The organism is Leifsonia sp. HAY1-4F, from assembly GCF_056755275.1.
In genome coordinates, this window is sequence record NZ_JBNDHX010000005.1 from 1 (window position 1) to 88784 (window position 88784).

Consider the following 88784-nt stretch of genomic DNA (forward strand, 5'->3'; position numbering starts at 1 on the left):
CGTGACGGCGGAGTTTGGCGACGATGGCGAGCTTGACGTGGCTGAGCACGCGGTCATCGAGGTCGTACTCCTGTCCCGCTCCGTAGACGAGTTTTCCCATGTCCACATAGTGCCCTACCCAAAGCACCGGATTCTTCTCCCGTCATGGGGATTGACACAGGAACCGTTTCATGGTCATCCGACGCTCAGGATCTGCCCTCCTTCCCGCAGCCGCGCGGTGAGCTCGCCGATCGGCACGTCCTGGACTGCACCTCCAGAAGCCGCGGCGAGCGCGGCAGCCGCCCCGGCCGCCTGGCCCAGCATCAGGTACTGCGGCTCCATGCGCACCGACGCGAAAGCCACCGCCGACGCCGACAGGCAGACGGGAACCAGCAGGTTGGCAGCGTGCTCCCGCTGCGGCAGGAGAGCCGGGTACGGAATGCCGTACACGGGCACCGGCACAGACAGGTACCCCTCCGTGAAGATCGTGCCGATCGGCCGCGGGTGCTCGTAGACCCACCTCCACACCCGCTGCACCTCCCGGATATCGATGTGATACGAGCCCAGGGCGACGGTGTCACCGGGGATGGATCCGGCCAGCAGGTCGTGCTCGGTGAGGATGCGCTCGCCGACCATGCGCCGCGCCTCGCGCACGTAGAGCTGGTGCGGAAGGTGACCGGTGTCGGCGAACTCGCCCGGCGGGAGTCCCCAGCGCGACAGCTCCCGGCGGATCGCAGCCGGGACGGCGCGGTCGTGGGACAGGAAGTGCAGGAACCCGCGCGTGTGATCCACGTGGTGACTCCAGAGCTCGGCGCGGCGCTCGGGCGATGCGTCCGGATACTCCCAAGCCGATCCGTCCAGCACACTCAACGACACGGGTCCCAGGGAGTTGCCGTCCGCCATGCGGCCGGGCAGGTTGGGCTCGAGGCCGATCATGCGGCCGGCCGGGCGCTCGACTCCTTCGCGCTCGTCGCGCGCGAACAGTCGCCGCCCGAGTTCCCAGTACTCCTCGTCGTAACCGTCGGGACGCTCGAACGGGATGCGGTCCGCCGCGGTCGTCAGGCACACCCGGAACCCGTAGGACATCACGCCGCCGTCGCCCTCGCCGAGCCCGGCGAGGGGCGCGTCGTGCAGCTGCGCCAGGATCGGGCCCTCGGTCAGTCCCGTGGGATCGTTCGCGAACGGAGACACCCACGGCGGCATGTTGTGCATGCCGGGAAGCAGGTCCTGCCGGCCCGCGAACCGCTCGCCATGCAGGCTGCGGTCCTCCCGTCCCACCCGGTACGGGACGCCCGCCGCAGCGAGGAGGTCGCCCTCGTAGCTCGCGTCGACGAAGACGGCGGCCTCGATGCGCTCGCCGGTCGTGACGGTGAGCGCTCGCAGGGCTCGGCCCTTGGCGGCATCGGCGGTCTCGACCCCGGTGAGCCGTGCGCCGAAGAGGACGTCGACCCCCGCCTGCTCCAGCCAGCGCCGGAAGATCCCCTCCGCGACGTGTGGCTCCGGTCCCGCGTAGTGTCCCGGGGCTGTGCCGTAGTGCTCCGCGATGTCCGCACGCAGCCGCGCGGCGGCGCCGCCCAGCGCGCGCACATCCCCGACGTCGGTGTAGCCGAGTCCACCGGAGGTCATCCCGCCCAGGTGGTGGCCGGGCTCCACCAGGAGCGTGCCGGCCCCCGCCTCGGCGGCCGCCACCGCTGCGGCGACCCCAGCTGACGTGGCGCCGTAGACCACGACCTCGACGGACCAGGTCATGCGCGCGCGTCCGCGAACTGCGGCAGCAGTCCGCCCCCGGACTCGAACAGCCCCTTCTCGAGTGCTGTCACGAGGTCCCACTGACCGACGAGTGGATGCGCGAGCAGGGCCATCCGCAGCAGCCGGCGGTCACCGGTCACGGCGGCCCGTGCCGCAAGCCGTTCGTAGGCGCTGACGTGCTGGACCAGCCCGAGCAGCTCCGGCGCGACCGGATCCTGGGGCAGTGGCGTGGCGCCCGACGCATCCACTCGGCACAGCGTCTCGATCACGTCGTCGTCCGCGAGTCCACGGATCAGGCCGTCGTTGCGCACGTTCACGACATGGTTGTCGCCTGTGCCCGCCACGAGTGAGGCGAGCAGGGCCGTGGCCGCCTCGCTGTAGTACGCGCCGCCACGCGCCTCCAGCTGCGGCGGCTTGGTGTCCACCGCCGGGTCGGCGTAGAGCTGCAGGAGCTCCCGCTCGACGTCCGCCACCACGGTCGCTCGGGGCGTTCCTGCCTTCAGCTCCCGGACCGTCGCATCGTGCCTGTAGTAGTACTTGAGGTAATAGGAGGGCAGTACGCCGAGATCCCGGGTCAGTTCGCCGGTGACGCCGCCGCGCCGGCCCAGTTCGTCCGAACGCTCCGCGATCATCCCGGGCAGCACATCCACCCCGTCGACACGGATGTGGCGCACCCACGACAGGTGGTTGAGGCCGACCGGGTTCACCTCCACGCGGCCCGGCTCCACGCCGTGCTCGCGGGCGATCCAGCGCTGCACGCCGATGGCGAAGTTGCACAGACCGATCGCTTTGTGCCCGTCGTCGAGCAGGGCCCTCGTGTTGATGCCGACCGGGTTCGTGAAGTCGACGACCCAGGCACCCGGTGCGGCCCGCTCGCGCGCCTCCCGCGCGATGTCGAGTACCACCGGGGCCGTGCGCAGAGCCTTGGCCAGCCCGCCGGCGCCGGTCGTCTCCTGGCCGACGCAGTCGCACGCGAGCGGGAACAGCTCGTCGCCCAGCCGTGCCCGCTGGCCGCCCACGCGCAGCTGGATGAGGACCGCGTCCGCGTCCTCGATCGCCGCCGTGCGGTCGGTGGTGAGCGTGACCGGGACGTCCGCGCCCTGCCGCGCCAGCATCCTGCGCACCATTCCGCCCACGATCTCGAGTCGCGGACCATCGATGTCCATCAGCCAGAGCTCGTCCACCGTGAGTCGCTCGCGCTCGTTCCACAGGCCCGAGACGAGCTCGGGCGTGTAGGTGGAGCCGGCGCCGATGACCGTGATCTTCATCGGGAATCCCCTTCTTGTCGGTGGTCGGTACTCGGGTGGTCGGTTCTCGGGTGGTCGGTACTCGGGTGGTCGGTACTCGGGTGGTCGGTACTCGGGTGGTCGGTTCTCGAGTCGCCGGTTCTCGAAGCGCTCGTGCGCTCGCGCAGCGCGCGTAGCAGGCCGTCGACCGGGCGGAACTCGAGCGGCCGCGGCTCGAAGCCACGCTCGCGGAGACCGGCCGACACGGCATCGCGGAAGCCTGCGTCGGCGAAGAGACCGCCGGCCAGGATCGCGAGGGTCCCCTCGGGGACGGAAGGACCGTCCCACGTGCGGCGGACGACCACGTCTGCCAGCAGCAGCGCTTCGCCGGCGGAGTCCGCGAGCAGCTCCATCGCCACGGCGTCGCCGTCGGCTGCGGTCCGGGCGACCGTGGCCGCGAGCGCGCCGACCTGCCGCATCGACAGTGCGCCGTCCCGGATGGCCCTCGCCAGCTCGGCGGTATCGGAGGCGACGGTCTCGGCCAGCACCCGGCCGAGCAGCAGGGTCGACGGTCCGCGGCCATCCTCGGCGCGGGCCGCCGCACGGACCGCCGCTCGCCCGAGCTCGTCGCCGCCACCCGAGTCGCCGCTCAGCCAGCCCAGCGCGGGCACCGTCCCAAGTCCCTTCGGACCCCGGGCCACCGCATTGAGGCCCGCACCGCAGACGATCGCGAGTGCCTCATCCAAGCCGGCGCCCGCCTCCAGCACGGCGACCGCGTCGCCGACGACCTCCACGACCGCCCGGGGGAAGAGCTCCGAGAGCGCCGCACGATATCCTGCCTCGTCACCCGGGAAATCCAGTCCGGCCACGGCTGCGGACGCCGAGCCGACGGTCGCCGGATCGATCCCCGACTCCCGCAGCACGGCGGAGACGGCGAAGACCACGGCTTCCGGTCCCGCCCCGCTCCCCGCCCCGATGGCACGGGCCCGCTCCACCAGCTCGCCGGCCGCCTCTGCGAGCACGACGACCTCCGTCTTGGAGTTGCCTCCGTCGATCGCCACCGCCAGCGGGGGCTGCGTCCCTGTGTGCGTGGATCTCACCTCGGTTCCTTCCGCCGCGCCCATCCTGCCTCATTTGTGGGATCGTTTCCACCGTTCTCCGCGAGCGCGCGCCGAAGTGCTCGTCGTTGCATCCGACACGCCGCGCGCGACTGCAACAACGAGCACTTCGCCGAGGGGGTACCTCGCTGCCGGGGCATGCGGACCGCGGGCGCAGCCCGCGCGCAGGCGCAGGGCGCGCGCGCACGCGCAGAGCGCCCGAGCGGGCCGAAGCGCGCGAGCGGGGCGCAGCCCGCGAACGGACCAGGAACGCCGGGGGTGGCGTCCCGCTACAGCGCGCGGGGGGCGGCGGTGGAGCCGCGCGGCAGCACCTCCGCGTCGAGCACCCTCGTCTGCGGCTCGGCCAACGGATCCTGCAGCCGCTCCAGCAGGCGGTCCAGCGCGGTCTCGCCGAGCGACACGGCGTCCTGCGCCACGGCGGTGATCCCGGGACTCACCATGCTCATCCACTGGGAGTCGTCGAACGAGACGACGCTGACATCCTCGGGAATGCGCAGGCCCAGGTCGTTCGTCGCCCGCCACACGCCCTCGGCGAGCAGGTTGTTGGCGGCGAAGATGGCGGTCGGATGGTCGCGACGGGCCAGGATGTCGATCGCCGACTTGCGGGCGCCGTCCGCATCCCAGCCGGCGGAGATGACGAGCGAGGGTTCCGCGGGGATGCCCGATCCCTCCAGCGAACGGCGGTAGCCCGCCGCGCGCTCGCCACCCGTCGTCCACGTCGTCTCGTCGATGAAGAGGGCGATGCGGCGGTGCCCCAGGTCGATGAGGTGATCCGTCATCCGCTTCGCGACACCGGCGTTGTCGATGATGACCCCGTCGCAGCGGCCGGCCGAGAACTGCCGGTCGGCCTCGATGACCGGGATGTGCTGGCGCATCAGGTAGGCCGAGACATCCCCGGACAGCGGCGTCACGATCACTCCGGCCACCCGGGTCGCCACGAAGGCGCGCGCCGCATCCATCTCGGCGTCGGTCGAGCCCTGGTCGTCGACCAGCATCATCGTGTAGCCCTCGCGACGCGAGCGCGAGGCGATCCCCGCGGCGAGGTCGGCGTAGAAGGCATTGCGCAGGTCGGAGACGAGGACGCCGATCGTTCGGCTGTCCTGCTTGCGCAGGCTGCGGGCCATGGCGTGCGGCACGTAGCCCAGGGATTCGGCCGCGGCCAGGACACGGTCCCGCACTCCGGCCGCTACGTAGCCTTCGCCGCTGAGCGCCCGCGACGTGGTGGACTGCGACACCCCGGCCGCCTGCGCGACATCTTTCAGCGTCGCGCGCCGCGGAGCGCCGTCCGCGTCGTTCTCGATCATGGCACCCTTCCCACCCACGGGCGCCGGAGCGCCGGACGCCCGGCGAATCCACCCTAACGGTCACCGCCCTCTCCCGCTGCCAGCCCCGTGACGATGCCGCCAACCGGGTGTACCGTTCCGGGCACAACAGGCAGTTCCCCCGCCGGCACCGCCCCTCCATAGCCGCGACCGCTCCGCCCTCGCGCCGACGACCGCACCCCGCGCCGAAAGGCCGCGCGCGGTTGCACCGTTCGCCCGGAAGGACTTATAGTCGCAGCTATGTGGTAACGATGCCACACCGCGCCGACGAAGGCGGGGCATGGATCGAAAGGGTGGCGATGAGGATCACCGAGCTCGATGGCGGAGCAGAGGGAGGCCGGTGATGGCCCTCCTCACCAATGCGTCGCGCAGCAAGACCCGAACTGGCGACAACGGTCCTGCGAAGAAGAAGCGGGCCAGCAAGTACAACAGGCGCGAGGCGATCGCGGGCTACCTCTTCATCAGCCCGTGGATCATCGGCTTCCTGGTGTTCACCCTCGGCGCCATGCTGTACAGCCTCTACATCTCGTTCAGCAACTACAACCTGGCCACGAACAGCGCCAGCCCCGCCGGGTTCGACAACTACTCCGAGCTGTTCAACGACCCGAAGGTCATGCTCTCGCTCAGCAACACGCTGTTCTACGCGGTCATGGCCGTGCCGCTGGAGATCATCTTCGCGCTGCTCCTCGCGCTCCTCCTCAACTGGGTGGGACGCGGCGCCGGCGTGTTCCGCACCATCTACTACCTGCCGAAGATGACGCCCGCCGTGGCGACCGCATCCATCTTCCTGCTGCTGCTCAACGGGAACACCGGAGCGATCAACCGGTTCCTCGCGATCTTCGGCATCCAGGGCCCCCAGTGGCTCATCGACCCGAACTGGGTGAAGCCGTCCATCGTCCTGATGACCCTGTGGGGGGTCAGCGGCACCATGGTCATCTTCCTCGCGGCCCTCAAGAACGTGCCACGCGACCTGTACGAGGTGGCATCGCTCGACGGCGCCGGAGCGATCCGGAAGTTCTTCACCATCACCATCCCGATGATCTCGCCGGCGATCTTCTTCAACGTGGTGGTGCTCACCATCGCCGCCCTGCAGGTGTTCGACCAGGCGTACCTGCTGTTCTGGCGAGATCAGACCAACGCCTCGCCGGACTCGTCGCTGTTCTACGGCGTCTACCTCTTCCAGCAGGCGTTCCGCCAGTTCAACTTCGGCTTCGCGGCCGCCATGGCCTGGCTGCTGTTCATCATCATCCTGCTGATCACCCTGGTTCAGGTGAAGGTCAGCAACCGGCTCGTCTACTACGAAGGAGACAAGTGATGTCGTCCGCGACCCAGTCCGCGCCGACCGCGGCCGCACTGGTGGCCTCCGAGTTGGAGGCGACCCGGCCCGGCGGCGGCACGACCCCGACCGGACCCAGCCGGCCGAAGCCGGTCGGTGACCGCTGGTACAAGCCGAAGTCGATCATCGGCAAGACGCTGCTGTGGATCGTCGCGATCGGCATGGCCCTGCTGTTCATGTACCCGTTCGTCTGGCTGCTGGCGGCAAGCCTGAAGCCCCGCGAGGAGGTCTTCGACAACTCCCTCTGGCCGAACACCTTCTCGCCGCAGAACTACGTCGAGGTCTGGAATCAGCTGCCCCTGCTGTCCTGGATCGGCAACAGTGTCGTCATCGCGATCCTCGCCGCGGGGCTCGTGGCGATCTCCAGCTCGATCGTCGCGTTCGGGTTCGCGTACTTCAAGTTCCCCGGGCGGACGATATTGTTCGGACTGATTCTGGCCACGATGATGCTGCCCGGCGCCGTGACGATGGTGCCGCAGTACCTGATCTGGAAGAACCTCGGGCTCATCGGCACGTGGATACCGATGTTCGGCATGAACCTGTTCGGCTCGGCCTTCTACATCTTCCTGCAGCGCCAGTTCTTCCTGGGGCTGCCGCGGGAGCTGTTCGAGGCGGCCCGTCTCGACGGCGCGAGCTATTGGAAGCTGTTCACGAAGATCGCGATGCCGCTCAGCATCCCGTCGTTCATCATCATCTTCCTGTTCGAGTTCCAGGCCAGCTGGAACAACCTCCAGGCTGCCCTGATCTACCTGAACGCGGGAGGCGTCGACGGCTTCACGGTCCCCCTCGGCATCTCCTACGCGATGACGACGTTCAGCCCGACCAACGGCGGACACGGCGACTACCAGTACGTCATGGTCGCCGCGCTCATCGTGACGTTGCCGATGCTGCTGCTCTTCGCCTTCGGGCAGCGGTACTTCATCGAAGGGGTCGCGTCGCAAGGCCGCAAGGGCTGAGTCCGGTCGGAACCGGGCGCGGATGGACATCGTCCACCGCGCCCGGTAACGTTTAACCCCCCTAGCGACGATTTCGTATCGAGCCGGCGGGTGGGAGGACCACCTGTTCCACACTCGAAAGGCCGTCGTGACATCCACTTCTCCTTCTCCCTCCCTGTTCGCGTCCCGCGACTTCCGGCTGCTGCTCGCCGGGCAGACCACGAGCCAGCTGGGCGCGCAGGTATCGGGCGTCGCCGTGCCCCTGCTCGCCGTCGTCACCCTGCATGCGACCGCGCTTGAGGTCGGGATGCTCGGCGCCGCATCCACCATCGCGTTCGCCGTCCTCGGCCTCCCTGCCGGGGGCATGGGTGGACCGGATCCGGCGGAGGCCTCTTCTCATCGCGAGCGATCTGGCTCGCGCGGCGCTCCTGGCGACCATCCCGCTCGCGGCCGCGTTCGGCATCCTGTCGATGGGTCAGCTGCTGTCGGTGTCGTTGCTCGCCGGCGTCGCCCGCGTCTTCTTCGACGTGGGCTATCGCAGCTACCTGCCCTCGGTGATCGGACGGGAGCGGGTGCTCGCCGGGAACTCGTCTCTGGAGTTCGTGCGCGCCTCCGGTCAGGTCGCCGGACCCGCGCTCGGCGGGGTGCTCGTCACGCTCATCGGGGCGGCGTCCGTGCTGCTCGCGCAGGCCGGGACGTTCGTGATGTCCGCCCTGTGCCTGCTCGGAATCCGGGCCCGCGAGGATGCGCCGGCGCCGTCCTCCGCCGGCCGGCCACGGCGGATGCGCGAGGAGATCGCCGAGGGCCTGGGTTTCGTCTTTCGCTCACGGGTGCTGCGGGCGACCGCGGTCGCGAGCGCGCTGAGCAACTTCTCGTTCGCAATCGCATCTGCGGTCAACATGGTCTTCCTGTCCCGCACCCTCGGCCTGTCGCCCGCGCTGATCGGCGTGGTGATCGCCGTCGGATCGGTCACGGTCATGATCGGCGCCGCCTTCACCACGCGGCTGTCGCGCGCCGTCGGCTCGGTGCGCATCGTGTGGCTGTCACTCGCCTTCACGGCCCCGCTGGCGCTTCTGGGGGCGTTCGCCCAGCCGGGATGGTGGACGCTGCTGATCGTCGTCGGGATTGCGGCCGGCGAGTTCGGGCAGATCGTGTACGCGATCACCCAGGTGAGTGTCCGGCAGCAGGTCTGCCCGGACCGCATGCTCGGACGCGTGAACGCCACGATGCAGGTCGTCGTGATGGGCCTGTTCCCGCTCGGTGCGATCGTCGGAGGTGTGCTCGGCGACGCCGTCGGGGCCCGCTGGACCCTGATCCTGGCGGGTGCTCTCCTGCTCCTGTGCCCCGCGCTGCTGTGGCGGGCGCTCCGCGGCGTCCGCGACGTCTCCGACCTCCCGGACCTCCCCGACCTCCCCGGGCCGGACCCGGACCGCTGACCCGCAGGCCCTGTCCCCTCCCCTTTCCCTTCGCCGAAGTGCTCGTTGTTGCATCCGACACGCCGCGCGTGACTGCAACAACGAGCACCTCGGCGAGAGGTTCCTCGCGGCAGGCGCATGGGGGCATACGCGGCCGTAGAGCACGCGGGCACGAGAGCGCGCGGACGGCAGAACCCGCCGAAGTGCTCGTAGTTTCATCTGACACGCCGCGCGTGACTGCAACAACGAGCACCTCGGCGGAAGGGAACGTCGCGGCCGGAGCACTTGGACCCCTGGGCGCAGCCCGCGAGCGGCCGGCGCAGAGCGCCGCGGGCGAGAGCGCACGAGCAGGCGCAGAGCGCGCGAAGTGCTCGTCGTTGCATCCGACACGCCGCGCGTGACTGCAACAACGAGCACCTCGGCGAGAAGTTCCTCGCGGGGGGGCCAGCGGGGGCGAGCGGGGGCGCGTCCGGGACGCCGAAGGGGCGGCCTCCCGGAGGAGGCCGCCCCTGGCGGGAGCCGCGGTTACTTGCTGCTCTTCGTGGCCTGCTGGTAGGCCTTCATGGCCGCGGACTGCCCGTCCTTGAGTGCCTGGCTGGCCGACTTGTTGCCGAGCAGGTAGGACGTGATCGCGTTCTGCAGCTCGGTCTGGATCTGCTGACCGGCCGGCGACGCTCCGAACGACTTGCCGTTGCCGACGACGTCGTAGTACGTCGAGATCGCCTTGTCGAAGCCGGCGTTGCCGGACGGCTTCACGTACTTGCTCCGGAGCAGCTTGTCAGCCGCGGGCGAACCGGTGAAGAGGCCGGTGTTGATGGCACCCGGGGTCTTCGCGATCGTCTTCGCGCGGGCGGCACCGGCTGCCTCCCAAGCCTGCAGGCTGGTGAGGTCGAGCGCCCAGGCACAGGCTGCATCCTTGTTCTTCGAGCCGGCCGGGATGACGAACGACGTACCGGACGCGACCGTGAACGGGTTGCCGGAGCTGTCCTTGAACGGAACAGCGCCGATGTCGACACTGCTGACGAACGGGGTCAGCACGTTGACGTACCACTGCGCGTCGACCTCGGCCCCGACCTGGTCCTTCACGTACTGGTTGTTCTTTCCGAAGAAGTCGAACGAGTCGGTGAAGCTCTTCATCTTGGCGTAGCCGCCCTGAGCGTCCGTGATCTGCTTGAGGACCTCGAGCCCCTTCTCGTTCTTCGGGTCGTCGAGCGTCGGCTTGCCGTCGCTGCCGATGACCCCGCCGCCGTAGGCGAGCAGCCACAGGCCCGCCTGGCCGGTGGCCTGCGGGTCGAAGCCGAGGGTGCTCGGGTTGCTGCCCGACGCCTTGTACATCTTCTTGATCGCTGCGACCAGGGTGTCCGGCTTCGAGGTGTCGATGTCGGCGTCCGTGACACCGGCCGCCTTCATGACGCGCTCGTTCGTGATGATCGCCGGCGGCTGGTAGAACTGCGGCACCGCGTAGGTCTTGCCGCCGTAGGTGATGTCATCCATCACCGAGCCGTAGTACGTCGTCTTGGGGTCGACGTTGTGCGTCGAGTAGCACTGGTCGAGCGGCTGGATGAGGCCCTGCGCCGCGTAGGTCGCGACGAACTGCCGGTCCATCTGCACGACGTCCGGGACGTTGCCGCCGGCGACGCGGGTGGTGAACTTCTGCGCGTCGAACGGCGTCTGATCGATCTTGATCGTGACGCCCTTGAGCTGGTCCTTGGCGTAGGCCAGCCGCGAGGTGCCGACCTCGTCGGCGTTGTCGAATCCCCAGGCATTCAGGTTGCCCTTGACATCCTTCGAGAAGCCGCCCCCGGACGAGGTGCCGCCGCTTGAGCTGCATCCGGCGAGGAGCGCCACCGACGCGGTGATGGCCAGCGCGGCGAGGACGGTGTGCCTCTTGTTCATCTGATTTCCCTTCAGTGGAGTCGCAGCGGGCGTCCTCGCCCGTGCGAAGAGGTAGGGGATCCCCTACTGCCGGGGTTCAGAGCGACAGTATGGAAACCTTCCCACATCGCACGCTAATGCAGCGATGCGGCTCTTCACAAGGGGACCTGCTCCCTGGGGCCCATATTCGTTACCCGATTGTTTTGTACGCTTGAACGGGGTGCTTCTCAAGCCCTAGGGTCGTATGGCAACGATGCCAGCTTTTCCCCAGGAAGGACCCGATGTCACGCATCCGCCGATTGCTGCTGCTCGGACACACTCATCACGACGTCGGTTACACCAACAGCCCCCGGATCATCGACGGGATGCACGCCGAGATCGTCGGCGAGGTCCTCCGTCTGGCCGCCGAGGACACCGGCGGGGCCGAGGACCCGGACCGCTTCCGCTGGACGTTCGAAGTCGCTCGTCCCGTCCTGAACTTCCTCCGCTCGGCGACGCCCGCGGAGGCCGATCGGCTGCGCGACCTCGTCGCCGAGGGCACCCTCTCGGTGACCGGCGGGTACCTCAACCTGACGCAACTGCCCGACCTCTTCGAGTTGGAAGCGGCCTATCGCTCGCTGCAGACGATCCGGGACGCCGGCATCCCCGTCCGGACCGAGCAGCACGGCGACGTGAACGGCATCGCGTGGGGTGCCGCCGATGCCATGCTCGATGCCGGTATCGACCGGCTCGTCATGGCACTGAACCCGGATCACGGCCGGGCGCCACGCGAGCAGCCGAGCGTGTTCTGGTGGGAGGCGCCCTCCGGGCGGCGTGTGTTCACGCTTCTCTCGACCCACTACGGGTTCGGAGAGGAGTGGGGCATCGTCGATGGGGATGCGGAGCTCGCCGAGCAGCGCATCCTCGCGTTCGTGGAGCGCCTGGACACCCGCGAGGACTACCCGTTCGACACGGCAGTGGTGCATGCCGGCAACGACAACCGCTGGCCGACGGCGCTGTTCACCCGCGTCGTGCGCCACTGGAACCAGCGGCATCCCGACCGGCCCATGGAGACGGCGACGATCGACACGGCGATGGATGCGCTGGCCGCGCAGGCGCCCGCCGAGCTGCCCGTGCTGCGCGGGGAGTGGGCGGACTGGTGGTCGCACGGTCACGGGTCCACCGCCCGCGAGGTGGCGGTCTACCGCGAGGCACGCCGATTCGCCCGCTCCGCCCGGGCGGCTTTCCGCCTCGCCGCCGAGCGCGGCGAAGGGACTCCCGCGCTGGCAACCGTCCTGGGCTACCGCCGCGGTCCGGTCCGCCTGCGCGACGAGGCAAAGCTGGCCGCCGCCTTCGAGCGCGTGGATGAGGACCTCCTCCTGTTCGGCGAGCACACCTGGGGGTCCTGGGAGACGTACTCCAAGCCGCACTCGAACTTCAGCCACTCGCACGGGAACGCGAAGGCCGCGTTCGCGTACAGCGCGTGGGACTGGGCGCGGGACCTGAACGTCGAGGCCCTCTACCGGGTCGCGGCCTCCGGCGAGGCGCCGGCGCAGGCCGAGGGCGTGCTGGTCGCCAACCTCAGTGATCACCCGCGGCGCGAGGCCGTCGAGGCCGAGGTCGAGGGGCCCGAGGCCGGCAAGCGCAGGCGCGTCACCCTCGTCGCCGACCTCGCGCCGTCATCCGTCGCGGTCCTACCCGTCCCGTCGCCCGAACTCAGCCCGCGGCCGGGCACGACGGTGGAGGCCGGACGGTTCCGGGCGACCGTCGATCCCGCACGCGGCGGAGTGGTCTCCCTGCTCGACCGATCCACCGGACGGGAGCTCGTGGATGCGCGGGCGCCGCACGGACTCGGAGCCGTCGTCACGGAGGCGGTCACCGCCGCCGGCCGCGCTTACGCGATCTTCGGCAACCCGAAGAACTTCAACCCCGACTTCCCCGGCCCGGACTTCGAGCGGCGGCACTCCGGTTCGAGTGAGGCGCCGCGCGTCGTCCAGACCGATGCCTACGCGCGCATCCACTGGTCGAGCGTCCTGCCGGGTGAGCTGACGGCGACGCACACGCTGACCCTGTTCCGGGACCTGGACGACATCGACCTGGCGGTCCGCATCGCCAAACCGGAGCGGTTCGGGCCGGAGAGCGTCTTCGTCGCCTTCCCGTTCGCCGTGGCCGAGCCGGAGTTCCTCCTCGAGACCGCTGGGGCCGTGTTCGCGGCCGACCGGGAACAGCTGCCCGACACCTCCAAGGACTGGTATTCGATCCAGCATGCGATCGGCGTACGGAGTGCGGACGGCTCCACGGCGATCCTCTGGGGCACGGTGGATGCTCCACTCGTCCAGCTGGGCGGGTTCCACACGGGCGAGTGGGCGCGGAGCCTGGAGGCGCCCGCCGGCCACCTCAACAGCTGGGTGATGAACAACCTGCACTTCACGAACTTCCAGGCGCGGCAGGAGTTCACCGGGACGCTGCACTACCGGTTCCGGCCGGCGCCGGCGACCGGACTGCGCGAGGCGACCGCCGAGTACGGCGCGGCGCTGGCACTCCCGCTGCAGGCGCGGGCGTACGCGGGTCCAGCGGGTCACCCAGGCCGATGATCGCGGACTTCCCCACGGTTCACCGGAGTTCCCCACGGTTCACCGGGCGTCGCTAGGCTGGCCGACGGGGTTCGACCACAGCGGACGAACGGGGAGGGCGCGCATGACGGGGGACGACGGCCTGGCGATCAGGATCCGGGGGCTGCACAAACGGTTCGGCGAGAAGTATGCCGTGAACGGCATAGACCTGGATGTGCCGTCCGGCAGCTTCTACGGTCTGGTCGGCCCGAACGGCGCCGGAAAGACGACGACGCTCAGCATGGCCACCGGGTTGCTGCGGCCCGACGCCGGCGAGGTCCACATCCACGGTGTCGACATGTGGCGGCAGCCGCTCGTCGCCAAGGCGATGGTCGGCGTGCTCTCGGAGGGCGTCCGCCTGTTCGGGCGGCTCACGGGCCAGCAGCTCGTCGAGTACGCGGGGCTGCTGAGCGGGATGGACCGGCCGACGGCGCAGCAGCGCACTCACGACCTGCTTCAGCTGCTCGACCTCGAGTCCGCCGGCGGCACGCTGGTCGTCGACTACTCGGCCGGTATGACCAAGAAGATCGCGCTGGCCACCGCGATGGTGCACGCGCCGCGCGTCCTGGTGCTCGACGAGCCGTTCGAGTCGGTCGACCCGGTGTCGGCGGCGAACATCCGCGACATCCTCCGCTCGTACGTCGACGGCGGCGGGACGGTCGTGGTCTCGTCGCACGTGATGGACCTGGTCGAGCGGATGTGCGATCACGTCGCCGTCATCTCGGCCGGCCGCGTCCTCGTCGCCGGTTCGGTGGATGAGGTGCGCGCCGGATCGACGCTCGAGGACCGCTTCGTGGAGCTCGTCGGCGGCCGCCGGGTCGGGGAGGGGCCGGAGTGGTTGCGACACTCGTAAGGCTGCGGCTCCTCGTCCTCCGCAACTCGTTCCGGCGCAGCACCAGCCAGCTGGTGGCCGTCATCATCGGCGCGCTGTACGGATTGATCGGGCTGCTCGTCGTGCTCGGCGGGCTGCTGGCGCTCTCCCTCGCGCCGGCCCAGGTCGCCACCACCGTCGTCGTGCTCGGCGGGTCGGCCGCCGTGCTCGGCTGGGCCGTGTTCCCGCTGCTGCTGTCGGGCGTCGAACAGACGCTGGACGCCGCACACCTCGCCGTGTACCCGATCCCGCTGCGTCCGCTCATGCTCGGGATGCTGCTGAGCGGAGTTGTCGGCGTCGCCGGCGCCGCCACCACCATCGCCGGGATCGGAACGGCCCTCCCGTGGCTGCGGTCTCCCGGTGTCGCGCTGATCGCCGTGGTGACGGGCGTGCTCGGCGCCGCGACCTGCATCGTCGTATCGCGCGCCGTAACCTCCGTTGCGAGCGGTCTCGCGTCGGGCCGGCGCTTCCGGGAGGCGAGCGGGCTGCTCATCCTCATCCCGCTCATCCTCGCCGGGCCGATCGTCATCGGCATCACGCGGGGTCTGCGGTCCTCGGCGGATGCGCTCCCCGGGGTGGCGGCCGGCCTCGGCTGGTCACCGCTCGGCGCGGCGTGGGCCGTTCCCGGTGCCGTCGCCGTCGGCGATCTCACCGGCGCTGCACTGCGGCTGCTGATCGCGCTCGCGACCTTCGCGCTGCTGTGGAGGGTGTGGCGCTGGGGCCTCGCCCGCTCGCTCGTCACACCCGCGCGGGCCTCGTCCCGGGTCCGGGCTCCCGGAAAGTCCGGGCTGTTCGGCGTGCTGCCGGGCAGGCCGGCCGGAGCGATCGCCGCCCGCTGCCTGACCTACTGGTTCCGTGACCCGCGCTACCTCCGTCAGCTGCTCGTCGTGCCGCTGCTGCCCGCGATCATGTGGTTCTACTCCAGCCTCAACCATTCGACCGGATACCTGTTCGCGGCGGGGCCGGTCGTCGCCTTCGCGCTCGGGATCGGGATGATCGCCGACGTCTCGTTCGACTCGACGGCGTTCGCCCTCCACGTCTCGAAGGCCGTTCCGGGCCGGGCCGATCGCTGGGGACGCGCGTCGGCCCTGCTGATCTTCGCCGTTCCGGCGGTCGTGCTCATCGGCGTCGGAGCCGCGGCCGTCAGGGACGACTGGCTTCCGGCGCCGGGACTGCTCGGGCTCTCCTTCGGGATCCTGCTGAGCGGCGTCGCCGTGTGCTCGGTGACCTCTGCGCGGTTCGTGTTCCCGGTGCCCGAGCCGGGCGACAACCCGTTCCGGTCACGACCGGGTGCGAACATCTCGCTGCTCGGCCCGACCTTCGCGGCCTGGGGCGTCATCGCGCTGCTGTGCTTGCCCGAGATCGTGCTGCTGGTCGTCTCCCTCGTCACGCGCGAGGCTGCGTGGGGCTGGCTCGGACTTGCGGTCGGAGTGGTGCTGGGCGCGGTGTTCCTGGTTCTGGGAGTGCGGCTCGGGGGTCGCGTACTGGATGGGCGCGCGCCGGAGCTGCTGCTGCAACTGCGCAAAGACGGCTGAGCCCGACCGGACGCGCGCGCCCACGTCCAGACGGCGACGCGACCGGTCAGTCCGCCAGGGTCTGCTCGCAGGCGAGCAGGGTCACGCCGACGCTCCAGGCGTGCGAGAGCGTCAGCAGCATTCCCTTCGGCTGGAAGCATTCCGTCTGGTAGTACCGCTCGCTGACCATTCCGCGGTAGGCGTTGAAGTCGCCGTCCTGGCGGGCGATGAACTGGCGGAAGCAGGCGAGGGTCTCGTCGGCGCGCTCGGCGTAGTGGGGGTCGCCGAGGGCGGCCGAGAGCTCGCGCAGCTCGGCCGTGCAGACGAGTCCGTACGCGTGGAGGTGCTGGTTCGACGGCGACGCATTGTCGGCGCCGCGCGAACGGAAGCCGTACGCGCCCAGGAGCGTGTGCTCGGGGAACGAGACGTCGTAGCTGTAGCGGAAGGTCAGCATCCAATCGGCGGCGCGCCGGGCGACGTCCAGCCAGTGCGGATCGCGGGTCGCTCGGTGGAGGGCGACGTAGGCCGTGACCGCGGCGTAACCGTCTTCGGAGGTCGGCGCGAGGTCGACGTCTTCCGGGGCGCCGTGGAGGAACTCCCGGTCGACGAACTGCTCGTAGTAGCGGCCTGCGGCGAGAGCTGCCGGGAGGTAGCGGTCGGAGCGGCCGGCGGCCTCCACGAGTGCGGCGATCCAGGTGAGCCCGGACGCGCCCGACCACGACAGGACCTCACCCGTCTCCGCGTGATGCACCGAGCCGAGGTTGCCATCGGCGCGCTGACGTCCCACCACCGCGTCGAGGTTCGATCGGATGGCGTGCTCCCACTGGTCGTGCGGCGTCAGCGCCTGCGCACGCACCAGGAACAACGTCGCCTCGGCGAGCGTGCGCGAATGCAGGCCGCGCTTCAGCTCGGTCCAGCTCTGCGTCCAGCCGTGGTCGCGGTACCAGACGCCCCAGAAGGTGCCAGAGGGCGAGAGGGATGCGGTGATGAAGTCGATGACGCTACGTGCCGCCTCCACCTCTTGGGCGCGCGCGGTGCGCAGACCATGCGCCAGCAGGGCGTACGCCCAGGGGATGCCGCTGACCCAGCCGACATGCATCGCCTGCCGGTCGACGGTGAGGCCGTCGCGGCCGCTCACCTCGCGGTCGAAGCCGACGGTCTCCAGCAGGACACCGGGATCGGGGTCGTAGTGCCACGTCAGCAGCCCGTCGGCCGTGAGGTCTGCTGCGGTGGCCACATCCACCCAAGGCTCGAGGGGCGCGGTCGGTTCCGACTCGGCGCGCAGGGCGCGCAGGATGGGCGCATAGGCGTGGCGGGACGGCTCCAGTTCGAAGACGCGCAGTTCGAGCTCGACGACCTCCTCGGGCTCGAAGCGGTGCGTCGCGGCGTCGGCCGACCGGGGACGAGCGTCGCCGTAGTACGTGACGGGGTACTCCCGGTAGGGGAAGCGGATGCTCAGGGTGGCGTCGCCGCTGGCCGGGTCGTGCGCGAGACCGAGGCCGGTGAGCCCGAGGGGTGACGTCTCGGCGGCGGCGAGCGCGAGGCCGCCGCGTCCCGCACCCGCCCAGGCGAACACGGCCGGCGTGGCGGCCCGGTCGGCGCGGAACTCCCAGGCGTCGCTGACGAGAGCCGCATGCTGCTCGGGGGAGTCGGCGCCGATCTGGAAGCGCGGGAACGCGCGCGCGTTCTCGGCCGGGCGGTTCTCGCCGTAGAACGCGCCCGGGATGAGCCACCACGGATCGTCCGCGTCCGCCACCACGGCTTCGACCAGCACCGACGCATCCACCGCGTCGCCGCCGCGATAGGCCACCCGCAGCCGCAGCGTCCATCCGATCTCCGCCTGCTCCCAGTCCTCCTGCACCTCGAACGCGCCGACGCGGGCGGGGACGGTGCTGGGGAGGGTGCCAGGAACGACGGTGACACGGATCGTGGGATGCGCGGTCACGAGAGGGGGCGCTCGATCAGGTCGACCTCGCGCACCGGCTCGGCCGGGTCGGCCGGCACCACGAACGTCCGCAGCTGGGACGGACCGAAGTCCTCCTCGATCGTGCGTCCGAGGAGGGGCAGCTCGATGCGGGAGCGTCCGCCTTCTCCGCGCGTCTCCACGGCGCGCACGACCACGTCCGCTCCGCCGGGTGCGGCCGTCGCATCCTCTGTGCCCTTCAGCGCGGTGACCATGACCGCGGAGCCGCCGTCGCTCGCGAACGAGTTCACGGGAGGCAGCACGCCGTCGTGGAACGACTCCTGCATGGCCCGCACCGGATTGCCGAGTTCGAGCGCCCGGCGGATCGGATCGGCCGCGCGCCAGTCGCCGCCGTGGGGCACGAGCTCGTACCGGAAGCGCTGGATGCCCTGATCCTGGAACGAGTAGATCCCGTCTGGGTCGAGCAGCCGCGGGTCGTGCCACGAGTAGACCGGGCTGCGCACTGCTGTGACGCCGATGCTCGGCTGCCGTCCGCTCTCGTCGGACCCGGGCGACACGTCGTACGCATGCTTGTTCGTCGTGACCACGGTCAGGCCCGCGGCCGTGCCGGCGACCGTCCCCGTGAGGTCGACCCACGACTGCGCCGGCTCCTCCGCGCCGTCCACGGGACGCTCGAGGTGCCCGAACGGGATCTCGTACGTCGCCGTCGGGTCCTCCAGCACGGTGGGGAAGCGCAGCTTCAGCAGGTGCGCCTGCTCCCGCCAGTCCAGCGTCACATCGACGCGCAGGACGAGCGAGTCGTGGTCCAGGATGAGCTCCTCCACCAGGGTGGATGCGCCCCACCCGCGCTCGATCCGCACCCGCGATCGCAGCGGCCCGGTCTCGCGCACGACGATCCGCTTCAACTCCATCGTCGCGCCCGGCCACGCGTAGGAGATGACGCGATGTCCCCAGGTGTCTGTCGGATCGTCGTTGACCTGGGTGTGCTGTGCGCCGTCGACGCCGGCCATCAGATCCACGCCGGTCGCCTTGTCCAGGTAGGACGAGATCCAGCCGGTCCCCTGGTCGATGCGGATGCGGGCGTGGTCGTTCTCGAGCGTGTGCTCGCTGACCGTCAGCGCACCAGAAGCGGCACCGGGGCCGGGGCCCGGCCGTAACCGGTACAGGCGGTAACCGAGCGCCGGGACGTCCGCCCGGAACACCACGGCGCCGCGCGAGACGTCATCCGTCGTCGCCGTCGACTGGGAGTTCTGGAAGACGACCGTGGCGCCCTTCTCGTCGACCACGTGCACGCCGGCGCGCTGGCCGCCGTACTGGAAGTCGACATCCACCGACACCGGCCAGGGGTGCGGGTTGAAGACGATGACCGGCTGCGTCCCGTCCTCACGGTCGACCTGCACCTGGCGGGCGATGACGTTGTGCGCCCGGGTGACGATCCGCTTGGAGATGGCGACGGCCTCCCCCAGCTGGTCGCGCGCGTCGTCGTACGAGGGCTCGATCGCCGAGCCGGGGAGGATGTCGTGGAACTGGTTGAACAGCACCTGCTTCCACGCCGTCTCCAGCTGGTCGCGCGGGTACTCGACGCCGTCGCTCGCGGCGACGACGGCCGCCCAGCGTTCGGCGTTCAGCACGGCGAACTGGGCGCGGCGCTGCCAGGCCTTGATCCCGGAGTGCGACGAGTAGCAGCCGGGCGCGTGGTGCTGCAGGTCGTCGCGGTGGACCGGGAGCGCGTCCAGGAACGCCTCGCCGCGGCCGAGCACCTCGTCGAAGTAGGTGCGTGGTGAGGACATCGTCATCCTTCCGAAGGAGCCCATCCGGTCGTAGCGGTGGATGGACTCGATGTTGGCGATCGTCGGCCCGCCGCCGTGGTTGCCCACTCCGTAGAAGACCATCGCGGCCGCGTTCTCACCGAAGCCGACGCTGCGGTCGAGCGCCGCCAGCGACTTCTCGGTCTGGCCGTCGACGGAACCGCCCGGGCTGCCGTACTCGAACGGGATGCGGTAGGCGAGCACCCGGGAGCCGTCCGGCGCCTCCCACCAGAACAGCGACAGCCCGAAGTCGGACTCGTGCGGGCCCGGGCGCAGGAACGTGTACGAGTCCATGCCCTGCCCGCGGAGGATCTGCGGCAGCATCGCGTTGTGGCCGAACGGATCGACGTTCATCCCGACCGTCGCAGGGATGCCGAAGCGCGACTCCAGGTAGCGCTGGCCGTACAGCCCCTGCCGCACGAAGCTCTCGCCCATCGGCATGTTGTTGTCCGGCTCCACCCACCAGCCGCCGACGTTGACCCAGCGGCCCTCGGCGACACGGCGCCCGATCTGCTCGAACAGCTCGGGATCGGACTCCTCCACCCAGCTCAGCAGCACGATCTGGTCGCAGGTGAAGACGAAGTCCGGGTATTCCTCCATCCGCTGGATGGCGGACCAGAAGGTGGCGCGCGCCTCCTGGTAGCCCTCCTGCCACGGCCAGAGCCAGACCGGGTCGAGGTGGGCATTGCCGATCATGTGGAGCGTCCGCTGCGGAGTCGCCGTGGGCCGCTTCGCCGGCGCCAGGTCGCGCGGCTGGCTCCCGGCGGGCGCGTTGGCGACGGGAGCGGCGGCGTCCGCCGACGTCTGCCCGAGAACGCTCTCGCGCGGGTGCTGCGCCGCATCCACCGCGACCTTGTCCGGCGTCTCCCCGCCGATTCTCGGAGTGTCGACGGGAGAGCTGCCGGAGCTCGTGGCGCGGGTGTCCGGGGTTGTCACAGTGCGTACTCCTCGTCGCCGTCGGCCCACGCATCCACGATCTCAGAGAGCACGTGGAGCATGAAGGTGTGGAATTCCTGGATCCGCGGGGTGGTCGTGGATGGACTCAGCAGCGCGTAGTCGGCGAACGCCCGCGCCGGGCCGCCGTCGCCTCCACCGAACAGCACCGTCGTGGCTCCGGCGGACTTCGCCGCTTCGAGCGCTGAGACGATGTTCGCACTCCGCCCGCTCGTGGTGAAGGCCGCGACCACGTCGCCCGGGCGGGCGAGCCCCTGCACCTGGCGGGAGAAGACGTCGTCGTAGGAGTAGTCGTTGGCGATGCAGGTCATCGTGGTGGGGTCGGTGCTCAGCGTGACGGCGCCGAGCGGCCGCCGGTCGCGCTTGTAGTGCCCGATGATCTCGCCTGTGAAGTGCTGGGCGTCCGCGGCGCTCCCGCCGTTGCCGAACGTGTACAGGATGTGTCCGCCGGCGAACGCGTCGCAGAGCAGCTTCCCGACCTCGCGTAGCGACGGCAGCACCTGCTCGCCCTGCTCGGCGACCTGGATGTGCGCCTCCAGCTGTTCATGCATCCACTCAGCCACGGTGGTCTCCCTTGCGGTCTGTTGCGCCGGCACCGGCGAGCTGGTCGAGCCGGTCGAAGGCGACGGCGCCGGCGCCGACGACGCACACGACGTCGCCGAGGCCCGCGAGGACGACGGTGGATGCGGCGGCCGCCGGCGCCATGGCGGCAGCCGCGACGCGCTCCCGCACGGGGACGACGAGGGCGTCGCCGGAGCGCGTGACGCCTCCGCCGAGGACGACGAGGTCGGGCTCGAACACGTTGACGAGGTCGGTCAGGGCGACGGAGAGCGCGTCGACGGTCTCGTCCCAGAGCTCGGTCGCCAGCGGGTCGCCCTGGGCTGCGGCCGCGACGACGTCTTCCGCGCGCACCTCGGCCAGCTGCGTGAGCGTGGAGTCCGCACCGCGCTCGGCGACGGCCTCCCGGGCGCGCTGGGCGATCGAGGTGCCCGACGCGTACCCCTCGAGGCACCCGCGTCGGCCGCAGAGGCACGGACGCCCGCCGGTGCGCACGAGGACGTGGCCGAACTCGCCGCCGTTGCCCGCAGCGCCGCGGTGCAGGCGGCCGTCGATGACCGCTCCTCCGCCGATCCCCGTGGAGATCGTGAGGTACACCATGGTGTCCGCGTCGCGGGCGGCTCCGTACCGGAACTCGCCCAGAGCGCCGGCCGTCGCGTCGTTCTCGAGCACGGCCGGGACCCCGAACTCGCGCTCGGCGAGCTCGACGATCGGCAGATCGATCCAGCCGGGAAGGTGCAGCGGTCCGGTCAGCACGCCGGTCTTCGCGTCGAGTGGCCCACCGCACGAGATGCCGACGGCCTCGACGCGCCGGCCGGACTCCGCGATCGCCCGATGGCCCATCGCGAACAGTCTGGGAACGATCGCACCCGGACCCTCCTCGCGGCGGGTGGGCTCGACCGTCAGTGCATGGGTTCGTCCGTCCTCCGTGACCACACCGACGGCGAGCTTGGTGCCGCCGATGTCGAGTGAGAGGACGGCGCGGGGGCCGTCTGCCATCTTGTCCTTCCAAGGGATGTACGACCCCGCCTGCGCTGGTGGATCGTGTGGGATCGTTCCCACAGATACTAGGCCGGACGCCCCCGAGCGGTCAACACGGCAGGCCGCCGTACGCCGAAATCGCTCGCGCGGCCGTACGGCCGGGGGCCGGTCCGCGGTGTGTGCTGCGGTTCGGAACGTATGCGGCTGCTCGCCCCGCCGCACGTGTTACGGAGACCCGCACACGCGTGTGGCCAGGGGCGCGTCGCGAGGGACGCGCCGTCAGGCGAGGGTGGCGGGGGCGATGGTGTCGGCGACGGCGTCGGCGGCTTGGCCGTAGCGGACGGTGCCGATGGTGACGTCGGCGGCCAGGCGCTGGCGCTTGCGTGCGACGTCGGGGGCCTGCACGGCGAAGCGCAGGCGCACGGTCTCGTGCGGGGCGGCGAGCGCCGACGCCCGGGGCGGGACGCTCCATCCCTCGGGGGTGACCAGGTCGGCTGCGATCTCGCGCTCGTCGTCGTAGGGGTTCACGACGACCACCTCGTACTCGAGCGCTGCGCCCGGTGACACCCGCTGGTAGAAGGGCTCGAGGAGCACGACGTTCCCGTCCGCCGGCGGCAGCATCCCGTCGTCGGGCAGAAGACCGTCGTGGATGTCCGCGAGCTCGTCGCCCTGCTCGGTGAGCAGTTGCAGGTAGTCCTCGTCCACTTCGCGGCCCTGCCAGTGGCCGGTGATCATGAGACCGGGGGCGACCCGCCGGTACAGCGCTGCGCTCTGGATGAAGTCGTCGCGGCGGAACCGGTTGCGGTACTGATAGTTGAGGATCTCGCGCTGCACCCCGAGGCGGCCCTCCGCGGTCTGCTGGTCGCCCGTCGCCAGCACTCGCACGCCGTCGACCTCGAACTCGAATGCGGCCGCGTAGAGCGTGTGCCCCGGCAGCTCGTGGGTGACGATCTCGTACTCGCGCCAGCGGACGGTCTCGCCGAGACCGAGCACACGATCCGCGGGGATGGGCTCGAACCACTGGCAGGGCAGGTCCATCCGCATCGGGTCGGCCATGACCGGGGCCACGTTCTCGGGCAGCCAGACCTCCGTGCCCTCGACGTCCCGCAGCAGGTTGAAGCCGGCGATGTGGTCGTCGTGGTAGTGCGTGCCCAGTACGACCTCCACGGAGGTGACCCCGAAGTCGCGCTTCAGCGCGGGGAGGGAGGCGAGCCACGGCCGGCGCGCGGCGCGATCCGTCCCGGCGGGCCAGCCGGTGGACATGTCGTAGCCGTAGTCGATGAACAGTGCGGCGCCGGAGTCGCTCAGGAGGACGTAGACGCAGGAGTTCGCGGTGCGGTTCAGCAGCAGGTGGTCGGTGAGGCGGACGAACGGACGCTCCAGCCAGTCGCGGAGGTCCCACGGGTTGGTGCGGCGCGAATCGACGTACCCGCTCATCCGTCCGGCGAGCTGCTCGAGGGCGTCGATCGCGTCGGGCATCGGCTCGCCGTGCGAGGGCAGCAGGATGGTCGGCTCCTCCTCCTGCAGGAGCATGCAGGAGAGCACGTTCATGGCCGGGCCCTCGTTCTCGGTGTACGACCACTGGGTCGCCGCGAGGGACCACACCTTGCCGGGCGCGTAGATGAGGTCGCCGGTGAAGGCGACCCGTGTGGGCTGCTCGCCGGCACCTCGCTCGACGAGGTAGGTGACCGAACCCATCGTGTGGCCGGGTGTCGGGATCGTCTTCACCTCGATGCCGCCGAAGACGGCCGAGCGGTACTCGGGCACGGTGCCGGCGATCGGCACAGGATCGAGCAGCGAGAACCGGTCCTGCCGCAGGTTGTAGTCGTTGTAGAGCGCCCGCGCGGACCACATCTCGTCGACGCGGGCGAACAGGTCCTGCTCCACGGGAGGCACGAACACCGGGATGCCCGCAGCGACCGCGCGCGGAAGTCCCTGGCCCTGGTCCCTGTGGTGGTGGGTCATCAGGATGGCGTCGAGGGTCTCGAGGCCGAGCTCGCCCAGGTGGTCCAGCACGTCGCCCGAGCCGAAGTCGATCGCGATGGCGCCGGCCGGGGCTCCCGCCGCGCCCGCAACGCCGGCCGCACCCTCCGCGGTCACCACGTACACGTTGCAGGTGTCCGTGAACCGGTGGACCCCCGGCGCCACCTGCGTGAACGCGCTCATACGGCGGTCGGCTCCTTCGCGGCGCGTTCGCCGCGGGCCGCACGGTAGCCGCGCCACAGCGCGGCGATCTCGTCGAGGTCCGCATCGGTGACGGTCTCGCGGCTGTTGTCGATCGACTCGACGTAGTAGAGCGCCGGCACACCGAGCTCGGGCTGGAGGCGCGCGTAGGCGAGCCACTCCTCCCGGTTCGGCATCGGCCACTGGTCCGTGTCGATCGGGTGTCCCGGGAGGGACGCGGCGGCGATGTCGTGGCGGTATCGCAGCTGGTCGCCGACGGGAACGGGGTCGCCGTGCACCGAGTCCTCGAGCACGTCGTTGAGGCGCACCATGCCGGTGACGTCCGAGAACGAGGGATGCACGGTGTGCGTCACGACGAGGGCATCCGGCTTGATCGCGCGAGCGGCGTCGTGGATCGTCTTGACGATCGCGTAAAGCCCGGCCACCCCCCAGACGCCGTCGGCGTGCGTCCGCAGCGTGACGCCGGAGGGCGCCCGTTGCGTGAAGTCGACCTTGAAGCCGTCGGCGTCGAGGCCGTCCGGCGACAGCATCCGCGTCACCTGTCCGGCAAGCGCCTCCAGGTAGGCGGGGTTGGAGGGGTCGACGGCGACCGGGCGGCCGAAGGGGTCGCGGACGGTGAGCTCCGGTGGCAGGCCGGCCGGGTCCCACGCCTTGAACCAGAGCAGGACGCGCTGACCGGCGGCGTGGCGCGCGTCGATCCACCCGCGCAGATCGGGCCACTTGTCTGTGTCGACCGCATTCGTGCCGTAGTCCGCCTGCCAGCGGTCGTCGATGACGATGGTGCCCGGGTGGATGTCGCGCTCGGCCAGGCGGCGCAGCCACCGGTCGTACAGGTACTGCCGCGCCAGGTCCGGGGCGAAGGCGGCGCCCGTGGGGAGGACGAACCCCTCCGGGTTGTCCGTCGCCAGCGACTCGCCCTCGTGGCTCATCCGCACGGCGAGGGCGCACTGCGCGCCCCAGCCGCAGAAGATCGGCTCGCGCCACCAGTCGGCGGCCTCCGGAGCCGGCGGCGCCCAGCCGTGCGCAGCGAGGTCGTCGCGGTAGTCGCGGATGGCGCTGAGCGGAGCGCCGGCCGGCCGCAGCACGAAGTCGGGGGACACCCATCCGCCCGCCTGCACGCGCGTGTGCCCCTCGTACGTGAGCCGGAACAGGAAGCCGCCGTCGATCGCGTCGTAGCGGAACGTGGTGAAGCCGAGCTGGGCGACCGGCGCGACAACGGAGACGCCGAGCCAGTCGCCGACCGGCATGTCGGTCGGCCCGTGCGCAGCGGAGTCCGAGATGAACGGGCGGCCCAGCGCGAAGAGGAGCGGCGGCGGCGAGAAGATCCCGTGGAGACGGCCGGGCTCGGCGTCGCCGACGACGCCGAGCTGCGCCTGCGTATTGGAGGGCCGGACCACCTGGATGGGCTCGGTCGGGGTCGGCACGAACACCGACGGGAAGCGGATGCCCGAGCGGAACGTCCCGGAGGCACCGGTGGGCAGGACCGCCTGGCCGCCGAAGATCGTGAGGTCCGCGATCCGGGCGTCGTCCTCCTCGGTCGTCACCTCGATCCGGGCGCGCACCTCGCTGGGGGTGCAGTGGAGCACGACGGCCTTGGTCGCCCAGGCGCTGGAGTCCATCAGCACGGTGACCTCGACAGTCCCGTCCGCGCGCTCCTCGACGGTCACGGCCGTCGGCCCGGAGGACTCATCGGGCACGCCGACGCGGTCCACGCTCGCGAGGAGCGAGAGGTCGCTCCACAGCTCGCCGTCCGGGCCGGCGATGGTGGCGCGCGGCCGGGCGAGGGCGACGCCCAGCGTGTAGGCGGGGGCGGCGAGCACCACCTCGGTGGCGTGGCGCGTGACGGTGATGTCCTGGATGGTCTGCATGGTCCTCGGTGTGGGGGGAGTGAGGGGCTGGCGTGTTGCGGATCGGTGGGTCACCGGGCGGCGAGCGCTGCCACGGAGTCGGCGGTGAGCGGGCCGCCCGCACCCTCGGTGCGGATGCGGAATGCGGGTTCGGAGCCGAACCGGACCTGGAGGGTGGCGCGCTCGTCGCCGAGCACCCACTCGAGTTCGAGGGTGCCGTCTGCCTCCACACGGTAGCCGAACTCGCCGCCGAACGCGGGATGCGTCGAGCGCAGCCGGACGAGCGCGAGTTGCGCGCGTGTCACCTCTGTGGCGAGTGCGGCCTCCACCTCGTCCGGCGTGTACACGTGGCGGTTGACGTCGCGGCCCTGGCCGGTGCGCTGGAACAGGGCCACGTCATCCAGTCCTCCGAGCAGCCCGACGTAGTAGAGCTGCGGGCGGCCGGGGAGCCACAGCTGCACCGCGCGGGCGAGCAGGTAGCGGTTCGCGTCCGCGCCCAGGGCGGAGAAGAAGGTGGCGTTGATCTGGTGCGGGAGTTTCATCCAGGCCGGGATGACGGACGCGATCGTGGAGTGCCCGCGGGTCGCGACGGCCGCCCGCTCGAAGATCGCCGCCATCTCGGCCTCGTCGATCAGGCCGGGGAGATCGGCGGCGGGACCGGCGTCGACGATGCCGATGCCGTCGTGCGTGTCGAGCACGGTGATGGCGTTCCGCGGCCGGATGCGGAGCCACTCCAGCAGGCGGTCGGAGGTCCCGGTGCCGAGACTGTGGAGCAGGAGCGGGGCGAGGGCGAAGTCGTAGACCTCGTCGACGAGCGGGGCGATCGCGAGCTGCTGCGTGTAGTGGGCGTGCACCTCGACCAGCACGCGGAGGCCTTCCGCACGGGCGAGCGCGACGATCTCGCGGACGAACCCGAGTGTCTCGGACGTCATGAAGCTGTCGGTGCCCGGCGTCTTGACCGCATACCCGACCGCGTCGAGCCGCACGGTGCTGACCCCGCCGGCGTGGAGCGTGGCGAGGATACGGCGGAGGTAGGCGCGCGCCCGGTCGTTCGCCACGTCGAGATCGACCTGACTGGGGAGGAACGTCGTCCAGACCAGGCGGCGACGGCCGTCCGCCATGCGATAGGCGGTGAACGGGAGGCCGGGACGCGGCCGGTAGAAGGCGGTGATGTCGGCCTCGGAGGCGCCGTCGGGGAAGACGGTGTCGAAGGTGAGGAACATGCCGTCGTGCGCGGACCGCTCGCCGTGCGCCAGCCAATCCACGAACTCCGCCGACTCGCTCGACACGTGGTTGACGATCAGATCGGCCGTGACCTCGCGGCGGGCCGCGATCGCGCGGACGTCCTCCCAGGTGCCGAGACGCGGGTCGACGGTGCCGTGGTCGATCGGGTCGAACCCGGCGTCCGCGCCGTCGAAGGGCACGAAGAACGGCAGGATGTGCACCCCGCCGAAGTCGCGCAGCGGCCCGTCGAGCAGAGAACGAAGCCGCGGCAGGTCGCCGCCCAGGCGGTCGGCGTAGGCCAGGAGCTCGACGCCCGTCATGCGTGGGCTCCGGTCGGCTCGTCGGGGGAGGGTCCGCCGGACCCGGGAGACGCCGGGCGGTTCGCGCTGGCGTCCGGCGATCCCGGGTCCGACGGGGTCGATGCCTCGGCCAGCCGGGCGACGCCGCCGGCCGGGGAGGTGAGCACGGGCACGTCGACGCCTGCGGCCTGCGCTGCGGCGGCCATCGACGCCTGAGCGAGGACGATGACGCGCGCCGGTTCCGCGCCCCCGACGGGACTCGCGGCTGCACGGACGGCCTGCGCGATGAGGCGGTCGTGGCCGGCCTGGTCGCCCGCAGCGCGGGTGGCGGCGGCACCTCCGACGACCGTCGCCGTCACGGTCGCCCGGACGCCCCGGGTGGCCGCCTCGCGCTCGATCAACCGCGTGGTGGGTCCGAGCGTCGCGGTGTTCGTCGCCAGCACCGCGATCCGCCCGCCCGCGAGCTCGGCTTCGGCGGCGGGTGAGCTGGGGGCTAGGAGCGCGATGGCTTCGGCGGCCATGGCGGCATCCACGCGGATGACGGGGATGGGGAGGGCGCCGGCCGCGTCCTCGGCCGCCTCACCGATCGAGGAACACGTGACCAGGATGGCGTCGGCTCCCGAGTCGGCGAGGTGGCGCAGATGGGAGGCGACGCGCTCATGCACCGCGGGCGTGACGCCCTCGGCGATGGCAGTCTCGAGCATCCACGCGTCCACGAGGTGGATGCGGCGCGCGCCCGGGAGGGCGTCCCCGACGAGCGCGTCGAAGGTCGCCGCGAGCGCGGGGACGGTGTGCAGCAGCCCGGCGATCATCGCGCCTCCCGCCACGGCCGGGCCTCACGGTCGACGACCTCGATCAGCGCCTCGAGCCGCGGGACCGACAGCTCGCGCAGCGCGGACGGCACGTCGCCGCGCCCGACGACGTCGCTCCAGAGCGCACGTCCGGCGAGGAAGCCGCTCGCGCCCGCCCGGCACGCCGCCTCGACGGCCGGAAGGAACGCCGGACGATCGACGCCCTGAGACAGCACCACCCAGGGACCGGTGATGGAGGCGTTCAGCCGCTCGCTCTCCACCTGCTGCTCCTTCGCGTCACCGGTGCCCGAAAGCGGCACCTGCACCTTGTACAGGCTCTGGCCCGACGGCGACAGCTCGGCGGCCGCCTCACGGATGGCCGCATCCAGGTCCCAGCTGCCGGCATCTAGCTCTTCCGGCGTGGCCCGCACCACGGGTTCGAGCACGGAGAGCACACTGCGGGCCCGGCACTCTGCGACGAATCGCTCGACGAGCCGGACGCGCTGCTCGCGCTTGGCGTCGCGCCGCCAGATCACGAGCAGCTTCAGCGCGACGACGCCGGCCAGGTCGGTCTGCGTGAGCACGACGTCGTCGAGCGCGGTCTCCTCCACGGGACCGCCGTCCTCCTGAGTCAGCTCGTCCGCGGCGAGGATGAGGCCGGTGCGACCCGGGAGGAGGTCGCGGACGGCCTCGAAGCCGTAGTGGCGGTCGATCAGGAAGCCGGACGCGAGCGGGCCGAGCACCTCGGCGACGTCCAGCTTGAACCGGATCAGCACGTCGTCGGCGGGGCGCCCGGCGCCGGCCAGGTCGAACATGTGGCGGAGGCTCTCCCGCTGGTCCATGGCGACCATCGCGAGCCCGCCGGTCGGGCGGGCGATGGCGTCGAGGTCGAGCGAGGGGCGGGTGACGGGGTCGGTCATCGGGATTGAGGTTCCTTGTCGTGGAGGGTCGCCGCACGGACGAAGGCGTCCAGCAGGGCCGGATCGCCCGCGGAGGCGGCGCTGTCGGCACTGCGCAGCGGCAGTGTGGTCGTGAGGCCGGCCACCCGGTGGGCGGCCAGCATGGCGGCGCCGGTCGCGACCGGCTCGGCGGCATCCACCCGCCGGAGCGCGCCAGGGACGACACGCTGCTTGAGCCGCCACCAGGCGCCGTTCGCAGCACCCGGTCCGCCGAGGAGGACGAGTTCTGGATGCCGGGGACCGGCGAGCCGCGTCTGGGCCGCATCCATCCAGGCGAGTTGCAGCGCCAGACCGGCCAGGACGGCGGTGAGCGTCGCTGCGGGGTCGGCGAGCGAGGCGCCGGATGTCCCGGATGCCGCGCTCGGGATGCCCGCGAGCGACGCGTGTGCGCCTCCCGCGAGGTCGACGAGTCGCAGCGCCGCGGCCGGGTCGGGCTGCGGCGACTGGCGGCCGCGCAGGTACGGCAGCAGCACCGTGCCGATCGGGGCATCCGCGAGCCCCGCCGCCCGCTGAAGCGTCTCGCGCCGGTCCACGCCGGGGAGCAGTTCGGCGAACGCCCACTCGACCAGGGCGCCTGCCGTGGGATTGCCGGCCAGCACCGTCTCGTACCGGCCGTCGACCGAGCGAGCCAGGCTCATCCCCTGGCTCATCGCCTTCTCGCGGGACACGCCGTCGGCGACGCGGAGCAACGCCTCCGCGGTGCCGACCGAGTCGGCCGCCTGTCCTGGTTCGCGGATCCCCGCCGCCCAGGCGCCCACCGCGTGGTCGTGCCCCGCAGCGATCACCGGTAGGCCGGCCGGGAGGCCGAGCGCTGTCGCGGCATCCGGAGTGAGCCTTCCCGCGATCTCGCCGGGGAGTGCGACGCGCGGGAACCGCTCCGGAGTGAGACCGGCGAGACCGAGCAGCTCGGTGTCGAACTCGGCGGCCAACTCGTCACCGGGTGCGGGCAGCCGGTACGCCATCGTCCGGGCGGCGAGGGTGTGATCGGTGACCGGCTCTCCGGTCAGCGCCGCGACCACCAGCCCGTCGGCGCCGAGCCAGCGCGCGTCGGCGATCCGGCCATCCCCGTCGTCGGCGAGCCGGACCCAGTGGGTGAGCGGCGACTTGGCAGGGGCTGGCACGCCGGTCGCGGTGTAGAGCGCCGAAGCACCGGCCGCCGCGGACAGCCGATCGGCGGTCGCCGCATCGCCATCGGACCAGCGGAGGAGGTCGCCGCGCGGAGTGCCGTCCGGAGCTGTGAGGCATCCCGTCTCGCCCATGGAGGCGACGCCCAGCGCCGCAATCGGGTACGGACTGTCGGCTGCGATCTCACGGATCGCCCCGAGCACGACGGACTGCAATCCGGCTCCGGTGTCTGCCGTGGCCACGGTCACGATGCGCGCCTCCCGAACGCCGTCGTCGCCGAGCACGGCCAGCACCACCTTCGTGTTGGTGGTGCCGACATCCACGCCGAGGGCGGCGAGCGGAGGGGAGGTCACTGCTCCATTCTGTTCACTTCCGAACATTCACGTCAAGATTTGTCCGATTATTGACAAGCGGTGCGAGCAGCCGCTTGGATGGACGGGTGCGCTACACCGACGCTCCCGCCCGCCGCGACGAGCTCCTCCGCCGCCTCTCGGCAGAGGGCTACGTCTCGTCGTCGCGCGTCGCCGAGGAGCTCGGGGTGTCCGAGATGACGATCCGCCGCGACCTGCGCCAGCTCGAGAGCGAGGGACTCGCCCGCCGGGTCGTCGGCGGCGCCAGCCTCCCCAACCTCGGCCACGGCCGGCCGTTCGATGAGCGCGCGGTGACCGGTAGCGGAGAGAAGCACGCGATCGCCCAGGCCTGCCTCGACCTCCTCGACGGCGCCGCGACCGTCGCACTCGACGCCGGCACGTCGGTCGCACCCCTCGCCGGGATGCTGCGGTCGGGCACGACCATCCTCAGCCACTCCCTTCCGGTCATCCAAGCGGCCATCGAGCGGGACGACGTGGAGCTGGTCGCCGTCGGCGGCGTCTACCAGAGCGAGACGCGCAGCTTCGCCGGCGCCGCCGCCCGCCGCACGATCGCCGACTACTCGGTCGACATCGCCGTCCTCTCCGCGACAGCGGTCGACAGCCGCGGCATCCTCTGCGCCAACGCCCTCGACGCCGAGCTCAAGCAGGAGCTGGCGCGCGCTGCGCGCACCACCGTGCTGCTGGTCGACCACTCCAAGCTCGGCGCGCGGGCGCCGATCCGGGTGGGCGGCCTCGACCTCGTGGATGTGATCGTCACCGATGCCGGCGCCGACCCGGACGATCTGCAGGCCCTCCGCGACGGGGGCGCCACGGTCGTCATCGCGAGCGGGGCCGGCGCGCATCCGATCGACACGACACGCCGCCGGCGGCGCGCTCGCGACGGCGTGGGACGTCACCTCGACGGCACGGAGAGCGACACGACCGAGGTCGGCACGGAGAGCGACACGACCGAGGTCGGCGTCTCATGATGCGGCTCGGCGCCGTCGCGGACGACGTCACCGGAGCGTGCGACCTGGCAGGCCGCGTCGTGGAAGCGGGCATCCCGGCCAGCGTGCTGCTCGGCACACCGAGCGACTCCGCCGCTGGGGACCTGTTCCCCGCCGAGGGATCCGCGGCCGCGGTCGTCGCCCTCAAAGTGCGGACCGCGCCCGTGGACGAAGCGGTGGCCGCGTCGACCGAGGCCGCCCGCTTCCTGCTCTCCTCGGGCGCGACGCTGCTCTATCAGAAGTACTGCTCCACCTTCGACTCGACCCCGTCGGGGAACATCGGCCCGATCGCCGACGCGCTGGCCGAGATCGCGGCAGGGGTCGCATCCGGTGTTGCCCCGGACGTCGCGTCCGATGCGGATCGCAGCAGCGACGCCGAGACCGTCCGCACTGCCTCCGCCGTGACCATCGGCACGCCGGCGACACCGGGTGCTGGCCGCACGCAGTACCAGGGCACGCTGTTCGTGGCCGGCCTCCCTCTCGCGGAGTCGCCGATGCGCAACCATCCGCTGACGCCGATGCGCGACTCGAACCTCATCCGGCTGCTCGCTCCGCAGACGCCCGCGCCGATCGGCCTCGTGCCCTGGGAGGACGTCCAGCGCGGCGCGGACGCCGTCGCGGCCGAGGTGCGCGACGGCCACACCCTCGTGGATGCGCTCACCGAGCACGACCTCGACATCGTCGCGCAGGCCATTCTCCGCGTCGCGGCGGAACGGCCGGTCGTCGCCGCCGGGGGCGCGGGCGTCGCGACGGCGCTTGCACGCGTGTCGGCACTCGGCCGGCCCGCGACGTCCGCCCGCGAGAAGGCCGACAGCCTCGTCGCCGTCCCCGCCTCCGCCGTCTCCGCTTCCGCGCACGTCGCGGACACCCTCCCGCCGGTGCCCGTGACCGGCCGTCTCATCCTCGCCGGCAGCGCGTCGGCCGCGACCCGGGCGCAGATCGAGGCGTTCCGCGGCGAGCGCCACCTCCTCGATCCCATGGCCCTCGCCGACGACCCGACGACGCTCACGCGTCTCCGGGATGCGCTCGCCGCGCGCAGCGACCGACGCGCGCCCGTCCTCGTCCATGCCGCGCCGGACGTGGCCGTCGCGCAGCGCGAACTCGGCACCGAGCGAGCCGCCGCCCTCCTCGAAGGCGCTCTCTCGGAGCTGGCGGCCTTCGCCGTCCACGAGCTGGGGTACAGTCACCTGATCGTCGCCGGCGGTGAGACGTCCGGAGCGGTGACCGGCCGGCTGGGCATCACCCGCCTGCGCATCGGGGCGCAGGCCGCGCCCGGCGTGCCGTGGGCGGTCACGACCAGCCCGGGCGAAGAGGGCGAGCACGGCGACCACCGCGAGCACCGCGAGCACCGCGAGCACCGCGAGCACGGCGACCGCACCATCGCCGTGCTGCTCAAGTCCGGCAACTTTGGCGGTCCCGATCTCTTCACCGAAGCGTGGGAGGTCGCGCCGTGACCCCTCCCGACGACGCTCTCCGAACCCGGGAGCGAGAGGCGCGCGCGGCCATCGTGCGGGCATGCCGTCATCTCTCGGCTGCGGGGCTCTCCCCGGGGAGCTCGGGCAACGTGAGCATGCGCGTCGGCTCCCGCATCATCGCAACGCCCACCGGACGCTCGCTGCGATCGGTGACCGAGGAAGAACTGGCCGCGACCCCCGCCCACGGCGATGACGCCCCGCGACCCACGAAGGAGCTGCCGCTCCACGCCGCCATGTACGCCGCGCATCCCGCGGCGACCGCGGTTGTGCATCTCCACTCCCCGTCGGCGACGGCCATCGCCTGCCTGCCGCCCGGCGATGGCGGCCTCGCGCAGCTGCCGCCGCTGACGCCGTACCGGGTGATGCGTCTGGGGGAGGTCCCGCTCGTCCCGTACGCACGGCCGGGCAGCGCCGAGCTCGCGGCCGGGGCGGCCGCAGCCGCACCCGGGCATCCCGTGCTCCTCCTCGCTAATCACGGTCCTGTGGTGGCGGCGACGACTCTCGACGCCGCGATCGACCTCGTGGAGGAGCTCGAGACAGCGGCTCGGCTCACGCTCCTCCTCCGCCAGGCGCCGGCCGTCTCCCTCGACGCGGCTGCGATCGCCGCCCTCACTCCGCCGGGACGCTGAGCCGAGCCCCGAGCCCCTCCACCGACTCCCCGCCGGCCACCGCACTCCACCTCCCCGCTTCCACCGCTCGATTCCCCTCAGGAGCATCCCGTGTCCAGCGTCCGCGCTGCTCGTCCATCCCCGTCCGATCCGTCCAGCCCGTCCGACCCGTCCTCCGCGCATCCGCCCTCCGGACGTACGCCTCGCGGCTCCCGCATCCCGTCCGACCGGCCGTCCGGGCAACACCTCGCCTCGGTCCCCCGGTTCCTGCTCTGGCAGGCCGCGCGACAGCCCGCGACGCTCGGCGCCGGCGTGCTGTTCGGCGTCGTCTGGATGCTCTGCCAGGCCGTCTGGCCGTACCTGCTCGGCCGCGCCGTCGACGAGGGCGTCGCGGGCGACACCGGCCGGTTGTGGTCGTGGTGCGGCGCACTGCTGGCCGTCGCCGCCGTGCAGGCCGTCGCGGGGATGCTGCGGCACCGCATGGCCGTGTCCAACTGGCTGCGCTCGTCACTCGGCGTCGCGCGGCTGATCGGCTACCACTCCGCCGAGACCGGGCCGGCGATCACGGCGACCACCTCCTCCGGCGAGATCGTGGCGACCGTCAGCACCGACTCCCTGCGACTCGGCGCGATGTTCGACGTGACCGCGCGTCTCGGCGGCGGGGTCGTGGCATTCATCGCGGTCTCGCTCATCATGCTGAGCGCGTCCGTTCCCCTCGGCCTCACCGTCGTGATCGGCGTCCCCGCCGTGGCGCTCGTCCTCGCCCTGCTGCTGCGTCCCCTGCGCGCCCGGCAAGCGGCGTGGCGTGAGGAATCCGGCGGCCTCACCACCCTCGGCGCGGACACGGTCGTCGGCCTGCGCGTGCTGCGCGGCATCGGCGGCGAGCACGAGTTCGTCGAGCGGTACGCGAAGCAGTCGCAGCGGGTCCGGGCGGCCGGCGTCGGCGTGGCGAAGACGCAGAGCTGGCTGGACGGTCTCCAGGTGCTGCTGCCCGGAGCCTTCCTGGTCTTCATCGTCTGGTTCGGCGCACACCTCGCCGTCGAGGGAAGCATCACCCCCGGGCAGCTGACCGCCTTCTACGGGTACGCCGCCTTCCTCGTGCTGCCCCTGCGAACGGCCGTGGAAGCGGCGCAGACGTTCACCGCCGGCATCGTGTCGGCGCGGCGGGTGCTCTCCGTGCTGCGCACCCGGCCGGCCGCACGCGACGACGCCGAGACAGCCGCGGCGCCGGCGTGGGGGTCCGCCATCGAGGACCTCGCCTCCGGCGTCGTCATCCAGCCCGGCCGGTTCACCGCCATCGTGGATGCGAACCCCGACGAGGCCGCCGCCATCGCCACCCGGATCGGACGCTTCGACGACGCGACGCTCCGCGAGGCGCCGGTGCTCTGGGGCGGCGTCGACCACACCCGCGTCCCGGTGCGCGACGTGCGCGAACGCATCGTCGTCAACGACGCCGACCCGCACCTGTTCGGCGGCCGGCTGCTCGACGGGCTCGACACGCTGCCCATCCGCGACCACGACTACACGGACACCTCCACGGGCCGGCTGCGCCGCGTCTCCGCCGCCCTCGATGCGGCGGCCGCGACCGAGACCGTGGATGCGCTCCCCGCCGGGGTGCACGAACGCGTCGCCGAGCGGGGCCGGACGTTCTCGGGCGGTCAGCGCCAGCGGCTCAGCCTCGCGCGCGCCCTGCTCACCGACGCGGAGGTGCTGGTGCTGATCGAGCCGACGAGCGCCGTGGATGCGCACACCGAGGCCCAGATCGCGGAGCGGCTGCGCGAGGCACGGGACGGTCGCACCACGGTCGTCGTCACGGCAAGCCCCCTGCTCCTGGACCGGATGGACACCGTCGCCGTCGTCCGGGAGGGACGGGTCGTCGGGACGGGCAGCCACCACACGCTGCTGCGCCAGGAGGACGACCTCGGCGACCTGTACCGGGCCATCGTCTCCCGCAGCATCTCCGCCGCCGAACCGGCGGACGGCCAGGATCTGGACGCTGCCTGGACCGGCTCCATCGACACGCTGTGGACGGCCACGCATCCCGTCAGCGCTCAGCGCCCTGCTCCGCCGGCGAAGAAGATGCAGAGGGCGAAGAAAGCGGACAAGCCCCAGAAGGCCGACAAGCCCCAGAAGGCCCACAAGCCCCAGAAGGCTGACAAGCCGAAAAAGCCCGCCAAGCCCCGGAAGTCCGACAAGACGCAGAACCCGGACCCACCCGCGCTGCCAACCTCCGACCGCACCCAGAAGGGACCGGGCGATGCTCCTTCCGATCGCTAGCACCCGAACCGTCCGGGCCACCGGAGCCCGGCTGATCCGCCAGCACCGGCGGGGCCTCTCCCTCGTCCTCGCGCTGCACACCCTCGCCGCGGTCGCCGGCCTCGCCGGCCCCGCCCTGATCGGCGTCATCATCGACGGCGTCACCGGCCAGTCACTCACCAGCGGCGGGATCGACACGATCGCGATCGTCCTGCTCGGCGCGATCGCCTGCCAGGCCGTCCTCATCCGTTTCGCCCAGCGCCAGTCGATGGTGCTCGGCGAGGGCGTCTTCGCTCAGCTGCGGGAGGAGTTCCTGGCGACGGTCGCCCGCCTCCCGCTCTCGATCGTGGAGGCGGCCGGTACCGGCGACCTGCTCGCCCGGACCACCAACGACATCCAATCGGTCGCGCAGACCGTCCGGTTCGGCGTCCCGCGCATCCTCGTCGCCGGCGTCACAGCGGTGCTCACGGTCGTGGCGGCTTTCCTGGTGAACCCGGCGGTCGCAGTCGCGATGTTCGCCGGGGTGCCCATCCTCGTCGCGGCGGCGCGCTGGTACCTCAAGCGTTCCGGTCCCGGATACCAGCGGCAGCTCGCGTCCTACGCCACTCTGGGTGGCACGATCAGCGAGACCGTGGATGGCGTGCGCACCATCGAGGCGCTCAGCCTCGCCCCCGCCCAGCGCGCCAAGATCGACGCCGCCCTGCGGGAGCGGCGGGACTCCGAGTGGTACACGCTGTGGTTGCGCTCGTGGTTCTTCCCGAGCACCGACATCGCCTTCCTGCTGCCCGTGATCGTGGTGCTGGTCTGGGGCGCCTTCCTCGTCGGAGCCGGCGCGGCCACCATCGGAGCGGTCACCGCGGTGGCCCTGTACGCGATGCAGCTGGTGTCCCCGATCGACGAGCTGATCAGCTGGCTGGACGAGATCCAGGTCGGCACCACGGCCCTGTCGCGCATCATCGGCGTCGGCGACGTCCCGGAGGACCGCCAGGCCACGGGAGAGCAGCCCGCCGACGAGCACGTGGTCGCCGAGGATGTGCGCTTCTCGTATCGCGAGGGCACCGAGGTGCTGCACGGCGTGAGCCTCGACCTCGACGTGGGCGAGCGGGTCGCCATCGTCGGGCCGTCCGGCTCCGGCAAGTCCACCCTCGGGCGACTGATGGCCGGGATCACCGAGCCGACGGGTGGCCGGATCACGGTGGGCGGCGTCCGCCTCGTCGACCTGCCGCTCGACGACCTCCGCAGCCACGTCGCGCTCGTCACCCAGGAGCACCACGTGTTCGTCGGCACGATCGCGGAGAACCTGTCGCTCGCGAAGCCCGGTGCCGGACGCGACGAACTCGCGCGTGCCCTCCGGGTGGTGGATGCGCTGCGCTGGGTCGCCGCCATGCCGAAGGGTCTCGACACGGTCGTCGGCTCGGGCGGCGTCGTCCTCACCCCCGCCCAGGCGCAGCAGCTCGCGCTCGCCCGGCTGGTGCTGCTCGACCCGCACACGCTCATCCTCGACGAGGCGACGTCCCTCCTCGACCCGACCGCCGCGCGCGATCTGGAGCGCGCGATGAACCGCGTGCTCCGGGGCCGCACGGTCGTGGCCATCGCGCACCGGCTGCACACCGCACACGACGCCGACCGCATCGCCGTGGTCCGCGACGGCTACGTCGAGGAGCTCGGCAGCCACGAGGAGCTGGTCGCGGCCGGCGGCGCGTACGCCGAGTTGTGGTCGTCGTGGCACGGAGGCGGACAATGAGCGCGCTGGCCTGGCGCGGCATCGTCGAGGGCTTCTACGGGGATCCCTGGTCGCACGACGATCGTCTCGCCTGGTTCGAGCGCGGCGGTGCGATCGGTCTCGACCGCTACGTGTACGCCCCGAAGGACGACCGCTGGCACCGCGAGGAGTGGCGGGAGCCCTATCCCGCACCCCGGCTCGCCGAACTGGCCGAGTTGAACCGCGCGGCCGCCGAGCGCGGCGTGGACTTCGTCTACGGCATCTCGCCCGGTCTGTCCATGCGGTTCGGCGAGGACTCCGAGCACCTGGCGCTGGCCGCGAAATGCCGTCAGCTGCTGGACGCCGGCATCCGCTCGTTCGCCCTGCTGTTCGACGACATCCCCCTGGAGGATCCGGAGGCGCTCGGCCGCGCCCACGGGGACACGGCAGCGCGCTTCCAGCGGTCGTTCCTGCGTCCCGCCGGCATCGACGAGCCGATGCTCCTCTGCCCGACCGATTACGCAGGCGTCGAGCGCACCCCGTATCGCATCGGCCTCGCCGCGACGCTGCCGCCGGACGCGCACATCCTGTGGACCGGCCCGGACATCGTGGTCGGCACCGTGACCGCCGACGACATCACCCGGGCACGGCGCAGCTTCGGCCGCGACCTCGTGCTCTGGGACAACTTCCCGGTGAACGACTTCGACCGTTCGCGCGTCTTCCTCGGTCCGCTGACCGGCCGGTCGGTGGCACCGGGCCTCGTCGGAATCGTGTCCAACCCGATGGTCGAGGCGGCCCCCTCGCACCTCGCACTCGAGACCGTTGCCGAGTGGGCGGCGGATCCCGCCGGCTACGATGCCGCGGCGGCCGCGGAGCGCGCGTACGCGACGGTCGTCGGCGCCGATGACGGCCTGCGCGCGCTGGTGGAGGCGTGCAGCGCGTGGCCTCCGAGCGCGCCGCGCTGGCCGAGCCTCGGCGCCGCGATCGAGGCGGGCCGGTGGGAGGAGGCCGAGACACTGCTCAGCCGGCTCGAGGCCACGCACGCGGGCGACGCTGTCCCGGCCGACCTCGTCGAGCAGCTTCGGCCCTGGGTCGCAGCGGCGCGCGCGGCGGGCGCGGCCGGTGCGCTCGCCTGCCGGGTGCTGGCGCGCACCGCAGACGACGACACCTCGGTGGATGACGCAGTGGTGGATGACGCAGCGCCCGCCCTCCTGGCCGCCCGGCGCGAGCTGGAGGCGGAGTACGCCGACGTCGCCCGAGCCGCCGTCCTCTCCCTGATCGACGCCGCCCTCGACCGCCTCGGCGTGTCCCACCCGCGCGTCCGCGGCGAGGGCGCCCTCGTCTCCGTGCTCAGCGGCACGAACCCGGCTCCCGGCGACCGCGAGCTCGTGGAGTTCCTGGCCGGCTCCGGGATGCGCGCCCACCTCGGCGACCACCCCGACGCCGACCTCCACATCGTCACCCGCAACGCGCACCCCGAGGCGGCCCGCGCCGCCGCCGACCGGCCGGTCCCACTCCTCGGCTGGGGCCACCTGGTGCCGCTCGGCCTGGCGACGTCGGAGAGCGTTCCGCTGGCGCTGGACCGCATCCACATCCCGGACACCGGTCATCATGCCGCCGCCGGCCTCGTCGGCGAGGTGGTCGTCTACCGCGGACGCTCGAAGCTGACCGTCGTGGACCCGCCGCATTCCGCCACCGTCGTCGCCCGCGATCCGGAGTCCGGGCGGGCGGTGATCGCCGTCACCCCAGCCGGCAGCCCGCTCGCCGACGGCACCGTCGCGCCGGCCGCACGCGCCACCTTCTTCCTCGCCACCGACGGCTTCGCCCCCTGGCTGGTGACCCCGGAGGCGCGTTCCCTGCTCCTGGCCACGATCCAGGAACTCCTCACCCCCACCATCGATTCCTCGCATGACCCGGCTGCGGACGGCGTGCCGGCGGAGTGACCGAGGAAGCGATCGTGGCGTGCAGGGCGGGCGAGAGAGCGAGGAGAGAGGGAGGTGAGAGCGGCCCGGAGAAGAGCCGCCTAGAGTAAGGGCTGTATGGCTGAACATCCTCCCGCATCCCTCTCCGTCCAGCCCGAGCCCGTCGTCGTCACCAGCGACCCCGGCATCGGCGCGCCCCGATTCGCCCGCGACGACGTCGTGCAGCGGAAGGGGCTGTTCACGCTGGTCTCGGGTCCCTTCACGCCGCGGGAGTCGATGATCGAAGACCTCGTCGCCGTCCGGGATGCGCTCGATGCGGCAGGACTGGAGTACCTGCTCGTCCGCGACGACGACAACCGCCTGATCGTCGCCCTCGACCGCCGCCGGCGGAAGGAAGTCTGCGCAGCGCTGGCCGCGGCCTTCGCGGACGAGCCCTTCTACTCCCGCAGCATCGACCACGACGGGGACGGGCACGGCGACGACCTGCTGATCGCCGATGGCCGCCTGTCCCGACGGAAGGCCGACGTGCTGCGGGTGTACCGGCCGCGGCTCGAGCCGATCGGCCGGCTGCGCTACGGCGCGGACACCGCCTTCCAGCTCGAGTTCTGGAAGTTCGGCGACGACGAGATCACCGCGCCGCGCCCGAACGCCCTGATGCGGCCCCGGCTGCCGCGCGGCGAGGCCGTCGAGGCCGAGGTCGAGCTCTACGGCCGCCGCTGGCGCACCCTGCAGTACATGTTCGACCCGCTGGCGAGCGACGTGGCCTTCGACATCGACATCGTCTTCTCCTGGGTGGATGGGTCCAGCGCCGAATACCAGCGCCAGCGCGCCGCGCGGATGGCCGCCTACGTGGTCGGCGAGGGCGACGACAACGAAGCGCGATTCCGGCAGATCGACGAGCTCAAGTACGCGCTGCGCAGCGTCCACATGTTCGCTCCGTGGATCCGCAACATCTACATCGCGACCGACTCACCGGTGCCGCCGTGGCTGGATCCCGAGCACCCGCGCATCCACATCATGCGCAGCGAGGACTTCTTCGCCGATACCTCCACTCTGCCGACGCACAACTCGCATGCCGTCGAGAGCCAGCTGCACCACATCCCCGGACTGGCGGAGCACTTCCTGTACTCGAACGACGACATGTTCATCGGCCGTCCGCTCTCGCCCGACGTGTTCTTCTCGCCGGGCGGCGTGACCAAGTTCGTGGAGGCTGGCACACGGATCGGTCTCGGCGAGACGGACCCCGCCCGCAGCGGCTTCGAGAACGCGGCCCGCGTCAACCGCCGGCTGCTCTGGGAGCGGTTCGGCGCCGTCACCACCCGGCACCTGGAGCACTGCGCCGCGCCGCTGCGCATCGGCGTCCTGCGCGAGATGGAGCAGGAGTTCGCCGAGGACTTCCGCCGGACCGCCGCCAGCCCGTTCCGCTCCGCGACCGACATCTCGGTGACCAACTCGCTGTACCACTACTACGCACTGATCACCGGGCGGGCGGTGACCCAGACGCAGGCGAAGGTGATGTACGTCGAGACGACGCTCCGGCAGGCGCCGGAGATGATGCGCCGCCTGCTGAAGAAGCGCGACCAGGACATGTTCTGCCTCAACGACGGATCCAAGCCCGAGATCCAGCCGGAGGAGCGCACCCGGATCGTCACCGACTTCCTCGAGCGCTACTTCCCCTTCCCTGCCCCCTGGGAGCGCCCCGCCGCCCCCACGCCCTGACCCCACGGCCAACCCCCACCGTCGAGTACGCACAGATTGCACGCGACACGCCGGGCGAGCGTGCAATCTCTGCGGACTCGACGGTGGGGCGCGAGCGCGGGGTCAGGCGAGCGCGGGGTCAGGCGAGGACGGCGATGGGCTCGGTGGGCGCCTCGTAGCGAGCAGCGGGAGGGATGCGGATGCCGTCGGCGGCCAGGCGCCGGGCCGACTCCTCCGCATCCACGTAGTCGAGCGTAGGGTAGTGGCCCAGCGGCACCACCGAGTGCAGCACGGTGTTCGGGTACACATGCACCAGGTTGAAGGCACGGGCTCCGTCGCGGCCGCGCGTCCCTCCCGTCGGCACGGTGAGGTCCTGCGTGTAACAGCTGGCGGACGCGACCGAGACCGGGATGCCGGCGAAGGTCGCCGTGGACGAATAGTGGAGGTGCCCGGCGATGATGCTGCGCACGTCGCTGCCCTCGAGGACCTCCCGCAACTGCGACTGGTCGCGCAGCTCCACCGACACCGCGAGGTCGAGCACGCTCGGGATAGGCGGGTGATGCATCGCGAGGATGGTCCCCTCGGGCGCCGGCATCGCCAGCTCGGCCGCGAGCCAGTCGAGCTGCGGCTCGCTGACATCCCCGTAGTGGTGCCCCGGAACGGTGGAGTCGAGCGCGATGACCCGCAGGCCACCGATCCAGTACACGTCATCGACCGGCGTCACCTCTGGCAGCTCGTCGCGCAGCCCCGCCCGGAAGGACGCGCGGTCGTCGTGGTTGCCCATCACCCAGATGACGCGGGCGCCCATCCGCTCGGCCACTGGCTCCACGAGCGCGCGCAGCCGTGCGTAGGCGTCCGGCTGACCGCGGTCGGCCAGGTCGCCAGTGAAGACGATCGCCTCCGGCCGCCCGCCCGATGCCTCCACCTCCGTGAGGAGAGCGCGGAGGTGCCGCTCGCTGTCGACGCTGCCGTAGAGCTTCTCGCCTCCCGCCAGCACGTGCGTGTCGCTGATGTGGAGAAGAAAGTGGTCCGGCCGCGGGTACTCCGCGATTCGCGTCTTCACGGGGCTATCACACCACCTGGATCTGAACAGGCCGTGAACGCGCGCGGTGTGCCGCCTGGATCGGGTCGAGCGTCATCCACTCACCGAACCTCGATCGGGAGAGCGTTCCAGACCTCCACGCGCACCGGAAGACCGGGCGTGGCGGCGAGCGCCCGCTCCTCGCCGGGCAGCAGCGGACGCGGGTCGCCGCCCACCTCCAGGGCCCCCGGCGCCCCGACAGGACGCGGATCCGCCAGGCGCACAGCCAGCGCCGCGACCTCCCCGGTGTTCTGGATGCGCACCTCGCCGCTCGCGGTCCGGGTGACGGCGAGCTCCGGCGCCGGCACGTCGAACAGCGCAGCGAAGTCCTCCGTCGTCGTCGCGAGCATCCGCTCCACGTCGAGCTGCCCTGCTCCGTTCTCCCCAGCCCCGTCGCGCCACTCCGCCTCCCAGAGGAAGACCTCGGGCAGCGCAGCGAGAGCCACCTCCAGCGTCCCGACCGGCCGCGGCTCCCGGACGGCGGGAACCGCGAACTCGCGCGACGCCACCACCGCTCCATTCAGCCCCAGCGCCCGCAGCACCAGCGTGGAGCCTGCCGCGACCGCGTCCTCCGCCCACAGCCAGGCCTCCGCCGAGGCCGTCTCCTCGCCGCTCCACACCGCACGCGTCACCCGCAACGTGGCCCGCCGGCGCTCGAAAGCGCGCGCGACGGCGAAGAAGGCGGGCTTCGGATCACCGCGGAAGTCCACTGCGGCCGTGCACCACGCGTTCGGATAGCTCTCGTTCAGTTGCCAGGGCAGCAGCATGCTGCAGCGCGGGAAGCGTCGCCGGTCCCCCTCGACGGCGTACTGGAGTCCCGTCGCCTGCAGTAGCTGGGATGCGCGGTTCAGCGTCTCCAGCGTGTCGGGCCAGCCGCCGAACAGCTCGACGACCTGCTGCGCGTTGTTCCACCACTCGCCGAGGTGGCGGTACACCGGGTTGGTGCGGTCGGCGGGCCAGCGGTCGCCCTCCGGGATGAGCGCCTCCAGAGACCGCAGGTTCGTCATCCCTTCGACGCCGAACTCCGTGTGCGCGAGACTCGTTCCCGCGTTGCTCAGCGTGTACTGACCGACCAGCCCCTGGTGCTCCCAGGGACCGTGGACATCGTGCTGGCCCTGCGGGTTCGCGTGGATGCGGTCGAGCCGATTGTGGAACTCCGGCCCCGTCGGCGAGGTGGGTAGCCATCCACGGTCCGGATCCAGCCGTCTCACGACTTTCGACAGGGCAGCGAGCACGGGTGAACGGTCGTCCGACAACGGCAGACCGCCCTCGTCGAGCTCGTTCCCGCCACCCCAGAGCAGCAGCGAGGGATGGTGCACCCGCGTCGGCACCAGGGCCTCGGCCTCCGCGCGCATCAGCGCCACGAAGCCGGGATCCGTGCTCGGCGCGCTCTGCATCCCCGAGCTCGACTGCGAGAACTCCTGCCACACCAGCAGGCCCAGCCGGTCGCAGGTGGCGTAGAAATGCTCCGACTCGACAAGGCCGCCGCCCCACACGCGGATCAGCCGCGCCCCAGAGGCCGCGGCCAGGCCCAGGAGGTGCTCGACCGTTCGCTCCTCGATCGACCCGAACAGCGTGTCGGCCGGGGTCCAGTTCCAGCCGAGGAGGGGGACGGTCACGCCGTTCACGACGGCCGTGTACGGGAGCGCATCTGCCGGAGCCCCGCCGTTCGGGACCAGCTCGGCGGTACGGAAGCCGACCTCGCGGAGGGTCCGGTCGGCTTCGCCGTCGGCATCCCCCAGCGCCACGGTCACGGTGTACAGCGGCTGCGCGCCGAACGTGTTGGGCCACCACAGTTCTACGCCGGGAATGCGCACGCTCGCCGACGCATCGTCCGCCGCGACGGTCGTTGTGGCCAGAATGCGGCCATCTCGGGCGACGCCGATAGTCACCGCGAGTGCGCCGGGATCCGCCTCCGGTGCCGTGAGCGGCGCCTCCCACGCCACGTCCACCACACCGGCCGACCGGCCGGTCTCTACGTTCGACCGCACCACGACATCCCCCAGCAGTGCGCGGCCCTGCCGGATGCGGGCGCTCTTCCACACGCCCTGGTGACGCAGTCGCGGCGAGAAGTCCCAGCCGTAGCCGAGCCGCGGCGTGTGGACGCGCACGCGTTCCGTGCGGCCCACCTGCGGCTCCGAGTCGGGTGCCGGATGCACGCGCAGGGCCAGCTTGTGCCGCCCTGCGGACCGGCGGGTTGCGTCCAGCGGCAGCCGGAGCCGGTGATAGAGCCCGCAGACACTGCCGAGCAGTTCACCGTCCCAATACAGGTCAGCGCCGGGGTCGACGCCGTCGAACTCGAGCACCGCCACCCCCTCGGTCGCCGATGCCGTCAGCTCCACAGCCCGGCGGTACACCCACGAGCGCTCGGCCGTCCATTCCGCAGCGCGGGAGTTGCGCCCGTCACGGGGATCCGGCAGCTCCCCTGCCCGGAACAGGTCGTCGATCACCGCGCCCGGCACGCGAGCCGGGATCCATCCGGGCGCGGCCGCGATCGCCGCGGACGCCTCCGCAACGTTGTTGCCGGCCTCGGGCAGCGGGGCGCCCAGGTACCACTCGGCCGTATCGCCCAGGGCCTCCCGGATGCTCCAGTCGTCGCCGTCGAGGCTGATCGTCATCGATGTGCTCACCCTTCGATAATGCCCAATCTGGGAACGATTCCAGAAATCCGCCGGAATGGCTTTCGATCGGTCCCGAGCAGAAGATACGCTTGCCGAGTTCGCGCGAACCGCATTCAGGCAAGGAGGCCTCGACAGGCATGACCCATCCACTCGCTGTTGCAGCGATCGGCTTCTGGCACGTCCACGCAGGCGATTACGCGAAGAACGTCCAGGAGCACCCCGACACCACCCTCGTCGCCGTCTGGGATGACGACGAGCAGCGCGGCCACGCGGCCGCCGCCGAGTTCGGGGTGGAGTTCGTCGCCGACCTCGACGAGCTGCTCGCGCGTCCCGGACTCGACGCCGTCACGGTCACCACGTCCACGGACCAGCACCGCGACGTCATCGGCCGGGCCATCGCGGCCGGCAAGCACGTCTTCACCGAGAAGATCCTGTGCCCCACCGTGGCCGAGTCGGAGGAGTTGATCGAACTCGCCCGCCGGAGCGGCGTGGCCCTCGTGGTCTCCCTGCCGCGGCTGTCGGACGACTACACCGGCGCCATCGAGCGCATCCTCGACGAAGGGACGCTGGGCGAGCTCACGTACTCCCGCGTGCGCCTGGCCCACAACGGCTGGGTCGCCGGTTGGCTCCCCGAGCGGTTCGCCGACCCGGAGGCCGCAATCGGCGGAGCGCTCACCGACCTGGGCTGCCACCCCGCGTACCTCACGCGGCTGTTCCACCGCGCCGATTCCCTGAGCATCTCGGCGACGTACGGCAGCGTCACCCATCGCGCGGTGGAGGACAACGCGGTCGTGACCGCCTCCTTCCCCGGTGGCCGCCTCGGGGTGTTCGAGGCCAGCGTGGTGACGACGCCGGGTGCCTTCACCGTGGAGTTGCGCGGCACCGAGGCGACGCTCCTGTTCGGCTTCGGCGGCGAGCGCCTGCTCGCGAAAGGCGGCGGCTTCGGCGAGGAATGGCGCGAGCTGCCGCTCCCCGAGAGCCGGCCGGGACCGTTCGCCCAGTGGGTGCAGCACATCCACGACGGCACGGTCGCCGACGACAACCTGCGGCACGCAGTCGAGCTGACCCGGATGGTCGTCGCCGCCAATGAGTCCGCCGCCAGCGGGCGCGCCGTCACCCTCGCCCCGGAGCCCGCATCGGTCGCCTGACCTGCCCCTCATCTTCCACTCTTGCACGCATCCCCTTTCCACAAGGAGCTCTTCACCATGCCCAGCACCACCGTCCGCATCGGCCTCATCGGAGCCGGCGGCATCGCCGGCGCCCACGTCGCCGGCTACCTGCGCAACCCCGGCACCGTGACCTTCGCCGCCGTCGCCGATCCGGTGCGCGAAGCGGCCGACCTCCGCGCCGGCGACACGGGCGCTGCGGTGTACGCCGACTACGCCACCATGCTGGCCGAGGCGGACATCGACGCCGTCGACATCTGCCTTCCCCACCACCTCCACAAGGATGCGATCGTCGCGGCGGCACGCGCCGGCAAGCACATCCTGTGCGAGAAGCCTCTCTGCCTCACGCCCGAGGAGGCGGCCGAGGTGGATGCTGCCGTCACCGCGGCCGGCGTGACGCTGATGTGCGCGCACAACCAGCTGTTCCTCCCTGCCGTGGCGAAAGCCAAAGAGCTGATCGACTCCGGGGTGCTCGGCCACGTCTACGAGGTGCGCACCACCGACAGCTTCTTCAACGACTTCGATCCGTCGAACATGGGATGGCGCGCTCACGCCGCGACCAGCGGCGGCGGCGAGCTCATCGACACGGGGTACCACCCCACGTACCTGCTGCTGCACCTGTCGGGCGGCTCGCCGGTCGAGGTGACCGCGATGCTGGCGACCCATCGCCTCCGGTTCATGGAGGGTGAGGACTCGGCGCAGTTGCTGGTCCGATTCGACAACGGCGTGATCGGGAGCCTCGTCACGAGCTGGGCATACCAGCCGGCAGATGGCACCGAGAAGTTCTCGGTCGTCGGCGAGCTCGGAAGTCTGACCAGCGACGGCCTGTCTCTGAGCTACCGACGTCGGGGCGACGCAGCGCCCACGGTGGTCGAACTGCCCCCGGTCCACGAGTTCGAGGCGGAGATCGGACACTTCGCGCGCAGCATCCTGGACGGGACGCGTCCGCTGCACACGCAGAAGGAGGGGATCCAGGTGCTCGGCATCATTTTGGCCGCGTACGAGTCGGCGCGCGACCGGACGATCGCACCGGTCCGGTCGGTCGGCGAACTGGTAGGTTCCGGGCCTCAGACCGATTGACCCGAGGCTGTCCATCGGGGCGGCGACGGCGTTAGAGTTCATCATGAGCACGCAGCGGACGGGGGCCCGCCAGAGCTTGCCGGACCCCCATCGTCAGGATGATTTCGTCGCCGTCCCGTACCTGCGGCAGGGCCAGCTCATCTCATTGATCCACTGGTCGCTGATCTCGGACGAGTGGAAGTACTCCACCATCCTGGCGGAGTACCTGCATCGCGACGAGAACTCGTGGTACCTCGTGATCAACGGCAGTCGCGCCCGGCTGGACCGCTCGGAGTGGGCGATCTTCAACTGACAGCGGTGCCGTCAGCCGACAGAAGGATGCAGCAGGACGGCGACCGCGAGGTTGAGGCAGACGAGCGCCCACAGAAGGATGTCGATGTAGCCGACCACGATGGCCGCCTGCGCGACGGCCAGGCCGCGTCCACCCTCGTGCTGGAGCGTGCGGATCACCCGGTGCGCGACCGGGATGGCGACGAACGGAAGCACCAGCGCGAGAACGAGTGCGACCACCGCCAGGGGGTGGACCCGTTTGGGGAGCACTCCGGGCAAGGCGAAGTCGGTGACGAATCCCGATGCCGTGTTCGGAACGGGCACGCCGACCGCGGATTCGTCGAGCCCATCCACTTCGTCCTGGCTCAGGGGGTGGACCTTCAGATCGGACATGTCTGGTCCGGGACCGAGGCGAACGTCTCGCGGGCGGACCCGATCGGCCCGAGCCGGTTCAGCGGCCAGACCTTGGCCACGGCGTGGCCGACGACGTCGGCGATCGGGACGAACCCCTTCGACGGCAGGCCCTGCGTCTGGGATGAGTCGTGCGAGTTGTATCGGTTGTCACCGAGCACCCAGAGGGCGCCCGCGGGGACCGTCACGTCGAAGGTCGAGGCGGCCGCATGCTCGCCGGCCGGCACCACCGCGTAGTCCTCGTAGAGTTCGATCCCGTTGACACTCAGCCGGCCGTCGGTGCTGCAGCAGCTGACATGGTCTCCCGGGACTCCGATGACCCGCTTCACCAGATATCCGCCGTCACCCGCTCTCGCGCTCTCCTTCGAACCGGCCAGCCAGCCGCCCGGGTCGGAGAAGACGACCACGTCTCCCCGGTGGATGGAGGAGACGCCGTACCCGATCTTGTCGACCAGGATCCGGTCCCCGGTCTCGAGCGTGTTCTGCATCGAGACCGACGGCACGGTGAACGGAGTGATGATCGCGGACTGGATGAGCACCGTCGCGGCGAACGCGATGACGACGATGACCGTCCCGAGGACGACCCGGCGGCGGATTCGCCTGCGTCGAAGCCTCGCGCGACGCGGGTGGCTCGTCTCTGCCGGGCCACGTCGCCTGCCGCGCGTCTTCGGGGCGAGGGCGATGTGCCTCGATCGCCGTGCGTGCCTCTGATGTTCGGAATCGTCGAGCTCGGCCCGGCTGCTGCTCGCCAGGACGGGAGCAGGCACGAACTCCAGCGGGGCAGAGGGTGCGGGACGGGGCTCCGCGAGAGCCGGGCCCGCGATCGCGGCCTCTACCGGGTGCAGTCCGGGCTCGCTGCTCGGCGCATCCGCACGAGCGGTCCCGGTCCCGGTCCCCGTCGCGGGCGCAGGGGCGCGCCACGATGGTCCGGCCCCGCGGGTGGACCCGGCGGCCAGCGAGATGTGGTCCGTGATCGGCGCGGGGACGAAGCTCGTCTGGATGGTCCCATCGTCATCGTCCTCCTCGCGGAAGGACCGCTTGTCCCACCAGACGACTCCGAGCTGTGAGGCGCCACCCACGTCGACCGTCGGCTGGGTCGCTGCAAGATCTATCACCCCGTAGGGGCCGGCGTCGATCACCATCCGATCGGCTCGTGCCGTGCTCGCCGCCGTCCACGCCGCCGGGCCTTTCGGTGCTGTCGAACCGTCGAGATGTTCGCGCCACGACAGAGCGCTCGGCACCGCGCTCGCACGGCTTGCCGGAGGCACGAATGAAGAACGTCGCACCTTGAATCTCCTCACGGGGATGCGAGGCGTAGAGGTCACCATGCCTCCCTCCCTCACTCGGTTCGGACATGGGTTCACTGATATAGACGCACGGCGCGAGGTTCGATGACGCCCGATCCTCGGCGACTGCAGTTCATGAAGACATTGCCCTCGATGCCGGCCATGTCTTCATTAGGACTGCGCAATCCGTCCTTCGCGTCATGACCTGGCCCGTGGACGGTCTCCATTAGTGGATCTCTCACTCCACGAGGTGGTGAGCGGAAAGGAAACTATTGTGACTTCAACCACACGGCATGGCAGGCGCTCCGCGCTGGCTGTCGGAGCGGCGCTGTCGTTGGCTGCGCTCTCGGCTCTTGCCGGAGCCACGGCGGCGAACGCGGCCTCCATCGACACGACCCAGCAGGGTCAGCTGATCATCCATAAGTTCGAGAACCCCGGAAACGGCGACCAGAACCCGTCGGGGACCGGCACGCAGCCGACCACGAAGCCGATCGCCGGTGTCGTGTTCGAGTACTGCACGATCGACGGCATCGACCTGACGGCCGGCACCAACGCCGGCTGGGACGAGGTCAACGCGATCACCGCCGCCCAGAAGCAGGCCTCTGCCGCACAGGGCGTCACCACGCTCGGCAGCCACACCCTCTCCGGGTGCACCAGCCTGCCCGCCACCGACGCCACGGGCACGGCCGCCTCGGCCCAGCTGCCGCTGGGCGCCTACTTCGTCCGCGAGGTCTCCGCGCCCTCGAACGTCGTCGCCCCGGCCGCTCCGTTCGTCGTCACCCTGCCCACGCCGGCGGACGCGAAGAACCTCACGGGCGACTGGGTATACGACGTGAACGTCTACCCAAAGAACACCACGGCCGTCGGACCCGTGAAGAACGTGGTCGACCAGCCCGTGAACGGCGCCCTGCTCGGCGCACCGGTGGAGTACCAGGTCACGCAGCTGGTTCCGGCACTCGCGAGCGGTGAGACCTATGACAAGTTCATCCTCACCGACACGCTGGACGCCAAGCTCACCCCGCTCACCACGGCGCCTGTCACCGTCACGGCCGGCAGCACCGCGCTCGCCGCCGGCACCGACTACACCAGCACGTGGGCAGGGCAGACGCTGACGGTCACCTTCACGCCGGCCGGACTCGCCAAGCTCGTCGCAGGCCAGAACGTCGTCTTCGACTTCCAGGCCACCGCGAACGCCCCCGGTGAGATCGACAACGTGGCGTACCTCAACCTCAACGACTTCGACCTCACCCCCGGCACGCCGAACGGCGCGAACGGGTCCCCCTCGACGACCACCACCACCCGATGGGGCGACCTGACCGTCCAGAAGGTCAACTCGGCCAACACCGCCGACGGCCTGGTCGGGGCGAAGTTCAACATCTACATGGGCACCACCGACCAGCAGGGCTCCTGCACCGCCGACATCACGGGTCTGACGAAGGTCACCCAGCCCGACGGCTCCCCGTATGTCATCACCTCGGACGGTACCGGCATCATCACGGTCCCGGGCCTCTGGGTCGGTGACACCGAGCTGACCGTCGCGGCCGATGGAACGGTGTCCAACACCACCGTCGCGGGCCACGACTTCCAGCAGCGCTGCTACGTGCTCGAAGAGACGGTCGCCCCGGCCGGCTTCGTGCTGCCCACCGGCTCGGCCACGCTCACCCCGGTGATCGTGAAGACGGGCGCCAACGGCACGAGCCCGCTCACCAAGATCGAGAACACGCAGCAGGGCGTCCCCCAGTTGCCGTTCACGGGATCCAACGTCCAGATCGCGCTCACCATCGGTGGAATCGCCCTGATCGTGATCGCGCTCGGCGGAATCCTCGTGATCCGTCGCCGTCGCAGCACCCACGAGAACGCCTGACCGGCCACCTCATAACGCAACTCAAGGGGGGCGGACCGGCACAACCGGGCCGCCCCCCGCTCTTTCAAGGTCGAAGCCCGGATCACATGCCCCGTTACATTCCGCATCACGCCACTCCGAGACACCGCTGGCGACCGGGCCCGCTGCTCATCATCACGACAGTCCTGGCCCTTGCCGGCGCCACGACTCTGACGTACTCCCCTGCGGCAAGCTGGCTGGCCGCCTACAACCAGTCCCTCGTGATCAGCAAATACAGCGATGCGATCAAGAGCGTCAAGCCCACGGCCTCCCAACAGCTCAGCGAGGCCCGCCGGTACAACGCTGCACTCTCTGCAGGCGCGGTGCTCGAGAAGAACACGAACGTCCCCACGGGCGACGGCACGAGCGGCAAGCAGGACGCCTTCGACTACTGGAAGCTCCTGCACAGCCCGAACGGCGCGATGTCCCGCATCCAGATCCCGTCGATCGGGGTCGACCTGCCCATCTACCACGGCACCAGCGATGCGACGCTGCTCAAGGGCGCCGGGCACCTGCAGGGCACCTCGCTCCCGGTCGGCGGGAACAACACACACTCCGTGATCACCGCGCACCGCGGCCTGGCCGACGCGACGATGTTCGCCAACCTGGACAAGGTCAAGAAGGGCGACCGGATCATCCTCACGACGTTCGGGCAGGTGATCACCTACCAGATCTTCGACACGCGCGTCGTCGAGCCGGAAGACACGGCCACCCTGCGCCAGGAGGCAGGAAAAGACCTGGTCACGCTGGTCACCTGCACACCTCTCGGCATCAACACCCACCGCATCCTCGTCACGGGCAAGCGCATCCTCCCTACGCCACCGAAGGACCTCCAAGCGGCCACGAAGACCGCCGCTGCCCTCCAGTTCCCCTGGTGGGCGGTGCTCTACATCACGACACTGGTACTCATCGGCTTCTACTTCTGGTGGGCAGGGCGCGATTCCACGATTCATCCGCGGCACCAGGCACGACCTCGGAGAAGGGGAAGGCCGCGAAGCGAAAAGGAGCCTCGCCCGATGGAGGCGTGGTAGTCGTGGAGGTATGACGATCTCCGCTGCTCTCTTCGACATCGACGGGACGCTCGTCGACTCCGACTACCTGCATGTCGACGCGTGGAGCCGGGCGTTCGCCGAGCTCGGCGCGCCGGTCGACTCGTGGCGCATCCACCGAGCCATCGGGCAGGACTCGTCACGGCTGCTCACCGCACTGGCCGGCGACCACGACGACGAATGGATGGAGCGAGCGAAGGACCTGCACTCCCGGCACTACCGGGAGCTGGCCGGGCGCCTGCGCCCGTTCGCACAGGCCGCCGACCTGCTCCGGGAGCTGTCGGGGCGCGGCATCCGCGTCGTGCTCGCGACCTCCGCGCCCGCCGACGAGCTGGAACTGCTGCTGCGATGCCTGGATGCGGGAGACGCGATCCATGCCACCACCAACGCGGACGATGTGCAGACGGCGAAACCGGAGCCGGGGATCATCGAGGTCGCCCTGCAACGCGCGGGGTCGGCGCCGTCAGACGCTCTCTTCATCGGCGACTCGGTGTGGGACATGATGGCGGCGGCACGCGCGCACGTGCGAGCGGCGGCGGTGCTCTCCGGCGGGGTCGGGCCGGCCGAACTGCTGGAGGCCGGCGCTGTCGAGGTCTTCGACGACCCCGCCGACCTCCGTGCCCGGATGGGCCGGCTGATCGGCATCGACTGACAAGACTCTTGCGCACCGGGCGCCGGAAGCGTTCGATAGGGGCGACGGCCCGGAGAGAGGAGTCGCCATGTCGGCGAGCGAACTCGAGATGTCCAGCGTGCGGTATCCCTACCGCGGTCGGATCTTCCACGTGGAGAAGAAGTCCCCAGGCATCTGGGTGGTGCTCGACGAGTCGCACGCCGAACTCGGCACGCTGATCCGCGTCGCGCCGGAAGGCGAGGAGCACGAGCCCGTGTTCGGCGCCGTGCCGCCCGGGTACCTCGAGACGCTCCACGAAGGGTCCGACTGGCGGATGCTGGTCGCATCCCTCATCAACGAGTCGCTCGACGCGGAGCCCGCGTCGACCGGGAACCAGGGAGGGTCATGAGCGTCCGCCTGAACAAGAAGGCACTGGAGCACGCGCAGAAGCTCGTGAAGCAGGGGAAGGTCGTCCACGACGAGCGCGACGACTGGAGCGAGGATGCGCCCAGCACCGATGACGAGAACCGATTCATCGACAAGCACGGCTGGGACGAATACGCGCTGTGGCATCTCGGAGAGGACCCGGACGCGAGCGAGGAGACCAAGGGCCGCTTCAGCTTCCCGTACGGCGACTTCTCGAAGGTGCACCGCTGCGCCGTCATCTCGCTGGAGAGCCGCGCCGCCCAGAACGACCACGACGACATCGCGAAAGAGACGAAGCGCCTGCTCGAACGCATCGACGGTGACTAGCCGCCGGGCTACGCTACCCGAGATGAACGCGACGCTGCGCACGACTCTCGGCTGGCTTGCGGCCGTGCTGCTCAACGTCGGCGCGCTGCTGTTCCTGGCCGGGCTGCTCCTCCCCCCGACCGGCGGCGACACTCCCGTGCTCGGGGTGGGAGTCGCTCTGTGCGTGCTCGGGCTGGCGGCGGGCGCGGTCTGGCTCGCGGGCCGGCCGCCCGCTTGAAGGCGTCCCCACCAGCACGCCGGGACCGTCACGACGCCCGGACGCCAAGCGACCCCGCCTGGGATGAGGGGGCGGGGCCGATTGGCACCGGCACCGGGCCGGTGGCTGGGATGGTCGATCAGTCCGGTGGCTCGGTGCGGGCCACGAGGTCCGGATTCGACGGATGGTCCGCCGGGTCGAAGCCGGCAGGCGGAGGCTCAGCCGTGTCGGTGTCGCCGCCGGCGGTCACGTCCTCGGCTCCCTCCGGCGACATGGCCGGCGCGCCCGGGTCCGTGAGATCGCCGGCCTGGCCGGGCTCGGTCTCGGCCGGCTCCGCCGCCTGCGCGTCGCGGTCGCCGGCCGCGCCCTGCGCGTCGCCGGCAGCGCCCTGGCCCTCCTCGAAGCGCTCCGGCCGGTCCTCGGCGGGAACGCCCTCGGCATCCGCGTTCGGAAGTCCGCTGGTATCGCTCATGCTCCGCTCCTTCCTGGCGCCTTACGGCTTGCCCTCTTCGCTGTACGGGGTGGCTGAGTCGTCGCCCTCGTCCTCCGGTCGGCGGGCGTCGTCCAGGTCCGGGATCACATCCAGGATCACGTTCTCGTCCGCCGTGGGCTCGATGGCGCCACCATCGTCGCCCTCGAGGTCACCGGCGAGCCCGTTGGTGGGGTCGTTGCCGGTGACCGGCTCCTGTTCTTCGCGCGAATCGGTCATGCGATCCACGAAACGCCGAACCGTCTACGCCCGCAAGGGGGTCGGCCGACGGGCCGCGGCGGCGTAGCTCCCGTCAGCGCAGCCGGCGGATGAGGTCGAGCAGCGCGGCGCGATACTGCGGCGCGGACTGGTAACCGGGATGCGTCGCCACCGTGACGAGGTAGCGCGGAGGACCGAACTCGTCGGCTCCGCGGTCCAGGTCGTCGGGGCGCCCGTCGTCGAGACGGTAGCTGTTGATCGGGAAGCCGAGGTAGTCGGTGCGGCGCCACAGGTTGATCCAGGCGACCGAGCCATCCGGCCGGGTGAGGAGCTGCACGAGGGAAGGATCGGAGGCGCCGGACGGCGTGACCACGACGGGATCCCCGTCCTGATCCAGCTCGACCTGGGTGAACCACGGGTCGGCCTTGGCGAGCAGCGGACGCCTCGCTCCGAGGGTCCCCAGGGCGTCGGGGCCGAACAGTTCCGGGAAGAACCGCCCGAAATAGACGCGCAGCTGCGAGCCGTAGGTGAGCAGCGCCACGTTGCTCAGCCGGTCGGCGTCATCCGGCCGGAGGGTGAACAGAGTGGATACCGCCAGGACGGTGCCGAGGCTGTGTGCGGAGAGCACCACGCTGAACGGCCGCTGCTCGCCGAGCGCCTTCTCCTCCTGCCCGTCGCGCCATTCGAGCCGCTCGGCGAGGGTCAGACCCTCGGGCGGCTCCAGGTCGTGGGTCAGCCAGTCGGTGACCCGGTCGCGCAGTTCCGGCACGACCCGCTCGGCGTAGCAGGGCGGGCCGAAGGGATGGCCGGCGCGGGGAAGGAAGCACATGAGGTCCCAGAGGACGCTGATCGGGCGCTCCTTCGCGGTGAGCGCGTTCTCCACCACCACGGCGAGGATGGCGGCCGCGATCACGGCGAGCGCCGGACCGACGAGTCCATCGATCCAGCGGAAGGCGACCGAGTACGAGACCGCCAGCGCCACCACGAAACCGACCGCGACGAGGCCCGCGAGGATTCCGAAGAGGGGCTCGCCACGGTGCATGAGGGCGGCCAGCCGCCTGGCGCGGAGGATCTTGAGCGCCAGCCGGTCGGCCGTGGTGCTCGCGGCGATCCGGCCGTCGCGGTACGCATCCACGTGCTCCAGCAGGGGACGGCGGCCGTCGCGCGTGCGGGGCGTGGTGAGCAGCGGCATCCACCGCAGGAGCGACAATGCGAGCCCCGCGGCGACCAGCCCGAGCGCGAGGGCGACGAACGGGAGGACGTCGCCGAAGTTGTGGTAGACGATCGGAGGGCGGAGCACGGTGTGAGGTGCCGCGACGCAGCCGCACGCCGGCGAGCCGCCCACCAGCCAGCCCTGCACGCCGAGCACCAGGAGGGTGGAGAGGATCATCGCGGCGCCCAGCGCGAGCAGCATCATGACGCCCGGCCCCATCCCGGCCCACCCCTCGGCCCGGAAGCGTTCGGGAGGACCGTCGCGGCGCCCGCTCCGCGAGCGCGGCCACCACCACACGAACGCCAGCTGGGCGAGTGTCAGGAGCGCGGCGAGGGCGAACAGGGGCAGTCGCCAGGGGCCGGGGGCGGCATCCACAGTGGCCGGGTTCTGGGCGACCGCGGCGAGGAACGCGAGGCCCGCTCCCGCCATCAGCGCGATCGAGACGGGGTGCGGGACACCGCGCCGCCAGCCGAGAGCGGACACGCAGATCGCCAGCAGGACGCCCAGGATGATGGAGGGAGCGGTCGCCAGCCCGAGGAACGACTCGGACGCCGAAGCGTGGTACCCGCCGCCGAACCAGAGGGCTGCGCCGACGAAGAGGTAGACGAGTACGGAGGCGACCAGCACCCAGGCGGTGACGGCACCGGTGCGGCGGAGCCGGTCGCGCAGGAACTCGTCGACCGCGCGATCCCCGGGGTTCGTCGTCTCGGCCAGCGCCCCCACCAGGACGATCGCGACGACCATCCCGGCCGCCGCGACGACGCCGCCGATCAGCGCGAGGAGGTCGCCGGAGCGGACCGCTCCGCTCAGGCACTGACCCGAGACGAACGTCTGCAGCTTGGCGCAGGCGGCGGAGCCGGCGAAGATCCGGTCCCAGGCGAGCAGCAGCGCGACGAGGAGGAATGCGGCGGCCACGTGCAGGCGCTCGGTCGGAGAGCCCACGCGGGCGGTGCGCCAGAAACCCTCCGAGGCGAGCGGACGCAAGCGCCCCGAGCGCCGGATGCCGCGGCCGCCCATCCGGTCGGCGGCGTCGAAGATGGCGGCCTCGTAGCGGGTGCGGGCCCGTCGCGAGACCACGTAGAGCAGGAGGATGCCGGCGATCGGGAACAGCGACAGCAGCGCGAGCTGGGGCCCGCGGCCGTTGAGCGGGGCGCTGCCGAAGAAGCCGGTCACCCAGGTCGGCAATGCCGTGCAGGCGGTTCCGGTGATGCACTGCACGCCGAGGTCGAGGCTGACGGAGCCGAGGGCGCAGACGTAGAGCAGGGTCAGCCCGAGCGCGAAGATGCGCAGCGAGGAGCCGCCGACCCCGGCATCCCATTCGCCGCCCGGCCGCTGGGTCGGGATGCGGCGTGTCCAGTAGGCGGCGTTCGCAAGACCGAAAGGAGCGAGGAGCAGCCACGCGAGCTGGACGAAGAGCTGTCCGATGAACAGGATGGGCCCCGAGCCGTAGCGGGCGAGACGGCCCCAGGAGTACGCCTCGGTGCGCACGTCCGCTGGCGGGACGACCGGGTCGACCGTGCCGGGCGGCTCGTCGGGGTCGCGGTCCGGGTCGTCCTGCTTCGGCGCCCACCAGAATCCGCCGTTCTCGTCGCCCTGCGTCTGGCGGAGCTCGCTCTGCTCGCGGCCGAGGATCTCGGTCGGCGGGGTGTTCTTGATGCCGTGGATGCGCAGCTCGAGGACGTGGTGAGGCCAGACGGGAGACAGCGCGTCGGGAGCCGGCGCGTCGGGAGCCTGCGCGTCGGCCTGCGCGTGATCGGGGTGCGCGTCGTCGCTCATCCATCCGCTCCTCGTCGGTCTGACGGGCGCAGACTACTCTCGCCTGTGGACGGGCGTCTACGTCATCCACAGGTCGCTGAGGCTATGGCCGACCGACGTGGCGCGGCGTAGTGTCCCTCGTATGAGCAACCCAGAGCAGCCGACCGGCGACGGACGCGAGAACCTCGAAGGCAGCTACACCGAGGTCGACGGGGAGGCGCCGCACGAGCGGACCGTCCACGGCCAGTACACCGAGACGGAGGGCGTCGGCCCGGAGGCGGCGACGGAGGGCAGCTACACCGGAGTCGACGAACCCGCCGAGGCGGCCGAGGGCGAGTACACCGAGAGCGATTACGACAAGCCCTGAGGCGAAGTCGTAGCGATCCAGGGCCGGCCGCGTAGCGCCCGGGTCAGGCGTAGCGCCTGCGCGCCTTCTCGGCCTCCGCCTTCGCCTTCTTGCGGGCCTTCTTCACGTCCGGGGAGTTCCAGAACGACGTGACGGCACCGGTGATCTGCTCGTAGCGCTCGCGGCCTGCGCGTGCACCGAGCAGGTAGGCGAAGGCGACGACCGCCAGGATGAAGAGGGTCTTGGGTCGCATGACCCGAACGTAGACCTCAGCTGTCCGTTCGGGAAGCCCGCCGGGCCGCGCCCGGCCCGTACACTACGCGGCGGAAGAGCCCGTGGAGAGGGCTGGCGAGGAACAGCAGGAAGAGCCAGAACATCCCGACGGCCGGGATGAGGGTGGCCAGGACCAGCGCCGCCGCCATGAGGATGAGTTCGGCGATGCCGCCAGTGCGGTCCCGCGCCGCACGCGCCTCCTCCGACATGAGATCGGGGTGGCGGACGAGCACGAGGCCCATGAGCTGAGAGGCGATCGCCGCGAGCAGCAGGTTGCCGATGTACAGCGCGTTGATGTCGATCCGCTCGCCGCTTCCGTTCGAGAGGACGTTCGCCGTGAACGGGATGATCACGATCGAGAACAGCCACAGGAAGTTCGCCCAGACCAGCGACGACGAGTAGGCGCGGACCGATTCGAAGATGCGGTGGTGCACCACCCAGAACCGCGCGATCACGGCGAACGAGACCACGAATGCCAGGATCTCCCACTGGTACTTCGCGAAGAACGCGTCGAAGGGCTCCTCACCGATGTGCGTGGCCGCGTCGACCAGCGGCAGGATGAGTAGCGTGATCGCGATCGCGACCGTCGCATCCGAGAAGTTGACCAGTCGGTCGAGACCCCGCTCACTCCGCAGCTGCGCCATGCCGACATTCTGCCTCACGAGTCAGCGGCCGTGGAGGGTTCTCGGGTCGGCGTCGTCTCGGCCGTCGCCCAGTCCGGACGCGCGCGCTCGACCGCGTCGAGGATGAGGTCGAGCCCGGTGACGAACTCGTCGTCGTAGTCGTAACCGGCCCGGGCAAGCTCCGACACCACTTCGAGCAGGTACGGGAAGTGCTGCGCGAATTCGGGCGGAGTCGCATCCAGCTTCTGCTCGGCCACCGCGCCGGACTCCTCCGGGGTGTCGAACGGCAGCGTCTTCTCCTGCAGGGCGAAGCCGTAGACGTACGCATCGAGCACCGAGGTCACGTGCACGGTCGTGCGGAAGGAGAATCCCGAGCGCCGGAGGCATCCCATCATCGCGTTGTGCTGGTGGAGGTTCGCGAAGCCCGGGCGCAGCCGCGACTCCATGAGGCCGACCGCCCAGCGGTGCCGGAGCAGCGCGCGGCGGAGCGAGACCGAGCGGCGGCGCATCCCTTCCCGCCAGGTCTGGTCGGTCGATGGCGCCTCCACCTCCGCCCAGACCCGATCGACCATGCCGTCGAGGAGATCGTCCTTGTTGGCGACGTGCTTGTAGAGCGCCATCGGAACGACGCCCAGCCGCTGCGCGAGCGTTCGCATGCTGAGTCCGTCCAGTCCTTCACTGTCGGCGAGGGCGAGCCCGGCGTCGATGACGCGGTCGGTCGTGAGGCCGGGTCGCGGCGTCGACGATCCTTCCCTTGACATGGTGTACAGCGTACACCTACAGTCGTCTCCGAGAGGTGTACGCCGTACACCTCCGCCCGAGAGGACACAGTATGCATCCCTACGACCGTCGCCGTTCGCTCGCCGCGGGCGTCTTCTTCCTGCTCACCTTCGCCACGTCGATCCCCGGCGCGCTGCTGTACGGCCCCCTCCTGACCGACCCGCACTACGTCATCGCCGGTCCCACCACCCCGGTCCTGGCCGGCGCCCTGCTGGAGATCGCCCTCGTCATCGTCAACCTCGGCACCGCGCTCGTTCTCTATCCGGTGCTGCGCCGCACGAGCCCGTCCCTCGCGCTGGCCTACGTGGTCGCTCGCGTGATGGAGTCGGCCCTCATCGCCGTCGGCATCCTCAGCCTGCTGGCCGTCGTCACCCTCCGCGAGAACGGCCCGGCGTCGGGCGGTACGGATGCGGCCGCGGTGGTCGTCGCGCAGGCCCTGGTGGCGCTGCACGGATGGACGTTCCTGCTCGGCCCCGGTTTCGTCGTCGGCCTCGGCAACGGCCTGATCCTCGGCTGGATGCTGTTCCGCGCGGGACTCGTGCCCCGCGGCTGGGCGGTCCTCGGCATGATCGCCGGCCCGCTGGTCTCCCTCTCGGGCATCGCCGTGCTCCTCGGCGCCTTCGACCAGGTCTCGCCGTGGTCGGCGATCGCCACCCTCCCCGAATTCGTCTGGGAGGCGTTCCTCGGCATCTACCTGACCGTGCGCGGATTCCGGGCGCGGTCGCAGGACGCGACGCAGGCGCCGGCGCCCGTCACCGCAGCGACGCGCTGAACTCCTCGAGGGACACGACCGTCACGCCCCCGCGCGGGAACACCTTCTCGGTGAGGACGCGGTGCACCTCGGGGTCCGAGTCCCAGCATCCATCCTCGAGGACGACCAGGCGGAAGTCGCGATCCGAGGCGTCGCGAACGGTCGAGAGCACGACGCCCGCGGTCGCGATGCCCGAGAGGACGAGGGTGTCGATCCCCCGGTCCGCGAGCCGGTCGGCCAAGTCGGTGGTGCTGAAGGCGCCGACCCTCCGCTTGCGGACCACGATCTCGCCCGAGGCCGGCGCAAGGCGATCGTCGAATTGAGTGACCGGGCTGCCGGCGTCCAGCCGGGCGGCGGATCCGGCGAAGCGGGAGGTCGGCGGGATGCGCTCCGCCTCCTCCGCGGTGAGCGCCACGCGCACGTAGCCGACGGTCAGCCCGGCGGCGCGGGCGGCGTCGCGTGCCCGCACGAGTCCGGCGACGAAGGCGTCGGGATCGGGATGACGCGAGAGGATGCCCTGCTGGACATCCATGATGAGGAGCGCGGTGCGCGCGGGGTCGAGCCAGAGATCGTTCACATCCGTAAACTATCCGGCTCTCCCTGTGCGGGAGGTCAGAGGCCGAGCGACTTCTTGATGAGCGCCTCAGCGTCGTCGGTGCCCGCGGCCCGCTCGGTCGCCTCCTGGTTGGCCTCGGTGACGGCCTTCACGACCTCATCGCGCTGGATGCGGATGCCGCGCGGGGCCTCGATGCCGATCCGGACGCCGTCGCCGCGGGAGTCGAGGATCGTCACGACGATGTCGTCGCCGATGAGCACCCGCTCCCCCGCCTTGCGTGTCAGTACCAGCATCCGCCCAGCCTATCCGCCGGGCGGCGTCTCCAGCCAGAGAACCGGCAGGCCGAGCGCCTGGACCGACCCCGGCGATGCGGTGAGGGATGCGCCGGTCGCAGCGACGGCATCCACGGCGAGCGCCGCATCCACCGTCCGCACCCACTCCGCTGTGTCGTCGTGCTTGCGCGAGACGTCCACGGCGACCCAGACCTGATCCGGCGCGATCGCCGCGAGCTGCGGCACCACGGCATGCACGTCGGTGGGACCGGCCAAGGGGAAGACGGCCACCACGGGGATGCCGCGGCGCACCCCGTCGGCGCGGGCGGCGAGCGCGGCGCGCCGGTCACGCACGTGGCGCACCTCGGCGTCGGCGCCGGCGGAGGCGGCGAGCGCTGCAGCGGCGGCGTCCGCGTCGGCGCCGAGCCCGACGACGAGGGTGAGGTCGCCGCGCCCGCGCAGGCGTGCAGGCGGCGCTCCCGCGGGCGTCCTCGCCCCCCGGCGCTCGTCGAGGTGCTCGTAGGTGTCGCGAATCGGCGCATTTTCGGGTAACGACGAGCACCTCGGCGACTCCGCGAGCTCGTTCGGCGCGAGCTCCGGCGCATCGACCGCGCGGACGAGGTCGTCCAGCACCGCCTGGAACGCCAGCGACGACGTCGAGACGGCGGGCAGCACCTCCTCGTCCGCCGCCATCCACTCAGGCCGCGATCGACTCCGCACCGCGGACCACCCCCACCGTCTCGATCGCGGCCTGGACGGCCGTCACCTCCTGGTACGAGAGCACCGCGAGACCCGCGAGCTGCCCGGCGACCATCCGGCGGAGCGCAGGTCGCAGCGCCGGTGCGCAGACGAGCACGGCGGAGACGCCCGACTCGTCCAGCCTCCCGGCGGTGTCGCGGATGGATGCGAGCACCGCCTCCAGGCGCACCGGGTCCAGCACGATCTGCGTGCCGGACTCCGACGGGCGCAGACCCTCGAGCATCGACTGCTCGAGCCCGGGGTCGATCATGATCACCCGCAGCGTCCCGGCGTCCAGATGCGGCGCCACGACGGCCGGTCCCAGCGCCGCGCGGGCGGCCTCCACCAGGCCTTCGGGGTCGTTCGACACCTTGGCCCGCAGGGTGAGCGCCTCCAGGATCCGCGGCAGGTCGTTGATCGGGACCTGCTCGGCGAGCAGGCCCTGCAGCACCCGCTGCACCTCGGCGAGCGACAGCAGAGCCGGGATGAGCTCCTCCACCGCGGGCGGGTTGATCTGCTTGACGCCCTCGGTGAGCAGGCGGACGTCCTCTCGGGTGAGCAGGCGTGCTGCGTTCGCCGTGACGATCGAGGACAGGTGCGTGATCAGCACCGAGACGCGGTCGATGACCGTCGCTCCGCCGAGCTCGGCGCTGTGCCGCATCTCGGACGGGATCCACTTCGCCGGGAGGCCGAAAACAGGCTCGACGGTCGGCGTGCCCGGAAGCGTGTCGAGGGCGTCGCCGAGGGCGAGCACCCGGCCCGACGGCGCCTGCCCGCGCCCTCCCTCCACGCCGGCGACCTTGATCACGTAGGTGGACGGCGGGAGGTCGGCGCTGTCGCGGGTCCGCACCGGAGGGACGATGACGCCGAGCTCCAGCGCGATCTTGCGGCGCAGCGCGCGCACGCGGGCGAGCAGGTCATCGGAGGCGCCGCTGACGATGTCCACGAGGTCCGGCGCGAGCGTGATCTCGAGGGCGTGGATGCGCATCTGCTCGATCAGGTCCTCGGTCGTCTCCGTCTTGGTCGCGGTGGCGACCGCGTTCTGCGCGGCCTGCGACTTCTTCGCCGCCGCCTGCGCGGTCTTGATCCGCTGCGACGCCAGGATGAGGAACGCTCCGACGAGCACGAACGGGATGGGCGGCATCCCGGGGATGAGCGCGAGGACGATCGCGGCGCATCCCGCGATCATGAGCGCGTTCCGCGACTGGCTGAGCTGGTTGCTGGCCGTCGTACCCATATCCGACTCGGCGTTCGAGCGGGTGACGATCATGCCGGTCGACACGGCCATGAGGAGGGCCGGGATCTGCGACACCAGGCCGTCGCCGATGGTGAGCAGCGTGTACGAGTTGACCGCGTCGCCGAGTTGCATGCCGCGCTGGATCATCCCGATCGCGATACCGCCGACGACATTGATGACGATGATGAGGATGCCCGCGATCGCGTCGCCCTTGACGAACTTGGATGCGCCGTCCATCGCGCCGTAGAAGTCCGCCTCCGCCGAGACCTCTGCGCGGCGCGTCCGTGCCTGCTCCTCGGTGATGAGACCGGCGTTCAGGTCCGCGTCGATCGCCATCTGCTTGCCCGGCATGGCGTCGAGCGTGAAGCGCGCGCCCACCTCGGCGACGCGCTCCGCACCCTTGGTGACCACGATGAACTGGATGACGACGAGGATCAGGAACACGACCGCGCCGATGATGATCGACCCGCCGACCGCCACGTGACCGAACGCCTGGATGACCTGACCGGCGAAGCCGTCCCCCAGCACCAGCCGGGTGGAGGCGACGTTGAGCCCCAGCCGGAACAGGGTCGCCACGAGCAGCAGCGACGGGAAGACCGAGAAGTCGAGCGGCTTCTTCACGAACATCGTGGTGAGCAGGATGACCAGCGCCAGCATGATGTTGACGATGATCAGGAGGTCGAGCACCCAGGCCGGCACGGGCACGACCAGCAGCATGATGATGCCGACCACGGCGATCGGTACGGCCACCCGTGCGGCCAGGCCCTTGTTCTGCTTCACGACAGCCCTCCCAGCTGGGGTCGCATGGTGTGGAATCCGGCCGCCGAGCCGCGCTGCTTGAGCGACAGCACGAAGGCGAGGACCCGGGCGACCGAGTTGTACAGTTCGACCGGGATCTCGTCGCCGACCTGGCAGCCGGCATGCAGGGCACGGGCGAGGGGGATGTCCTTGACGATCGGCACGCGCTCCTCTTCGGCCTTCTCGCGGATGCGCAGCGCGATCGCCCCCGCGCCCTTCGCGACGACCCGCGGAGCCGAGCGGCCGGGCTCGTACTTCACGGCGACGGCGATGTGCGTCGGGTTGACGAGCACCACATCCGACCCTCCGATCGCGGCGATCATCCGGTTGCGGCTCATCGCCAGCTGACGCGAGCGGCGGTGGGAGCGGACCAGGGGGTCGCCCTCGGTGTTCTTGTTCTCGTCCCGTAGCTCCTGCTTGCTCATGCGGGTGTGCTTGCGGTTGCGGCGCAGGACGACGAGCACATCCAGTCCGGCGAGCACCAGTCCCGCACCGACGGCGGCCTGCAGCAGCCCGGCGACCCCGCCCGAAGCGGCGGAGAGCAGCGAGCCGAGCGGCAGTGAGCCGGAGGTCAGCAGCACCGGCAGGAGGCCCTGGACGACGAGGAACAGCCCGACGGCGACGACGGCCGACTTCAGCAGGGTCTTGGCGCCCTCCCAGAGCGCGCGCATCCCGAACACCCGGCCGATGCCCTGCACGAGGTCGAACTGCTCGAACCTGCCCTCGAGCTTCTTGAGATGGATGCCGCCCTGCACCGCGGCCGCACCGATGACGGCGAGCGCTGCGACCCCGAGCAGCGGCCCGATCGTCGCCAGGATGCTGCCGAGCCCGTCGCCGAGCGCAGCGACCGCCTTCGCCGGGTCCGGGCTCTCGATCACGGACCGGACGGAGAAGAGCTGGTCGACGGCCGCGGCCGACCCGGCCTGGAGGGTGAACGGCAGCATCACCGCGGCCGCCCCGACGCCGATCCACGCGTTGAGGTCGGACGACGTGCCGAGGCGGCCCTTCGAGCGGGCCTCCTTCATCCGCTTGTCGGTCGCCTTCTCGGTGCGCTCCTGCGCGTCGCTCATCGGCCCACCCCCAGCATGGCTTTGACGGCGGTGTCGGTCAGCCCGGAGACGACACCGGGAAGCGCGACGAACACGACGCCGGAGAGGACGACCGTGAGCATGATCTTCAGCGGGAAGCCGAGCGAGAAGGCGTTGAGCGCGGGCGCCACGCGGGTGAGCAGGCCCAGACCGACATCCGCCAGGAACAGCACGACGATCAGCGGACCGGCGATCTGCAGGGAGGCGAGGAACAGCTGCGTGACGCCGGTGACCATCTCCCTCACCGGGTCGGCGAGGTCGAGACCCGCGGCCAGGGGGATGGCGTCGAAGCTCCGCACCAACCCGCCGATGATCAGCTGGTAGCCGCCGGATGCGAAGAGCAGCGCGAGGGCGGTCAGCTGGAACATCCGCGTGAACTGGGCGCCGTTGATCATCGACTGCGGGTCGAACGCCTGCGCCAGCTGGAACCCGCCGAACAGATCCACCAGGCTCCCCGCCGACTGGATGGCCGCGAAGACGACGAAGACCAGGAACCCGAGGGTCGCGCCCACCGCCAGCTCGCGCAGCATCGCCAGCACGAAGGCCCCCGTGTCGCCCGAGTGGTATCCGGCGCCGGCGCGCGGGGCGACCGCCACCGCGAGACCGATCGCGAGCATCCCCTTCACCTGCGCCGGGAATCCGTTGTACGAGAAGGGCGGCGCGATCACGAGGAACGCCACCATCCGCAGCGACGCCAGCGCGACCGCCTCGATCGCGCCCAGATCGATCGGGCCAAGCTCTATGGGCATTGCCATCAGCCGCCGCCCAGCAGCTGCGGGATCTTGTCGAAGAGCACGTGGGTGAACGTCACGAGCTCGGAGATCATCCACTGCCCGCAGACGATGAGCGCCACCGCGACGGCGGCCGCCTTCGGCACGAACGAGAGGGTGACCTCCTGGATCTGGGTGATCGACTGCACCAGCGAGATGGCGAAACCGACGACCAGCGCGGTGATGACGATGGGAGCGGCGAGCTTCGCCGTGACGAGGAGGCCCTGCATCGCGATGTCGAGGACGGCGTTGGGGTTCATCCGCCACCCCGGTAGCTCGTGATGAGACTCGTGATGATGAGGCCCCAGCCGTCGACCAGCACGAAGAGCAGGATCTTGAACGGCAGCGAGATCATCACCGGCGGCAGCATCATCATGCCCATCGACATGAGCGCGGCCGAGACCACCATGTCGATGACGAGGAACGGCACGAAGATGACGAACCCGATGATGAAGGCGGCCCTCAGCTCGGAGATCATGAACGCCGGGATGAGCGTGAGGATGGGGACGTCCTTCATGCTCGACGGGTTCGCCCGCCCGGCGGCCCGGGTCATCAGCGCGATGTCCTCCTCGCGGGTGTGCGCCGCCATGAAGCCGCGCAGCGGGGCCTCCGCGAGATGGATCGCCGTGGTGAAGTCCAGGTGGCCGGCGAGGTACGGCTGCACGGCCGAGTTGTTGATGTCCACGAGCACCGGGCTCATGATGAACAGGCTGAGGAACAGCGAGAGGCCGGCGAGCACCTGGTTCGGCGGGATGGACGGGAGCGCGAGCGCGTTCCGGGTGATCGCGAGCACGACGAAGATCTTCGTGAACGATGACATCATCAGCAGCAGCGCGGGGGCCACCGACAGCAGGGTGATGCCGAGGAGCGTCAGGATGGCGGCGCTCGGCGTGCCGTTGGGGCCGTTGATGTCGAGGGTGATGCCGCCGCTACCCGTGGGACCGGCGGGATTCGCGGGGCCGGGCGGGCCGGTCGGCGACGGGACGGGCGTGGGGACCGCGTGCGCCGCGTTCGCGCCGAGTAGCACGATCGCGACGACGATGAGCGCGACCAGGATTCCGGCCAGCGCGAGGCGAGGCGCCCTCCCGGCGCGCGCCGTCACCTCTTCTGCCGCACCGCCGAACTCGCCTGCCGCCACGTTGCCGGGGACAGGATCGAGCCTTTGAGTGCCTCGTCGAAGAGCGAGGCGCGTCCGTGCGCCGTGAGGAAGTCGGCATCCTGCCTGGGGGTGGGGTTGGTGCTGCTGGTGCTGCTGGTGCTGCTGGTGCTGCTGGTTGCGCTGCGTCGCCTGCCGGTCGCGTGGTCTGTGCCCGTGCGGGCCTCCGGCTCGCGGACCGGGACCAGGTGGGCGACCTCCGCCTCCTGCGGGCGATCGCCGGTGTGGAGGACGGAGACCTCCCGCTCGGTGACGCCGAGCACGAATCGCCGGCCGTCCACATCCACGACGACGACCGAGGCCTTCGGGCCGACGCCCTGCCGGCCGACGAGGGTGACCGCGTCACCGCGGCGACGCCGCCCTCGACGGGAGGCGCGCCCCCGGGTGACGCGGCGCTGGACGAAGCACAGCAGCGCCACGATCACGCCCAGCACGACGAGCACGCGCAGGGCGATGAACAGGGTCTCCACGCCCCGCACTATCGGCCGCTGCGTGCGTCCCGTTAGCCGCGGTGCGCGTCACGTCCGCGACACGCTAGCGTCTTCTCCTGGGGGGAGCTGCGCGCTGGGATGCGGCGGAATCCGCACCAGACGACCACGAACCGAGGGACCAGCAGTGACCGACGCGGAGACGACCGAGCAGGCACCGGAAGCGCAGCCGGCGGCAGCGCACCCCGCGCCTCGCAAGCGGCGATGGCGCCTCTGGGTGACGATCACCGCATCCGTGCTGCTGTCAGCGGGCGCGGTGACCGGCGCGGGATACGCGTGGCAGGCGATCGCGACCGTGCAGTCCACGTCCGCCTACCGGGAGGTGGTGGCCGCCTCGAAGGCACTGAGCGACGTGACGGACGCGCGCGGGATAGCGCTGGACAAGGCGCGCGCCTCCCTGTTCTCGATCGCCGTGTTCACCGACCATGCACGTCCGGATTACCTGGCAGTGGCGACCGCGAAGAGCCTCTCCGACGCCGAGGCGGGCCTCGAGGCGAAGAGCCGCACGCTCAGCTACACGTCGTTCGAGCCGCCGAAGATCAGGGCGACCGCCGCGGATCTGCTGCCCTGGACCGTCATCGGCGACGTGCAGCACAAGGCGCAGCTCGCCCACGACGAGCACGCCCTCACACGGACCCGTTCCGCCGAGCTGAAGGCTCTGGATGCGGCGCAGGCGGTCTTCTCGACCACCGCCCACGACGTGTACCGCGAACTCGCCGCACACGGCGAGCAGGTGCTGACGGCGGACGATTCGGCGACCTATGCGAGCAAGGTCGACCTGCGGCACGCCATCGATGCCGGAGTCCACGGCGTGGTCACTGGGGGGTTCGGCGGTGCGGGGCTCGTGAACCTCATCGACGCGACGGACGGAGTGACCGCTTCCCAGGCGGCAGGCGAGGCGGAGAAGCAGGACCCGGCGTATCCCATCCGGGCGCAGATCGAGGCGTACGCGCGCTCGATCGCACATGGCGTCACCCTCGACTTCGAATGGCACGCCGAGGTCAGGGGCCTGGGCGAGGGCTGGTACTCGGGCACCACGCAGTATCACGAGGGAGACGGCGGCTGGGCCACGATCGACCTGAACTTCCCCATCCAGGACGGCTGGGCCCGCGGGGATGTGAATGCAAAAGCCCTGATCACGCACGAGGTCGGTCACTCCCAGGTGGTGCGGACGGCCTGCAAGGCGCTCTTCGACGGACCCGCGTTCCGCGACGACGACGAGATGTGGGCCACCGCCTGGGCCATCTCGATGGGCTTCGACGTGGGAGGGTCGGGCATCGAGGCGTACGGCCGGCCGAGCGACGAGCAGATCGCGGTCGCCGGCCAGTGCCGCTGAACGCGGCGGGAGCCTCCGGAGGGCACCCGGCCGTCAGTCCAGGTCTTCCGCCGTATCCAGGATCTTCGTGATCCGCACGGCGTAGTCCTGGTCCACGACCACGATCTCGCCGTGGGCGATGAGACGGCCGTTGAGCAGGACGTCCGCAGGCGACCCGGCCGAGCGGTCCAGTTCGATGACGGCCCCCGGCTCCATGGCGAGCACGTCGCGCACGGCCATGCGCGTGCGGCCGATCTCGACGGTGAGCGCCATCTCCACGTTGCTGATCCTGGCCAGCTTGCCACCCAGAACGCCTCCCGCCGAGGGCTCGGCGGAGGACCGGGAGAAGCGACCGCGTACGGCGAACCAGCCCGCGACGCCCGCGGAGCCGGACAGAGCGAACACGGTCGTCGCGGGGTCGGTGAACAGCGCGGAGGCGTCGTCGATGCGCGCGTCGTCGAGCACCCCCGCGCCCAGCGTGTCGCTGGCTGCCTCGAGTGCCGGCTGCAGCACGTCCTGCACCGCCACCAGCGGGGAGCCGTCCGCGCCCTCGTCCACCAGCTGTGGCACCTCCAGGAGCACGACGGCCAGTTCGGCCGAGACGGATCCGACGAAGGATGCGACCACGGCCCGCGCAGCCTCCCGCACCTCGGAGCCCTGCGCGAGCAGTGGAGTGATCGGGGCGCCGGTCGGCAGCACCCGTGCGAGCGCCTCGGCGGCGGCCTGCGCCTGGCCGAGGGAGATTCCGGTGGCGTTCGCGATGCTGGTCATGCTCATGGTTCAGTCCTCTGTGTCGATGATCACGCAGGCGAGGCGGGAGCCGCTCGAGCCAAGTGCGGCCGAGGCGACGGTCTGCCCGCCCACTGTCAGATCGAACGGCCGGTGCTGTGGATGCGGCAGCGGCAGCAGGTCGCCGACGTCGAGCCCCAGCACCACGCTGGGGCGAACGCTCGCCTGCGTCAGCCGCACGGCCACCTCCACCGGTACGCGCGCCAGCTGAGCGTCGACCAGCTCGCGCGCGTTGTCGGCGCTGTGTGTCGGATTCGTCTCGCCGAGCTGCGGCAGCAGCGCCACCGCGGGCAGCGCGACCGTGGCCCGGGCGGTGTTCTCGCCGACGCGCAGGTCGAAGCCGGCGACGACCATCAGCTCGGCCGTGGCCGCGGCCTGCGCGAACTGGGAGTTGTACTGGATGGCGTCCACCGCGATCCCGGCGACCAGAATGGAGCCGAGCGAATAGCGGAGATCCTCGAGCGCATCATCCATCAGCCGGCGCACCAGCGCCTGCTCGATCTGGGTGAAGGTCCGTTCGTGGTCGACCGGCGTCCCCTGGCCGCCCAGCATCGCGTTCACCCAGGACAACCCGGCGACCGTCGGGAACTGGAGGACGGCCTTCGGCACCACGCCCTCGAGCTCGCAGAGCACCATCGCCGTCGTCGCGGGCAGCGACGCCGCGTACTCGTCGTAGGTCTGCAGCTGAACGGAGTCGCACTCCACCTGGCTGAGCACCCGCACCTTCGCCGTGAGCTGGGTCGCCCACTGCCGGGCGAATGTCTCGAACGCCAGCTCCAGGACCCGCGAGTGCTCGCGGGCGAGCGTCGTCGGCCGCCGGAAGTCGTAGACCGGCGCCTCGGGCGCGTCGGGCGCCGGGGCCTGCAGAGTGGTCACGGGCAGGACTATCGGCCGCCGCACGCATCCCGTTAGCCGCCGCGTCGACAGTCCGCCCGGCGCCCGTCGTCCACGCCGCATCCCCTAACGACCGCCCACCCCGGACCGATAGTGCCCTCGTGACGGCTCACGCGGAGCCGAGACCAGGATTCGCCCTCATGATCGTCGTCACCCGATTGAACGACAGCCGGTTCGCGGTCAACCCCGACCTGATCGAGCGCATCCACGCGAGCCCCGACACCACCCTCGTGATGGTCGACGGGGCGAAGTTCATCGTCACCGAGTCGCTGAGCGAGGTCATCGAGAAGATCGCCGCCTACCGGGCGCGGGTGATCGCGCTCGCCCATGACCTCCCCGCCGCCGGTCCCCGCCCGATCCCGGCTCCGCCGCTCGGACTCGTCCCGCTCAGCGGGCTGGAGGACGACGAGACGCCGGCGCATCCCGAAGCCCCTGCCCTGCCGCTTCGAGCACGGAGGAAGTGATGGATCCCGCAACGATCATCGGCATCGTCCTGGCGTTCGGCGCAGTCGCCGCGATGGTGACCATGGAGGGCGCCCACCTGAGTTCGCTGCTGCTGCCCGCGCCCATGGTGCTGGTCTTCGGGGCGACCATCGCCGTCGGGATCGCGAGCGGGACCATCCGGGACTCCGTGGTCGCGGTGAAGGCGCTGCCCCGCGCATTCCGCGGCAGGATCGAACCTCCGCAGCAGGTGATCGAGCAGGTCGTGGGCCTCGCCGAGAAGGCGCGGGCCAGCGGCCTGCTCGCCATGGAGCAGGAGGCGGAGAGCGTCGAGGACCCGTTCCTGAAGCGCGCGCTGCAGAACATCGCAGACGGCACCGACGGCGACGAGCTGCGCGTGCTGCTCGAGGACGAGATCGCCACCCGCTCCAAGAAGGACCGCGTCGCCGCCAAGTTCTTCAGCGGGATGGGAGGCTATGCCCCGACCATCGGCATCATCGGCACGGTCGTGTCGCTCACCCACGTGCTCGAGAACCTGGCCTCCCCCGGCGAGCTGGGTCCGATGATCGCCAGCGCCTTCGTCGCCACCCTGTGGGGCCTCCTCTCGGCCAACTTCCTGTGGCTGCCGCTCGGCGCGCGCCTGCGCCGGCTGTCCGAGCTCGAGGTGGAGCGGATGACGCTGCTGATGGAGGGCGTCCTGGCGGTGCAGTCCGGCAGCCAGCCGCGCCTCCTCGGCGAGCGCCTGCGCGCCATGGTGCCGGGCGGCGAGGCGGAGAAGCCCGCAGCGAAGACCGCCAAGCCGTCGCGCGGCGCCAAGGATCCCGTCGAGGAAGCCGCCTGACATGTCCGCCCGCCGCCGCCGGAGGCACGAGGAACCCGAGGAGCATGAGAACGAGGAGCGCTGGATGGCCTCCTACATGGACATGGTCACCGTGCTCATGTGCATGTTCATCGTCCTCTTCGCGATGTCGACCGTCGACGCGAAGAAGTTCGAGCAGCTGAAGGACTCCCTCGCGACCGGCTTCGGCCAGGTGAAGTCCCAGAAGGTGGACACGGCCAAGGGGGTCGTCGTCCCGCCGAAGCACGTGGACGAGTCGGGGAAGTCGACGGACTTCGCCCTCGCCCAGCAGGAGGTCCAGAGCCTGCAGCACCTGAAGGACCTCATCGAGGCGGCGCTCACCCGCGACGGCCTGCAGGATGCGGTGGAGCTGAAGATCGACTCGCGCGGGCTCACGATCGGCCTGGTCGGCAACTCCACCTTCTTCGACTCCAACCGCGCAGAGCTGAGCCCGCGTGCCGTGCTGGTGCTGAACGACATCGGCCCGGTGCTGGCCCCGGCGTCCTATGCGGTCTCCGTCGAGGGGCACGCCGACCTGCGCCAGCCGGGAGCGCCCTACCCGACGAACTGGGAGCTCTCCGCCGGACGCGCCACCAGCGTCCTGCGCCACCTCGTCGAGGTGAACGGCTTCCCCCAGTCACGCATCGCAGCCGTCAGTTTCGGATCGGCCCGCCCGGTCGACGGACACACGAGCACGACCGACAGCGACCTCGCCCTGAACCGGCGCGTGGATGTGGTGGTGCTCTCCGCACAGCCGGAGGACGTCCGGTCGCTCATCCCCCAGGCGCTGAACACGCCGGGCGCGGCTCCGGGCGCGGCGCCCGTGCCGGCCGCGCCCTCCGCCGCCGGCTGAGCCCGCGGGGCTCAGCCGAGGGAGACGCCGGTCCAGGAGACCGGGGGGAGCTCCAGGGTGAGGATGCCGTCGGCCAGCGACGCGACGGGGGTCGGGCGCAGGCCCACCCGCTCCTGGTCCTCCAGCGTGTTCTTCGCGTACACGTCCTCGTCCCAGAGGGACAGGGCCTCGCGCACCCGGTCCACGCCGAGGTCGCGCACATCCACCTGGATGGTCTGGGTCTCGGTGCCGCTGCGGTTGACGACGAAGAGTGCGGCGGAGCCGTCCGCCTCGTCGAAGGTGGCGACGGCATCCACGAGGTCCGCCGCCCCGTAGACCGCGGTCTCGTACGTGCCCGTCGTGATGTCCGGCCGGAGCACCTCGCCGCGAGCCAGGCGACTGGTCACCGAGAACGGGAAGAACGTCGTCTGCCGCCACGCCGCTCCGCCCGGCTCCGTCATGATCGGAGCGATGACGTTCACCAGCTGGGCAAGGGATGCGCTGGTCACCCGGTCGTGGTTCTTCAGCAGGGTGATCAGCAGGTTGCCGAGGACGACCGCGTCGGCGACCGAGTAGACGTCCTCCAGCTGGCGCGGCGCGTGCCGCCACTCGTGGTTGACCTCCTCGGAGTCCTTGTGCTCGTCGATGTACCAGACGTTCCACTCGTCGAACGAGATCTGGATCTTCTTGCGGTTCTTCAGCTTGTTTCCGACGTGGTCCGCCGTCGCGACCACGGTGTCGATGAAGTACTGCATGTCGACGGACGAGGCAAGGAAGGACCCGAGGTCACCGCCGCGCTCCTGGTAGTACGCGTGGGCGGAGACGAAGTCGACGTGCTCGTAGGCGTGCTCCAGGACGATGCGCTCCCACTCGCCGAACGTCGGCATCCCGGAACCGGACGAGCCGCAGACGACGAGCTCGAGATGCTCGTCGGCCATCTTCATCGCCGCCGCGGTGCGGGCGGCCAGCTTGCCGTAGTCGTCGGCCGTCATGTAGCCGGTCTGCCACGGGCCGTCCATTTCGTTGCCCAGGCACCACATGCGGATGTCGTGCGGCTCGGGCGTCCCGTTCGCGATCCGGAGATCGCTCAACGCCGTGCCGGAGGGATGGTTGGCGTACTCGAGCAGGTCCAGTGCCGCCTCGATCCCCCGCGTTCCGAGGTTGACGGCGAGCATCAGCTCGGAGTCCGTCAGCTTCAGCCAGCGGGCGAACTCGTCCAGCCCGACTTGGTTCGACTCGAGCGAGTGCCAGGCGAGGTCGCGGCGCACCGGCCGGTTCTCGCGCGGCCCGACCGAGTCCTCCCAGCGGAACCCGGAGACGAAGTTGCCGCCCGGGTAGCGGATCGTGCTCGAGCCGAGCTCCCGCACCAGCTCCACCACATCCAGCCGGAACCCGTCCTCATTCGCCGTGGGGTGTCCCGGCTCGTAGATGCCGTCGTACACACACCGCCCCAGGTGCTCGACGAACGAGCCGAAGATGCGGCGGTTGACGGTCGCGACGCGCGCAGAGCGGTCGAGGGCGATTCGTGTCTCAGACATGGTCTCCTGGGTTCCTACAACGTTATAGAACAACGTTGCAGACACCATGATGGTGGGAGAGCCGGGATCATGTCAACCGGACTCGTCAGCTCGCGCTGGACTCGCGCTCCACCAGGCGGAAGGGCACCTCGATGGCCTCGGGGACGAAGGGCTCGTCGTCCCCCTCGATCCGCCTGACAAGGAGCTCGACAGCGGCCCGCGCGATCTCGTCCCTGCCCGGATCGATCGTCGAGAGGGTCGGGATCGAGTAGCGCGTCTCGTCGATGTCGTCGAAGCCGATGACGGCGACGTCCTCGGGGACGCGGCGGCCGGCCTCCTGGAACGCGCGCAGGGCGCCGAGCGCGATGGCGTCGTTGAAGGCGACCACGCCGTCGAACGAGGCGCCGGTGGCGAGGAAGTCGCGCATCCCCTCTGCGCCGTTGTGGCGGTGCCAGAAGCTGACCGGGACCACGAGGGACGGGTCGAACGGGATGTCCGCCGCGGCGAGTGCCTGCCGGTAGCCCTCCAGACGCAGTGCGGCCGAGCCCGTGACCTCGCCAGGGTGCGCGCCGAAGGCGACGATGCGACGTCGGCCGGACGCCAGCAGGTGCTCGGTCGCGGCCCGGGCGCCCTCCGTGTTCTGGATGATGACGTGGTCGCGCGGCGAGGCGAAGTTCCGGTCGCCGAGCAGGACGACCGGAGTCGTCAGATCCCCGATCAGCCCGGCGCCGGCCTCGTCGAGGGCGAGCACGCTGTGCAGGACGCCGTCGACCATCCGGGCGTGAGGATGCCGCAGGACGCCGAGCTCGTGCGGACGGTCGTCGCCGAACTGCTCGATCAGCACGGCGAGTCCGGCGTCGGCCGCGGCCTGCATGACCGAGTCCGCGAGCTCGGCGAAGTAGGCGTTCCGCAGGTTCGGGATCATGAGCGAGATCACGTTGGTGCGGCCGGAGCGCAGGCTGCGCGCCGAATGATTGGGCGTGTAGCCGAGCGTCTGGATGGCGTCGAGCACCTTGTGCCTGGTGTGCTCGCGGACGTGCGGGAAGTCGTTGATCACGTTCGAGACGGTCTTGATCGACACGCCCGCCAGAACGCTGACGTCCTGCATGGTCACAGCCACGGTGTTCCCCTCTCACGTGCCTCTCGGTCGAGATTACAACGTTAGAGGTCGGGATGTGACGGCGATGTCCCCCGGGTCAGCGCAGAGCGGCCGGACGGACCCGCACGGGCGCCAGCCACGCGGACACGATGACCGCCGTGATCGCCCCCGCCGCCATGATCGCCGCCAGCACGACTACCTGGAACCGGCCGGCCTCGAGCGGCGAGACACCGCCGAAGATGGCGCCGACGAAGGCTCCGGGTAGGGTGACGAGCCCGGTCGTCTTGGTCTGATCCACCGAGGGGATGAGCGCCGAGTACACCGCGCCGCGCGCGAGTTCCAGCGTCGACTGCCGGGGCTTCGCGCCGAGGGCGAGCCACCCCTCCACCTCCTCCCAGTGATCGCGGACCGCCTCGGTGAAGCGTCGCCCGGCGAGGGTCGCGATGCTCATCGAGTTGCCGATCACGATCCCTCCGATCGCGAGGGCGTAGCGCGAGCTGAACTGGATGGCACCGGTCAGGAAGACCACCGAGAACGACACGATCACCCCGGTCGCCATGGCGGTCGCCATCATGAGGGCGTGATCGCGCGACCAGCCGATCCGGTGCGTGGCCGTCCCGGCGGCCACCGAGAACATGACCACGAGCGCCAGAGCCACCCACCGCGGATCCGTGATGACGCCGGCGAGGACGACGCTGATGACGGCGAGCTGCGCTGCCCCACGCAGGATCGCCAGCGCCGGCGCCCAGCGGTGCGGCACGCCGTACCCGGCGAGGACCGCCACCGCGACGAGCGCGAGCACCGCCACCCCGAGCAGGGTCGGCGCCAGCTCCTGGACGATCGGCACGCCACGAGCCTACGTGCTGGCCCCCGCGCTGGACACGGCGGCCTCGCGCATGCCGCAAACGGAGGCGTCCCCGCCCCGCCCAGCCCGCATCCACCTCCGTTTCCGGCCTCGCAGCGGCGTGCCGGCCGGGATCTCCTCCCTTTTCGGCAGCCGGATCACCGCTTCAGGTTCGTCAGCTCCTGCAGCACCTCGTCGGAAGTCGTGATGATGCGGGCGTTCGCCTGGAAGCCGCGCTGGGCGACGATCAGGTTGGTGAACTCCTGGGACAGGTCCACGTTCGACATCTCGAGGGAGCCGCCCTGGAGGGAGCCGAGGCCGTCCTCGCCGGGACCGCCGAGCTGGGCCGTGCCCGAGTTGACGGTGGCGCGGTAGGTGGAGCCGCCGGCCTTCTCCAGACCGCCGGGGTTGACGAAAGTGGCGAGCGCGATGCGCCCGACGGCCTGCTTGTCGCCGTTCGAGAACAGGCCGGTGATGGTGCCGTCCTTGTCGAGGGTGAAGGATTCGAGGGTCCCGGCCGCGCGGCCGTTCTGGTCTGCGAACGCGACGGTGGTGATCCCGGAGTAGCCGGTCACGGCGCCGAGGTTGACGTTCACCCCGCCGACCGTGAGCCCTCCGCCGCTGGTCAGGACGCCGTTGGTGAAGGTGAGCGAGCCGGTTCCGGTGGCACCGGCCGCGTCCGCGCCCGCCACATCCCAGCCGGTGCTGTTCTTGGTGAAGGTCAGCGTCAGCTTGCGAGCCGTGCCGGTGGCGTCGTAGACGGAGACATCGCGGACGAGCTGGTCGCCCACGACCGCATCCGAGGGGAGGTTGCCGGTCACGTTCGCACCGGTGGTGGCCGAGGCGGGCGTGACGGCCTTCAGCGGGATCGTGACGTCGCTGAGCGCGCCGCCCTGCTGCACGACGCCGTTGACCGCGTTCCAGCCCTGGAGGATGGCGCCGCCGGGTCCGACCAGCCGGCCGAGGGCGTCGGGGTCCAGTGCGCCGTCACGCGTGTAGACGGTCTGCCCGCCGGCCTTCATGACGAAGAAGCCGTCGCCGTTGATCATCATGTCCGTCGCGCGGCCGGTCGACTGCGCGGCGCCCTGGGCGAAGTTCGTCGAGATGCCGGCGACCAGCACGCCCAGGCCGATCTGCGCCGGGTTGGTCCCCCCGGTCTCCGCCTGCGGCCCGCCGGCGCCCTGCACCAACTGGGAGAGCGTGTCCTGGAACTGCACGGCGGACGACTTGAACGCGGTGGTGTTGACGTTGGCGATGTTGTTGCCGGTCACATCCAGCATCGCCTGGTGGGAGCGGAGGCCGGAGATCCCGGAGTAGAGCGAGCGGAGCATGGTGGTTCCCTTTCTTCAGGACGTTCGGAGGTCAGACGGTGGGCGAAGTGGATGCGCCCGAGCCGGCCGGCGCGGGAGTCACGACGCCGAGGATCGCGTCGAGAGGCAGTTTCTGGTCGCCTATGGTGACGATCGGCACCGGGCCCGCATACGAGACGGAGGAGGCGACGCCGGTCTGCGCCGTGCCGCTCTTGTCCAGGTAGCTGACGGTGTGGCCGACGAGGGCCGCAGCGGCCTGCCGCATCTGCAGCGCGAAGCCCTCCTGCGCGGTGCCGTCCATGCTGGTCAGTTTCTCCATCATGGCGAGCTGAGTCGTCTGCGCGATCATCTGGTTGGTGTCCATCGGCGAGCTGGGGTCCTGGTTGCGGAGCTGGGTGACCAGCAGCTGCATGAACGCCTCGCTGTCGAGCGACTGCTTCGGCGCGCGCGTCGGCGCGGTGGAGTAGATGCCGCCCGTGGAGGCGGAATCGGCTCCGGTGATGGGGTCGATGGCCACGGTGGCTCCCTTCTAGACGATGAGGTCGATGGTGTGAGCGGACCCGTCCGCGGGTGCGGAGGGGAGGGAGCGGGTGGATGCGGCGGTCGCCACGGTCGCGGAACCCGTGCGCCGCCGTCCGGCGGCCTCGGCGAACGGATGACGGCCGGCGGCGGACGGGTCCTGGTGCGGCGACGGCTGGCTCTGCGAGGACAAGTCCAGCGTCCCGCTGAGCCCGGCGCCGGAAAGGTCGCGGCGGAGGTCCGGAAGGATCGCGCGCAGCGCATCGCGCCCCGCATCGGTGGGCGCGAAGAGCTCGACCCGGACGCCCTCTCCGCCGACGTGCGCCCGCACGGTCACCGGACCCAGCGCGTCGGGTGTGACGTGGACGGTCATCACGTGCTCGCCGGCTCCTGCGGCGGCGAGGGTGAAGACCGGCCGCGCGAGCTGGGCGGGGAGGGACGGAGTGCTGGGGGATGGGGTGGATGCGGCAGGCGCCGGTGTGGCGGGCGCGGCGGCGGCCGGTTGCACTGGGACCGTGCGGTCGCCGGGCGGCTGCATCGTGGCGGCGGCCGGTGCGGGCTCGACGGCGAGTGCCTTCTCACGCGGGGACGGGACGGCGGTGGAGGACGACAGCAGGGTGGAGGCGGCAGTGGCTGGTGCCGATGCGGCCGATGTCATGTCCGTCGCCTGCGACGGTCGTGGCGCGGCCGCCGGGACGAGCGCACCGGGGGCGACGGGGGCGCCCTGTCCTGTCGTGCGCGAGGATCCGTCCGGCGTCGCGGGCAGGGAGGCGGCCAGAGGAGTCGCGGGCGAAGCCGATCGAGTCGGCTGCACGCCGCTCCGAGCCTCGACGGGCTCCGGTCGCGACGGCAGGGGCTGTGGGCTCTTCGTAGCTGCGCTCCTCGCCGGAGAGCCCGCCGTAGGAGCCGCAGCGGAGAGGGCCTGCGTCATCGCAGCGGTCCGGGGAACGCCGCCGGGCGTGCCCGCGGTCGCCCCGGTCGACCCTGGGGCGGATGCGGCTGCGCTCGGAGCCGCTGCAGTGACCGCGGCTGCCGTCACCGTCGCTGCCGTGACCGCCGTCGGCATGGTCGCGGCGAGCTGAGTGGATGCCCCGAGCCCGCCGAGCTGCATGACGGGCGGCGTCACCGCGTTCGCGAGACCTGCTCCTGGATCAGCGTTCGGGGCCGCCACGGCCGCCCCCGATGCATCGGACGCCGATGACTGCGACCCCGTCCCATCGGACGCCGACGGCTGCGCCGCCCCCGATGCTTGCCCCGACCCCGGTGCCTCACCCGTCGCATCCTTCTCGGAAACGGTCGTCGCCCCGTGCCGGACGGGGTGCGATCCGGCCTCTCCGCCCTCGGTGCGAGGCACCGCATCCACGGCGCCCTGGAGAAACGCGTCGAACGTCTCGCCCGATCGCGTGCCCCCGCTCGCCGCACGCGCCGGACCCGCGGGCGCGGCCGCCGGCGCACCGGGAGCCGACGCCACCGCCGCCGGGCTCACAGCGACCCTCCCTGAGTGAGCGACGCGAACAGAGACCGCAGCATGTCCGCCTGCGCCGACGCGACGGACGAAGCCGCCAGACCCGACACCCCGGTCGCGCCGCCTGCGCCGGCCCCACCGGCTGCCTGCGGCAGCACCCGCCGGATCGTCACGATGTCGGAGTCGCTCATCCAGTTGTCCACCAGGCTGACCTTGCGGCCTTCGCTCGGCGCATGGATGACCTTGCCGTCTCCCGCGTAGATGACGATGTGGTCGCCGCCGTTGGTCACGATGAGGTCGCCGGGCTGCGCCTGCGCCAGGGACGGCACGGCGGTCCCGAGGGTGGACTGACCCGAGACGAGTCGCGGCACGTCCATCCCCAGGTCCTTGAACACGCGCTGGACGAGGCCGGAGCAGTCGAGGCCGGACGCACTCGTCCCGCCGAAGACGTACGGCACGCCGAGGTACTTCTTCGCGTCGGCGACGACGTCGGCTCCGGTCACGCCCCCTGCTGACCCGCCCTGCGCGGCGCTCACGGCACCCGACAGGGCGGAAGCGAAGTCCGTGGCCGAGGTGCCGGACCCGCCGGACGCTCCGACAGTCCCCGAACCTACGGAAGCCCCGGATACCCCCGACGCCGTCCCCACCTCCAACTGCATCAGCGTCGCCTGGATCTGCGCGATCCGCCCGATGGCCTCTGTGACGCTCATGCGCCTCTCCCGTCCCGGGTCCGCTGCCAGCCGCCGGTCGCGACCTCGTCGATCGCGGCCTGCTCAGCGCTCAGGTCGCCGGCGACGATCTCGGCTCGGTGGCGCGTCTCGAGCTTCTCCAGCCCGACCGCGCGCTTCTTCGCCTCCCGGAACGCGTCCTGGGCGGCAGCGGCCCGCGCTTCGGTCTCCGCAGCGAGCGCCGACAGGTCCGCGAGCATGCTGCGGCTGGAGGCGCGTGCCGCCGCCATCGCGAACAGCGTGCTCGCGTCGGTCGCCTCGGCCGGCACGGAGTGCAGGGCCGCGATGGCCCGCGCCTGCCGCTCCCCCGCATCCCGCCGCAGTGCGTTGGCGGCCGCGAGGTCGCTCGCCGCGTGCTCCTTCTCGATCTGCCGCAGCCGCAGCAGCCCGGCCAGTGCGAACGCCCGTGCCATCATGCGCCTCCCGGCATTCCGCCGAGCATTCGCGTGAGTGCCTCGAGACGCGCCCAGGACTCGGCAGGGGCGGCCGGCTCGTCGATGCCCTGACGCAGGAACGCGTCGATCGCGTCCGCGTGGGCGACCGCCGCATCCACCTTCGGATTCGTCCCCGGCTTGTACGCGCCGACGTCGAGCAGATCCTGCGCGGCGACGCGGGCGGCGAGGATGCTGCGCAGCGTCACGGCGGCCGCCCGCTGCTGCGAGGTGGTGACCCGCGTGGCAAGCCGCGAGACGGAGCCGAGCACGTCCACCGAGGGAAAATGGCCGATGACGGAAAGTTTCCGGTCGAGCACGACATGCCCGTCGAGGAGGGAGCGGGCGGCGTCGGCGATCGGCTCGTTGTGGTCGTCGCCGTCCACGAGAACCGTGTAGAGACCGGTGATGGAGCCGGACTCGGCGGTTCCGGCGCGCTCCAGCAGCTGCGCCAGCAGCGAGAACGTCGAGGGCGGATAGCCGCGGGTCGCGGGCGGCTCCCCCGCCGACAGGCCGATCTCGCGCTGGGCCATCGCGACACGCGTGAGCGAGTCCATCATCAGGACGACGTCCGCCCCCTCGTCGCGGAAGGACTCCGCGATCCGCGTGGCCGCAAACGCGGCTCGCAGCCGCATGACCGCCGGCTCGTCCGAGGTGGCGACCACGACGACCGACCGGGCGAGCCCGGCCGGCCCCAGGTCGTCTTCGAGGAACTCGCGGACCTCGCGCCCGCGCTCCCCCACCAGCGCGATCACGGACACCTGCGCGTCCGTTCCGCGGGCGACCATGGACAGGAGCGACGACTTGCCGACTCCCGAGCCCGCGAACAGCCCGAGACGCTGTCCCCGTCCCGCCGTGGCCATCGTGTCCAGCACGCGCACGCCGAGTCCGAGCGGCTGCAGGATGCGCGCACGGCGCATGGCGTCGGGCGCCCGGTTGCTCAGCGGCACGAAGCCGTCCGGCTCGATGGGACCGCGGCCGTCGATCGGCCGGCCCAGCGCGTCGATGACGCGGCCCAGCATCCCGCGTCCGGTCGGGACGAGGAGAGGGGCCCGCACCGCCCGCGCCGGCGCTCCAGCCGCGACGCCGGTCAACGAGCCGTAGGGCATGACGCGGATGCGCTCCGACGTGGTCGCGACGACCTCGGCGTGCACGCCCGGTTCGGCGCCGATCACGACGACGTCACCGAGCGCGGCCGGGACTCCCTCGACTTCGGCGCCCAGTCCGACCACGGCGGTGACCCGGCCGACGCGCTCCACGCCCGCGGCCGCGACCGCCGCATCCCATCGGCTCAGCAGCGCGCTCACGAGAGCGCCTCCTTCGCCCGGTCGAGAGCCGAGTGGATGCGCCCGTCCAGCCACCCGGCCGGCAGCTCGCCGATCGCATCGCCCCGGGCGAGGGACGGATCGGCGACGAGCTGCAGGTCGCGCGGCACGCCGGCTCCGTCGAGGGCCGCCTCGTCAAGCCTCGCCACGTCGTCCGGGTGCAGGCGGACGACCGGTACGATTCCGGCCGGCCCCGTCGATCCCACGCGCACCCGCGCGACCGCCGCGCGGGCCGCCTCCAGCGGATCCTGCAGGGCGACGCCCACCACCGCCGTCGCGAGCTCGAACGCCGCATCCACCAGTGCCGCCTCGGCCTCCGCCACCACGGGCACGGTCGCCTCACGGAGCTCCACAGCGGCTTCACGCAGCGCCACGGCCAGCACGGCGACGCGCTCCGCGGCCTCTGCACTCTCTGCAGCGCGCGCATCCTCCGCGTCGGCCAGCCACCGCGCCTGCTCCCGGGCGGCCTCCCGCCGGCCCTCGGCGAAGCCCGCCGCGAAGCCACGTGAGCGCGCGGACGCCGCGGCCGACTTCTCGTGCTCCGACTCCGCGATCACGGGAAGCACCAGGGGCGAGAAGTCCTGCGTGAGCACCGCCTCAGTCGACATACGCGTCCTCGTCCCCGCGTTGCACCGTGATCGTTCCGGCGGCCTCCAGGTCGTGGATCGCTCGGACGATCTCCGCACGCGCGTCCTCCACCTGCGAGACCCGCACCGGACCGAGGATGCGGACCTCCTCCTCGAGGATCTCGCGGTTGCGCTCGGACAGGTTCGCCGTGATGATGGCGGCGACCGCCTCCGGTGCGCCCTTCATCGCGACGGCGAGCACCGCCGCATCCACCCCGCGCAGCACCTGCTGCACGTCGCGCGCCTCGAGCCGGACGATGTCGTCGAACGTGAGCATCCGGGAGCGCACCTCCTCGGCGAGCTGCGGATCGCGCACCTCCAGCGCCTCCAGCAGCGCCTTCTCGGTGGCCGCATCGGAGCGGTTGATGATGTCGACCAGCGGCTGCACTCCCCCGACGGCGTCGGACGACGCGCGCGAGGAGACGACGGCGCTCGCACGCTGCTTCAGGGTCTCGGCGACCACCCGCACCGCGTCGGGGCTGGGCGACCCCATCGTCGCGATCGCGTGGGCCACCTCGGTGCGTGCCCGGTCGTCCAGCCCGGCCAGGATGCGCGACGCGTGATCCGCGCGCAGGTGCGCGAGCACGAGGGCGCTGGTCTGCGGAAGCTCGCCGGCCAGCAGCATCTGCACCTGGGCGGGCTCGACCGCATCCAGGAACTCGAACTGCTTGCCCGCCAGGTTGGAGGCCACGCGGTTCATCACGCCGGTCGCCCGCTCGGCGCCGAACGACGCCTCCAGCAGCCCCACCGCGATGTCGCGGCCGCCGCGCGTCGTCACCGCGCCCCGGGTCGCGAGCTCGTGGAACTCGCTCAGCGCCTTCTCGGCCACGCCGGGGTCGACCCGCCGCAGCCGCAGGATCTCTGCGGTGATCTCGTCGGCCTCCGCATCGGAGAACTGCTTCATCACCTGGGCCGCTCGATGCTGGTCCAGGTTCATCAGCACCACGGCGACCTTCTGCGCGCCGGTCAGGGCCGTGCTCATGCGCCGGCCCTGTCATCCATCAGGCTGCGGAGGAACTCCGCCGTCCGCTGCGGGTCACGTTCGGCGAGCGCTTCGATCTCGGTCCGCCGGCGGTCCGCCTCCACCTCCGCGGGATCCGAGCCGGGGTCCGGCAGCGGATCGAGCTGCATCGGCACGGTCGGCGCCGCCTGCTGCAGGGCGAACGGGAACGTCCCGGCATCGAGCGCGAGCGTGTCCCGATCTCTCGCCAGCGACGCCTGCTCCTCCGAGCGCCGGCGACCGCGGCGGAACAGCAGGAAGGCGACGATGGCCGCCGCGAGGATGCCCGCAGCGATGACCGAGGTGCGGATCAGGCTGCTCAGCTGGTCGGCCGCCGCCGCGTCCTTCGTCTCCTGCAGCGCCTTCGCCGCCTCCGTCGCTCCCGCCGTGCTGAACGGGACCATTTCGACGCTGACCGAGTCGCCACGCGTGACGTCGATGCCCGCCGCTGCGTTGACGAGGTTGCGGATCTCGTTGGCGCTCACCCCGCCGACGGCGTCCGAGTTGAGCGCCACGGAGACGGTCTGCCGGTTGATGGCGCCGGCCGGGATCGTGCGCTGCTCGGTGACCTTGTCGACCGCGTTGTCCTTGGTGCTCGACTCCGAGTCGAAGGTGCCGTTGCCATTGGTCCCGTTCGGGACCGCGATGTTGTCCGGGCCGAGGACGCCCGCGCTGCCGCCGCCGGAACCGGTGTAGGTCTCCTTCTGCGTCGTCTCGCTCAGCGACGGCGCGTTCGTCGGAGTCGTGAACGACTCCACCGTGCGCTGCGCGCTCTGCGTGCTGACGTCGGCCGCCACGGCGACTGTGGCGTTCCCGGCGCCGACGACCCGGTCGAGCATCTCCTGCACGGCCGTCTTCACGCGGGTCTCGTAGTCGCTCGCCTGCTTGTCCGCTCCCCCGGTCGCGCCGCCTCCGACCGTGCTGAGGACGGTCCCGTCCGCATCGACGACCGCGACGTCCGTCGGCTTCATGTCGGGCACAGCGGCGCTCGTCAGGTGGACGATCGCCTGCACCTGCTCGGCCGTCAGCGTCACTCCGCTCTGGGTCTCGATGAAGACGGACGCCGTCGGGTCCTTCTTCTCCGACGCGAACACCGTCTCCTGCGGGATCGCGAGCCGCACCGATGCGGTCTTGACCCCCTTCATGGCGGAGATGGTGTTGCCCAGCTCGCCCTCCATCGCGCGCTTGTAGGTGACGTTCTGCTGGAATTCGGACGAGGTCACGCCCATCTTGTCCAGCAGCGAGTAGCCCCCGGTGGTGGATGCGGGAAGCCCGGCCGACGCCGCCTTGAGCCGCTCGTCGTACACCTTCTCCTGCGGCACCAGGATCGTCGCGCCGCCGTCCGTCAGCTGATACGGCACCCCGTCGGTGCGGAGCTGGTCGACGATCGCGGAGGCATCCGACGCAGCGACGCCCGAGAACAGCGGCGTGTACGTCGGCTGCGACGCCCACAGGGCGATCCCGGTGACGCCGAGACCGACCACCGCGATGCCGATGATCGCAATGGTCCGCTGGGCCACCGAGAAGCCGCGGATCGTGTCGCCGAGCCGCCGGAGGAAGCTGGTCACCTGCTGCGGCATCAGGCCTGCATCCGCATGATCTCGTTGAACGCGTCGACAGCCTTGTTGCGCACGCCGGCCACCAGCTCCAGAGTCACCTGGGCGCGTGTGGAGGCGAGGGTGGCATTGTGGATGTCGTCCAGATTCCCGGTGACCGCCTGGATGGCGAGCTTGTCGCTCGTGCCCTGCAGCTGCTGCAGGTCATCGATGGCGCCGGTGAGCGCGCTCCCGAACGACACTCCCCCTGTACCGCTCGCCGCCGGCGCCGCGGAGGCGCCGGACGTCGCTGCCAGCCCGGCGCTCGCTCCGAGGCCGGGCACTGCTCCGATGGCCGGGATCGTCATCAGCTCCTCCCGATCTGGAGGGCTGCCTGGTAGGTCTCCTTCGCGCGGTCGACGACGCCCGCGTTCGCCTGATAGCCGCGCTGGGCCATGATCAGCGCCCCCATCTGCTCGGAGAGGTCGATGTCCGGGTAGCGCACATACCCCTGTGCGTCGGCGATCGGGTTGCCCGGCTCGTACACCATCCGCCCTTCGGCGCTGCCGAGGGCGGAGCCCGCGACGTAGACGCCGGAGTCGCCCTGCCCCTCCTGAGCGACGATGTAGCGGGCCTGGAAGGCGGCTCCGCTGGTAGGTTTCGCGGTGTTGACGTTGGCCAGATTGTCCGCGATCGCGTCCAGCCACTTGCGGTGCAGGGTGAGGCCTGTCCCGGCGATCCCGATGGCGTCGAAAGTCACGTCATGCTCCTTGGTGTGGTGGTCCGGCGTCAGCTGGTCTTCAGCGCCGCGCGGAGCGCCGAGAACTCGTTGCCCGCCGCCTGCGAGGCGAACTGGAAGCGGAGGACGGTGTCGACGTTGGAGAGCGTCTCGGTGTCGAGGTTCACGTTGTTGCCGTCGAGGCGGGTCGGCTCGAGCGACCGGGCCATGGTCGCGCCGGCGTGACCGTCGTGCTCGGCGACCGAGGCCGCCAGGGCGTTCTCGAACGAGACGCGCTCGGCCGTGTAACCCGGCGTGTTGACGTTGGCGATGTTGTTCGCGATGGCGCGCTGGCGCGCGGCGAGACCGTCGAGGGCGCTGGCCAGGGCGGCGCTGGTCACGGATTCGAGCACGGCTGCACTCCTGGGTCGTGGGGCGGCCTGTCCGTGGCCAGTCGATGAGCGATCCGTGCTCACGAAGAGCTATCGGCAGGTGTCCTCACGGCGTTAGGGAGAGCATTCCCGGGATGTGCGGCTGCCGATTTCCCACACGGTCATCCACAACGTGTCCCCCATTGTGAATTACACCGGTGTGCTTTCGAAGAGACCTTCGATTATGAATGCATTGCGACAGAATCCCCGGTCAGAAGGCATTTCTGAAACCTGAGAATCTGTGAATCCACAAATCTCGCGCGTGTCCTCCACACGATACTGCTGCGTATCCACGGATTCTCAACAGGGTTATCCACAGGTGGAGAAGTGTGGAGTCTCTCAGCCGAGCAGATCGAAGAACACCGGGTGCGCCCCGACGTCCGACCGGGGTACGGATCGCACGGCGGCGAGGTGGCGTGCCGTCGTCCGTCGCACATCCTCGAGATACCGGATCGTGTGCAGCTGCGCTTCCAGCAGCCGCGCGGCGCGCTCCTGCAACCCGGCCGGGATGGGGCCCAGTGCGATCGGCGGACGCCAGGGGACGGGCTCCGCCTTCTTCAGCGCGCCGTGCAGTTCCTGCTCCATCCGGTCCAGGGCTTCCGCCCAGGCGCCAGGCTCGTCAGGCGACGCCGAGGTCACGGTCCGCTTCCGTCGGAGTGGTGGTCGCCGGCCCCGCCGCGGGCAGCAGAGCGGCGGCATCGTGCCAGGTCCGGCGCAGCGGCTCCGCCAGGCCGATCGCCTCGCGCACCTTCGTCACGTCGCGCTCGATCATCCCGCCGACGATCAGGTCCGCGAGGTAGCCGTAGAGGCGCAGCAGGCCCTCGGCGCCGTCCCACAGGTCGACGCGCAGGGTCGACGCCAGCTCGGCCACGATCTGGTCGGCGTGACGCAGGTTCTCCCACGCCGTCGGCCACTGCCCGGCGGTGAGCGCGGCCTCCCCGCGGGTCAGGTCGAGCAGCAGCCGGTCGTAGAGCATCGTCAGGAGGCGCGCCGGACTCGCGGAGAGGACGCTGTCGCGGTTGTAGGCCGAGAGCTTCGCGGCGGCGGAGGTGAGGACGTTCATCAGGCGCTCGCAGCCGGGAGCGAGGAGAGCTGGCCGGTCAGCCACGAGGACTGGGACTGCAGCTGCTGGAGCTGCACCTCCAGGTTCGCGTAGGTCTTCTCGAGCGTGGAGCGCCGGTCGGCGAGGCGGGTGTCCCAGTCGGTGATCTGGTCGTTGAGGTCTTTCACCGTCGACTGCTCGCCCTGGATCTTCAGCGAGATCGAGCCGGTGTACGTGTCGCTGGCGCTCTTGCCCGCGTCCGAGACCCGCTGCGCGATGGTCGCCAGGGCGGACTTCACGGTGTCGGGATCGGCGGCCATCGCCTTCGTGAAGGCGTCCTGGTCGAACGTGACGGTGCCATCGCGCGTGATGCTGATGCCGTAGGTGGAGGGCGAGACGCCGCCGATGGGAGAGATGATCGCATCCACCAGCTGCTGGTTCACATCGCGTGTCGTGGAGTCGCCGGTGAAGACGCCGCCGGTCACGACGGTGCCTCCCGCCGCGTCCGTGGAGGTCGCGACCGCCTGCTTCTGACTGATGAAGGTGAGGATGTCGTTGACGCTCGTGACGAGCGAGCCGGCCGCAGCCGACAGGCTCTTGTCGTCTCGCGCCACCGTCAGCGTGACGGGGGTGGTGGATGCGGCAGTCACCGAGACGCCGACCCCCGGCAGCACGTCGGTGAACGTGTTGGAGGCGCTGGTGACCGTCTGCGCGGCGCCCGTTCCCGCCCACAGGGTCAGCTGTGCGTCCTGCGCCTGGCGGACCTGAGCAGCGCCCGGGTCGGACAGGAGGTTCGTCGCCGTCCCGGCCGCCACGTCCGCAGACGTCCCTCGGTAGGCGGTGAACGCGGCGGCCGCCCCGGTCGTGGTCGAGCTGAGCTGCAGCCGGTAGAGCGGCTGACCGGTCGCCGGGTCCAGTCCCGCCGCGACCTGGGTGGCACTGACGCCGGCTCCCGCCTGGTTGATCGCCGCAGCGACATCCGCGAGGGAGGCGCTGGCCGCGGTGACCTGTGTGGTGGTCCCGTTCGCCGCGACGAACGTGAGCGTCGGCGGCTGATCCGGCCACTGGGTGAGGGGACCGGTGACCGTGACCTGGGACTGGGCCAGCTGGTCCACGGTGAAGTCGATCGTGCCATCCACCGCTCCCGTGCCCGCGGTCGCGGTGACCGCGGTGGAGCTGCTGGTGGCCGTGTGGAGGTCGGTGCCGGCCGGCGCCGCCAGCTTCCCCGCCGAATCGGCGAGCGTCGCGACCTTCGCATTGAGGGCCTGCATCGCCGTGATGAAGTTCGTGGAGTCGCTGACCTTGTTCTTCAGCAGGGTCTGCGGAATCGCCTCCGCCTGCATCAGGTTGTTGATCAGCGATGTGGTGTCGAGGCCGCTGATGAGTCCGTCGACGGCCATTCCCATCCGGTGGTCTCCCTCTCACGAGTCTGCTGTGGCGGTTCGGGTGCTGCGGGTGCAGAGGTGGTCGGCGGCCGGGGCGTGCGTCCGCATCTGTCTCTTATACACATCTCCGAGCCCACGAGACACTCGCTAATCTGGGGGG

Annotated in this window: 83 protein-coding genes; 28 read left to right on the top strand and 55 right to left on the bottom strand. The window is 71.0% G+C overall.

All coding sequences use genetic code 11. The annotated features are described in order from the left end of the window. The 5 genes from ACPYOG_RS01920 to ACPYOG_RS01940 all read right to left on the bottom strand — a co-directional run. Nucleotides 1-100 (bottom strand): DUF7882 family protein (locus ACPYOG_RS01920; protein ID WP_481292650.1); only part of this gene is annotated, 100 nt, incomplete at its 3' end. A gap of 74 nt (nucleotides 101-174) precedes the next feature. Beyond that, on the bottom strand, nucleotides 175-1728 hold the full coding sequence (locus tag ACPYOG_RS01925) for an FAD-dependent oxidoreductase (protein WP_481292571.1): 1554 nt from the start codon (nucleotides 1726-1728) through the stop codon (nucleotides 175-177). Then, nucleotides 1725-2996 (bottom strand): 6-phospho-beta-glucosidase, encoded by a 1272-nt coding sequence (locus ACPYOG_RS01930; RefSeq protein ID WP_481292572.1) that lies wholly within the window; start codon nucleotides 2994-2996, stop codon nucleotides 1725-1727. Before ACPYOG_RS01930 ends, ACPYOG_RS01925 begins: the two co-directional genes overlap by 4 nt. Next, a complete protein-coding gene (locus tag ACPYOG_RS01935; RefSeq protein ID WP_481292573.1) occupies nucleotides 2993-4054 on the bottom strand; it encodes an N-acetylglucosamine kinase in 1062 nt (353 codons plus the stop codon). The genes ACPYOG_RS01930 and ACPYOG_RS01935 overlap by 4 nt, the downstream gene beginning before the upstream one ends. Nucleotides 4055-4341: 287 nt before the next feature. Next, nucleotides 4342-5376: a LacI family DNA-binding transcriptional regulator gene (locus ACPYOG_RS01940; protein WP_481292574.1), complete on the bottom strand. Its 1035-nt coding sequence runs from the start codon at nucleotides 5374-5376 to the stop codon at nucleotides 4342-4344. Between the two features lie 361 nt (nucleotides 5377-5737). Between ACPYOG_RS01940 and ACPYOG_RS01945 the strand changes: the two genes are divergently transcribed. From ACPYOG_RS01945 to ACPYOG_RS01955, 3 genes are all read left to right on the top strand, one after another. Continuing rightward, complete coding sequence (locus ACPYOG_RS01945; protein WP_481292575.1) at nucleotides 5738-6709, top strand: carbohydrate ABC transporter permease; 972 nt, start codon at nucleotides 5738-5740, stop codon at nucleotides 6707-6709. Continuing rightward, entirely contained in the window at nucleotides 6709-7686 is a 978-nt protein-coding gene (locus ACPYOG_RS01950; protein ID WP_481292576.1) for a carbohydrate ABC transporter permease, read from the top strand. The genes ACPYOG_RS01945 and ACPYOG_RS01950 overlap by 1 nt, the downstream gene beginning before the upstream one ends. Nucleotides 7687-8033: 347 nt before the next feature. Then, complete coding sequence (locus tag ACPYOG_RS01955; protein WP_481292577.1) at nucleotides 8034-9101, top strand: MFS transporter; 1068 nt, start codon at nucleotides 8034-8036, stop codon at nucleotides 9099-9101. Nucleotides 9102-9605: 504 nt separating this feature from the next. On the opposite strand, the gene ACPYOG_RS01960 is transcribed toward ACPYOG_RS01955, so the two are convergent. Then, on the bottom strand, nucleotides 9606-10976 hold the full coding sequence (locus ACPYOG_RS01960; protein WP_481292578.1) for an ABC transporter substrate-binding protein: 1371 nt from the start codon (nucleotides 10974-10976) through the stop codon (nucleotides 9606-9608). A gap of 260 nt (nucleotides 10977-11236) precedes the next feature. On the opposite strand from ACPYOG_RS01960, the gene ACPYOG_RS01965 reads away from it, so the two are divergent. The 3 genes from ACPYOG_RS01965 to ACPYOG_RS01975 all read left to right on the top strand — a co-directional run bounded on the left by ACPYOG_RS01965 (nucleotide 11237) and on the right by ACPYOG_RS01975 (nucleotide 15952). Then, nucleotides 11237-13528: a glycoside hydrolase family 38 N-terminal domain-containing protein gene (locus tag ACPYOG_RS01965; RefSeq protein ID WP_481292579.1), complete on the top strand. Its 2292-nt coding sequence runs from the start codon at nucleotides 11237-11239 to the stop codon at nucleotides 13526-13528. Nucleotides 13529-13631: 103 nt separating this feature from the next. Next, nucleotides 13632-14399: an ABC transporter ATP-binding protein gene (locus tag ACPYOG_RS01970; RefSeq protein WP_481292580.1), complete on the top strand. Its 768-nt coding sequence runs from the start codon at nucleotides 13632-13634 to the stop codon at nucleotides 14397-14399. Continuing rightward, on the top strand, nucleotides 14381-15952 hold the full coding sequence (locus tag ACPYOG_RS01975) for a transporter (RefSeq protein ID WP_481292581.1): 1572 nt from the start codon (nucleotides 14381-14383) through the stop codon (nucleotides 15950-15952). The genes ACPYOG_RS01970 and ACPYOG_RS01975 overlap by 19 nt, the downstream gene beginning before the upstream one ends. Nucleotides 15953-15998: 46 nt before the next feature. On the opposite strand, the gene ACPYOG_RS01980 is transcribed toward ACPYOG_RS01975, so the two are convergent. The 10 genes from ACPYOG_RS01980 to ACPYOG_RS02025 form a co-directional block, all read right to left on the bottom strand. Continuing rightward, nucleotides 15999-17876, bottom strand: coding sequence for an NACHT domain-containing protein (locus tag ACPYOG_RS01980; RefSeq protein ID WP_481292582.1), 1878 nt, complete (start codon nucleotides 17874-17876; stop codon nucleotides 15999-16001). Then, nucleotides 17873-20599 (bottom strand): alpha-mannosidase, encoded by a 2727-nt coding sequence (locus ACPYOG_RS01985; protein WP_481292583.1) that lies wholly within the window; start codon nucleotides 20597-20599, stop codon nucleotides 17873-17875. The genes ACPYOG_RS01980 and ACPYOG_RS01985 overlap by 4 nt, the downstream gene beginning before the upstream one ends. Then, a complete protein-coding gene (locus tag ACPYOG_RS01990) occupies nucleotides 20596-21180 on the bottom strand; it encodes a D-sedoheptulose-7-phosphate isomerase (protein WP_481292584.1) in 585 nt (194 codons plus the stop codon). The genes ACPYOG_RS01985 and ACPYOG_RS01990 overlap by 4 nt, the downstream gene beginning before the upstream one ends. After that, the gene (locus ACPYOG_RS01995; RefSeq protein WP_481292585.1) at nucleotides 21173-22174 is read right to left on the bottom strand and encodes an ROK family protein; all 1002 of its coding nucleotides are present in this window, start codon (nucleotides 22172-22174) and stop codon (nucleotides 21173-21175) included. The genes ACPYOG_RS01990 and ACPYOG_RS01995 overlap by 8 nt, the downstream gene beginning before the upstream one ends. Nucleotides 22175-22435: 261 nt before the next feature. After that, entirely contained in the window at nucleotides 22436-24322 is a 1887-nt protein-coding gene (locus ACPYOG_RS02000) for an MBL fold metallo-hydrolase (protein WP_481292586.1), read from the bottom strand. Then, nucleotides 24319-26208 (bottom strand): alpha-amylase family protein, encoded by a 1890-nt coding sequence (locus ACPYOG_RS02005; protein ID WP_481292587.1) that lies wholly within the window; start codon nucleotides 26206-26208, stop codon nucleotides 24319-24321. The genes ACPYOG_RS02000 and ACPYOG_RS02005 overlap by 4 nt, the downstream gene beginning before the upstream one ends. A gap of 50 nt (nucleotides 26209-26258) precedes the next feature. Next, complete coding sequence (gtfA, locus tag ACPYOG_RS02010) at nucleotides 26259-27731, bottom strand: sucrose phosphorylase (RefSeq protein ID WP_481292588.1); 1473 nt, start codon at nucleotides 27729-27731, stop codon at nucleotides 26259-26261. After that, nucleotides 27728-28537, bottom strand: coding sequence for an aspartate/glutamate racemase family protein (locus tag ACPYOG_RS02015; protein ID WP_481292589.1), 810 nt, complete (start codon nucleotides 28535-28537; stop codon nucleotides 27728-27730). The genes gtfA and ACPYOG_RS02015 overlap by 4 nt, the downstream gene beginning before the upstream one ends. Then, entirely contained in the window at nucleotides 28519-29421 is a 903-nt protein-coding gene (locus ACPYOG_RS02020; protein WP_481292590.1) for a hypothetical protein, read from the bottom strand. Before ACPYOG_RS02020 ends, ACPYOG_RS02015 begins: the two co-directional genes overlap by 19 nt. Further along, entirely contained in the window at nucleotides 29418-30938 is a 1521-nt protein-coding gene (locus ACPYOG_RS02025) for an FGGY-family carbohydrate kinase (protein ID WP_481292591.1), read from the bottom strand. The genes ACPYOG_RS02020 and ACPYOG_RS02025 overlap by 4 nt, the downstream gene beginning before the upstream one ends. Nucleotides 30939-31024: 86 nt before the next feature. Here ACPYOG_RS02025 and ACPYOG_RS02030 point away from each other — a divergent pair, with 86 nt between their 5' ends. From ACPYOG_RS02030 to ACPYOG_RS02060, 7 genes are all read left to right on the top strand, one after another. After that, nucleotides 31025-31924, top strand: coding sequence for a DeoR/GlpR family DNA-binding transcription regulator (locus tag ACPYOG_RS02030; protein ID WP_481292592.1), 900 nt, complete (start codon nucleotides 31025-31027; stop codon nucleotides 31922-31924). Further along, complete coding sequence (locus ACPYOG_RS02035) at nucleotides 31924-33396, top strand: four-carbon acid sugar kinase family protein (RefSeq protein WP_481292651.1); 1473 nt, start codon at nucleotides 31924-31926, stop codon at nucleotides 33394-33396. The genes ACPYOG_RS02030 and ACPYOG_RS02035 overlap by 1 nt, the downstream gene beginning before the upstream one ends. Continuing rightward, entirely contained in the window at nucleotides 33393-34046 is a 654-nt protein-coding gene (locus ACPYOG_RS02040; RefSeq protein WP_481292593.1) for a class II aldolase/adducin family protein, read from the top strand. The genes ACPYOG_RS02035 and ACPYOG_RS02040 overlap by 4 nt, the downstream gene beginning before the upstream one ends. A gap of 90 nt (nucleotides 34047-34136) precedes the next feature. Continuing rightward, nucleotides 34137-36302, top strand: a complete 2166-nt coding sequence (locus ACPYOG_RS02045) for an ABC transporter transmembrane domain-containing protein (protein WP_481292594.1) — start codon at nucleotides 34137-34139, stop codon at nucleotides 36300-36302. After that, the gene (locus ACPYOG_RS02050) at nucleotides 36283-38025 is read left to right on the top strand and encodes an ABC transporter ATP-binding protein (protein ID WP_481292595.1); all 1743 of its coding nucleotides are present in this window, start codon (nucleotides 36283-36285) and stop codon (nucleotides 38023-38025) included. The genes ACPYOG_RS02045 and ACPYOG_RS02050 overlap by 20 nt, the downstream gene beginning before the upstream one ends. Then, nucleotides 38022-39926: a protein O-GlcNAcase gene (locus ACPYOG_RS02055; RefSeq protein WP_481292596.1), complete on the top strand. Its 1905-nt coding sequence runs from the start codon at nucleotides 38022-38024 to the stop codon at nucleotides 39924-39926. The genes ACPYOG_RS02050 and ACPYOG_RS02055 overlap by 4 nt, the downstream gene beginning before the upstream one ends. Before the next feature lie 96 nt (nucleotides 39927-40022). Continuing rightward, nucleotides 40023-41624 (top strand): stealth family protein, encoded by a 1602-nt coding sequence (locus ACPYOG_RS02060; protein ID WP_481292597.1) that lies wholly within the window; start codon nucleotides 40023-40025, stop codon nucleotides 41622-41624. Between the two features lie 118 nt (nucleotides 41625-41742). Here the strand turns inward: ACPYOG_RS02060 and ACPYOG_RS02065 are convergent, their stop codons facing one another. Both ACPYOG_RS02065 and ACPYOG_RS02070 read right to left on the bottom strand, forming a co-directional pair. After that, nucleotides 41743-42666 (bottom strand): phosphodiesterase, encoded by a 924-nt coding sequence (locus tag ACPYOG_RS02065; protein ID WP_481292598.1) that lies wholly within the window; start codon nucleotides 42664-42666, stop codon nucleotides 41743-41745. 80 nt (nucleotides 42667-42746) lie between these two features. Then, the gene (locus ACPYOG_RS02070) at nucleotides 42747-45314 is read right to left on the bottom strand and encodes a glycoside hydrolase family 2 protein (RefSeq protein ID WP_481292599.1); all 2568 of its coding nucleotides are present in this window, start codon (nucleotides 45312-45314) and stop codon (nucleotides 42747-42749) included. A gap of 128 nt (nucleotides 45315-45442) precedes the next feature. Here ACPYOG_RS02070 and ACPYOG_RS02075 point away from each other — a divergent pair, with 128 nt between their 5' ends. From ACPYOG_RS02075 to ACPYOG_RS02085, 3 genes are read left to right on the top strand one after another with little or no spacing between them, the layout of a single operon-like run. Then, nucleotides 45443-46453, top strand: a complete 1011-nt coding sequence (locus ACPYOG_RS02075; RefSeq protein ID WP_481292600.1) for a Gfo/Idh/MocA family protein — start codon at nucleotides 45443-45445, stop codon at nucleotides 46451-46453. A gap of 57 nt (nucleotides 46454-46510) precedes the next feature. Then, nucleotides 46511-47551 (top strand): Gfo/Idh/MocA family protein, encoded by a 1041-nt coding sequence (locus ACPYOG_RS02080; protein ID WP_481292601.1) that lies wholly within the window; start codon nucleotides 46511-46513, stop codon nucleotides 47549-47551. A gap of 43 nt (nucleotides 47552-47594) precedes the next feature. Further along, the gene (locus tag ACPYOG_RS02085) at nucleotides 47595-47843 is read left to right on the top strand and encodes a hypothetical protein (RefSeq protein WP_481292602.1); all 249 of its coding nucleotides are present in this window, start codon (nucleotides 47595-47597) and stop codon (nucleotides 47841-47843) included. Between the two features lie 11 nt (nucleotides 47844-47854). Here ACPYOG_RS02085 and ACPYOG_RS02090 read toward each other — a convergent pair whose 3' ends face one another. Beyond that, nucleotides 47855-48214 carry a hypothetical protein gene (locus ACPYOG_RS02090; RefSeq protein WP_481292603.1) on the bottom strand — a complete coding sequence of 120 codons (360 nt, stop codon included), beginning with the start codon at nucleotides 48212-48214 and terminating at the stop codon, nucleotides 47855-47857. Continuing rightward, a complete protein-coding gene (lepB, locus tag ACPYOG_RS02095; RefSeq protein WP_481292604.1) occupies nucleotides 48202-49518 on the bottom strand; it encodes a signal peptidase I in 1317 nt (438 codons plus the stop codon). Before lepB ends, ACPYOG_RS02090 begins: the two co-directional genes overlap by 13 nt. Nucleotides 49519-49792: 274 nt before the next feature. Here lepB and ACPYOG_RS02100 point away from each other — a divergent pair, with 274 nt between their 5' ends. From ACPYOG_RS02100 to ACPYOG_RS02125, 6 genes are all read left to right on the top strand, one after another. Beyond that, a complete protein-coding gene (locus tag ACPYOG_RS02100) occupies nucleotides 49793-51382 on the top strand; it encodes a SpaH/EbpB family LPXTG-anchored major pilin (protein WP_481292605.1) in 1590 nt (529 codons plus the stop codon). An 86-nt stretch (nucleotides 51383-51468) separates the two neighbouring features. Then, nucleotides 51469-52431 (top strand): class C sortase, encoded by a 963-nt coding sequence (locus tag ACPYOG_RS02105; protein ID WP_481292606.1) that lies wholly within the window; start codon nucleotides 51469-51471, stop codon nucleotides 52429-52431. A gap of 10 nt (nucleotides 52432-52441) precedes the next feature. Then, complete coding sequence (locus ACPYOG_RS02110; protein WP_481292607.1) at nucleotides 52442-53101, top strand: HAD family hydrolase; 660 nt, start codon at nucleotides 52442-52444, stop codon at nucleotides 53099-53101. Nucleotides 53102-53168: 67 nt separating this feature from the next. After that, nucleotides 53169-53468 (top strand): hypothetical protein, encoded by a 300-nt coding sequence (locus tag ACPYOG_RS02115; protein WP_090039625.1) that lies wholly within the window; start codon nucleotides 53169-53171, stop codon nucleotides 53466-53468. Continuing rightward, nucleotides 53465-53812, top strand: a complete 348-nt coding sequence (locus tag ACPYOG_RS02120) for a hypothetical protein (RefSeq protein ID WP_481292608.1) — start codon at nucleotides 53465-53467, stop codon at nucleotides 53810-53812. The genes ACPYOG_RS02115 and ACPYOG_RS02120 overlap by 4 nt, the downstream gene beginning before the upstream one ends. A 22-nt stretch (nucleotides 53813-53834) precedes the next feature. After that, a complete protein-coding gene (locus tag ACPYOG_RS02125) occupies nucleotides 53835-54029 on the top strand; it encodes a hypothetical protein (RefSeq protein WP_481292609.1) in 195 nt (64 codons plus the stop codon). A gap of 118 nt (nucleotides 54030-54147) precedes the next feature. Here the strand turns inward: ACPYOG_RS02125 and ACPYOG_RS02130 are convergent, their stop codons facing one another. The 3 genes from ACPYOG_RS02130 to ACPYOG_RS02140 all read right to left on the bottom strand — a co-directional run bounded on the left by ACPYOG_RS02130 (nucleotide 54148) and on the right by ACPYOG_RS02140 (nucleotide 57685). Continuing rightward, on the bottom strand, nucleotides 54148-54480 hold the full coding sequence (locus ACPYOG_RS02130) for a hypothetical protein (protein WP_481292610.1): 333 nt from the start codon (nucleotides 54478-54480) through the stop codon (nucleotides 54148-54150). Between the two features lie 21 nt (nucleotides 54481-54501). After that, complete coding sequence (locus ACPYOG_RS02135) at nucleotides 54502-54717, bottom strand: hypothetical protein (protein WP_481292611.1); 216 nt, start codon at nucleotides 54715-54717, stop codon at nucleotides 54502-54504. A gap of 73 nt (nucleotides 54718-54790) precedes the next feature. Continuing rightward, a complete protein-coding gene (locus tag ACPYOG_RS02140; RefSeq protein WP_481292612.1) occupies nucleotides 54791-57685 on the bottom strand; it encodes a hypothetical protein in 2895 nt (964 codons plus the stop codon). 121 nt (nucleotides 57686-57806) lie between these two features. Between ACPYOG_RS02140 and ACPYOG_RS02145 the strand changes: the two genes are divergently transcribed. Further along, the gene (locus tag ACPYOG_RS02145) at nucleotides 57807-58031 is read left to right on the top strand and encodes a hypothetical protein (protein ID WP_481292613.1); all 225 of its coding nucleotides are present in this window, start codon (nucleotides 57807-57809) and stop codon (nucleotides 58029-58031) included. Between the two features lie 43 nt (nucleotides 58032-58074). Here the strand turns inward: ACPYOG_RS02145 and ACPYOG_RS02150 are convergent, their stop codons facing one another. From ACPYOG_RS02150 to ACPYOG_RS02160, 3 genes are read right to left on the bottom strand one after another with little or no spacing between them, the layout of a single operon-like run. Next, entirely contained in the window at nucleotides 58075-58263 is a 189-nt protein-coding gene (locus ACPYOG_RS02150; RefSeq protein ID WP_481292614.1) for a hypothetical protein, read from the bottom strand. A gap of 16 nt (nucleotides 58264-58279) precedes the next feature. Next, the gene (locus tag ACPYOG_RS02155) at nucleotides 58280-58927 is read right to left on the bottom strand and encodes a TMEM175 family protein (RefSeq protein ID WP_481292615.1); all 648 of its coding nucleotides are present in this window, start codon (nucleotides 58925-58927) and stop codon (nucleotides 58280-58282) included. Between the two features lie 14 nt (nucleotides 58928-58941). Further along, the gene (locus ACPYOG_RS02160) at nucleotides 58942-59667 is read right to left on the bottom strand and encodes a TetR/AcrR family transcriptional regulator C-terminal domain-containing protein (protein WP_481292616.1); all 726 of its coding nucleotides are present in this window, start codon (nucleotides 59665-59667) and stop codon (nucleotides 58942-58944) included. A 71-nt stretch (nucleotides 59668-59738) separates the two neighbouring features. On the opposite strand from ACPYOG_RS02160, the gene ACPYOG_RS02165 reads away from it, so the two are divergent. Then, nucleotides 59739-60458, top strand: coding sequence for a DUF4386 domain-containing protein (locus ACPYOG_RS02165; RefSeq protein WP_481292617.1), 720 nt, complete (start codon nucleotides 59739-59741; stop codon nucleotides 60456-60458). Here ACPYOG_RS02165 and ACPYOG_RS02170 read toward each other — a convergent pair. From ACPYOG_RS02170 to ACPYOG_RS02210, 9 genes are read right to left on the bottom strand one after another with little or no spacing between them, the layout of a single operon-like run. Continuing rightward, nucleotides 60439-61014, bottom strand: a complete 576-nt coding sequence (locus ACPYOG_RS02170; protein ID WP_481292618.1) for a cysteine hydrolase family protein — start codon at nucleotides 61012-61014, stop codon at nucleotides 60439-60441. The genes ACPYOG_RS02165 and ACPYOG_RS02170 overlap by 20 nt on opposite strands. Nucleotides 61015-61049: 35 nt before the next feature. Next, complete coding sequence (csrA, locus tag ACPYOG_RS02175; protein ID WP_481292619.1) at nucleotides 61050-61286, bottom strand: carbon storage regulator CsrA; 237 nt, start codon at nucleotides 61284-61286, stop codon at nucleotides 61050-61052. A gap of 9 nt (nucleotides 61287-61295) precedes the next feature. Next, nucleotides 61296-61958, bottom strand: a complete 663-nt coding sequence (locus ACPYOG_RS02180; RefSeq protein ID WP_481292620.1) for a hypothetical protein — start codon at nucleotides 61956-61958, stop codon at nucleotides 61296-61298. Nucleotides 61959-61962: 4 nt separating this feature from the next. Beyond that, on the bottom strand, nucleotides 61963-63957 hold the full coding sequence (locus ACPYOG_RS02185) for a flagellar biosynthesis protein FlhA (protein WP_481292652.1): 1995 nt from the start codon (nucleotides 63955-63957) through the stop codon (nucleotides 61963-61965). A 59-nt stretch (nucleotides 63958-64016) separates the two neighbouring features. After that, nucleotides 64017-65108: an EscU/YscU/HrcU family type III secretion system export apparatus switch protein gene (locus ACPYOG_RS02190; RefSeq protein ID WP_481292621.1), complete on the bottom strand. Its 1092-nt coding sequence runs from the start codon at nucleotides 65106-65108 to the stop codon at nucleotides 64017-64019. Next, nucleotides 65105-65875, bottom strand: a complete 771-nt coding sequence (locus tag ACPYOG_RS02195) for a flagellar biosynthetic protein FliR (protein ID WP_481292622.1) — start codon at nucleotides 65873-65875, stop codon at nucleotides 65105-65107. Before ACPYOG_RS02195 ends, ACPYOG_RS02190 begins: the two co-directional genes overlap by 4 nt. A gap of 5 nt (nucleotides 65876-65880) precedes the next feature. After that, entirely contained in the window at nucleotides 65881-66156 is a 276-nt protein-coding gene (locus ACPYOG_RS02200; protein WP_481292623.1) for a flagellar biosynthetic protein FliQ, read from the bottom strand. Beyond that, nucleotides 66153-67034, bottom strand: coding sequence for a flagellar type III secretion system pore protein FliP (gene fliP / locus ACPYOG_RS02205; RefSeq protein WP_481292624.1), 882 nt, complete (start codon nucleotides 67032-67034; stop codon nucleotides 66153-66155). The genes ACPYOG_RS02200 and fliP overlap by 4 nt, the downstream gene beginning before the upstream one ends. After that, nucleotides 66995-67522: a flagellar biosynthetic protein FliO gene (locus tag ACPYOG_RS02210; protein WP_481292625.1), complete on the bottom strand. Its 528-nt coding sequence runs from the start codon at nucleotides 67520-67522 to the stop codon at nucleotides 66995-66997. The genes fliP and ACPYOG_RS02210 overlap by 40 nt, the downstream gene beginning before the upstream one ends. Nucleotides 67523-67667: 145 nt before the next feature. Here ACPYOG_RS02210 and ACPYOG_RS02215 point away from each other — a divergent pair, with 145 nt between their 5' ends. Continuing rightward, nucleotides 67668-68876 (top strand): hypothetical protein, encoded by a 1209-nt coding sequence (locus tag ACPYOG_RS02215; protein ID WP_481292626.1) that lies wholly within the window; start codon nucleotides 67668-67670, stop codon nucleotides 68874-68876. 33 nt (nucleotides 68877-68909) lie between these two features. Here ACPYOG_RS02215 and fliN read toward each other — a convergent pair whose 3' ends face one another. Beyond that, a complete protein-coding gene (fliN, locus tag ACPYOG_RS02220; RefSeq protein ID WP_481292627.1) occupies nucleotides 68910-69632 on the bottom strand; it encodes a flagellar motor switch protein FliN in 723 nt (240 codons plus the stop codon). 3 nt (nucleotides 69633-69635) lie between these two features. Further along, on the bottom strand, nucleotides 69636-70520 hold the full coding sequence (locus ACPYOG_RS02225) for a flagellar motor switch protein FliM (protein ID WP_481292628.1): 885 nt from the start codon (nucleotides 70518-70520) through the stop codon (nucleotides 69636-69638). Nucleotides 70521-70639: 119 nt separating this feature from the next. Here ACPYOG_RS02225 and ACPYOG_RS02230 point away from each other — a divergent pair, with 119 nt between their 5' ends. The 3 genes from ACPYOG_RS02230 to ACPYOG_RS02240 are packed head-to-tail and all read left to right on the top strand — an operon-like array spanning nucleotide 70640 to nucleotide 72670. After that, nucleotides 70640-71002, top strand: a complete 363-nt coding sequence (locus tag ACPYOG_RS02230) for a flagellar FlbD family protein (protein WP_481292629.1) — start codon at nucleotides 70640-70642, stop codon at nucleotides 71000-71002. After that, nucleotides 71002-71820, top strand: coding sequence for a motility protein A (locus tag ACPYOG_RS02235; RefSeq protein WP_481292630.1), 819 nt, complete (start codon nucleotides 71002-71004; stop codon nucleotides 71818-71820). The genes ACPYOG_RS02230 and ACPYOG_RS02235 overlap by 1 nt, the downstream gene beginning before the upstream one ends. Nucleotide 71821: 1 nt before the next feature. After that, a complete protein-coding gene (locus ACPYOG_RS02240; RefSeq protein WP_481292631.1) occupies nucleotides 71822-72670 on the top strand; it encodes an OmpA/MotB family protein in 849 nt (282 codons plus the stop codon). Nucleotides 72671-72681: 11 nt separating this feature from the next. On the opposite strand, the gene arfA is transcribed toward ACPYOG_RS02240, so the two are convergent. From arfA to fliD, 18 genes are all read right to left on the bottom strand, one after another. Then, nucleotides 72682-74187: an arabinosylfuranosidase ArfA gene (gene arfA / locus ACPYOG_RS02245; protein WP_481292632.1), complete on the bottom strand. Its 1506-nt coding sequence runs from the start codon at nucleotides 74185-74187 to the stop codon at nucleotides 72682-72684. An 85-nt stretch (nucleotides 74188-74272) separates the two neighbouring features. Further along, entirely contained in the window at nucleotides 74273-75286 is a 1014-nt protein-coding gene (locus ACPYOG_RS02250; RefSeq protein ID WP_481292633.1) for a LacI family DNA-binding transcriptional regulator, read from the bottom strand. 76 nt (nucleotides 75287-75362) lie between these two features. Then, the gene (locus ACPYOG_RS02255; protein ID WP_481292634.1) at nucleotides 75363-76112 is read right to left on the bottom strand and encodes an ABC transporter permease; all 750 of its coding nucleotides are present in this window, start codon (nucleotides 76110-76112) and stop codon (nucleotides 75363-75365) included. 155 nt (nucleotides 76113-76267) lie between these two features. Next, entirely contained in the window at nucleotides 76268-77440 is a 1173-nt protein-coding gene (locus tag ACPYOG_RS02260; RefSeq protein ID WP_481292635.1) for a flagellar hook protein FlgE, read from the bottom strand. Nucleotides 77441-77471: 31 nt separating this feature from the next. Beyond that, on the bottom strand, nucleotides 77472-77936 hold the full coding sequence (locus ACPYOG_RS02265) for a flagellar hook assembly protein FlgD (RefSeq protein WP_481292636.1): 465 nt from the start codon (nucleotides 77934-77936) through the stop codon (nucleotides 77472-77474). A gap of 12 nt (nucleotides 77937-77948) precedes the next feature. Further along, nucleotides 77949-79424, bottom strand: a complete 1476-nt coding sequence (locus tag ACPYOG_RS02270) for a flagellar hook-length control protein FliK (protein WP_481292637.1) — start codon at nucleotides 79422-79424, stop codon at nucleotides 77949-77951. After that, entirely contained in the window at nucleotides 79421-80113 is a 693-nt protein-coding gene (locus ACPYOG_RS02275) for a C40 family peptidase (protein ID WP_481292638.1), read from the bottom strand. Before ACPYOG_RS02275 ends, ACPYOG_RS02270 begins: the two co-directional genes overlap by 4 nt. Further along, nucleotides 80110-80544 carry a hypothetical protein gene (locus tag ACPYOG_RS02280; protein ID WP_481292639.1) on the bottom strand — a complete coding sequence of 145 codons (435 nt, stop codon included), beginning with the start codon at nucleotides 80542-80544 and terminating at the stop codon, nucleotides 80110-80112. Before ACPYOG_RS02280 ends, ACPYOG_RS02275 begins: the two co-directional genes overlap by 4 nt. After that, nucleotides 80544-81869 carry a FliI/YscN family ATPase gene (locus ACPYOG_RS02285; protein ID WP_481292640.1) on the bottom strand — a complete coding sequence of 442 codons (1326 nt, stop codon included), beginning with the start codon at nucleotides 81867-81869 and terminating at the stop codon, nucleotides 80544-80546. Before ACPYOG_RS02285 ends, ACPYOG_RS02280 begins: the two co-directional genes overlap by 1 nt. Then, a complete protein-coding gene (locus ACPYOG_RS02290; protein WP_481292641.1) occupies nucleotides 81866-82495 on the bottom strand; it encodes a FliH/SctL family protein in 630 nt (209 codons plus the stop codon). Before ACPYOG_RS02290 ends, ACPYOG_RS02285 begins: the two co-directional genes overlap by 4 nt. After that, nucleotides 82485-83495 carry a flagellar motor switch protein FliG gene (fliG, locus tag ACPYOG_RS02295; RefSeq protein WP_481292642.1) on the bottom strand — a complete coding sequence of 337 codons (1011 nt, stop codon included), beginning with the start codon at nucleotides 83493-83495 and terminating at the stop codon, nucleotides 82485-82487. Before fliG ends, ACPYOG_RS02290 begins: the two co-directional genes overlap by 11 nt. Next, a complete protein-coding gene (gene fliF, locus ACPYOG_RS02300) occupies nucleotides 83492-85093 on the bottom strand; it encodes a flagellar basal-body MS-ring/collar protein FliF (protein ID WP_481292643.1) in 1602 nt (533 codons plus the stop codon). Before fliF ends, fliG begins: the two co-directional genes overlap by 4 nt. Beyond that, nucleotides 85093-85416 (bottom strand): flagellar hook-basal body complex protein FliE, encoded by a 324-nt coding sequence (gene fliE, locus ACPYOG_RS02305; RefSeq protein WP_481292644.1) that lies wholly within the window; start codon nucleotides 85414-85416, stop codon nucleotides 85093-85095. Before fliE ends, fliF begins: the two co-directional genes overlap by 1 nt. Then, entirely contained in the window at nucleotides 85416-85808 is a 393-nt protein-coding gene (locus ACPYOG_RS02310) for a flagellar basal body rod protein FlgC (protein WP_481292645.1), read from the bottom strand. Before ACPYOG_RS02310 ends, fliE begins: the two co-directional genes overlap by 1 nt. 29 nt (nucleotides 85809-85837) lie before the next feature. After that, a complete protein-coding gene (gene flgB, locus ACPYOG_RS02315) occupies nucleotides 85838-86179 on the bottom strand; it encodes a flagellar basal body rod protein FlgB (RefSeq protein ID WP_481292646.1) in 342 nt (113 codons plus the stop codon). A 357-nt stretch (nucleotides 86180-86536) separates the two neighbouring features. Next, nucleotides 86537-86836: a hypothetical protein gene (locus tag ACPYOG_RS02320; RefSeq protein WP_481292647.1), complete on the bottom strand. Its 300-nt coding sequence runs from the start codon at nucleotides 86834-86836 to the stop codon at nucleotides 86537-86539. Continuing rightward, complete coding sequence (locus ACPYOG_RS02325) at nucleotides 86817-87260, bottom strand: flagellar export chaperone FliS (RefSeq protein ID WP_481292648.1); 444 nt, start codon at nucleotides 87258-87260, stop codon at nucleotides 86817-86819. The genes ACPYOG_RS02320 and ACPYOG_RS02325 overlap by 20 nt, the downstream gene beginning before the upstream one ends. After that, nucleotides 87260-88645, bottom strand: coding sequence for a flagellar filament capping protein FliD (fliD, locus tag ACPYOG_RS02330; RefSeq protein ID WP_481292649.1), 1386 nt, complete (start codon nucleotides 88643-88645; stop codon nucleotides 87260-87262). The genes ACPYOG_RS02325 and fliD overlap by 1 nt, the downstream gene beginning before the upstream one ends. Between the last annotated feature and the right edge of the window lie 139 nt (nucleotides 88646-88784).

Coding starts and splice junctions, on each gene's coding strand:
- ACPYOG_RS01925 (WP_481292571.1), bottom strand. CDS start 1,728: ATGACCTGGTCCGTCGAGGTCGTGGTCTACGGCGCCACGTCAGCTGGG.
- ACPYOG_RS01930 (WP_481292572.1), bottom strand. CDS start 2,996: ATGAAGATCACGGTCATCGGCGCCGGCTCCACCTACACGCCCGAGCTC.
- ACPYOG_RS01940 (WP_481292574.1), bottom strand. CDS start 5,376: ATGATCGAGAACGACGCGGACGGCGCTCCGCGGCGCGCGACGCTGAAA.
- ACPYOG_RS01945 (WP_481292575.1), top strand. CDS start 5,738: ATGGCCCTCCTCACCAATGCGTCGCGCAGCAAGACCCGAACTGGCGAC.
- ACPYOG_RS01950 (WP_481292576.1), top strand. CDS start 6,709: ATGTCGTCCGCGACCCAGTCCGCGCCGACCGCGGCCGCACTGGTGGCC.
- ACPYOG_RS01960 (WP_481292578.1), bottom strand. CDS start 10,976: ATGAACAAGAGGCACACCGTCCTCGCCGCGCTGGCCATCACCGCGTCG.
- ACPYOG_RS01965 (WP_481292579.1), top strand. CDS start 11,237: ATGTCACGCATCCGCCGATTGCTGCTGCTCGGACACACTCATCACGAC.
- ACPYOG_RS01970 (WP_481292580.1), top strand. CDS start 13,632: ATGACGGGGGACGACGGCCTGGCGATCAGGATCCGGGGGCTGCACAAA.
- ACPYOG_RS01995 (WP_481292585.1), bottom strand. CDS start 22,174: ATGGCAGACGGCCCCCGCGCCGTCCTCTCACTCGACATCGGCGGCACC.
- ACPYOG_RS02000 (WP_481292586.1), bottom strand. CDS start 24,322: ATGAGCGCGTTCACGCAGGTGGCGCCGGGGGTCCACCGGTTCACGGAC.
- ACPYOG_RS02005 (WP_481292587.1), bottom strand. CDS start 26,208: ATGCAGACCATCCAGGACATCACCGTCACGCGCCACGCCACCGAGGTG.
- gtfA (WP_481292588.1), bottom strand. CDS start 27,731: ATGACGGGCGTCGAGCTCCTGGCCTACGCCGACCGCCTGGGCGGCGAC.
- ACPYOG_RS02020 (WP_481292590.1), bottom strand. CDS start 29,421: ATGACCGACCCCGTCACCCGCCCCTCGCTCGACCTCGACGCCATCGCC.
- ACPYOG_RS02035 (WP_481292651.1), top strand. CDS start 31,924: ATGCGGCTCGGCGCCGTCGCGGACGACGTCACCGGAGCGTGCGACCTG.
- ACPYOG_RS02050 (WP_481292595.1), top strand. CDS start 36,283: ATGCTCCTTCCGATCGCTAGCACCCGAACCGTCCGGGCCACCGGAGCC.
- ACPYOG_RS02055 (WP_481292596.1), top strand. CDS start 38,022: ATGAGCGCGCTGGCCTGGCGCGGCATCGTCGAGGGCTTCTACGGGGAT.
- ACPYOG_RS02060 (WP_481292597.1), top strand. CDS start 40,023: ATGGCTGAACATCCTCCCGCATCCCTCTCCGTCCAGCCCGAGCCCGTC.
- ACPYOG_RS02075 (WP_481292600.1), top strand. CDS start 45,443: ATGACCCATCCACTCGCTGTTGCAGCGATCGGCTTCTGGCACGTCCAC.
- ACPYOG_RS02080 (WP_481292601.1), top strand. CDS start 46,511: ATGCCCAGCACCACCGTCCGCATCGGCCTCATCGGAGCCGGCGGCATC.
- ACPYOG_RS02085 (WP_481292602.1), top strand. CDS start 47,595: ATGAGCACGCAGCGGACGGGGGCCCGCCAGAGCTTGCCGGACCCCCAT.
- ACPYOG_RS02090 (WP_481292603.1), bottom strand. CDS start 48,214: ATGTCCGATCTGAAGGTCCACCCCCTGAGCCAGGACGAAGTGGATGGG.
- ACPYOG_RS02105 (WP_481292606.1), top strand. CDS start 51,469: ATGCCCCGTTACATTCCGCATCACGCCACTCCGAGACACCGCTGGCGA.
- ACPYOG_RS02110 (WP_481292607.1), top strand. CDS start 52,442: ATGACGATCTCCGCTGCTCTCTTCGACATCGACGGGACGCTCGTCGAC.
- ACPYOG_RS02115 (WP_090039625.1), top strand. CDS start 53,169: ATGTCGGCGAGCGAACTCGAGATGTCCAGCGTGCGGTATCCCTACCGC.
- ACPYOG_RS02120 (WP_481292608.1), top strand. CDS start 53,465: ATGAGCGTCCGCCTGAACAAGAAGGCACTGGAGCACGCGCAGAAGCTC.
- ACPYOG_RS02125 (WP_481292609.1), top strand. CDS start 53,835: ATGAACGCGACGCTGCGCACGACTCTCGGCTGGCTTGCGGCCGTGCTG.
- ACPYOG_RS02130 (WP_481292610.1), bottom strand. CDS start 54,480: ATGAGCGATACCAGCGGACTTCCGAACGCGGATGCCGAGGGCGTTCCC.
- ACPYOG_RS02135 (WP_481292611.1), bottom strand. CDS start 54,717: ATGACCGATTCGCGCGAAGAACAGGAGCCGGTCACCGGCAACGACCCC.
- ACPYOG_RS02140 (WP_481292612.1), bottom strand. CDS start 57,685: ATGAGCGACGACGCGCACCCCGATCACGCGCAGGCCGACGCGCAGGCT.
- ACPYOG_RS02145 (WP_481292613.1), top strand. CDS start 57,807: ATGAGCAACCCAGAGCAGCCGACCGGCGACGGACGCGAGAACCTCGAA.
- ACPYOG_RS02150 (WP_481292614.1), bottom strand. CDS start 58,263: ATGCGACCCAAGACCCTCTTCATCCTGGCGGTCGTCGCCTTCGCCTAC.
- ACPYOG_RS02155 (WP_481292615.1), bottom strand. CDS start 58,927: ATGGCGCAGCTGCGGAGTGAGCGGGGTCTCGACCGACTGGTCAACTTC.
- ACPYOG_RS02160 (WP_481292616.1), bottom strand. CDS start 59,667: ATGTCAAGGGAAGGATCGTCGACGCCGCGACCCGGCCTCACGACCGAC.
- ACPYOG_RS02165 (WP_481292617.1), top strand. CDS start 59,739: ATGCATCCCTACGACCGTCGCCGTTCGCTCGCCGCGGGCGTCTTCTTC.
- csrA (WP_481292619.1), bottom strand. CDS start 61,286: ATGCTGGTACTGACACGCAAGGCGGGGGAGCGGGTGCTCATCGGCGAC.
- ACPYOG_RS02180 (WP_481292620.1), bottom strand. CDS start 61,958: ATGGCGGCGGACGAGGAGGTGCTGCCCGCCGTCTCGACGTCGTCGCTG.
- ACPYOG_RS02185 (WP_481292652.1), bottom strand. CDS start 63,957: ATGCTGCTGGTCGTGCCCGTGCCGGCCTGGGTGCTCGACCTCCTGATC.
- ACPYOG_RS02190 (WP_481292621.1), bottom strand. CDS start 65,108: ATGAGCGACGCGCAGGAGCGCACCGAGAAGGCGACCGACAAGCGGATG.
- ACPYOG_RS02195 (WP_481292622.1), bottom strand. CDS start 65,875: ATGCCCATAGAGCTTGGCCCGATCGATCTGGGCGCGATCGAGGCGGTC.
- ACPYOG_RS02200 (WP_481292623.1), bottom strand. CDS start 66,156: ATGAACCCCAACGCCGTCCTCGACATCGCGATGCAGGGCCTCCTCGTC.
- fliN (WP_481292627.1), bottom strand. CDS start 69,632: ATGAGCATGACCAGCATCGCGAACGCCACCGGAATCTCCCTCGGCCAG.
- ACPYOG_RS02235 (WP_481292630.1), top strand. CDS start 71,002: ATGGATCCCGCAACGATCATCGGCATCGTCCTGGCGTTCGGCGCAGTC.
- ACPYOG_RS02240 (WP_481292631.1), top strand. CDS start 71,822: ATGTCCGCCCGCCGCCGCCGGAGGCACGAGGAACCCGAGGAGCATGAG.
- arfA (WP_481292632.1), bottom strand. CDS start 74,187: ATGTCTGAGACACGAATCGCCCTCGACCGCTCTGCGCGCGTCGCGACC.
- ACPYOG_RS02260 (WP_481292635.1), bottom strand. CDS start 77,440: ATGCTCCGCTCGCTCTACTCCGGGATCTCCGGCCTCCGCTCCCACCAG.
- ACPYOG_RS02275 (WP_481292638.1), bottom strand. CDS start 80,113: ATGAGCGTCACAGAGGCCATCGGGCGGATCGCGCAGATCCAGGCGACG.
- ACPYOG_RS02280 (WP_481292639.1), bottom strand. CDS start 80,544: ATGGCACGGGCGTTCGCACTGGCCGGGCTGCTGCGGCTGCGGCAGATC.
- ACPYOG_RS02290 (WP_481292641.1), bottom strand. CDS start 82,495: ATGTCGACTGAGGCGGTGCTCACGCAGGACTTCTCGCCCCTGGTGCTT.
- fliG (WP_481292642.1), bottom strand. CDS start 83,495: ATGAGCACGGCCCTGACCGGCGCGCAGAAGGTCGCCGTGGTGCTGATG.
- fliF (WP_481292643.1), bottom strand. CDS start 85,093: ATGCCGCAGCAGGTGACCAGCTTCCTCCGGCGGCTCGGCGACACGATC.
- fliE (WP_481292644.1), bottom strand. CDS start 85,416: ATGACGATCCCGGCCATCGGAGCAGTGCCCGGCCTCGGAGCGAGCGCC.
- ACPYOG_RS02325 (WP_481292648.1), bottom strand. CDS start 87,260: ATGAACGTCCTCACCTCCGCCGCCGCGAAGCTCTCGGCCTACAACCGC.
- fliD (WP_481292649.1), bottom strand. CDS start 88,645: ATGGGAATGGCCGTCGACGGACTCATCAGCGGCCTCGACACCACATCG.